101 protein-coding genes, 3 tRNA genes and 1 riboswitch (2 of these 105 cut by a window edge) are annotated in these 115343 nt (G+C 60.8%); of the genes, 49 read left to right on the top strand and 55 right to left on the bottom strand.

The window, feature by feature from the left end:
- Together EDF70_RS18990 and mscL are read right to left on the bottom strand one after the other, a co-directional pair.
- Window positions 1-418: the beginning of a pyridoxal phosphate-dependent aminotransferase gene (locus tag EDF70_RS18990; RefSeq protein WP_132276723.1), read on the bottom strand. 749 nt of this gene lie to the left of the window's left edge; the window shows 418 of its 1167 coding nt (coding positions 1-418); its start codon is at window positions 416-418; its stop codon lies off the left edge, out of view.
- Between the two features lie 101 nt (window positions 419-519).
- Window positions 520-948, bottom strand: a complete 429-nt coding sequence (mscL, locus tag EDF70_RS18985; RefSeq protein WP_132276721.1) for a large conductance mechanosensitive channel protein MscL — start codon at window positions 946-948, stop codon at window positions 520-522.
- A 196-nt stretch (window positions 949-1144) separates the two neighbouring features.
- On the opposite strand from mscL, the gene EDF70_RS18980 reads away from it, so the two are divergent.
- The 7 genes from EDF70_RS18980 to EDF70_RS18950 all read left to right on the top strand — a co-directional run bounded on the left by EDF70_RS18980 (window position 1145) and on the right by EDF70_RS18950 (window position 13260).
- Window positions 1145-4657 carry a PAS domain-containing hybrid sensor histidine kinase/response regulator gene (locus tag EDF70_RS18980; protein ID WP_132276719.1) on the top strand — a complete coding sequence of 1171 codons (3513 nt, stop codon included), beginning with the start codon at window positions 1145-1147 and terminating at the stop codon, window positions 4655-4657.
- 186 nt (window positions 4658-4843) lie between these two features.
- Complete coding sequence (opgC, locus tag EDF70_RS18975) at window positions 4844-6127, top strand: OpgC domain-containing protein (RefSeq protein ID WP_132276717.1); 1284 nt, start codon at window positions 4844-4846, stop codon at window positions 6125-6127.
- Between the two features lie 129 nt (window positions 6128-6256).
- Window positions 6257-6628, top strand: coding sequence for a CidA/LrgA family protein (locus tag EDF70_RS18970; protein ID WP_132276715.1), 372 nt, complete (start codon window positions 6257-6259; stop codon window positions 6626-6628).
- Window positions 6625-7344 (top strand): LrgB family protein, encoded by a 720-nt coding sequence (locus EDF70_RS18965; RefSeq protein ID WP_132276713.1) that lies wholly within the window; start codon window positions 6625-6627, stop codon window positions 7342-7344. Before EDF70_RS18970 ends, EDF70_RS18965 begins: the two co-directional genes overlap by 4 nt.
- A 75-nt stretch (window positions 7345-7419) precedes the next feature.
- Complete coding sequence (locus EDF70_RS18960; RefSeq protein ID WP_132276711.1) at window positions 7420-8703, top strand: cystathionine gamma-synthase family protein; 1284 nt, start codon at window positions 7420-7422, stop codon at window positions 8701-8703.
- A gap of 165 nt (window positions 8704-8868) precedes the next feature.
- Complete coding sequence (locus EDF70_RS18955) at window positions 8869-10956, top strand: DEAD/DEAH box helicase (RefSeq protein WP_132276709.1); 2088 nt, start codon at window positions 8869-8871, stop codon at window positions 10954-10956.
- 183 nt (window positions 10957-11139) lie between these two features.
- Window positions 11140-13260, top strand: coding sequence for a bifunctional diguanylate cyclase/phosphodiesterase (locus EDF70_RS18950; protein ID WP_132276707.1), 2121 nt, complete (start codon window positions 11140-11142; stop codon window positions 13258-13260).
- Window positions 13261-13268: 8 nt separating this feature from the next.
- On the opposite strand, the gene EDF70_RS18945 is transcribed toward EDF70_RS18950, so the two are convergent.
- From EDF70_RS18945 to EDF70_RS18925, 4 genes are all read right to left on the bottom strand, one after another.
- Window positions 13269-13619 carry a hypothetical protein gene (locus EDF70_RS18945; protein WP_132276705.1) on the bottom strand — a complete coding sequence of 117 codons (351 nt, stop codon included), beginning with the start codon at window positions 13617-13619 and terminating at the stop codon, window positions 13269-13271.
- A gap of 128 nt (window positions 13620-13747) precedes the next feature.
- On the bottom strand, window positions 13748-15964 hold the full coding sequence (locus tag EDF70_RS18940) for a 3-hydroxyacyl-CoA dehydrogenase NAD-binding domain-containing protein (RefSeq protein WP_132276703.1): 2217 nt from the start codon (window positions 15962-15964) through the stop codon (window positions 13748-13750).
- 182 nt (window positions 15965-16146) lie between these two features.
- Window positions 16147-17355 (bottom strand): acetyl-CoA C-acetyltransferase, encoded by a 1209-nt coding sequence (locus tag EDF70_RS18935; RefSeq protein WP_132276701.1) that lies wholly within the window; start codon window positions 17353-17355, stop codon window positions 16147-16149.
- A 191-nt stretch (window positions 17356-17546) separates the two neighbouring features.
- Entirely contained in the window at window positions 17547-19340 is a 1794-nt protein-coding gene (locus EDF70_RS18925; RefSeq protein WP_132276699.1) for an acyl-CoA dehydrogenase C-terminal domain-containing protein, read from the bottom strand.
- Between the two features lie 506 nt (window positions 19341-19846).
- Here EDF70_RS18925 and EDF70_RS18920 point away from each other — a divergent pair.
- The 5 genes from EDF70_RS18920 to EDF70_RS18900 all read left to right on the top strand — a co-directional run bounded on the left by EDF70_RS18920 (window position 19847) and on the right by EDF70_RS18900 (window position 26651).
- Window positions 19847-23851, top strand: a complete 4005-nt coding sequence (locus tag EDF70_RS18920) for an SEL1-like repeat protein (RefSeq protein ID WP_132276697.1) — start codon at window positions 19847-19849, stop codon at window positions 23849-23851.
- Between the two features lie 262 nt (window positions 23852-24113).
- A complete protein-coding gene (locus EDF70_RS18915; RefSeq protein ID WP_132276695.1) occupies window positions 24114-25034 on the top strand; it encodes a sulfite exporter TauE/SafE family protein in 921 nt (306 codons plus the stop codon).
- Window positions 25034-25840 (top strand): TIGR02186 family protein, encoded by an 807-nt coding sequence (locus EDF70_RS18910; RefSeq protein WP_132276693.1) that lies wholly within the window; start codon window positions 25034-25036, stop codon window positions 25838-25840. The genes EDF70_RS18915 and EDF70_RS18910 overlap by 1 nt, the downstream gene beginning before the upstream one ends.
- A 90-nt stretch (window positions 25841-25930) precedes the next feature.
- Complete coding sequence (locus EDF70_RS18905; protein WP_132276691.1) at window positions 25931-26242, top strand: hypothetical protein; 312 nt, start codon at window positions 25931-25933, stop codon at window positions 26240-26242.
- 115 nt (window positions 26243-26357) lie between these two features.
- Window positions 26358-26651, top strand: coding sequence for a hypothetical protein (locus tag EDF70_RS18900; RefSeq protein ID WP_132276689.1), 294 nt, complete (start codon window positions 26358-26360; stop codon window positions 26649-26651).
- A gap of 95 nt (window positions 26652-26746) precedes the next feature.
- On the opposite strand, the gene EDF70_RS18895 is transcribed toward EDF70_RS18900, so the two are convergent.
- Window positions 26747-27535, bottom strand: a complete 789-nt coding sequence (locus EDF70_RS18895; protein ID WP_132276687.1) for a DUF4394 domain-containing protein — start codon at window positions 27533-27535, stop codon at window positions 26747-26749.
- A gap of 282 nt (window positions 27536-27817) precedes the next feature.
- Between EDF70_RS18895 and EDF70_RS18890 the strand changes: the two genes are divergently transcribed.
- The 4 genes from EDF70_RS18890 to EDF70_RS18875 all read left to right on the top strand — a co-directional run bounded on the left by EDF70_RS18890 (window position 27818) and on the right by EDF70_RS18875 (window position 29957).
- Window positions 27818-28372, top strand: a complete 555-nt coding sequence (locus tag EDF70_RS18890; RefSeq protein ID WP_245519247.1) for a sigma-70 family RNA polymerase sigma factor — start codon at window positions 27818-27820, stop codon at window positions 28370-28372.
- Window positions 28369-29088: an anti-sigma factor gene (locus EDF70_RS18885; RefSeq protein ID WP_132276683.1), complete on the top strand. Its 720-nt coding sequence runs from the start codon at window positions 28369-28371 to the stop codon at window positions 29086-29088. The genes EDF70_RS18890 and EDF70_RS18885 overlap by 4 nt, the downstream gene beginning before the upstream one ends.
- Before the next feature lie 109 nt (window positions 29089-29197).
- Complete coding sequence (locus EDF70_RS18880; protein ID WP_132276681.1) at window positions 29198-29635, top strand: universal stress protein; 438 nt, start codon at window positions 29198-29200, stop codon at window positions 29633-29635.
- A 40-nt stretch (window positions 29636-29675) separates the two neighbouring features.
- Window positions 29676-29957: a hypothetical protein gene (locus EDF70_RS18875; protein ID WP_132276679.1), complete on the top strand. Its 282-nt coding sequence runs from the start codon at window positions 29676-29678 to the stop codon at window positions 29955-29957.
- Here the strand turns inward: EDF70_RS18875 and pdeM are convergent.
- From pdeM to EDF70_RS18850, 5 genes are all read right to left on the bottom strand, one after another.
- Window positions 29947-30684, bottom strand: coding sequence for a ligase-associated DNA damage response endonuclease PdeM (pdeM, locus tag EDF70_RS18870; protein ID WP_132276859.1), 738 nt, complete (start codon window positions 30682-30684; stop codon window positions 29947-29949). The genes EDF70_RS18875 and pdeM overlap by 11 nt on opposite strands.
- Before the next feature lie 244 nt (window positions 30685-30928).
- A complete protein-coding gene (locus EDF70_RS18865) occupies window positions 30929-33442 on the bottom strand; it encodes a ligase-associated DNA damage response DEXH box helicase (protein ID WP_245519246.1) in 2514 nt (837 codons plus the stop codon).
- 50 nt (window positions 33443-33492) lie between these two features.
- On the bottom strand, window positions 33493-34137 hold the full coding sequence (locus EDF70_RS18860; protein ID WP_132276675.1) for a YitT family protein: 645 nt from the start codon (window positions 34135-34137) through the stop codon (window positions 33493-33495).
- A 2-nt stretch (window positions 34138-34139) separates the two neighbouring features.
- Window positions 34140-34790, bottom strand: coding sequence for a YitT family protein (locus EDF70_RS18855; protein WP_245519231.1), 651 nt, complete (start codon window positions 34788-34790; stop codon window positions 34140-34142).
- Window positions 34791-34894: 104 nt separating this feature from the next.
- Window positions 34895-35824 (bottom strand): methyltransferase, encoded by a 930-nt coding sequence (locus tag EDF70_RS18850; protein WP_132276673.1) that lies wholly within the window; start codon window positions 35822-35824, stop codon window positions 34895-34897.
- A gap of 151 nt (window positions 35825-35975) precedes the next feature.
- Here EDF70_RS18850 and EDF70_RS18845 point away from each other — a divergent pair, with 151 nt between their 5' ends.
- From EDF70_RS18845 to EDF70_RS18835, 3 genes are read left to right on the top strand one after another with little or no spacing between them, the layout of a single operon-like run.
- Window positions 35976-36242 (top strand): DUF6460 domain-containing protein, encoded by a 267-nt coding sequence (locus EDF70_RS18845; RefSeq protein ID WP_132276672.1) that lies wholly within the window; start codon window positions 35976-35978, stop codon window positions 36240-36242.
- Between the two features lies 1 nt (window position 36243).
- Window positions 36244-36729 (top strand): CAP domain-containing protein, encoded by a 486-nt coding sequence (locus tag EDF70_RS18840; protein ID WP_132276670.1) that lies wholly within the window; start codon window positions 36244-36246, stop codon window positions 36727-36729.
- 31 nt (window positions 36730-36760) lie between these two features.
- Window positions 36761-38131: an MATE family efflux transporter gene (locus EDF70_RS18835; protein WP_132276668.1), complete on the top strand. Its 1371-nt coding sequence runs from the start codon at window positions 36761-36763 to the stop codon at window positions 38129-38131.
- Here the strand turns inward: EDF70_RS18835 and EDF70_RS18830 are convergent.
- Together EDF70_RS18830 and EDF70_RS18825 are read right to left on the bottom strand one after the other, a co-directional pair.
- Window positions 38107-39195, bottom strand: coding sequence for a quinone-dependent dihydroorotate dehydrogenase (locus EDF70_RS18830; protein WP_132276666.1), 1089 nt, complete (start codon window positions 39193-39195; stop codon window positions 38107-38109). The genes EDF70_RS18835 and EDF70_RS18830 overlap by 25 nt on opposite strands.
- Window positions 39196-39199: 4 nt before the next feature.
- Window positions 39200-39541, bottom strand: a complete 342-nt coding sequence (locus tag EDF70_RS18825) for a DUF952 domain-containing protein (protein ID WP_348639726.1) — start codon at window positions 39539-39541, stop codon at window positions 39200-39202.
- A 113-nt stretch (window positions 39542-39654) separates the two neighbouring features.
- Between EDF70_RS18825 and EDF70_RS18820 the strand changes: the two genes are divergently transcribed.
- From EDF70_RS18820 to EDF70_RS18810, 3 genes are all read left to right on the top strand, one after another.
- A complete protein-coding gene (locus EDF70_RS18820) occupies window positions 39655-40083 on the top strand; it encodes a hypothetical protein (protein WP_165932064.1) in 429 nt (142 codons plus the stop codon).
- A 137-nt stretch (window positions 40084-40220) separates the two neighbouring features.
- Window positions 40221-40877, top strand: coding sequence for a response regulator transcription factor (locus tag EDF70_RS18815; protein ID WP_132276662.1), 657 nt, complete (start codon window positions 40221-40223; stop codon window positions 40875-40877).
- Window positions 40878-41102: 225 nt separating this feature from the next.
- A complete protein-coding gene (locus EDF70_RS18810; protein WP_132276660.1) occupies window positions 41103-41774 on the top strand; it encodes a helix-turn-helix transcriptional regulator in 672 nt (223 codons plus the stop codon).
- Window positions 41775-41787: 13 nt separating this feature from the next.
- On the opposite strand, the gene EDF70_RS18805 is transcribed toward EDF70_RS18810, so the two are convergent.
- Window positions 41788-42612: a transporter substrate-binding domain-containing protein gene (locus EDF70_RS18805; protein ID WP_132276853.1), complete on the bottom strand. Its 825-nt coding sequence runs from the start codon at window positions 42610-42612 to the stop codon at window positions 41788-41790.
- A 128-nt stretch (window positions 42613-42740) separates the two neighbouring features.
- Here EDF70_RS18805 and EDF70_RS18800 point away from each other — a divergent pair, with 128 nt between their 5' ends.
- On the top strand, window positions 42741-44669 hold the full coding sequence (locus tag EDF70_RS18800) for a glycosyltransferase (protein WP_132276658.1): 1929 nt from the start codon (window positions 42741-42743) through the stop codon (window positions 44667-44669).
- Between the two features lie 119 nt (window positions 44670-44788).
- On the top strand, window positions 44789-44950 hold the full coding sequence (locus EDF70_RS18795; RefSeq protein WP_132276656.1) for a Thivi_2564 family membrane protein: 162 nt from the start codon (window positions 44789-44791) through the stop codon (window positions 44948-44950).
- A gap of 253 nt (window positions 44951-45203) precedes the next feature.
- Here EDF70_RS18795 and EDF70_RS18790 read toward each other — a convergent pair.
- Together EDF70_RS18790 and EDF70_RS18785 are read right to left on the bottom strand one after the other, a co-directional pair.
- A tRNA-Gly gene (locus EDF70_RS18790) sits at window positions 45204-45277 on the bottom strand.
- A gap of 72 nt (window positions 45278-45349) precedes the next feature.
- Window positions 45350-46441 carry a 2'-deoxycytidine 5'-triphosphate deaminase gene (locus tag EDF70_RS18785; RefSeq protein ID WP_132276654.1) on the bottom strand — a complete coding sequence of 364 codons (1092 nt, stop codon included), beginning with the start codon at window positions 46439-46441 and terminating at the stop codon, window positions 45350-45352.
- Between the two features lie 78 nt (window positions 46442-46519).
- Window positions 46520-46598, top strand: a riboswitch (SAM riboswitch).
- A 46-nt stretch (window positions 46599-46644) separates the two neighbouring features.
- On the opposite strand from EDF70_RS18785, the gene EDF70_RS18780 reads away from it, so the two are divergent.
- Both EDF70_RS18780 and apaG read left to right on the top strand, forming a co-directional pair.
- Window positions 46645-47841 carry an O-succinylhomoserine sulfhydrylase gene (locus EDF70_RS18780; protein ID WP_132276652.1) on the top strand — a complete coding sequence of 399 codons (1197 nt, stop codon included), beginning with the start codon at window positions 46645-46647 and terminating at the stop codon, window positions 47839-47841.
- A gap of 152 nt (window positions 47842-47993) precedes the next feature.
- A complete protein-coding gene (gene apaG / locus EDF70_RS18775; RefSeq protein ID WP_132276650.1) occupies window positions 47994-48386 on the top strand; it encodes a Co2+/Mg2+ efflux protein ApaG in 393 nt (130 codons plus the stop codon).
- A 71-nt stretch (window positions 48387-48457) separates the two neighbouring features.
- Here apaG and EDF70_RS18770 read toward each other — a convergent pair whose 3' ends face one another.
- The 3 genes from EDF70_RS18770 to EDF70_RS18760 form a co-directional block, all read right to left on the bottom strand.
- Window positions 48458-49447 (bottom strand): Hsp33 family molecular chaperone, encoded by a 990-nt coding sequence (locus EDF70_RS18770; protein WP_132276648.1) that lies wholly within the window; start codon window positions 49445-49447, stop codon window positions 48458-48460.
- A gap of 201 nt (window positions 49448-49648) precedes the next feature.
- On the bottom strand, window positions 49649-50566 hold the full coding sequence (gene argF, locus EDF70_RS18765) for an ornithine carbamoyltransferase (protein WP_132276646.1): 918 nt from the start codon (window positions 50564-50566) through the stop codon (window positions 49649-49651).
- 52 nt (window positions 50567-50618) lie between these two features.
- The gene (locus EDF70_RS18760) at window positions 50619-51815 is read right to left on the bottom strand and encodes an aspartate aminotransferase family protein (protein WP_132276644.1); all 1197 of its coding nucleotides are present in this window, start codon (window positions 51813-51815) and stop codon (window positions 50619-50621) included.
- Between the two features lie 417 nt (window positions 51816-52232).
- On the opposite strand from EDF70_RS18760, the gene EDF70_RS18755 reads away from it, so the two are divergent.
- Window positions 52233-52781 carry a GcrA family cell cycle regulator gene (locus EDF70_RS18755; RefSeq protein ID WP_132276642.1) on the top strand — a complete coding sequence of 183 codons (549 nt, stop codon included), beginning with the start codon at window positions 52233-52235 and terminating at the stop codon, window positions 52779-52781.
- Window positions 52782-52997: 216 nt separating this feature from the next.
- Window positions 52998-53438, top strand: a complete 441-nt coding sequence (locus EDF70_RS18750) for a PACE efflux transporter (protein WP_132276641.1) — start codon at window positions 52998-53000, stop codon at window positions 53436-53438.
- A gap of 60 nt (window positions 53439-53498) precedes the next feature.
- Here the strand turns inward: EDF70_RS18750 and phoB are convergent, their stop codons facing one another.
- From phoB to phoR, 7 genes are all read right to left on the bottom strand, one after another.
- Window positions 53499-54182, bottom strand: coding sequence for a phosphate regulon transcriptional regulator PhoB (gene phoB / locus EDF70_RS18745; RefSeq protein ID WP_132276640.1), 684 nt, complete (start codon window positions 54180-54182; stop codon window positions 53499-53501).
- 24 nt (window positions 54183-54206) lie between these two features.
- Window positions 54207-54920, bottom strand: coding sequence for a phosphate signaling complex protein PhoU (gene phoU / locus EDF70_RS18740; RefSeq protein ID WP_132276639.1), 714 nt, complete (start codon window positions 54918-54920; stop codon window positions 54207-54209).
- A gap of 52 nt (window positions 54921-54972) precedes the next feature.
- Window positions 54973-55788: a phosphate ABC transporter ATP-binding protein PstB gene (gene pstB, locus EDF70_RS18735; protein WP_132276638.1), complete on the bottom strand. Its 816-nt coding sequence runs from the start codon at window positions 55786-55788 to the stop codon at window positions 54973-54975.
- Between the two features lie 13 nt (window positions 55789-55801).
- Window positions 55802-57118, bottom strand: coding sequence for a phosphate ABC transporter permease PstA (gene pstA / locus EDF70_RS18730; protein WP_132276637.1), 1317 nt, complete (start codon window positions 57116-57118; stop codon window positions 55802-55804).
- Window positions 57115-58599 (bottom strand): phosphate ABC transporter permease subunit PstC, encoded by a 1485-nt coding sequence (gene pstC / locus EDF70_RS18725; RefSeq protein ID WP_132276635.1) that lies wholly within the window; start codon window positions 58597-58599, stop codon window positions 57115-57117. Before pstC ends, pstA begins: the two co-directional genes overlap by 4 nt.
- Before the next feature lie 197 nt (window positions 58600-58796).
- Window positions 58797-59831 (bottom strand): substrate-binding domain-containing protein, encoded by a 1035-nt coding sequence (locus tag EDF70_RS18720; protein ID WP_132276633.1) that lies wholly within the window; start codon window positions 59829-59831, stop codon window positions 58797-58799.
- 193 nt (window positions 59832-60024) lie between these two features.
- Window positions 60025-61254, bottom strand: a complete 1230-nt coding sequence (gene phoR, locus EDF70_RS18715; protein ID WP_132276851.1) for a phosphate regulon sensor histidine kinase PhoR — start codon at window positions 61252-61254, stop codon at window positions 60025-60027.
- Window positions 61255-61515: 261 nt separating this feature from the next.
- On the opposite strand from phoR, the gene ppk2 reads away from it, so the two are divergent.
- The gene (gene ppk2 / locus EDF70_RS18710) at window positions 61516-62391 is read left to right on the top strand and encodes a polyphosphate kinase 2 (RefSeq protein WP_132276631.1); all 876 of its coding nucleotides are present in this window, start codon (window positions 61516-61518) and stop codon (window positions 62389-62391) included.
- Window positions 62392-62493: 102 nt separating this feature from the next.
- Complete coding sequence (locus EDF70_RS18705; protein WP_132276629.1) at window positions 62494-63459, top strand: siderophore-interacting protein; 966 nt, start codon at window positions 62494-62496, stop codon at window positions 63457-63459.
- A gap of 7 nt (window positions 63460-63466) precedes the next feature.
- Here the strand turns inward: EDF70_RS18705 and EDF70_RS18700 are convergent, their stop codons facing one another.
- From EDF70_RS18700 to EDF70_RS18665, 8 genes are all read right to left on the bottom strand, one after another.
- Window positions 63467-64255, bottom strand: a complete 789-nt coding sequence (locus EDF70_RS18700) for an ABC transporter ATP-binding protein (protein ID WP_132276627.1) — start codon at window positions 64253-64255, stop codon at window positions 63467-63469.
- Window positions 64255-65256, bottom strand: a complete 1002-nt coding sequence (locus EDF70_RS18695) for an iron ABC transporter permease (RefSeq protein WP_132276625.1) — start codon at window positions 65254-65256, stop codon at window positions 64255-64257. The genes EDF70_RS18700 and EDF70_RS18695 overlap by 1 nt, the downstream gene beginning before the upstream one ends.
- On the bottom strand, window positions 65253-66230 hold the full coding sequence (locus EDF70_RS18690; protein ID WP_132276623.1) for an iron ABC transporter permease: 978 nt from the start codon (window positions 66228-66230) through the stop codon (window positions 65253-65255). The genes EDF70_RS18695 and EDF70_RS18690 overlap by 4 nt, the downstream gene beginning before the upstream one ends.
- A 5-nt stretch (window positions 66231-66235) precedes the next feature.
- The gene (locus tag EDF70_RS18685) at window positions 66236-67312 is read right to left on the bottom strand and encodes an ABC transporter substrate-binding protein (RefSeq protein WP_132276620.1); all 1077 of its coding nucleotides are present in this window, start codon (window positions 67310-67312) and stop codon (window positions 66236-66238) included.
- A 159-nt stretch (window positions 67313-67471) separates the two neighbouring features.
- A complete protein-coding gene (locus tag EDF70_RS18680; RefSeq protein ID WP_132276618.1) occupies window positions 67472-68938 on the bottom strand; it encodes a sorbosone dehydrogenase family protein in 1467 nt (488 codons plus the stop codon).
- Between the two features lie 3 nt (window positions 68939-68941).
- Complete coding sequence (locus EDF70_RS18675) at window positions 68942-69376, bottom strand: DUF2231 domain-containing protein (RefSeq protein WP_132276616.1); 435 nt, start codon at window positions 69374-69376, stop codon at window positions 68942-68944.
- Window positions 69377-69468: 92 nt separating this feature from the next.
- A complete protein-coding gene (locus EDF70_RS18670) occupies window positions 69469-71385 on the bottom strand; it encodes a potassium transporter Kup (RefSeq protein ID WP_132276614.1) in 1917 nt (638 codons plus the stop codon).
- A 183-nt stretch (window positions 71386-71568) separates the two neighbouring features.
- A tRNA-Thr gene (locus EDF70_RS18665) sits at window positions 71569-71644 on the bottom strand.
- A gap of 310 nt (window positions 71645-71954) precedes the next feature.
- Here EDF70_RS18665 and EDF70_RS18660 point away from each other — a divergent pair.
- Window positions 71955-73253 carry a hypothetical protein gene (locus EDF70_RS18660; protein WP_132276612.1) on the top strand — a complete coding sequence of 433 codons (1299 nt, stop codon included), beginning with the start codon at window positions 71955-71957 and terminating at the stop codon, window positions 73251-73253.
- A 61-nt stretch (window positions 73254-73314) separates the two neighbouring features.
- Here EDF70_RS18660 and EDF70_RS18655 read toward each other — a convergent pair whose 3' ends face one another.
- From EDF70_RS18655 to EDF70_RS18645, 3 genes are all read right to left on the bottom strand, one after another.
- Window positions 73315-79317 (bottom strand): IPT/TIG domain-containing protein, encoded by a 6003-nt coding sequence (locus EDF70_RS18655; RefSeq protein ID WP_132276610.1) that lies wholly within the window; start codon window positions 79315-79317, stop codon window positions 73315-73317.
- 211 nt (window positions 79318-79528) lie between these two features.
- Entirely contained in the window at window positions 79529-80350 is an 822-nt protein-coding gene (locus EDF70_RS18650) for a tail fiber protein (protein ID WP_132276608.1), read from the bottom strand.
- Window positions 80351-80499: 149 nt separating this feature from the next.
- Window positions 80500-80715 (bottom strand): hypothetical protein, encoded by a 216-nt coding sequence (locus EDF70_RS18645; RefSeq protein WP_132276606.1) that lies wholly within the window; start codon window positions 80713-80715, stop codon window positions 80500-80502.
- 284 nt (window positions 80716-80999) lie between these two features.
- Here EDF70_RS18645 and EDF70_RS18640 point away from each other — a divergent pair, with 284 nt between their 5' ends.
- The 3 genes from EDF70_RS18640 to nadE are packed head-to-tail and all read left to right on the top strand — an operon-like array spanning window position 81000 to window position 83814.
- On the top strand, window positions 81000-81251 hold the full coding sequence (locus EDF70_RS18640; RefSeq protein WP_132276604.1) for an acyl carrier protein: 252 nt from the start codon (window positions 81000-81002) through the stop codon (window positions 81249-81251).
- Between the two features lie 29 nt (window positions 81252-81280).
- Window positions 81281-82837: a class I adenylate-forming enzyme family protein gene (locus tag EDF70_RS18635; protein ID WP_132276602.1), complete on the top strand. Its 1557-nt coding sequence runs from the start codon at window positions 81281-81283 to the stop codon at window positions 82835-82837.
- Window positions 82837-83814 (top strand): NAD(+) synthase, encoded by a 978-nt coding sequence (gene nadE, locus EDF70_RS18630; protein WP_132276600.1) that lies wholly within the window; start codon window positions 82837-82839, stop codon window positions 83812-83814. Before EDF70_RS18635 ends, nadE begins: the two co-directional genes overlap by 1 nt.
- 71 nt (window positions 83815-83885) lie before the next feature.
- Here the strand turns inward: nadE and EDF70_RS18625 are convergent, their stop codons facing one another.
- Window positions 83886-85001, bottom strand: coding sequence for a hypothetical protein (locus EDF70_RS18625; RefSeq protein ID WP_132276598.1), 1116 nt, complete (start codon window positions 84999-85001; stop codon window positions 83886-83888).
- Between the two features lie 137 nt (window positions 85002-85138).
- Entirely contained in the window at window positions 85139-85549 is a 411-nt protein-coding gene (locus EDF70_RS18620; protein WP_132276596.1) for a PRC-barrel domain-containing protein, read from the bottom strand.
- A 299-nt stretch (window positions 85550-85848) separates the two neighbouring features.
- On the opposite strand from EDF70_RS18620, the gene EDF70_RS18615 reads away from it, so the two are divergent.
- The 3 genes from EDF70_RS18615 (at window position 85849) to pgi (ending at window position 90715) form a co-directional block, all read left to right on the top strand.
- Entirely contained in the window at window positions 85849-87549 is a 1701-nt protein-coding gene (locus tag EDF70_RS18615) for a long-chain-fatty-acid--CoA ligase (protein ID WP_132276594.1), read from the top strand.
- 145 nt (window positions 87550-87694) lie between these two features.
- Entirely contained in the window at window positions 87695-88936 is a 1242-nt protein-coding gene (locus EDF70_RS18610; RefSeq protein WP_132276592.1) for an alpha/beta hydrolase, read from the top strand.
- A gap of 153 nt (window positions 88937-89089) precedes the next feature.
- A complete protein-coding gene (gene pgi / locus EDF70_RS18605; protein ID WP_132276590.1) occupies window positions 89090-90715 on the top strand; it encodes a glucose-6-phosphate isomerase in 1626 nt (541 codons plus the stop codon).
- 78 nt (window positions 90716-90793) lie between these two features.
- Here the strand turns inward: pgi and EDF70_RS18600 are convergent, their stop codons facing one another.
- The 4 genes from EDF70_RS18600 to pyrC form a co-directional block, all read right to left on the bottom strand.
- Window positions 90794-91720, bottom strand: coding sequence for a carbohydrate kinase (locus tag EDF70_RS18600; RefSeq protein ID WP_132276588.1), 927 nt, complete (start codon window positions 91718-91720; stop codon window positions 90794-90796).
- 93 nt (window positions 91721-91813) lie between these two features.
- Window positions 91814-92506, bottom strand: coding sequence for an orotate phosphoribosyltransferase (locus EDF70_RS18595; protein ID WP_132276586.1), 693 nt, complete (start codon window positions 92504-92506; stop codon window positions 91814-91816).
- 96 nt (window positions 92507-92602) lie between these two features.
- Complete coding sequence (locus EDF70_RS18590; protein WP_132276584.1) at window positions 92603-93778, bottom strand: GGDEF domain-containing protein; 1176 nt, start codon at window positions 93776-93778, stop codon at window positions 92603-92605.
- A gap of 164 nt (window positions 93779-93942) precedes the next feature.
- On the bottom strand, window positions 93943-94980 hold the full coding sequence (pyrC, locus tag EDF70_RS18585) for a dihydroorotase (protein WP_132276582.1): 1038 nt from the start codon (window positions 94978-94980) through the stop codon (window positions 93943-93945).
- Window positions 94981-95308: 328 nt separating this feature from the next.
- Between pyrC and EDF70_RS18580 the strand changes: the two genes are divergently transcribed.
- Window positions 95309-96169, top strand: coding sequence for a tetratricopeptide repeat protein (locus EDF70_RS18580; RefSeq protein ID WP_165932063.1), 861 nt, complete (start codon window positions 95309-95311; stop codon window positions 96167-96169).
- A gap of 91 nt (window positions 96170-96260) precedes the next feature.
- Here EDF70_RS18580 and EDF70_RS18575 read toward each other — a convergent pair whose 3' ends face one another.
- Window positions 96261-97307: a proline racemase family protein gene (locus EDF70_RS18575; RefSeq protein ID WP_132276578.1), complete on the bottom strand. Its 1047-nt coding sequence runs from the start codon at window positions 97305-97307 to the stop codon at window positions 96261-96263.
- A 117-nt stretch (window positions 97308-97424) separates the two neighbouring features.
- On the opposite strand from EDF70_RS18575, the gene cysQ reads away from it, so the two are divergent.
- Complete coding sequence (gene cysQ / locus EDF70_RS18570) at window positions 97425-98210, top strand: 3'(2'),5'-bisphosphate nucleotidase CysQ (protein WP_132276576.1); 786 nt, start codon at window positions 97425-97427, stop codon at window positions 98208-98210.
- 3 nt (window positions 98211-98213) lie between these two features.
- Here cysQ and hemN read toward each other — a convergent pair whose 3' ends face one another.
- Entirely contained in the window at window positions 98214-99557 is a 1344-nt protein-coding gene (gene hemN / locus EDF70_RS18565) for an oxygen-independent coproporphyrinogen III oxidase (protein WP_132276574.1), read from the bottom strand.
- A gap of 160 nt (window positions 99558-99717) precedes the next feature.
- Here hemN and EDF70_RS18560 point away from each other — a divergent pair, with 160 nt between their 5' ends.
- The gene (locus EDF70_RS18560) at window positions 99718-99927 is read left to right on the top strand and encodes a hypothetical protein (RefSeq protein WP_132276572.1); all 210 of its coding nucleotides are present in this window, start codon (window positions 99718-99720) and stop codon (window positions 99925-99927) included.
- Between the two features lie 77 nt (window positions 99928-100004).
- On the opposite strand, the gene EDF70_RS18555 is transcribed toward EDF70_RS18560, so the two are convergent.
- From EDF70_RS18555 to EDF70_RS18545, 3 genes are all read right to left on the bottom strand, one after another.
- Window positions 100005-100081, bottom strand: a tRNA-Arg gene (locus tag EDF70_RS18555).
- Between the two features lie 158 nt (window positions 100082-100239).
- Window positions 100240-101670 carry a HAMP domain-containing sensor histidine kinase gene (locus EDF70_RS18550; protein WP_245519245.1) on the bottom strand — a complete coding sequence of 477 codons (1431 nt, stop codon included), beginning with the start codon at window positions 101668-101670 and terminating at the stop codon, window positions 100240-100242.
- A gap of 249 nt (window positions 101671-101919) precedes the next feature.
- Window positions 101920-103974 carry a methyl-accepting chemotaxis protein gene (locus EDF70_RS18545; protein WP_132276570.1) on the bottom strand — a complete coding sequence of 685 codons (2055 nt, stop codon included), beginning with the start codon at window positions 103972-103974 and terminating at the stop codon, window positions 101920-101922.
- A 437-nt stretch (window positions 103975-104411) separates the two neighbouring features.
- Between EDF70_RS18545 and rpmH the strand changes: the two genes are divergently transcribed.
- The 4 genes from rpmH to yihA all read left to right on the top strand — a co-directional run bounded on the left by rpmH (window position 104412) and on the right by yihA (window position 107568).
- On the top strand, window positions 104412-104546 hold the full coding sequence (gene rpmH / locus EDF70_RS18540) for a 50S ribosomal protein L34 (protein WP_132276568.1): 135 nt from the start codon (window positions 104412-104414) through the stop codon (window positions 104544-104546).
- Window positions 104547-104559: 13 nt separating this feature from the next.
- Window positions 104560-104982 carry a ribonuclease P protein component gene (rnpA, locus tag EDF70_RS18535; RefSeq protein WP_132276566.1) on the top strand — a complete coding sequence of 141 codons (423 nt, stop codon included), beginning with the start codon at window positions 104560-104562 and terminating at the stop codon, window positions 104980-104982.
- Window positions 104966-106777, top strand: coding sequence for a membrane protein insertase YidC (gene yidC, locus EDF70_RS18530; RefSeq protein ID WP_132276564.1), 1812 nt, complete (start codon window positions 104966-104968; stop codon window positions 106775-106777). The genes rnpA and yidC overlap by 17 nt, the downstream gene beginning before the upstream one ends.
- Before the next feature lie 131 nt (window positions 106778-106908).
- Window positions 106909-107568: a ribosome biogenesis GTP-binding protein YihA/YsxC gene (yihA, locus tag EDF70_RS18525; protein WP_132276562.1), complete on the top strand. Its 660-nt coding sequence runs from the start codon at window positions 106909-106911 to the stop codon at window positions 107566-107568.
- A 144-nt stretch (window positions 107569-107712) separates the two neighbouring features.
- On the opposite strand, the gene EDF70_RS18520 is transcribed toward yihA, so the two are convergent.
- The 3 genes from EDF70_RS18520 to EDF70_RS18510 all read right to left on the bottom strand — a co-directional run bounded on the left by EDF70_RS18520 (window position 107713) and on the right by EDF70_RS18510 (window position 109710).
- Entirely contained in the window at window positions 107713-108267 is a 555-nt protein-coding gene (locus EDF70_RS18520; RefSeq protein ID WP_132276560.1) for a fasciclin domain-containing protein, read from the bottom strand.
- 190 nt (window positions 108268-108457) lie between these two features.
- On the bottom strand, window positions 108458-109171 hold the full coding sequence (locus EDF70_RS18515; RefSeq protein ID WP_132276558.1) for an anti-sigma factor: 714 nt from the start codon (window positions 109169-109171) through the stop codon (window positions 108458-108460).
- Window positions 109168-109710, bottom strand: coding sequence for a sigma-70 family RNA polymerase sigma factor (locus EDF70_RS18510; RefSeq protein WP_132276556.1), 543 nt, complete (start codon window positions 109708-109710; stop codon window positions 109168-109170). The genes EDF70_RS18515 and EDF70_RS18510 overlap by 4 nt, the downstream gene beginning before the upstream one ends.
- Window positions 109711-109859: 149 nt before the next feature.
- Between EDF70_RS18510 and argB the strand changes: the two genes are divergently transcribed.
- A complete protein-coding gene (gene argB, locus EDF70_RS18505) occupies window positions 109860-110747 on the top strand; it encodes an acetylglutamate kinase (protein ID WP_132276554.1) in 888 nt (295 codons plus the stop codon).
- A 15-nt stretch (window positions 110748-110762) separates the two neighbouring features.
- Here argB and EDF70_RS18500 read toward each other — a convergent pair whose 3' ends face one another.
- Window positions 110763-111302, bottom strand: a complete 540-nt coding sequence (locus tag EDF70_RS18500; RefSeq protein ID WP_132276552.1) for a methylated-DNA--[protein]-cysteine S-methyltransferase — start codon at window positions 111300-111302, stop codon at window positions 110763-110765.
- Window positions 111303-111364: 62 nt separating this feature from the next.
- On the opposite strand from EDF70_RS18500, the gene EDF70_RS18495 reads away from it, so the two are divergent.
- Both EDF70_RS18495 and EDF70_RS18490 read left to right on the top strand, forming a co-directional pair.
- Window positions 111365-112072, top strand: a complete 708-nt coding sequence (locus tag EDF70_RS18495; protein WP_132276550.1) for a pyrimidine 5'-nucleotidase — start codon at window positions 111365-111367, stop codon at window positions 112070-112072.
- 122 nt (window positions 112073-112194) lie between these two features.
- Window positions 112195-112803 carry a hypothetical protein gene (locus EDF70_RS18490; protein ID WP_132276548.1) on the top strand — a complete coding sequence of 203 codons (609 nt, stop codon included), beginning with the start codon at window positions 112195-112197 and terminating at the stop codon, window positions 112801-112803.
- A gap of 75 nt (window positions 112804-112878) precedes the next feature.
- Here the strand turns inward: EDF70_RS18490 and EDF70_RS18485 are convergent, their stop codons facing one another.
- Together EDF70_RS18485 and EDF70_RS18480 are read right to left on the bottom strand one after the other, a co-directional pair.
- Window positions 112879-113187: a hypothetical protein gene (locus EDF70_RS18485; RefSeq protein WP_132276546.1), complete on the bottom strand. Its 309-nt coding sequence runs from the start codon at window positions 113185-113187 to the stop codon at window positions 112879-112881.
- 58 nt (window positions 113188-113245) lie between these two features.
- On the bottom strand, window positions 113246-114106 hold the full coding sequence (locus tag EDF70_RS18480; RefSeq protein WP_132276544.1) for an LOG family protein: 861 nt from the start codon (window positions 114104-114106) through the stop codon (window positions 113246-113248).
- A gap of 127 nt (window positions 114107-114233) precedes the next feature.
- Between EDF70_RS18480 and dapD the strand changes: the two genes are divergently transcribed.
- Window positions 114234-115094, top strand: a complete 861-nt coding sequence (dapD, locus tag EDF70_RS18475) for a 2,3,4,5-tetrahydropyridine-2,6-dicarboxylate N-succinyltransferase (RefSeq protein ID WP_132276542.1) — start codon at window positions 114234-114236, stop codon at window positions 115092-115094.
- 25 nt (window positions 115095-115119) lie between these two features.
- Window positions 115120-115343 carry the 5' end (the start) of a succinyl-diaminopimelate desuccinylase gene (gene dapE, locus EDF70_RS18470; RefSeq protein WP_132276847.1) on the top strand. 973 nt of this gene lie beyond the right edge of the window, so the window shows 224 of its 1197 coding nt (coding positions 1-224); it begins with the start codon at window positions 115120-115122; its stop codon lies beyond the right edge, outside the window.

The raw sequence follows: 115343 nt of genomic DNA, 5'->3' as shown, positions 1-115343 counted from the left end.
CGATCGGGGTTGCGCCACCGATGCCGACGGCGGAGACGATGTTCGGCCAGCTCGGCGTCAGATAGATCAGCTCGTCGCCGGGCGCGGTGACCGCCTGCACACAGAGCGTGATCGCATGCATGCCGGAACTGGTGACGGAAAAATTGTCGATCGGCAGCGAGACCTGAAAATGACGCTGGTAGAAATCCGACAGGGCCTGACGCATTTCCGGAATGCCGCGCTGCCAGGTATAGAAGGTTTCGCCCGCCATCAGGGCGTCGCTGGCCGCCTTGTTGATGAAATCGGGGCTTGGCAGATCGCCCTCGCCCGCCCAGAGCGGAATCAGGCCATCGCGACCGCGGGCGTAGTTCATGACTTCGACGATACCGCTCGGCGGGGCTGAGGCGATACGGCTGCTGAGGCTTTCAAGAATGGACATGCGGCATGAGTTCTCCGTTTGGAGGTTTCATAACGCAGATAAGCCGACGAATCCCATGAGAATTCGTCGGCTTTCTATTGATTTATGTGAAGCGTTGCCGATCAGCGCGTCTTCAACAGATCGCGGATTTCCGACAGAAGCTGGATATCGGCCGGTGGCGGCGCGGGGGCGGCCTCGACCGGCTTCTTTTCTTCCGCTGCACGCAGCTTGTTCACACCCTTCACCATCAGGAAGATGATCCAGGCGAGGATGAGGAAGTTGATGATGACGGTGAGGAACTTGCCATAGGCAAAAACCGCGCCCTGTTCCTTGGCGGCATCCAGCGTCGTGGCGGTGACGGCTGAATTCAGCGGGAAGAAGTAGTTGGAGAAATCGATACCGCCGACAACGACACTGACGACCGGCATGACGATGTCGTTGACGAGCGAGCTGACGATGCCTGTGAAGGCGCCGCCGATGATGATGCCGACCGCGAGATCGACGACGTTGCCCTTGGCGATGAAGGAGCGAAATTCGCTGACGAAAGACATGGTTACCCTCTCTGTATGTCCCACCCTGAAACGCAACATAGCGCATTCTAAAATACTGAAAAGGCCGGTTTTGAGTAATCGCGCCGGATCCGGCCATCTTCAACTTTTTGACGAGAAGCCGCTGATTTTCAAGCGCCGGCTTTTGTCCTAGACTTCTTTCCGGAGGACGACCGGTCTGCCCGGTCGCGGAGGAAAGATGCTTCCAGGCTGGGCCATTTTCCTGTCGGCGTGTGCCTATATTCTGCTGCTGTTCGCGATCGCCACCTATGGCGACCGGCGCAGCGCACGCGTCGGCGTGAGCCGCAACGGAAGGCCGCTCGTCTATGCCCTGAGCCTTGCCGTCTACTGCACGTCATGGACCTATTTTGGTGGCGTTGGCCTTGCTGCCGGCCACGGACTGGAATTTGCCGGCATCTATATCGGCCCGATCATCGCCTTTACCATCGGCCTGCCGATCATCCGCCGCATCATCGAGATCGCCAAGGCGGAACGTCTGGTATCGGTGGCCGACTTCGTGGCTGCCCGCTACGGCAAGAACCAGACGGTGGCGCTGATCGTCGCCGTCATCTCGCTGGTCGGCGTCATTCCCTATATCGCGCTGCAGCTTCGCGCCGTTTCCAGCTCGGTTGCCGCCATGCTCGATCCGTCGGGCTTTGGTGGAGACAGCATGGCGCCCGGCATCATTGATCTGGCGCTGATCGTGACGCTGATGATGGCCTGTTTCGCGGTGATGTTCGGCACCCGCCACACCGACGCCACCGAACATCAGGACGGCTTGATCCTTGCAATCGGGGCGGAATCCCTGGTCAAGCTGGTGGCATTTTTCACCGCCGGCATCGCCGTGCTGTTTTTCCTGTTCGATGGCCCGACCGACCTTTTTCAGCAGGCGGCAAACCATTCGCTGGTCTCCGCCTCGATGGATTACCGCACGCCGACAAGCCGGTGGGTGGTGCTGATCGTGCTGTCGGTGTTTGCGATCATTCTCCTGCCGCGCCAGTTCCATGTGACGGTGGTCGAGAACCGCACGATGCGGGAATTGCGCATGGCCGGCTGGCTGCTGCCGCTTTACCTGATCGCCATCAACCTGTTCGTGCTGCCGGTTGCGGCTGCCGGCCTGATCCTGCTCGGCGGCAGTGGCGATTCCGATCTTTATCTCCTGCTTCTGCCGCTGACCCAGCATATGCCGGCCGTCACGCTGATCGTCTTCATCGGCGGGTTTTCGGCCGCCACCGCCATGGTCATCGTCGAATCCGTGGCGCTGTCGATCATGGTATCGAACGACATCGTCATGCCGGTGTTTCTGCGCCGCCGCCTGATCGGCTCCGATGACCAGCGCGCCGATTTTTCGCCGATGTTGCTCAGCATCCGCCGCATGGCGATCTTTGCCGTGCTGATGCTCGGTTACGTCTATTATCGCATGTCCGACGGCCAGTACGGCCTTGCCTCGATCGGCCTTCTGTCGTTTGCCGCGATCGCGCAGATGGCGCCTTCCGTGCTCGGCGGGTTGTGGTGGCACCGGGCCAATGCGCGCGGCGCCATTGCCGGCATGCTGATCGGTTTCCTGACCTGGGCCTATCTTCTGTTCGTGCCAAGCCTCGGCGGGCCGGACAACGCCCATGTCGCCTCTGCCGTGCTGAACTTCCTTCTGCCCGGCACCGGGCTTTTCTCTGGCGCGCGCGCCGATCCTCTCGTCAATGCGGTCACACTCAGCCTGTTGCTCAATCTCACCGCCTTCGTCCTCGGTTCCTTGTCGCGCAATCCGCGGCCGCTGGAGCGGGTGCAGGCCGGCGTATTCGTGCGCCGTCAGCCGCGGTCGCAACTGGTCAGCCGCGGCTGGAAAACGGCCGTGACCATCGGCACGCTGAAGACAACGATCGGCCGCTATCTCGGCGAGGAGCGCATGCGCCGCTCCTTTGCCAGCCATGAACGCACGACCGGGCGCAAGCTTTCCGATGCTGATGCCGCCGACATGTCGGTCATCCATTTTTCCGAACAGCTGCTCGGCAGCGCCATCGGCTCTGCCTCCGCTCGTCTCGTGCTGTCGCTGGTTCTGCAGAAGGCCGAGGATGCCGGACCGGATACGGCATGGCTGCTCGATCAGGCCAGCGAGGCGCTGCAGCACAATCAGGACATGCTGCAGACCGCCCTTTCGAAAATGGATCAGGGAATTGCCGTATTCGACAGTGTCGGCCGGCTGACGGTGTGGAACCGGCGTTTCCGCACCCTGCTCGATCTGCCGGAAGAGGTGGGACAGGTCGGTTATCCGCTGTCCGATCTCGTCTCCATTCTCGTTGCCCGAGGCGATCTCGATGCGGCCGGCAGAACGGCGCTGGTTGCGCGCTTCAAGACACTCGACATTCCCTTTTCGCTGGCACTCGGCAAACGAAAACGCATTCTCGAAGTCCGCTCCAATGCCATGCCGGACAACGGGTTCGTTGCCACCTTTACCGACATTACCGACCGCGTATCCGCCGCCCGCGCGCTGCAGGAGGCAAACGAGACGCTGGAACTGCGCGTCAGTGAACGCACCGCCGAACTGATGCAGGTGAATGGCGAACTGGCGGCCGCCCGCGCCAGCGCAGACGATGCCAATCTGGGAAAAACCCGGTTTTTCGCCGCCGCCGGCCACGACATTCTCCAGCCACTGAATGCCGCGCGGCTATACTCCTCGGCGCTGGTCGGGCGGCTTGGGCAATCGGAAAACAGCGAACTGGTGAGCAATATCGATTCCGCACTGGAATCGGTCGAGGCCATTCTCGGTGCCGTGCTGGACATGTCGCGGCTCGATACCGGCGCGATGAAACCGCAGATCGCCCCGGTGGCGCTGGGCGATCTTCTGCACCGGATCGAGACCGACTTTGCGCCGCTGGCACGTGAAAAAAACCTCACCTTCAAGGTCATGCCCACGTCTCTCGCCGTCCGCTCGGATGCCAACCTGTTGCGGCGGCTGGTGCAGAATCTTGTCTCCAACGCCATCAAATACACCGTGTCCGGCAAGGTTCTGGTGGGCGTGCGCCGACGTGGCGAAGAGGTGGTGATCGAGGTGGCCGACAGCGGTATCGGCATTCCGAAGGCCAGTTTCGAGGCGATCTTCGAAGAATTCACCCGGCTCGATGAAGGGGCCCGCACGGCCAGCGGGCTTGGGCTGGGCCTTTCCATCGTCGACCGTATTTCGCGTGTGCTTGCCCATCCGGTCGAAATTGTTTCCGCGCCGGGTCGCGGCACGATCTTTCGTGTGAAATTACCGAGGGCGGAAGCCGGCAAGGTGGCAGCGCCCCTGCCCTTGGCCGTTTCACCGCACTCGCTTAACGGCGTCACCGTTTTGTGCATCGACAACGATCCGCGCATTCTGGCCGGCATGGCGATCCTGATTTCCGGCTGGGGCTGCACCGTTCTGCAAGCCAGTTCGAAAGCGGAAGCGGAGGCCCTTGCCGAGGGTTTCCACAGCGATGCCGTCACACCCGTTCCCGATCTCGTGATCGCCGATTATCACCTTGACGACGGAACCGGGATTGCGGCAATTCTCGGGCTGAGGGGTCGATTCGAAATCGACATTCCGGCCCTGATCATTACCGCCGACCGCAGCCAGGAGGTTCGCGCCGAGACAAAAAAATACGGCCTGGGATTGCAGAATAAGCCCGTCAAACCGGCGGCGCTGAGAGCATATATCGCCCAGATCGCAAGTCATCGCCGCGCCGCGGCCGAGTAGGTTCCCATTCCGGCACACACATTTCCTTGATCACTTCTTGATCGCGTGCGGGTTGTAAAAATGATCCGACCTCGGAACCGCACGCCTTTTTGCCGCGTTTAGGCGCGTATCTTCCACCGGCCCGCAGAGGCACCAAGGCATCGATCGCGCCCGCGTTCGGCACCTGAAAGACGGAGAACGCGACCGATGAAACGCTTTGAGATTATTGATGGATTGCGGGGATACTTCCTCGTTTTCATGCTGATCAACCACCTGGTTTTTGCCGGCGGCTACTGGCTGGTCAAAATCAACCACAACCAGCTCGCGTTCGTTGAGGACGCACAGGGGTTCGTTTTCCTGTCCGGCCTGCTGATCGGCATGGTCTATGTGCGCAAGATGGCCAAGAACGGTTATGAGGCCGGACGCGCCGCGATCTATTCGCGTGCCTTCGAGCTTTACCGTTATGCCATGGGTATCGTGCTGGTTGCACTGGCTGCCCAGATGGTTCTGCCGGGCGCCTATTATATATGGTACAACTGGCTGGGTTACACGACCTTCGACGACCCGATGCGTCTGGCGGCGATTGCGACCTTCTTCTTCCAGCCGACCTTCATGGACATCCTGCCGCAATATATCGTCTACATGATCTTTGCGCCGATGCTGGTGAAGCTCGTGATCGACGGCAAATGGGCCTATGTGATGATCGGTTCGCTGATCGTCTGGATGGCCGGCCAGATCGGCGTACAGAAGCTGATCACCGACCCGATCAATTCGTTCCTGATGCGTCCGGACGATCAGGGCATGCGCACTTCGTTCAACCTGTTCGGCTGGCAGATCGTGTTCTATTCGGCTCTGGTGCTCGGCGCGCTGACCTCGCTCAACCGTATTCCGTGGGGCAAGATCTTCTCGCCGGAAAACTCGTTCATTCCGCTGGCCGCCGTTTCCGTCTGCCTGTTCTTCCTGCCCCTGCGCATCATGACCGCTTATGGCCTGATGCCGCCGGAGCTGGCTGCCAAGTTCGCGACACTGGAAATCCGTACCGACTTCAGCGTGGTCTATCTGCTGAACTTCATGGCAGCCGCCTCGCTGATGACGTGGATGCTGATTGCCGGCCCGAAACATCCGGCCGTCTGGGTTCGCAAGATCGCCAATGCACTGGTCTGGGTGTTCTCGATCCGCTTTCTGCAGCTGCTCGGTCGCCATTCGCTCTACGTTTACGTCTGGCACGTCGCCATCGTTTACGCCGTCTATTATTTCGACGGTCGTTCGCCGGAACTGTCGCAGTTCACCAAGGCGATGATCGCCGTGGTCGGCGTGGCCCTTCTGGCGATCCCTGCGCTGTGGCGCGAACGCGACAAGTTCTTTGGCACAGCCGAAGACAATGTACCGGCGCCGCGTGGCCCCAATGGCCAGGTCGCCGCACCTGCCACGGCCAGCGTGAAGGCCGGCCCCAAGGCCAGCGTGCCGGTAACCCGTCCGCGCACCGCCTGACCGGCACGATTTCGAAACTGCAAGGGCGGCTTGGCAACAAGCCGCCCTTTCTCGTTTCCCCACCGGGTGACGAAGGCGGGTGCTTGCGATAGAGGTTGATCATCTCTCTTCCCCGCGACCGGAGTTTTCATGTTACGCGGCATCGCAGCCCTTCTTCTTTTCCAGCTTCTTGGCGAAAGCCTTGTTTTCCTGACCCGACTGCCCGTTCCCGGCCCGGTGGTCGGCATCGTGCTGCTGTTTGCCGCGCTGCAGGCCGGCCGACGCTTCGGCCATAGCGGATATCCGCGCATCGAAGCGGTCGCCGATAGCATGCTTGCCAATCTCGGCCTGATGTTCGTGCCGGCCGGCGTTGGCGTGGTGGCCTTGTGGGGGCTGGTCGAGAGCCAGGCGGCGGCGATCATCGCGGTTCTGGTCCTGTCGGCGGTCTTCACGCTGGCCATTACCGTGTGGACCTTCATCGGTGTGCGACGACTGATGGCCCGAGCCGGAGAAAAACGATGAGAAGCCCGATCGAACTCTGGGTCTACCTGTCGACCTCGCCGCTGATCTGGCTGACGCTGACTGTGTGCACATGGATTGCCGCCACCGAAATTTCGCAGAGGCTGCGGCGGAACCCGTTGGCCAATCCGGTGCTGATCTCGGTCATCTTCCTATCGCTGGTGATGACGGCGTTCGGCATTCCTTTCGAGACCTTCTTTGCCGGCGCGCAGTTCGTGCATTTCCTGCTCGGCCCGGCGACGGTGGCGATTGCCGTGCCGCTGTACCGGAACTGGGAGAATGTGAAAAAGCTGCTTCTGCCGATCGCCGCCGCCCTTGTCGTCGGCTCGCTGGCGGCGGTGGCTTCGGTCGTCGTGCTCGGACAGGCTTTCGGGCTGTCGCAAGAGGTAATGATCTCCTTCCTGCCGAAATCCGCCACCGCCGGCGTTGCCATGGCGATTTCGTCCGAGATGGGCGGCAACGCCTCGCTGACGGCGGTTCTGGTGATCCTCACCGGCATTATCGGCGCGGTGATCGTCACACCGTTCATGAACCTGATGCGCATTCAAGACTACGCCGCGCGTGGTTTTGCGGCGGGCCTCACCTCGCACGGCATCGGCACCGCCCGCGCTTATGAGGTGAATGCCACGGCCGGACTGTTTGCCGGCATCGCCATGGCGCTCAATGCGGTGGCGACCTCGGTGGTGGTGCCGCTGGCCACGTCGCTTCTGATGCACTGAAGCGGCGCGCCCGCCACTTGGCGACGGTGCTTGCGGCGTTATCTACGGTTTCATCGCGAAGCCAGGAGCAGGTCCATGACCAAACCGCACCCTTCCAAGACGCATATCGGCAATCACGCGCTTCACCCCGAAACGCAAATGCTGAACTACGGTTACGACCCCGAATTGTCCGAGGGCGCGGTAAAACCGCCAGTCTTCCTTACCTCCACCTTCGTGTTCAAATCGGCGGAAGAAGGCCGTGACTTCTTCGATTATGTGTCCGGCCGCAAGGAGCCGCCGGAAGGCACCGGCGCGGGCCTTGTCTATTCGCGCTTCAATCATCCCAATAGCGAGATCGTCGAGGACCGGTTGGCGGTTTACGAGCGCGCGGAAAGCGGTGTGCTGTTTTCCTCCGGCATGTCGGCGATTGCCACGGTGCTGCTGGCCTTCGTCAAACCGGGCGACAGCATTTTGCATTCGCAGCCGCTTTATGGCGGCACCGAAACGCTGCTGGCGAAAAAATTTGCCGAGCTGGATGTTGCCGCCGTGGGCTTTTCCGATGGTGTCGACGAAGCCTCCGTCAACGCCGCCGCCCAAGCGGCGATGTCAAAAGGCCGCGTATCGGTGATCCTGATCGAGACGCCGGCCAACCCGACCAACAGCTTGGTGGACATAGGCCTGATGCGGCACGTCGCCGACGAAATCGGCAAGGCGCAAGGCCACACGCCGATCGTCGTCTGCGACAACACGCTGCTCGGCCCTGTCTTCCAGCGGCCGATCGAGCATGGTGCGGACATTTCCGTCTATTCGCTGACAAAGTATGTCGGCGGCCATTCGGATCTGATTGCCGGTGCAGCACTCGGATCGAAAGCGGTGATGAAACCGGTGAAGGCTCTGCGCGGCGCGATCGGCACGCAGCTCGATCCACATTCCTGCTGGATGCTGGGGCGGTCCCTGGAAACACTGTCGATCCGCATGGAAAAGGCCAATACCAATGCCAAGGCGGTCGCCGACTTTCTGAAAAGCCACCCCGCCGTCGAGAGTATTCATTACCTGCCCTATCACGACCCGCAATCGCCGACCGGAAAGGTGTTTGCCCGCCAGTGCAGCGGTGCGGGTTCGACCTTTTCCTTCGATATCAAAGGCGGGCAGCCGGCCTCCTTCCGCTTCCTCAATGCGTTGTCGATCTTCAAGCTGGCGGTCAGCCTTGGTGGCACGGAATCGCTTGCCAGCCATCCGGCCACGATGACGCATTCCGGCGTGCCAGTGGAGGTGCGCCAGAGGATCGGCGTTCTGGAGAGCACGATCCGGCTTTCGATCGGCATCGAACATCCCGACGACCTGATCGCCGACCTGACAGTCGCTCTCGACCAGAGTTGAACCGGGGCCTGGACGAGGCGTGCCCGGCGCGCCGGGCAGCCCTGCATGGCAACACTTTGACATTTGCCGTTGAAAACAGTAGAGACGCGCCCATGTTCGGCTGCGAGCCTTGCAGCCAGGGCGCCCCGGAAACGTGGGCGCATTAAATCCGAAAGACAGTAATTCATGACCGCAATTGACGGCGCGATCCCGCCGATCGCCAAGGCGTTGGAAAAACGTGGCTACTCGACGCTTACCCCGGTTCAGCTGGCGATGCTCGATCCGGCCCTCATCACGTCCGACGCGCTGGTTTCGGCGCAGACCGGTTCCGGCAAGACGGTTGCCTTCGGCATCGCCATGGCGCCGACGCTTCTCGGTGACGCCGAGCAGTTCGGCCGCGCCGGCGTGCCGCTGGCACTGGTGATCGCGCCGACCCGCGAACTGGCCCTGCAGGTGAAGCGCGAGCTGGACTGGCTGTACGCCGAAGCCGGCGCCGTCATCACCTCCTGCGTCGGTGGCATGGACATCCGCTCCGAGCGCCGGGCGCTGGAACGTGGCGCCCATATCGTCGTCGGCACGCCGGGCCGTATATGCGACCATATCCGCCGCAACGCGCTCGACATGTCGGAACTGCGCGTCGCCGTGCTGGACGAGGCCGACGAAATGCTCGACCTCGGTTTCCGTGAGGATCTCGAATATATTCTCGAGCAGGCCCCGGATGATCGCCGCACCCTGATGTTCTCAGCCACCGTGCCGGCCGCCATTGCCAAGCTTGCCAAGAGCTACCAGCGCAATGCCGTGCGCATTGCCACGGCCGCCGAGCAGAAGCAGCATGTGGACATCGAGCAGCGCGCGCTTCTCGTTTCCGCGCAGGACCGCGAAAACGCCATCGTCAACGTGCTGCGCTACTACGAAGCGCCGAATGCGATCGTGTTCTGCTCGACCCGCGCTGCCGTCAACCATCTGACCGCACGCCTTTCCAACCGCAATTTCTCCGTCGTGGCGCTTTCCGGCGAACTGACGCAGAACGAGCGCACCCATGCGCTGCAGGCCATGCGTGACGGCCGTGCCCGCGTTTGCGTGGCCACCGACGTTGCAGCCCGCGGTATCGACCTTCCCGGCCTTGAGCTGGTTATCCATGCCGACCTGCCGACCAATTCGGAAACGCTTCTGCATCGTTCGGGCCGCACGGGTCGTGCCGGTTCCAAGGGCATCAGCGCGCTGATCATTCCGGTAAACCAGCGCCGCAAGGCCGAACGCCTTCTGTTCGGTGCCAAGATCGAGCCGACCTGGGCCAACCCGCCGTCTGCCGACGCCGTTATCGAACGTGACGAGGAGCGGCTGTTCGCCAATCCGATCTTCACCGAAGTGACGAAGGACGAGGACGAACTGGCGCTGATCGCCAAGCTGACCGAGCGTTTCGACGCCGAAAAGCTGGCAGCCGCCTTCGTCTCGATGTATCGCGGCAAAAATTCCGCGCCGGAAGAAATTTTTGAAGTATCGCTGGATGGCGCGCGCAAGCCGCGTGAAGGCCAGACCGGCGACGCCGCTTCCCGTCCGCTGACGCCGCGTGGCGACTTTGGCCCGGCCGTCTGGTTCTCGCTCTCCGTCGGCCGCAAGCAACGCGCCGAACCGCGCTGGCTGATCCCGACCATCTGCAAGAGCGGTGATCTGACCAAGAACCAGATCGGCGCCATCAAGATGCAGGCCGACGAGACTTTTGTCGAAATCTCCGCCGACCACGCCGAAAGGTTCCTCGCCAAGCTGGGCAAGGACCGCCTGATGGAGCGCGGCATCCGCGTGACCAAGCTGGACGGCGCACCCGACTTTTCCAAGTTTTCGCGCGGCACCGACGACGAAGGCTTTACCCAGCGTGATGGCCCGCGCATGGACAAGCCGTGGAAAGAAAAGAAGTTCAATGACGGCCCGCGTGGCGACAAGCCTTTCAAGGCCAAGCCTTACGGCGACAAGCCGGCCAGAGACGGCGACGGCCCGCGCAAGGACTGGAAGCCCAAGGGTGCCGGCAATGACGCTCCGCGTTCCGAGGGCTACAAGTCCGAAGGTTACAAGGGCGACAAGGTGAAATCCGACCGCCCCGGCGACGACAAGCCCTGGAAGAAAAAATCCAACGACGCGCCTGCCGGTGAAGCAAAACCCTTTGCCAAGAAGGGCAAACCGGACTTCGCAAAACCTGCGGGAGCCAAGCCGTTTGCCAAGGCTGGACCGAAGGGCGGCGCCGGCGGCAAGTTCGGGAAATCCGACAAGCGCGGTTGATCCTTCGATTTCACGATGACCAGAAAGGCCGGGCGACCGGCCTTTTTTTGTTGTCTGGATGCGGAGGACTTCCGGCAGGCGACCGGACAATTTGAGATCCGCAATAAACATCTTATTTAGATGATCATAATATACAAATGCGATGGGCACAGCTGAGACCCAAAACCCTCGCATCGGTGTGTTATGTCGAAATCGCTTTTTCCAAAACTGCCGCTTCGTATCCGTATCGTCATTGCGGCGACCGCATTCTTCATGGCTGTGGCCGCCATACTGGCAGTGCTGATCGCCATTTCGGTACGCGACATGACGAATACGGCGACCTCTATCGATGATGCACGCGCAAGACATGCGGCGACGGCAGCCATATCCGCATTGCAGGAACACCTGAGCGCCACCGCACGCGACAACACCGTGTGGGACGATGGTTACGAACACATAACATCGCCCGAAGCAAAGGAGTTTTCCGATACGACCTGGGGCAGGAGCACCAAGGATAATCCGCTGTTCGATGCGTCGATCGTCGTGACACCGGAGCAGACCATTCTGAGCAGCTACAAGAAGGGCGAGGAATTCGACCCCACCGACTTCTTTGGTTCTTCGCTGGCCGATCTCATCAGCCATGCGAAAACCTCCGGCCGTGTGCCGGTCGTCAGTTTCGCCCGAAGCGTCGACGGATTGGCGCTCATGGCGGCAGGTGCGATACAGCCCTATGACCAGACGGTCGCCTCCGGCACATCCTTTCATACGCTCGTGCTGGTCCGGTTACTGTCGACGGACACGCTCGACGAGATCGAGCACACCTTTGACCTCGACGATCTGAGCGTCAGCGTTACACCCGAGCCGCACATGCTGTCGGTTCCGCTGAACGACGCCGACGGCAACACACTGACCTATCTGCAATGGGAAAGCCGCGATCCCGGCGCGATGATCTATAACCGCGTCTCCGGTTATCTTCTCGCAGCGGCGCTGGTTCTTGTCGCCTTTCTCGTCGCGGTTCTGGTCACCGGCATCCTCTCGGTACGCATGCTGCAACGCTCCACCGACCGCGCCCGCCACCGTGCCACCCATGATGTGCTGAGCGGGCTTTTGAACCGTGCCGGCATTCTCGAACAGCTGGACAAGGCGATCGCCACCGACAAGGCTGGCCTGACGCTGCACCTGATCGACCTCGACGGGTTCAAGGGCGTCAACGATGCCTGGGGCCATGCCGTTGGCGACGAGCTGATCAAGCTGGTGGCGGCACGGGTGCAATCCTATCTTCCCGCCAACGCGCTGTTCGCGCGCCTCGGCGGCGACGAATTTGCCGTGGCGACGCCGCTCGACACAACACCGGATCTTGCCCAGACAATCGTCGAATGTGTGGCCGAGCCTTTCATGATCGGCGGGCGCACGATCGAGATCGGCGCCAGCATCGGCACGGTGATTTCCGAGAACGATGTGCCTGATGCGCTGGAACTGCTCAGGCGCGCCGACATGGCGCTTTATACCGCCAAGGAGAGCGGCCGCGGCAAGGCGGTGACCTTTACCGCCGCGCTCGACAATGACCGGCATATGGCCGCCGAACTGGAAGACAGGCTGCGCAAGGCGCTGGAGCGGGGCGAGGTGCAAGTTTCCTACCAGCCGCTGTTCGATGCCAAGGCCGGCCGGGTGGTGGGTGTGGAGGCGCTGGCGCAATGGATGCCGGTGACCGGCCGCGTCAGCCCGGAAGTGTTCATCCCGATCGCCGAGCGCTCGGGGCTGATCGACCAGCTGGGCATGCAGGTTCTCAAAGCCGCGATCGACCAGGCGCGCCAATGGAAAACGCTGGCACTTTCGGTAAATGTGTCGCCGATCCAGCTGCGCAACCCGAATTTTCCGGCCGATGTCATCCGCCTGCTGGAGGCGACGGGGTTCGACCCGCACCGGCTGACGCTGGAAATCACCGAAGGCGTGCTGATGTCCAATCCCGACCAGGCGCGCCGCGCCATCGAGATGCTGCGCAATGTCGGCGTGAAATTCGCGCTGGACGATTTCGGCTGCGGATATGCCAGCATCGGCGCCCTGCGCACGTTTGGTTTCGACCGGATGAAGATCGACCGCTCGCTGGTGAGCGGGCTGGACAACCGCGAGGGATCGGAAGTGCTGACCGCGACGATTTCGCTGGCGCATGCGCTCAACATTCCGGTGACGGCAGAAGGCGTGGAAACACAGGAACAGGCAACCGCGCTGAAACTTTCGGGCTGCGACCAGCTGCAGGGATTTTTGCTGGGCCGGCCGATGAGCGGCGCGGATATCACGGCGCTGGTGAGGGTGAGCGCGGCTTGAGGGTTGGCCTACCGAAGGACCGAGGGCGCTCTTGCGGCCTGTATCAGTGTCGCGACAAGGAGGACAAACACCAGAAGCGGCAGCACGAGCAAAAGCAGAATGAAACCGACAACGATGATGAGAGGGTTTTCCATCGACAGAATGGTTGCGTTGGATGCCTCATAGGCAAACATCATGTTGCGCCCGCATGGAACAAGCAATGCAAGCAGCGCCGCCAGAAGCCACAGCGCATCACCGTCATACTGCGCGACATAAACCAGGATACAACAAGCGCTCGCGATACCCAGCAGGATGAATGCAGCTTGCTGCAGGTAGGCGTTGCGCGGCCGGCTTGGCCTCAGAAAATTCTTTATCCACATGACGTTGCTCCCGAAGACCATCTCCCCGGCAAGCCATGGGCGCAGGACGTTTCAACATCCCGGCACACTATATTCGGAAGCCGGCCGTAGCCAGCTTCCGCTTTGTTTTGTCCTCAACCGGGGCAGCTTTACGCCGCCTCCCCCACTTTCCCATAGGGATCGAAGCGTCCGTAAAACGTCTCGCCCTTCGCTGCCATGTCCTTCAAGAGCGGCGTCGGGGCAAAGTGGTCGCCGTACTGAGCTGCCAGTTTTTCCGCCAGTGCCACGAACGTCTTGACGCCCATGCCGTCGATATAGCTCAGCGTGCCGCCCGTATAAGGCGCGAAACCGAAACCGAGGATGGAGCCGACATCGGCTTCGCGGGGATCGGTGACAATGCCTTCTTCCACCGTGCGGGCCGCTTCCAGTGCGATCGTCACGAGGAGACGCTGCTTCAGAAGGTTGACATCCACTTCGCTGGCCGGCTTCTGCGGATAAAGATCTTTCAGGCCGGGCCAGAGCGATTTCTTGGCCGGTTTTGGCGGGTAATCGTAAAAACCCTGGCCATTCTTGCGGCCGCGACGGTCGAGATCGTTCACCAGCTTGTCGATCAGCGCCATGTGGCCCGGCTTGACCGAGCTTTCGCCCAGATCGGCAATCGAGGCCTTCATGATCTTCTGGCTGAGATCGACGGCGACTTCGTCGTTCAAGGAGAGCGGGCCGACCGGCATGCCGGCCATTTTTGCCGCGTTTTCGATCATCGCTGCCGGCACGCCCTCGGCCAGCATGTCATAGGCCTCGTTGATATAGCGGAAGACGCAGCGGTTGACGAAGAAACCGCGCGTATCGTTGACGACAATCGGCGTCTTCTTGATTTTTGCGACGAAATCCAGCGCCGTGGCCAGTGCCTTGTCGCCGGTCTTCTCTCCCAGGATGACTTCGGTGAGCATCATCTTTTCGACCGGCGAGAAGAAATGCACGCCGACTAACTGGTCTGGGCGTTTCGAGTTTTGCGCAAGCCCCGAGATCGGCAGGGTGGAGGTGTTGGAGGCAAAGATCGTGGTGGCCGGGATAACGGCCTCGACCTGTTCGATCACCGCCTTCTTCACGGCGCGATCCTCGAACACCGCTTCGATGACCAGGTCGGCATCCGAGAGCGTGGAATAATCCGGCGTCGAGGTGACGAGCGAGAGCAGCTTTTCGCCCTCTTCCTTGGTGAGGCGGCCCTTGGACACGCTTTCCGCCACCAGCTTTTCCGAAACGGCCTTGCCCTTGTCGGCTGCTTCCTGATCCCGGTCGATCAGCACGACGGGGATGCCGGCGGCGGCCGTGACGTAAGCGATCGAGGCGCCCATGAAGCCGGCGCCGACGACGCCGATTTTCTTGAACTCGCTTTTCGGAACGCCAGCCGGACGGCGCGCGCCTTTTCCCAGTTCCTGCATGGAGATGAACAGCGAGCGGATCATCGAGAAGGCTTCGGTGGTGCCGAGAACCTGCGTGAAATAGCGCTGTTCGACCTTCAGCGCCGTATCGAACGGGAGCTGCAGGCCTTCATAGACGCATTTCAAAATGGCGAGCGCGCCCGGATAATTGCCGGCCGTCTCACGGCGCAGGATGGCCGGGGCGGCCGGCCAGAGCTGGGCGGCTTGAGGCGTCCACACACCGCCGCCGGGGGCCTTGAAACCTTTTTCATCCCAGGGGGCGATGGGTTTGAGGCCGTCCTTGATCATCTGTTTGGCCGCCGTGACCAGTTGCTCCGGTTCGACCACCTGATGCACAAGGCCCATGGCCTTTGCGCGCTGCGGGGTGAGCGACTGGCCGGTGGTCATCATCTGCAGGGCGGACTGGGCATCGGTGAGGCGCGACACACGCTGGGTGCCGCCGGCACCCGGAAAGATGCCGACTTTGACCTCGGGAAGCGCCAGCTTGACCGACTTGCCATTGGCGGCAACGCGGCCGTGGCAGGCGAGCGACAGTTCGAACGCGCCGCCCATGCAGGTACCGTTGATGGCCGACACCCAAGGCTTGCCGTTGGTCTCGATGGCGCGAAACAGCCAGGTCATGCGGCCGGCAACTTCGAACAGCTTTTGTTTGGCGGTGGCCGGATCTTTTGCCGTGGCCTCCTGCAGCATGGAGAACATGCCGCGGATCATGGTGAGATCGGCCCCGCCGGAGAAGGAGGATTTGCCGCTGGTGAAAACCACGCCCTTGATGGCGGCGTCTTCCACCGTCTGTTTCAGGAGGGCATCGAGTTCGTCCATCACCTCGACGGTGAAGACGTTCATGCTCTTGCCGGGCATGTCCCAGGTGATGACCGCGATGCCGTCTGCGTCGGTTTCGATGGTGAAGTTGGTGTAGGTGCTCATCGTGGGATTTCCTCTTCCCTGAAATCTTCTGTCTTCGCGTGGGGCCTCCCCCCTCACCCGCCTCCGCTTCGCTCGGCGACCTCTCCCCGAGGGGAGAGGAGGAATGGCAACCTCGCGGCCCGCTCCCTTATCTTCTCCCCAACGGGGAGAAGGTGCCCGAAGGGCGGATGAGGGGGCTTCCCTCAAACCCGCTCGATGACCGTCGCCGTGCCCATGCCGGCGCCGATGCAGAGCGTAACCAGTGCGGTGTTCAGATCGCGGCGTTCCAGTTCATCCAGAACGGTGCCGAGAATCATAGCGCCGGTGGCGCCGAGCGGGTGGCCCATGGCGATGGCACCGCCGTTGACGTTCATGATGTCGTGGGAAATGTCGAAAGCCTGCATATAACGCAGCACGACGGCGGCAAAAGCTTCGTTGAGTTCGAACAGGTCGATATCTGCAATCGACATACCGGTGCGGGCCAAGAGTTTTTCCGTGACATCGACCGGGCCGGTCAGCATCAGCGCCGGGTCCGAACCGATATTGGCGAAGGCGCGGATGCGGGCACGCGGTTTGATGCCCAGAGACTGGCCACCCGCCTTGGAGCCGATCAGCACGGCGGCAGCACCATCGACGATGCCGGACGAATTGCCGGCGTGGTGGACGTAGTTGATCTTTTCGATCTCCGGATGCGCCTGAATGCCGACGGCTTCGAAACCACCCATTTCACCCGGCATCTGGAACGAAGCGTTGAGCGAGGCCAGTGCCTGCATGTCCGTGGTCGGACGCATGTGCTCGTCACGGTCGAGGATGATCAGGCCGTTCTGGTCCTTAACCGGGATGACAGAGTTCTTGAAGTAACCGGCGTCCCAGGCCTTGCCGGCGCGCTTCTGGCTTTCGACGGCATAGGCATCGACGTCATCGCGCGAAAAACCGTATTTCGTGGCGATCAGATCGGCAGACACGCCCTGCGGCATGAAATAGGACGGGAAATTGACCGAGGGGTCCATGTACCAGGCACCGCCGGACATGCCCATGCCGACACGCGACATGCTTTCGACGCCGCCGGCGATGACGATGTCATCCGAGCCTGCTGCGATTTTTCCGGCGCCAAAGTTGATGGCATCGAGGCCGGAGGCGCAGAAGCGGGAGATCTGCATGCCCGGAGCTTTGGTCGAATAACCGGCCTCGAAGGCAGCCGCCTTGGGGATGACGGCGCCTGAGTCCATCACCGGATCGACGCAGCCCATGATGATGTCATCGACGGTTTCGGTGTTGAGGCCGTTGCGGTCGCGGATGGCTTCCAGCGTCTTTGCCGCGAGGCGGACGGAGGGAACCTCGTGCAGTGATCCATCCTTCTTGCCGCGACCGCGCGGCGTGCGCACGTGGTCGTAAATGAAGACTTCGGTCATGGTGTCATCTCCCTGAGTGGCAACTCGGTTGCCTTGGAATCTCTTTTATATCTTCTCCCCTCGGGGAGAAGGTGGCCCGAAGGGTCGGATGAGGGGTACGGCAGGTTCGACGTTTCCGCCGTGTTCCCTTCGTCGCCCCCCTCATCTGTCCTTCGGACATCTTCTCCCCGAGGGGAGAAGAGAATTCTCAATCAAAACGCCTCTGCCGCCAGTTCCATCACGCTATCGGCCCCCGCCTCTATGCGCACCTTGCGCAGCGCGGTTTCGGGCATGATCTTTTCCATGTAGAAACGCGCCGTGACCAGCTTGTTCTTCAGATAGTCTTCGCGCGCATCGCCCGCTGCAAGCTTTTCCTGCGCGGCCTTGGCGATCTTTGCCCACATGTAGCCGAGCGTGACGAGGCCGAAGAGGTGCATGTAATCGGTCGAGCCGGCACCGGCATTGTCGGGTTTTGCCATGGCGTTCTGCATGAACCACATGGTTGAGGCCTGTACGTCGTTCAGACCCTTCTTGAGGTGTTTCGTGTAGAAGGCCAGATTTTCATCAGCACGGTTTTCCTCGCAGAAATCGCCGATTTCCTTGAACATCGCCATCACCGCGCGGCCGCCGTTGAGCGCCAGTTTTCGTCCCACAAGATCCAGCGCCTGAATGCCGTTGGCACCTTCATAGATCATGGCGATACGGGCATCGCGGACATACTGGCTCATGCCATGTTCCTCGATATAGCCGTGACCGCCAAACACCTGCTGGGCCATTACAGCGTGATCAAACCCCTTGTCGGTCAACACGCCTTTGAGGATCGGCGTGGCGAGGCCGAGCAGGTCGTCGGCGTTCTGGCGTTCCTTTTCATCCGGCGAGCGGTGGGCGATGTCGGATTTCAGCGCGGTCCAAAGGAGGAAGGCGCGGCCGGCTTCGTTGAAGGCCTTGATGGTCATCAGTGAACGGCGAATATCCGGATGGACGATGATCGGATCGGCCTTTTTGTCCGGTGCCTTGGCGCCCGAGAGCGAGCGGCCTTGGATGCGTTCATTTGCATAGGCGACGGCGTTCTGATAGGCGGTCTCGGCGATCGACAGCCCCTGCAGGCCGACGCCGAGGCGGGCCTCGTTCATCATCACGAACATGGCCGACAGGCCCTTGTTTTCCGCGCCGATGAGATAACCGGTCGCCTCGTCATAGTTCATGACGCAGGTGGAATTGCCGTGGATGCCCATCTTTTCTTCGAGCGCACCGCAAGAAACGCCGTTTCTATCACCGAGCGAACTGTCGTCCTTCACCATGAATTTCGGCACGATGAACAGCGAAATGCCTTTTGTACCTTCGGGCGCGCCTTCGATGCGGGCAAGAACAAGGTGGATGATGTTGTCGGTCATGCCGTGTTCGCCGGCGGAGATGAAGATTTTCTGGCCGGAAATCTTGTAGGAACCGTCGCCCTGCGGCACGGCCTTGGTGCGCAACAGGCCGAGATCGGTGCCGCAATGGGGTTCCGTCAGGTTCATGGTGCCGGACCATGTGCCGCCGACCATATGGGGCAGATAGGTGGCTTTCTGTTCGTCCGAACCATGGACGAGAATGGCGGCGATGGCGCCCTGTGTGAGGCCCGGATACATCATCAGCGACATGTTGGCCGACGACATGTATTCGCCGACGGCGGCGTGCAGCGTGTAGGGCAGCCCCTGCCCGCCAAACTCTTCCGGCACGGCCAGACCGATCCAGCCGCCCTGACAATACTGGTCGTAAGCTCCTTTAAAACCTTTCGGCACTGTGACCGAGCCATCATCCTTACGGGTGCAGCCTTCCTGATCGCCGGAAAGATTGAGCGGGAACAGAGCCTCCTCCGCCACCTTGGCCGCCTCGCCCAGAATCGCCTCGATCATGTCGGGCGTTGCATCGGCAAAGCCGGGCAGATTGCCGAAACGTTCGAGACCGAGCACGTCGTTCAGCACGAACAGCGTATCTTCAACGGGGGCCTTGTAGACGGGCATGCGCAAACTCCTCCTCTGCGCGCCGGCTGCAACACCGGCAAACTCCACCGCTAAAATATTGACGTTTGCGTAAACGTCAATGGCGTTTTGAAGCAGTTTTTGGAGATTTGAACGACAGCTGCAGTGGCACGCAGGACGGAGCAGCAGGTGCAAGCGAATGCGCTCCGTGAGTGATTGCGCGGCGAAAACAAAAGAGCAGAGCTCGCAAAAGCTTTCGCCTGCATGTCAGATCCAGCCGCTTCCAACAGCAAAAGTTAAAAAACCTTACCCCGGTTAACCGGGCGTTTACCACGTTTGGTGGATTGTGCGCTCTGAACTAGTCGTGGCGCACCTCATTCTTTTGTCTCGCGTTGTCTTATGAGGAGCCGCAACCACTCAAGGTTGAGGAAAGTCCTGTCCGGCATTCTCATGGGGTGGTGTCCGGTGATTTCTCCGCAAGGGGTGTCGTCGGAGAATACCAATCAGCGGATCGTCACCCGATCCGCGCTGTCGAAGCGAGCGAGACCATGAACGGATCACGACCCACGCCATCCCGTCGCGGCGAGACGTCCTCCCTGGACGCGCTCAACCGTACGATCGAGGGGCTGGAAGCACGGATCGAAGGGCTGATGCATTCATCTGCCCGCGAGCGTCAGACCAGTGAACGTCAGACCACTGAACGTCAGCCCGGCGACGGCCGCGAACAGAACCGTTATGCGGAGCAGCAGGTCCAGCAGCCGACAACGCAGAGAGCAGCGCCGCAACAGGCAGCCGCTTCCGCCGTCAATCCGCTTGAAGAAATCCGTCGCCGCCAGCGCGCGCTCGATGCCGCCCGCCACCCACAGCGCGACATCCGCCCGCCGGAAGCCTATGCCGAGCCGGCGCTGCGTGCACCGATCACACCCCGCCGCCCTATCGCGCCACCGGCAGCACCGATTGCAGACAACCGGCCGCCACGCGCCGAAAGCCGGGCGCTGCCGCCTCTGGCTTCGGCCCGCCCGGCGCTGCCGGCCAGTGCCCGCATTGCCGCACCCGCCGGCACGCCGGCTGGTCTGCCGGATGCGATCATGAACGATATCGCCGAAGCGCTGGTCACGCTGCGGCAGGATCTGAAGCAGGACATTTCGCAGGGCGTTGCCCGCGAGATGGACGGCCTGCGCTCGGAAATCCGCTCGATCCGGGCGATTGCCGAGGATCGCCATTTTGCCGACGACATGCGCAACGACCTTGCGCGGCTGGCCGACAGTATCGGAAATCTTGGCCATCGCGGCGCACCGGAAACGGAAGACCTGCGGCTGGAATTCGAAGGCCTGCGCACCGTCATGCAGGGGCTTGCCCGCGAGGACTCCATGCAGCGCATGGAAACCCAGTTTCAGGGGCTGGAAGAGCGCGTGCTCGATGCCGACCCCGGCGCGCTGCGCGAGGAACTGGTGTCGCTTGCCTACCGGATCGACGACATCAAGGGACAGCTGGGTGCCTTTGGTGACAATGGCGCCATTCTGGCACTGGAAGACAAGCTGCTGACGCTGGCCGCTGCCGTGGAACAGCTTGGCAACCGCATGGTGCCGCATAACGATCCGATGATCGTCGAGCAGTTTTCGGTGCTCGACAAGCGTCTGGACGAGATCAGCCGGGCGCTGGCGGCAAGCAGCCGCGCCTCTGCCGATGCCGCGCTGGAACATGGCATGATCGGGCGGCTGGAAAGCCGGCTGGAAGGCCTTTCCGACCAGATTGACGCCATGCATCGCGACACGCTGCAATCGGCACTGCCCGCCGCAAACGCCCTTGATGACGAAATGGGCGTGCGCATCGACGCGCTGGCCCGCAAGATCGACGATTTTTCCCGCGAACAGGGTGCGATGCGTCTGGACGAACGTCTGGAAGATCTCGCCATCCTGATGGAACGCGTGCAGCAGCCGGCGCAACCCGCCGAGCTGACTGGCTATCTTTCCGACATTTCCCGCAAGATCGATGCGCTGGAACAGGGTTCCGTCAACGACGCGCTGGCCGAGCGACTGGACCATATTTCGCGACGCATCGAAGAAATCGAGATCACGCAGCCGGCAGCGCCGCTCGATAACGCCATGTTCGGCCGCCTTGAAGGGCGCCTGAGCGATATCGCTGCGCGCCTGGACGATGCCGCCGCGGCTCCTGCCGGCGACAATGATGCGCTGCGCAATCTCGAAGACCAGATCGCCAACCTTTCGCGCCTGATCAGCGAACCGAAGACGGCCGGCGAATTCGAACTGCCTGCGGCTTTCGAAGAGCGCATGTCGGCCATCGAAGGGTATATGGCGACCAGCGACGAATACGTGATCGAGGCAGCCCGTCAGGCAGCCGAGGCCGTGGTCGAAGCCTATGCCCGCAACGGTACGGCGACAGGTGGCGCTGCACCGGACATGGGCGCGCTAACGGCGCTTGCCGAAGACCTGCGCCATCTGGAAGACCTGACGCGCGGTTCGGAAGAACGCACGCACCAGACATTCGAAATGCTGCACCGGACGCTGGTCAGCATTGCAGACCGGCTGGACACGATGGAAGGCAGCCTTTCCCGGCAGGGGAGTTTTGAGCCGTCCCGCCCTGCTCCGGCCCCTTCGCCTGCACCGACCAGAACCTCCATGCAGGCTGCACCTGCCATGCAGGCCGCACCCGTCATGCCGAAGGCGACGGTGCCGATGTTTGCCGGTGGTGAAGACCTGCACAGCTCGGTTGCCATGCCGGCAGACGAGCGCCTGGACGAACGCGCGCTGTTTGCCGACGATCTGGAAAGCGGTCTGCTGGAGAACGGCGAGGCTGCCGACGACCACGAAAATGCGCAGCGCACCGCCGACAAGGAAAGCCGCGCGATCGCTGCGGCCAAGAAATCCCCCAGCAGCCTTCTTGGCGGCATGAAGCGCTTTCTATCCGGTCACAGGGAAGCCGAACCGAAGGCGACCGATCGCACCGTGGTGGAGCCGACGCCTTCGATCGACCCTGTCGACATGTTGCTACCCGAACAGCAGAACGTGCCGCTGGAGCCGGGCTCGGGCATGCCCGACGTGAAGAAGATTCTCGAGCGCGTGCGGGCCAGCCAGGCCGGCATCAGCGCCAACCCGGCATCGTCCGACGAGAGCGTCGATTACATTGCGGCTGCGCGACGCGCGGCCAAGGCTGCGGCGCTGGAAACCGATCCGACGCTCGGCATTTCCGCCGGCAATCGCGGCAAGGCCAAGGCCGGCAAGAGCAAACCCGTCAAGACAGACCGCACTGTCGCGTTGAAAGCGCAGGGCAGCAGCGGTGGCGGCCTTTCCGGCGCATTTGCCAAACATCGCAAGCCGATCCTGCTGGCTGTCGGTGCTGTGCTTCTGGCGCTGATGGCAATGCCGCTGATCAACACTTTGACGCGTGGTGATGACGCACCGCCGCCGGAAGTGGGCATGCTTGAACAGACCGAACCCGCAGCGGAAACCGGCCTGCCCGCCAACGAAACCATAGAACCCGCGCAGAATTCCGCAGATGCAGCACCGATGGCGGCTCCGTCCGCCGATGGCGCAGAAGCCTCGGCCCCGGTGCCGGAAGTGGCCCAATCGACGTTGCCGCCAACCGGTGCCGCGCCTGAACAATCCGTCGGCGAGGCAATTGCCCGGTCCGAAGCGCAGGTCGAGGCACCGGCATCTGCCGCCCCTCAGGCTGCGATCGAAGTGCCAGCGACAATGGGACCGAAATCGCTGGCAGACGCAGCCGCCGCCGGTGATGCGCAGGCGCTGTTCGAAATCGGTGCCCGTTATCAGGATGGCCGTGGCGTTGCCGCGAACCTTCCGGAAGCCGCGCGCTGGTATGAGATGTCAGCCGCGCGTGGCCTTGCACCGGCGCAATATCGCGTTGCCAACCTTTACGAGAAAGGCACCGGCGTCGAACGCGATTTCACCAAGGCGATGAGCTATTACGAGCAGGCGGCCAATGCCGGCAATGCCAGCGCCATGCACAATCTCGCGGTGCTTTACGCATCGGGTGCGGCCGGTACGCCGGATTACGCCAAGGCTGTGAGCTGGTTCGAAAAGGCAGCCGATCTCGGTGTCTCCGACAGCCAGTTCAACCTTGCAATCCTTTATGCCCGCGGCAATGGCGTGCCCCAGAACCTCGACGCCTCCTACAAGTGGTTTGCGGTTGCAGCCCGCGGCGGTGATCAGGATGCCGCCCAGAAGCGCGACGAAGTGGGCAGCGCCATGCGTCCGGAACAGCTGAATGCCGCGAAGGCGCAGGCCGATGGCTGGCAGGTCAAGCCGGTCGATCCCAACGCCAACAGCGTCAACCTGCCGGACGAATGGGTCGGCAGGGGTGAAAAGACCGCTTCGGTCGACATGGAAAAGGCGATCCGCAACATCCAGGCCATTCTCAACAAGAATGGTTTCGATGCGGGCGCACCGGACGGCAAGATGGGCGCCAAAACCGTCACCGCCATCCGCTCGTTCCAGAAGGCCAATGGCATGGAGCCGGACGGCAAGGTGAACGAGGCACTGGTGCGCAAGCTTCTGGCCACCAACCAGGGCTGATCGGAAAACGACATCGGACGGCGCGCGACCGAAAGGTTTGCGCGCTTTTCTGTATTATGAGCACGGCGTAGGCGTGAATTGGTGATCGGAAATTCGCCGCATTAATCCAAGCTTATGGATTGACCTGTCTAATGGGCGGGCGCATGACAATCGAGCCCGGCCCCGTCACCCCGACGTTGGCCGGCATTGTTTTTTCATCGCCGCAACGGGCGGTTACCCACGCGATCACCGCCCGCGACGGCGAAGCCGTTCGAGGTTGACCGTGACTGTCTATCTGCCGATTGCAGAGCTTTCGGTGAACATTTTCATCATCCTCGGCATGGGTGCGGCGGTCGGCTTTCTGTCCGGCATGTTCGGCGTCGGCGGCGGTTTTCTGATCACGCCTCTGCTGATTTTCTACAACATCCCTCCCGTCGTGGCCGTTGCCACCGGCGCAAACCAGGTGGTCGCCTCGTCGATCTCGGGCGCCATCACCCATTTCCGGCGCGGCACGCTGGATATAAAGCTGGGGACGGTGCTGTTGGTCGGCGGTCTTTTGGGGGCGACGGCGGGTATCTGGGTGTTTTCCTGGCTGCGCAGCATAGGCCAGCTCGACCTCTTCATCGCCATTCTCTACGTGCTTCTGCTCGGCACGGTCGGCACGCTGATGCTGAACGAAAGCGTGCGGGCACTGCGCCGCGCCTCCAGAAACGAACCGACGACACTGAAACGGCCCGGCCACCACACATGGGTGCACCGGCTGCCGTTCAAGATGCGATTCAAGAAATCAAAAATCTATCTGTCGGCCATTCCGATCGTGGCACTGGGTTTCTGTATCGGCGTCCTGACCTCCGTCATGGGTGTCGGCGGCGGTTTCATCATGGTGCCGGCGATGATCTATCTCTTGCGCATTCCCACCAACGTGGTCGTCGGAACCTCGCTGTTCCAGATCATTTTTGTAACCGCCTATACGACCATGGTGCAGGCAGCGACCAACTATTCCGTCGATATCGTGCTGGCCACCATCCTGATGGTGGCGGGCGTGATCGGTGCGCAATACGGGGTGCGCGTCGGCCAAAAACTGCGCGGCGAACAGCTGCGCGCGCTTTTGGCGCTGCTGGTTCTGGCCGTGGCGCTGCGCCTTGCGGTGACGCTGGTGGTAACGCCGGCCGATCTCTATTCCGTCACCATCGGGAGTTTTTGATGCCGCTCCCTGCGACCCTTCGCCGTCTCGCTTTTCTTGCAGCCCTTGTTTTTGTCGGTCAGCCCGCTGCCGCACAGGTGCCGTTCGGCGAAGCGACGACCGCCAAGGAAGGGCTGGAGATCGGCACCTCGACCAGCGAAATCGCCATCGCCTCGGATTTTCGCGGGGCGGACCTCACCATTTTCGGCGCGCTGACCAATGCCGACGAACTGCTGCTCGCCATCGGCCAGTATGATGTGGTGGTGACGCTGGAAGGGCCGCTCGACTATGCAACGGTGCGCAAGAAAAGCCGCGTTCTGGGTATCTGGGTCAATACCGAATCCATGACCTTCGAACAGGTGCCGGCCTCCTACTCGGTGGCGGCGACGCGGCAGATCGACGACATTCTTTCGAGCGAAGGCGGCCTGCCGATCGGCACGGAGCATATGCGCCTGTCGCCGACCGGTTATGTGGGCAATGCCGGAAACCTCACCGAATTCCGCGAGGCCTATCGCCGTCTGAAACTGGCGGGAGGTCTTTACCAGCACGACTTTGGCGGCGTGCGTTTCGTCTCGTCCAGCCTGTTTCGCGCCAGCCTGCGCCTGCCGGCCAATGTGCCGGATGGTGTGCATATGGTGCGCGCCTACCTGTTCAAGAGCGGCACGCTTCTGGCCGAGCGCGAACTGCCGCTCCGCGTCAACAAGACCGGCATAGAACAGCAGATCACCGATGCGGCGCATAACCAGCCGATTGCCTATGGCATTTTGTGCGTGCTGATTGCGCTGGTGACGGGCTGGGGGGCTAGTTTGATGTTCCGGAAGAAGTGAGTGGTGGTGGGTGGCTGCTTTTGCTGCCACGGACGGGCGTCGACCAATACCTAGCAGCCTATGCTATTGGTCAGACAGCAGGGGTAATAGATGGATCTAATAGCCGAGAAGCTTATCGGAAAAGAGCTGAGGGAAATTCAGCACAAAGCAAAATATGATACGATGATCATTTTCGAAGATGGCAGCATAACGGCTTGGACCGATGTCAAGGTCAGCATATCTTTTGGCGATGACCCGGTCATAGTTAGAGATGTGGTATGGTCCGGCGAGTGGTTCACGATCCTCTTCAATGAGGGTGAGATACGGGTAAGCCGTATCCCAACCTCGACCAATCCCGAGTGTTTCATCTATGGCTCTATAGGTCAGCCTACTTTGATGATTGTAGATCGTGGAGAGGAATAGCCGCACGCCCGCAATCGGCCGTTTCCGTTGAAAAAGTCGGCGTTTGGTTTTTGCGAGCGAGTGCTCTCCGCGCATACCCGGCTATCGTTCTGTTTGATCAATGAGGCGAGGAAAAATGGCAATTCGATCGGGCGATCAACCGGCGATCACGGGAGTGGTTACCTCTTATATCGAACATTGGGAACTGACTACAAAGCAAGCGACCGCATTGGTTAAGGCAACCGATGAGACGGAGATTGCTGAGCTTGAGGCTCGCTTTGGGTTCAGCCAGCAGGATGCCGTCACCCATTTTGTTGAGCAGACGGAATGGGGGCTGGAGACATTCCCACAGTATCAGGACCGTCGAGGCTCATTTCGCGAAAGGTTGGAGGCGCTTCGTTCAAGATGGAATGACTGGCAAAGTTGCTGAAGACGATCTGACATCCTCACAACAATCTACAGAATACGCCGTAAGCGCCCCCCATCCGCAACGTCGCCGCTGCGGATGGGCATATCAGCCAAAAATCACATGGCCGGCAGGATGGCGATGTCGCGGACTTCCTTGTCCGTGCCGGTGATGGCGCCGACTTCGGTGGCCGCACCGGTTTCCAGATTGACCGTGTAGAGCGATTTTCCGGCCGCCAGATAAGCGGTGTTCTTGCCACCCTCTTCACCCTGGATATCGAAGGCGTAGGTGGCGGGCTTGTCCTTGATGCCGAGCTTGCCGATTGCCTTCAGCGTGCCGTCATTCGGCTTGGTCTGCTGGATCAGCGCGCCGATCGTGGCGTCGATATTGTACATCGCCGTCTTTTCCGGCTTGCCGATCGAGTTGGTATAGGCGGCGGCAACGATGTTCGGGGTCTCGCCCTTGTGCATGTCGCCATCCTCATAGGCCAAAACGCCATCGACGGTGACGGCACCGGTATCGGGGTGGACGCGATGGTTGGTGGTGCCGCTCATGAAGCGCAGGCGGTCGGCCATCGGGTTGAAATCGACCACGACCGGCGCTTCCGTGATGGTCAGCATCTTGTCCATCTTGGCGACTTCGGTGGCAGCGCCGGTTTCGAGGTTGATGGAGACGATCGTGTGTTCCGGTGTGACGCCGATCACCGTTTTGGTGCCGGGGCGGAAATCGATGCCGACCAGCTTGGTCACGCCGGTGACGTCCATGGTCTTGGTGACGGCCGGTTTTGCCGTGTCGAACATGACGAGCGTCTTGTCGCCGGTGAGGCCGAGCACTGGGGCGGCGGATGCGGTGGCAAACGATGCGATCAGCATGGTGGATGCGATAAGCGAGGTGCGAGCGATGGTCATGACGTTCTCCCGTTACGTTTCGATCTCGTCGAGAGCGCTTTTGGCACACGGCCTTTTCACGTCTCTCGAAAGGGAGACACATGGGAGAGTGCGTCTGGATGCAGGGTCTAAAAATATATTTTGCCCCGCATCCATTTCCTGTCGTCGGGTGTCTTCCATATGCGGCCACATAACGGCTGTGTGAAACCTTGATGACTGGACGCGCCCATGTCAGCCGTGGCAACAGCAGAGACGGAATATTCGCGAACACGCGAAAGCTCATGGGGAGAGAGCGGCTTGGCCTTGGCAACAGACCAATCGACGGATCTCGAAACGGCGCTTCTGGCCTGTGCCAGGGGTGATCGCAACGGCTTGCGGCTGATCTTCGATCTCGAAGGCGGGAGGCTGGTGGCGGTGGCGCAGCGGATTCTTCGACGGCGCGAACTGGCGGAAGAGGTGGTGCAGGAGGCGTTTATCCGCATCTGGACGCATGCCCATCAGTTTGCACCGGGACGCGGTTCGGCGCGCGGCTGGATCTATGCCGTGGTGCGCAACCGGGCACTCAACATGCTGCGCGACGGCCGACGCGAGGATCTCGTTTCCGACGAGCGACTGGAAACGCTGCAGGATGCCGAACAGATGGATGAGATCATGTCGGCCTGGCACAGGCTGGATCGTGACAGCCGCCTCAAAGAATGCCTGGGCGCGCTGGAAGAGATGCGGCGGCGCGGCATTCTGATGGCCTATGTCGGCGGTTATACCCATGGCGAGATTGCCGGACGGCTGAAACTTCCGCTCGGCACGGCAAAATCCTGGATACGGCGCGGGCTTCTGTCGCTGCGGGAGTGCATGGCATGACGGTCGCACCAAAAGATTTTGCAACTTATGCCGACGAATACGTGCTGGGTCTGCTCGACGAAGCGGATGCCACCAGGCTGGACGCGCAGCTTGAACATGACACAGCCTTGGCGGATGCCGTGGCGCAGGCGCGCGAGCGTTTTCTGCCGCTCGATACCGGCATCGAGCCGGCGCGCGTGACGCCTTCCTTGTGGAACGCCATCGAGACGCGGCTGGCGGATGCGCAAGCGCCCTCCTCCATCCCCTCGGCTTCGCCACCGCGACCTGCCGCCGGCAATGACAATGCCCGCTCCGGCTGGCGGGCCGCCGCGATCTCGGCGATGGCTGCCTCGCTGATGCTGGCGGGCGGGCTGATCTGGAGCGTGACCCGCACGGCCGATCCGCTGGTGGTGGCGGTACTGCTGAACGAGGCGGGCGAGGTGCAGGCCGTGGTCGAGGACTTTGGCAATGACACGGCCAGTGTGAAACTGCTGACCGATTTTGCCGTGCCGGCGGACAAGACCATGCAGGTATGGACCTTGCCGTCACGCGAAATGGGACCGATGTCGCTTGGGCTTCTGCAGGATGCGCATTCGGCAACCTTGAGCGGTTCGGCCCTGCCGCGACCGCAGGATACCCAGCTCTACGAGATCACGCTGGAACAGGCCGGCGGCTCCCCCACCGGGCGGCCGACCGGGCCGATCCTTGCCAAGGGCTTTGCCAAGCTGGCGCGCTGAGGCAGCAGGGTCAACGTGGTGAAACCACCGCTGCGCACTTGACGCAGGTCAAGGCAGCGCCACCGCATGCGCCCATGCTTCTGTCGAAAAACGACAGGAGAGACACGCCATGTACAAACACATCCTTATCCCCACAGACGGTTCGGAGCTGGCAACCGAAGCGCTGGAAAAGGCGCTCGACCTTGCCGTGGAGATGAGCGCCAAGGCGACCGTTCTGGTCGTCGTGGAGCCGCTGCAGGCGATCACGCTCAATCCGTCGGGGCTGGAAATCGCCTATGCCGAATATGACCGGCAGGTGGAAGAGGCCGCCAAGGGCATTCTGGCCGATGCGAAGGCCGCTGCGGAAAAGCGTGGTGTGGATGTCGATCTGGAGAAGATCACCAGCACCAACCCGGCACAGGTGATCGTCGATGTGTCGGCCAAGCACGAATGCGACCTGATCGCCATCGGCTCGCGCGGGCGTTCGGGCATTTCGGCCTTCATGCTGGGGAGCGTGACGCTGAAAGTGTTGGCGCTGACGAAAACGCCGGTGCTGGTTTATCGGTGACGGCACTTGATTGAAGAGGCGTGTTCAGCAAAAATCCATCATGACTGATAACCTGCAAACACTTCGCGACATCGGCTGGCGCCTCTGGGATCCGATCGGCCTTAACGGGCCGGACGGTCCACCGGATGAGGCCATAGATGAATATGACAGCTACCTTATCGAGGCGTTCGCTATGCTGCAGGCAGGCAGCCAGATTCAGGATGTGGTCGCCATATTGATGGATATTGAAAGCGAACATATGGCGCTTGGCGAATTGCCGGACGCAGAGGAACGCGCCACACAGACGGTGCTTGAATTGAGAGCCATAGCTCTCACCCCATGAGATTGCCATAACGCACCGAATAGATGCGATCGCGGCCGAGCAGGTGCGCGACCAGCGTTTTCCGGTCAAAAATGCCCTGCATGGCCTTGTGATTGAGGTCCAGTCCGCCGGCCAGCACGCCGAAAGCCGGCATCAGCAGGCGGTGGCCATCGGTGGCGAAACAGGGACGGCGCACGTATTTTTCGCGGCGGCGCACGGTGGCTGACGGATGCAGATGGCCGGCCACCTCGCCCTTTATTCCCCCTGGGCCGGAAATCAGGCTTGGTTCGTGGCGGAAAACGAGACCGCCATAGACGAGTTCGTCGGTACTGATGCCCGGGAGGTCGGTGGTGCCGTCGGGATCGTGGTTGCCGTTGATCCAGATCCAGTCGCGACCGCGCGCCATCTCGGCGATCATGCCCCGCAGGTCGGCGGGCAAAAACTCGGAGCCGCGGCGATCGTGAAAATTGTCGCCGAGCGAGACGACGATCTTTGGATCATAGCGGGCGATGACGGCGGCGAGGATATTGAGCGTGGCGATCGTATCATAGGGCGGCAGCATCATGCCGCGGCGGGCAAAGGCGGCGCCCTTTTCCAGATGCAGGTCGGAAACCACGAGCATGCCGGTTTCCGGCAGGTAGAGACCGCCGAGCGGATCGCAGACGGCGGCGACACCGTGGATGAGGATGTCCTCGGTGGCGGGGGCTGTGGTGATCGTGGTGCGGGCGGATATGCCCAGTCGGTGCATCAAGGTCGGTTCGTCTTTCTGTTTCGGTCGGCGGTTCTTCTTTGTGCGTTGGTTTGCTTGGGGTTGGGTCCGCGGGTCAAGCCCGAGGATGACGACGGAGAGGGAAGCAGTGAACCCAAAGAACTGCTGCGGTTTGCCAGAACGCGTCGATGTGGCACCTTGGCGTTTGGTCACTATCTGTCGTCTTGGTATCACCTCTCCTTGGTCATCCTCGGGCTTGACCCGAGGACCCAGGCACAAGCCCTCAAGACATCGCCTCCGCAATCAGCTCCTCCGCAGCCTCGGCCAACACCGCATCCTGCGCTTCACCCGGAACACTTTCCTTGCCGATCTCCAGCATGATCGGCACCGCCAAGGGCGACACGCGATCGAGGTCACGGTGGGTGATGTGCCCCTTGATTCGTGCCAGCATATCGCCCAAACGGCCGATATCCAAAAGTCCCGTCGCCGCATCGCGCCGGGTTGCCTCCAGCAGCACGTGATCCGGCTCGTGGGAACGCAGCACGTCGTAGATCAGGTCGGTCGACACCGTGACCTGCCTTCCGGTCTTTTCCTTGCCGGGATGGCGGCGCTCGATCAAGCCGGAAATGACCGCACAATTGCGAAACGTGCGTTTCAGCATGTAGCTTTCATCCAGCCAGGATTCGAGATCGTCGCCCAGCATGTCCTCGTCGAACAGGTCCGACAGGCTCAAGGCACCGTCGCCGATCATTGCGCCGATATCGTTGAGGCCCCAGATGGCCAGCGAATAATCGGTGGCGACGAAGCCGAGCGGGCGGGCGCCGGCGCGCTCCAGACGGCGAGTGAGCAGCATGCCGAGCGTCTGATGCGCCAAGCGCCCCTCGAAACAGTAGGCGATCATGAAAAAGCGTTTTCCGCGCGGAAAGGTTTCGATCAGGAGTTCGTCCTGTTTCGGCAACATCGAACGTTCGAGCTGGATACTCAGCCAGTCGCGGACCTGATCCGGCAGGTTCACCCGGCGATCGGAATCGGCCAGCATGGCGCGCACCTGATCGGCCAGATAGGTGGTGAGCGGAAATCTGCCGCCGGCATAGGCCGGGATCTTTGGATCGAGCGAAAAGGCATTCGAGACGAGACACTGGTTTTCACGGATGCCTTCGAACCGCAGCACTTTGCCGGCGAACAGAAAGGTGTCGCCCTGCACCAGCTGTTCGAGAAAATACTCTTCTACCTTGCCAAGCGTCATGCCGCCCCTGCCCAAGGTTCCCTTGGCGTTGCGTTTGACGAGGCGAACATTGAGTTCGGCGGCCTCGACGATCGTGCCCAAATTCATGCGGTATTGCTGGGCGATCTGCGGATTGGAGACGCGCCAGCGGCCATCCTCCATCTTTCGAATCTTGGCATACCGCTCATAGCTGCGCAACGCATAACCGCCGGTGGCGACAAAATCGACGATGCGCTCGAACATTTCCCATGTCAGGCCGGCATAGGGCGAGGCAGAGGTGATCTCGTCGTAAAGGGCGACGGGATCGAACGGTTCGGCGCAGGCCATGCCGAGCACATGCTGGGCCAGCACATCCAGTGCGCCCTCGCCCACCGGCGGCGTGTCCTGCGCGCCAATATAATTGGCATCCAGCGCTGCCTGGCATTCCATAACTTCGAACCGGTTGGCGGGCACGAGGATGGCTTTCGACGGCTCGTCCATGCGGTGGTTGGCGCGGCCGATACGCTGGGCAAGGCGGGATGCCCCCTTGGGTGCACCGACATGCACGACGAGATCGATGTCACCCCAATCGATGCCCATGTCGAGCGTCGAGGTGGCGACGACGGCCCGCAGCCTGTTTTCGGCCATGGCCGCCTCCACCTTGCGGCGTTGGCTGGCATCGAGCGAACCGTGATGTAGGGCGATGGGCAGATTGTCCTCGTTGATGGTCCACAAAGTCTGGAACAGCAGTTCGGCCTGAAAGCGGGTGTTGACGAAGATCAGCGTGGTCTTGTGGCGCCTGATCGCCTCATAGACCTCCGGGATGGCATAGGTGGAGACGTGGCCGGACCAGGGAATGCGGCTATCGGTGCCCAGAATGGAGATGTCGGGGGCGGCCCCACCCGTCACATGAACGAGACCGGCGGGCGGTGACGGGTTTTCCCCTTGGGGAACGAGCCAGCGCTGCAGGTCCATCGGATCGGCGACTGTCGCGGACAGTCCAATCGTCTGCATGTCTGGCGCATGTTTTCGAAGGCGCGCCAGACCGAGCGAAAGGAGATGCCCGCGTTTGGAGGTGACCAGCGAATGCAGTTCGTCGAGGACGACGTATTTGAGGTCTTTGAAAAAGCGTGTCGCTTCCTTGTTGGCGAGCAGCAGCGCCACCTGTTCCGGCGTGGTCAGCAGGATATCCGGCGGATTGAGTTTCTGGCGCTGGCGTTTGGATTGCGGCGTATCGCCGGTGCGGTTTTCCACCGTCACCGCCAGCTCCATCTCGGTGACCGGCTTCAGCAGGTTGCGCTCGATATCGACCGTCAGTGCCTTTAACGGCGAGATGTAGAGCGTGTGGATGCCGGTAAAGGCCGAGCCGGGCGGGATTTTTCCGCGCGCCACGAGATCGGTCAGCGACGGCAGGAAACCGGCCAGCGTCTTGCCCGCACCCGTCGGCGCGATCAGCAGCATGTTTTCGCCGGCTTGAGCGCGGCTCAGAAGTTCGAGCTGATGGGCGCGCGGCTGCCAGCCCTTTTCCGAAAACCATTTTACGAATGGCCGGGGCAGTGCGACGGCCTGATTGCCGGGAGATTTTGCTTCGATGCGATCCACGACATGAAAGATAAGCTTTCACTTGCGGAAATGAAGAGCAGTTACCGGACGATATAACGATCCGTGCGGTGATTGATGGCGAGCGTCAGGTTGAGGGCCAATGCGGCCAGAACCGAGCAGGCAATGACAAACGGGCTGGCGACGAAGAAGGACAGGATCAGCACGACACAATCCAGCCCGAGCTGAACAAAACCGGCGCGCCAGCCGAAACGGTCCTGCAGGTAAAGCGCCAGAATGCCGAAACCGCCCAGCGAGGCGCGGTGGCGGAACAGGACCAGCATGCCGCAGCCGATCAGCAAGCCGCCGAACAAAGCGGCGGTGATGGGTTCGATGTCGGAAAAGCCGATCAGTTTCGGCAGCAGGCCGGACAGAAGAGAGGTAAGCGCGACTGCGGAAAACGTCTTGATGGTGAAGACGAGGCCGAGGCGTTTATAGGCCAGCCAGTAGAATGGCAGGTTCAGGACGAAAAAGGCGGCGCCGAAGCTGATATCGACCGAATAACGCAGCAGAAAACCTAGACCGGCCGTGCCGCCGATCATCAGATGTGCCGCCTGCAGCATGGTGACGCCGAGCGCCGCCAGCATGGAACCGGCGACGATGGCCTGCACATCCTCGATGATCGAGTGTTTTTCGGAACTGGATGCCCAAAAACCGATCGGGCCCTTCTTGTCTGATATGTTTGCCATGGTCAGCGCACCGCGATGTATCGATCAGAACGGTGGTTGATGGTGAGCAGCAGGTTGAGGATAACCGCGCTCAGCAGCGACCACAGCACCGTCATCGGGCTGACCACGAAAAAGGCGGCGGCCATGACGCAGAGGTCGAAAGCAAGCTGCACGAGGCCGGCGGGGATCTTGAAACGATCCTGAATATAGATGGCCAGAATGCCGATGCCGCCGAGCGAGGCGCGATGGCGATAAAGCCCCAGAAGTCCGAAGCCGATCAGAATGCCGCCGAGAAGGGCTGCCCAGAACGGATCGAGATGCTGGATGACGATGAATTTGCGCTCAAGTTCGGTGATGAAGGAGACCATCAGGATGGAAATGAAGGTCTTGAAGGAAAAGCCGACGCCCAGACGTTTGAAGGAGAGATAATAGAAGGGCAGGTTGACGACGAAGAACAACACGCCAAACGGAATGTCGAAAGCGTAATGCAGCAGGAAGGCGACGCCCGCCGTGCCACTGGTCAGAAACCCGGCCTGGCTGAGGAAATAAAGGCCGAGGGCTGCCACCATGGAACTGATGAACAGACCCTGTGCATCTTCCAGCTTCGTGTGGCGTGCCGGATCGAGGCTGTAAAAGCCCAGCCGGCGCTTCTGCGCGCTCTGTTCTTCGGCCAATATCGTCCCCTTGTTTTTTGGTGATTGTGCACCGCGATAGCGGCTTCATCAAGCATCATCAACAGGGCGTGATCATCATCAGCCAAAACGCAAGAAAGCGCCGCTCAGGCTGCCTTTCGCGACAGAAACAGAATGCCGTGAATGGCATTGCCGCCATCCATGCGAATGACGGTTTTTTGGCTGGCGATCCGTTCGAAGCCGTGAGCGGCGAGAAGGCCGAGAATATAATCCTCGGCGTGAGCATAGCGCATCGACTCGCGCAGCACGAAACCGTTGCCCTCTCCGGCATCCTCCACCGAAAAGGCGAACAGGCCATCGGATGTGAGAAGCTCCGTCACCAGTGGAAAGACGGTTTCCAGCGAGCCGAGATACATCAGCACATCGGCAGCGGAAACGAGATCGGCGCGGTGGCTTGCCTCCCACTCGAACAGGCCGGACTGTGCCGCCGGAAGCGTCAGATCGGACTGGCCGAGATGATCGTACAATTCCTTGCGTTCGGCGCGGGCCAGCATGTTGGTGGAAATGTCGAACCCCTCGAGACGGGTCGTCACATCACGGATTTCGGCGCCAAAAAGACCGGTACCGCAGCCGAGATCGACCGTGGTCGCAAAAGGTGCCTGCGGGCGTACCAGTGCCGCCAGCTTGCCGGGCACCGAATAATCCAGCTTCTCCACCAGCGCCGTATCAAAACGATCGGCATACTCATCGAACAGGCTTTCGACATACCGGCTCGGTGGCTGCTCGGGCACGTCTTGCGCACCCAGCAGCGCCAGTTTCAGGGTGGCGGCGAACACGTCTTCCGGGTCGAGCATCAGGGTTTCGCGATAGGCGGTGACGGCCGGCTCAACGAGGCCGGCTTTTTCGCGGTATTCACCGAGACGAAACCAGCCGGCGGCCCATTGGGGGGCAAGCTCCAGCGCCTGCTCCATCAGTTCGGCAGCGGCGGCAAACTCCTCGCTTTCACCCAGCATGCGGGCGTAATCGGCACGACGATCGGCAATCACGTCGCCGGAGGAAAACTGGTTCGTGCTCATCGGCGGCAAGGCTTTCACTGGAGTTGCGCCATCTCGCGCAAGTCATAAAAAAACTCAAGTTCTATCTGAGGAGGCAGACACATGATGCAAACATGCTTGCAGTGCGATAATGGGGCCACTATGTCTTTCGCACCCCCGCAGATGAACAAGGATGACCTCTTCCGTGAACAGTTTCCTCGGTGACTCTCCCGGCCGCACGCTTGTCAAGCTGGTGGTCGTCTGCCTCATAGTCGGCGTCGTTCTGGCATGGCTGGGCTATACGCCCGACAATATCGTCGGCAGCATTCGCTATCATTTCCTCGATATCTGGTACAACGGCTTCGAAGCGCTCGGCACGGTCGGCAATTACCTGCTGCTCGGTGCGATCGTGGTCATCCCGGTCTTCATCATCCTGCGCCTGATGAGTTTCCGGCGCTGACATGACGGAGTTTATGACACCATCGCGCCGAGGCTTTCTCGCCCTTTCAGGTGTTGGCCTTGTACTGGCCGGCTGTTCCACCGTCGGTGTTCTTTCGCCGACGCCGGGGGCGACCGACCGGACGGCGGCGGCACTGCCGCTGGTCAACGAGCTTCGCAAGAAAAACGGCCTTTCCGCCCTTTCCAGCGCCAATCCGGCCCGCAAGGCGGCAGCCGTGCAAGCCGTGCGCATGGCAAAAGCCAAGGAAATGCAGCATCTTATCGGGCTTGGTGACAGTTTTTACGACCGCATGAAAGGCAGCGATGTACCGCTGCCCGCCGCGGAAAATATCGCCAGCGGCCAGAACGAGGTGGAACGCGCAGTTCAGGCATGGATCGACAGCCCAAAACACCTGAAGAACATGCTGGACGCCTATAGCGGGCTCGGTGTGGCCGTGGCATATGCCGCGGATGGACGACCCTACTGGTCGATGATCCTCTCCAGCTAACCGGCAATGCGGCGCGGGGGCGCAAAATACGATGGGGCAGCAGGCGGCCGATCATATTGAGGATGGTGCGGCCGTGCGGCCCTTCGAGGTGACGCATAAAGGCGTGCTGTCGATCGCCGTGCCGATGACGCTCGGCTTTCTCACCACGCCGCTTCTGGGCCTGACCGCCACCGGCGTGGTCGGTCGGCTCGGTGATCCGGCAGCCCTTGCCGGTCTTGCGATCGGCGCAATCCTGTTCGACCTCATTTTCGGCAGCCTCAGCTTTTTCCGCACCTCCACCACCGGATTGACGGCGCAGGCCTTTGGCCGCGGCGACAGGCGCGAGGAACAGGCGGTATTCTGGCGCGCCTTCATCAGCGCCATCGGCCTTGGCCTGCTGATGCTGCTGGCGACGCCGCTGATATCAGCCTACGCCCCCGGCCTGATGACCGACGATGCCGCGGTTGCCGATGTCACCCGCCACTATTTTGGCATCCGCGTGCTCAGCAGCCCGATGACCTTCATCAACTTTGCCATTCTCGGCTATGTGCTCGGGCGCGGACAGGGCACGACCGGCCTGTTTCTGCAGGTCGTCATCAACGGCAGCAATATCATCCTGTCGACCTATCTCGGCCTGCATCTGGGCTGGGGCGTCGATGGCGTCGCATGGGGCACGGCCTGTGCGGAAACGATCGGCGCCGTTGTGGGCCTCATTCTGGTGTTCCGGCAGTTCATAAAAATGCCGGGCAGCCGGCCGAACCGGACCGACATTCTCGATCGCGACCGGCTGAAGGCGCTGTTCCAGCTGAATGCCGATATTCTGATCCGCTCGCTGGTGCTCAACTGCGCCTATGCGATCATGACGCGGGTCGGCTCCAGTTTTGGGGCGGTGACACTGGCCGCCAATGCGGTGCTCATGAACGTGTTCATGCTCTGCTCGTTTTTTCTCGACGGGCTTGCAGGTGCTGCCGAACAATTGGCGGGGCGTTCCGTCGGCGCGCGGTACCGGCCGGCCTTCGACCGCGCGCTGAAGCTGACGGCGCTGTGGTCTTTTGCCATGGCCGGCCTGCTGGCGCTGTTCTTCATGATTTTCGGCACATCGATGATCGATCTTCTCACCACCTCGCCGGAGGTGCGTAGCGAAGCCATGCGCCATCTCGGCTGGGCGGCGCTGACCGGCGTGACCGGCGCGCTCGCCTTCCAGCTCGACGGCGTGTTCATCGGCGCCACATGGTCGCGGGCGATGCGCAACATGATGCTGGCATCGCTCGTCGGTTTCTGTCTGGCCGTCGCCCTTCTGGTGCCGGCCTTCGGCAATCACGGCCTTTGGATCGCGCTCAACCTGTTTCTGGGTCTGCGCGGCCTGTTTCTTATCGCCATGCTGCCGTCAAAGGCGCGTCAGAGTTTTGCTGCCGCCCAGTGATCGACGCGGCTGTCGCGCAGGTCACGCACGGACGAAACCTGTTCACGGTCGAGAAGCTTTGACAGGCCGGAGACGACGCGACCGGCGAGAGCCGGACCTTCATAAACCATGCAGGAATAAAGCTGCACCAGATCGGCCCCTGCCCTGATCTTTTCCAGCGCCGTATCGGCCGAGGACACGCCGCCGACACCGATGATCGGCAGTTCCTTGCCGACCTTCTGGCGCATTTTTGCGAGAACCGCCGTGGAGCGTGCGAACAGCGGCTTGCCGGATAGGCCACCGGCCTCGCCCGCCTGCGCCTGATCGAGCAGGTCATCGCGTGACAGCGTGGTGTTGGAGACGATCAGGCCATCCAGCTGATGCGCCAGCACTTCGGCGGCAATGTCGTCCATGCCCTCTTCGGTGAGATCCGGCGCGATCTTCAAAAAAACCGGAACCTTGCGGCCGGACTTTTGCGCTTCTTCATTGCGGGCAGCAATAACAGCCGACAGCAATGCGTTCAGGCTTTCGCGCGCCTGCAGATCGCGCAGGCCGGGTGTGTTGGGTGAGGAAATGTTAGCAGTGAAATAGGTGGCGACCGAGTTGAAGCGGCGGATGCCGGCGACGTAGTCGGCGATGCGATCAGTGGCGTCCTTGTTGGCACCGATATTGACGCCGATGATGCCATTACGACGGATTTTTTGCAGGCGCGCGAAAGCTGCTTCATGGCCTTCATTGTTGAAACCGAAACGGTTGATGACGGCCTCGTCCTCGACCAGACGGAACAGCCGCGGCTTGGGATTGCCGGCCTGCGCCTTCGGGGTGAGCGTGCCGACTTCGACATGACCGAAACCGAGCCTCAGCAGCGCTTCCGGCACTTCGGCATTCTTGTCGTAACCGGCGGCAAGGCCGACCGGATTGGGAAAATCGAGCCCGGCGAGGCTGACGCGCAGGCGCGGATCGGGTCGGGCTGCGCAGGACGGCACAAGGCCGGTCTTCAGCGCGGTGATGGACATGCCATGCGCTGCTTCCGGATCGAGCAGGAAGAGACCTCGGCGGGTGACGCTTTTCAGAAGGCTCATCATGGTCTCAGATCTCCGGAAACTGGTGGCGGCCATCGGCGCCTATGACCAACGGTTTTTCCCACAAAACGGCATCGAATGTCAGAGGCGCATAGAGGTGGGGGAAGAGTTCGCCGCCGCGCGAGGGTTCCCAGCGCAGCGTGTCGCCCAGCCGGTCCACATCGACGGCGATCAGCAACAGCCCCGTCTGGCCGGCGAAATATTTGTCGGCGGTGCCTTGAGCCTGGCCTGCGGTGGACAGATGAATATAGCCATCGGCAAGATCGATCGACGCGCCATCAAAAACGCCCTTTCCTCTGGCATCAAGCCACAGGTCTTCCGTCACGATCTTGTAGATAACGTCGCTCATCATTGGTTCCCGGCTATGATTGTTTGCCGAGGCTTTGCCGCAAAGGCGGCGCTTTGTCCATGGCGAAGGTCAATCCTTTGGGAAAACGGCCTTTAGAAAAACAGGAGACAGACATGTTTTTACGTAGCACAGCAGTTGCCGCTCTCGCGGGCATGGTGGCCGTGGTTTCTGCTCCCGTTGCAACGCTGGCGCAGGATGGCGGCCAGAAACGCTTCAGCCTGGAAAAGACCGAGAGCGGTTTCGTGCGGCTGGATACAGAGACCGGCGCGCTGACGCTGTGCCGCGACGAAGGCGGACAGTTGACCTGCCGGATGGCGGCGGACGAGCGCGCGGCCTATGAGAAGGAACTCGATCTTCTCGAAAAACGTGTGACCGCACTGGAGAAGCAGGGCGGCACGGCAGCAGCCAAACCGGGCGTTCCCTCCGAACAGGAAATCGAAACCACATTGTCGATCATGGAGCGGTTCATGCGCCGTTTCTTCGGCCTGGTTCAGGAATTCCGCGAGGAAGAACAGCAGCAGACAGTGCCGAACCGCACCTGATGTGTCTCAAGTTTGAGACGAATGGAAACTGACAGTTGTGAAGTCTGTGGCCACAAGCCCTTGTGCTGAACGGCCGGCGGTATTAGAAATATGGCGAGGAGACGAGGCAGACTATGCTGTTGGGAGGCGGCGTGGGCATGCAGACACTCACCATTGTCATTGCGGATGACCACCCTCTGTTTCGCGGCGCGCTGCGGCAGGCGGTAAACGATATCGGCAACCAGCAGACCATTATCGAGGCCGGCGACTTCGCGGCAGCCAGAAAGGCGGCCGGCGACCATGCCGAGATCGACCTGATGCTGCTCGACCTCAACATGCCGGGCGTTTCCGGCTTTTCCGGGCTGACGGCGATCCGTTCCGAATTCCCCGGCTTGCCGGTGATCGTCGTATCGGCCAGCGACGACCACGCCACGATCAACCGCGCGCTCGAACTCGGGGCCTCGGGCTTCATCTCCAAATCGGCCGGGCTGGAAGATATCCGCAGGGCAGTCGATACCGTGCTCGATGGCGGCATCTGGACCGGCATGCAGGGCAGCGAACAGAAGAACGGCTCCACCGCCGACCCGACGATGACCGAGTTGATGGAGCGCATGAAAACGCTGACGCCACAGCAGAGCAAGGTGCTTTCCATGCTCGGCAAAGGGCTTTTGAACAAGCAGATCGCCTATGCGCTCGGTGTGTCCGAAGCGACGATCAAGGCACATGTCTCGGCGATCCTGTTAAAACTCAATGTCGACAGCCGCACACAGGCGGTGATCAAGCTCGGCCAGGTAAACCTTTCCATGGTCGCATGAGCGCGGCGTCTGTCGATTACACCGACAGGATTTTATTCCTCTCCATCTTTACTCCGGCGCCGGCTTTGGTTAGTTTCAAAGCCGCCCGGCTGTACTTGCGTGGTCCAGGCATTTAGCGCTTTTCCGGGCCTGCCGGATGCGCGAAACCCGAAACAGGCCGTATCGCCTTGCCAAAGCCTTTTGGCGGACGGCAACGCTGACCTGGCACGGCAGGATTTGAAAACGATGTTGTCACACGAGACGATCTGGAGTGCGCTCGACGCCCTGGCCGAACGCCACCAACTGACCCCTTCGGGCCTTGCCCGGCGGGCTGGCCTCGACCCGACATCCTTCAACAAATCAAAACGACAGGGGCCGGATGGCCGCATGCGCTGGCCCTCGACGGAATCGATCGCCAAGGTGTTGGAAGCGACCGGCTCAAGCATCGACCAGTTTCTGGCCTTTCTCGGTCCGGATCAGGCCGCCCACGCTCCAGTGGCAGTGCCAGAGGTGACCTATCCGCCGCAATCGACCGGCATTCCGCTGCTGGGATTCGCCCAGGCCGGCGCCGGCGGCTTTTTCGACGATGGCGGATTTCCCGCCGGCCAGGGCTGGGATGTGGTGGATTTTCCGGCTGCTCCCACAAGCGGTGCCGTTTATGCGCTGGAGATACAGGGCGATTCCATGCTGCCGCTTTACCGCGACGGCGACCGGCTGATCGTCGAGCCCGGCGCGCAGGTGCGGCGCGGCGACCGCGTGGTTGTGAAAACCCGCGACGGTGAAGTGATGGCCAAGGTGCTGTTGCGCCAGAGCGCCAAATCGATCGAGCTCAACTCGCTCAATCCCGCCCATCCCAACCGCACATTCGAGATGACCGAGATCGAATGGATCGCCCGCATCATCTGGGCGAGCCAGTAAGAATTCCAGCTTTTCAATAAAGCCCGTTCGGGAAATAGCGCAGATAGATTTCCTGCAGGCGGCCATTGCGTGCCAGGGCTGCCACGGCGCTATCGAAGGCAGCCGGCAGTGCCGTGTCGTTGTGACGGAACATCGCCGACAGGCCTTCGCCCAGATAACGTTGCGACATGTAAGGGCCATCAAACAGCGTGCAGCAGCCGCCCGATGCTTCGCTCGCCACCCAGAAGGGCAATCGCAGGCCATCGGCAAAAACCGCATCGACGCTGCCCTGTTTCAGCGCATCCAGCATCGCATCCGGCGTTTCGAATGGGCGGGCCTGCACTTTCGGGAAAAACCCTTTCAACATCGCCTCATGTACGGTGCCGGCCACGACGCCGACCGGACGACCCGACAACGCAACCGATGCGTGCCCCGTCAGTCCGATCTTCTTTCCGACAGCAAAACGCGCCGGCAACAGCAGATAGGGGCGTGAGAAGGAGAATTTCTGGCGCAGATCCGGCGTCACCGCCACGCCCGCCAGAACCAGTTCGGCACCCGCTTTTTCCAGCGTCGGCTCAAGATCGGCAAACGGCACGGCCTGGATCTGGCACTTTGCCTCGATTTTCAGTTCAGCACAGATTTCCCGAATGAAATCCACGTGAAAGCCGGTCAGACGGCCTGTCTGATCGAGAAAACTGAAGGGCGGAAAATCCACCGTCGTAAGCGCCCGGACGCGCAGCACATTGGAAAGGTCGGGCCGCGGCAGGCGCTCGCGTGCGTCGAACATCACCGGCAGCTCGGCATTGCCGGGTTGCTGTGCTGCGACTGGAAATCCTGATCCGATCACAACGGCAAGCATGGCGGCGAGCCCCGACAACAGACCTTTGAACGGCCCCCGGCTTTTTGGGGATGTAACCAATGCGTGCATCTGTATGATCCGAAACGAGACATGCGGGGGCTTGTTGTTGTGTGGGGTGTAGCAGAAGCATGCGTGTCGGGGAATATTTTGATAGCGCGCCACCGAGCGCCCGTAAAATTATTGTTGGCGATACCGCACCTGCCACGCGGACTGACGATCCGACACTGGACGAAATCGCGGCGCTTACCGGTCTTGGCATCGGTAAACCGCTGATCCGCAAATTTGCCGGGCTGGCGAAGAAAAACGGCACGAGCATAGAGGCGGAACTGCTGGCCGACGGTTCTATCCGCGAAGATGCCTATTTTGCCGCCATGGCCCGCTTCCTGCGCCTGCCCTTCATCGCGGAGATAGATGCCTGCGACATTGTCGACGGCCATACGCTGGATGTGCAACTGCTGCGCCCGAACCAGATACGGCTGCAGCATGCGAAAAAAGCGCCACAGGTGGCGATCGTTCCCGAAGCGGCAAGGCTTGCCGATCTCGCCGCCCTTCTCGACCGCTTGCCGGCGCTGCGTCAGGGGCTGGTGATCACCACACCGTCACAGCTCCGCGCGGCAGTGTGGGAGGCTGGCGCTTCACGACGGACACGATCCGCCGTGACCGACCTTTTCGAAAAGCGCACCTATTCCTCGGCCCGTATCGTTCTTTCCGGCGCCCAGGGTTTTGCCGCCGGCGGCGCGAGCGTCATTCTGGCCATGGCTCTGTTGCTGGCGCCGCAGGCCACGCTTCCCGCCCTGCATCTGACTTTGTCACTGCTTTACCTGTCTTCGCTGACAATGCGCATTGCCGCACTGTCCCACCTCAAACGTCAGCCGAGACGGCGCAGCAGGACGAACGCGGCGGCATCCGATGCAAAACTGCCGGTCTATACGGTCATGGTGGCGCTTTACCGTGAAGCCGCCGTCGTGACACAGCTGGTTCGCAGCCTTGAGAGACTGGACTGGCCACCTTCACTGCTCGACATCAAACTCGTCTGCGAGGGCGACGATATCGACACCATTGCGGCTTTGCAGGCTGTTGCGCTCAAACCGCATTTTGAAATCGTCACCGTTCCGCCCTCCCAGCCGCGCACCAAACCGAAGGCCCTGACATATACGCTCTGTGCGGCGCGCGGCGAGTTTCTGGCCATATACGATGCCGAGGACCGGCCGCACCCGCAACAATTGCGCGAGGCATTTCAACGCTTTCGCGAAAGCCCCGCCGAGATCGCCTGTCTGCAGGCTCCACTCGTCATTACCAATGCCAGCCATTCCTTTCTGAGTGCGCTGTTTGCGGTCGAATATTCGGCATTGTTTCGCGGCCTTTTACCGATGCTGTCCGACTATCGCCTGCCATTGCCGCTCGGCGGCACGTCCAACCACTTTCGCACATCGGTATTGCTCGAAGTCGGTGGCTGGGATCCGTTCAATGTGACGGAGGACGCAGATCTTGGCGTTCGGCTCTACCGACACGGATATCGCGCCGCGACCTTGCGCCGGCAGACGCTGGAAGATGCGCCGATATCGCTGCGAGAATGGTTTGGCCAACGAACGCGCTGGTACAAGGGCTGGGTTCAGACATGGCTGGTGGCGACGCGGCATCCCAGAGCCCATATTACCGAGATGGGCTGGTTCGGCGCCCTCGCCTTCCAGCTTATGATCGGCGGCATGCTGGTGTCGGCGCTTCTGCACCCGCTGATCCTGCTTCTGGTTCTGACAAGTCTCCATGCCATCCAGCAGGATCCCGCCTCGGCCCTGACACTGCTCAGCCATCCGCTGATCTTCATCGACTTCCTCAATATTCTGGGAAGTTATCTTCTGTTCGTGGTTCTCGGCTTCCGTGTCATGACCGACCACGAGAAGCGACTTGTGGGCTGGCGCTGGGCGGCAGTGCCGCTCTACTGGATGCTGACATCGGCTGCGGCCTGGAAAGCGATCAACGAATTGAGGACAAAACCTTTTTTCTGGAACAAAACGCCACATCGCCCCGTTGATGCGGCCATCGGGACAAAGAAATAGGAAGCCTGCCCAACACCCTGCCTGCATCTCCACGCAAAACAGTCGTTGGCCGGCTTTCTACTCAAAACTCCTGCGTCAGCCGCTTGGGACAGGCGGTTTTAAAATGGAGAGAAAAATTCATGTCGGTTCTCATCAGTATTCTGATTACCTTCCTCGTCATCTTCCTCGTGCTCTATCTGGTCCAGCGCCTTCCGATCGACGGCCGCGCGCGACAGATCGTACAGATCATCGTGATCATCATCGGCATCATCTCGCTGCTGCGTTATCTGGCTGTGTTCTGAGCCGCGCAAGCGCGGCAAATCCCCGGCCCGCCTGATCAAAAGGGCGGGCAATTTCGGGCAACAAAAAAGGCCGGGGCGAAACCGCACCGACCTTCCTCATCATCGCTTACCAAACCCAGCCAGTACATCCGTGGTCAAAAGTCTTAAAGCGACGCGGCGATTGCGAGCGGCGAATTCATTTCAGCGCTCATCAGCAATGCCGATGACAGATGTCTATATAGCGAATGTGTTTATAATAAGTTTCAAATAAAAGTGGAGCGGGTGAAGGGAATCGAACCCTCGTATTCAGCTTGGGAAGCTGCTGCTCTACCATTGAGCTACACCCGCAACCTTGGCTCAAAGCCTTCCAACAGAAGACCTGCGCTGTCAAGCGTGATCACAGCCTGACGGCTGCGACAATCAGCTGCGAAAATGCTTCGACAGCTTTAGCCCCTGCGCCTGATAATTCGATCCGAGGCCCGAGCCGTAAAGGCCTTCCGGCGCTTCCAGCATGTGTTCATAAACAAGGCGGCCGACGATCTGGCCGTCTTCGAGAATGAACGGCACTTCGTGGCTGCGCACTTCCAGAACCGCGCGGCTGCCGCGTCCGCCCGCCGCCTCATGGCCGAAACCGGGATCGAAGAAACCGGCATAATGCACGCGGAATTCGCCGACCAGCGGGTCGAACGGTGTCATCTCGGCAGCATAAAGCGGCGGAACGTGCACGGCTTCACGCGACACCAGAATGTAGAATTCATCCGGATCGAGGATCAGTTCGTTACGGCCGCGGCTGTAGATCGGCTCCCAGAAATCGAACAGGTCGTGCTGGGCTTTCTTGTCGACATCGACGACCGCGGTGTGGTGTTTGCCGCGGTAACCGATCAGGCCGTCCTTGTCGCCGGCAAGGTCGATCGACAGCGCGATACCGCCGCCCGAGACGTTGGGCAGGTCGGAGGCGACCAGAGTTTCGGCTTCATGCAGCTTTGCCAGTTCCGGCTCACCCAGCAGCGCATTGCCGATGCGGAAGCGGATCTGCGACAGCCGCGAGCCCTGGCGCACGACGATCGGAAAGGTGCGCGGCGAGATTTCGAGATAGAGCGGGCCGGAATAACCGGCCGGGATCTTGTCGAATTCCTGCGCATAATTGGTGATGACACGGGTGAAAATGTCGAGGCGGCCGGTCGAGCTTTTGGGGTTGGCCGAGGCCGACATATCGGCGGGAAGATCGAGGCTTTCCATCAGCGGCACGATATAGACACAGCCGGTTTCCAGCACCGCCCCCTCGGACAGATCAACGACATGCAGCTTCAGCCGGTCGAGCTTGTCGGAGACGAGGCTGTTTGGCCCCGGCATGAAGGAGGCGCGAACGCGAAAAGCCTTGGTGCCAAGACGCAGGTCCAGGCTGGCCGGCTGAATCTGATCATCGTCAAGCGGCCGCTCGGAGGAAAGACGCCCCGTCTCGAACAGCGCCGCAATCGCGCGGTCGGCCAGAATTCCTGTCGTCCTGATCATCTCAAAAAGTCCCTGTGTCGAATGGCGGACAAAACCAAATCACGACCATTGACGCAAGCGCACAGCGGGATTATGCCAGTTTTATCCCGTGGTGATTTGGCCGGTCGGCTTGCAGCCACGTTAAACAAGTGGCTAAAAAGACCGGGTTGAAAACCGGTCTGCTTTTGCGGCCGGTTTTTTTGTATCACGAAGGTGGTCAGTACATGAGCAAAACTCCGAACAAGAATTGGCGCCCTGCAACGACACTCGTGCATGGCGGAACGCTGCGCTCGCAATATGGCGAGATGTCCGAAGCGATCTATCTGACACAGGGCTTCACCTACGACAGTTCAGAAGCCGCCGAAGCGCGCTTCAAGGGTGAAGATGACGGCTTCATCTATGCCCGTTACGGCAGCCCCACCAACGACATGTTTGAAAAGCGCATGTGCGCACTGGAAGGCGCCGAGGAAGCCCGCGCAACGGCATCCGGCATGGCCGCCATCACCGCAGCACTGCTTTGCCAGCTGAAAGCCGGCGATCATATCGTTGCCGCCCGCGCCCTGTTCGGTTCGTGCCGCTGGGTGGTGGAGACGCTGGCACCGCGCTACGGCATCGAATGCACGCTGATCGACGGCCGTGACCTTGCCAACTGGGAAAAGGCCATCCAGCCGAACACCAAGGTGTTCTTCCTCGAAAGCCCGACCAACCCGACGCTGGAGATCATCGACATCGCCGGCGTGGCCAAGCTTGCCAACCAGGTCAATGCCCGCGTCGTCGTCGACAACGTGTTCGCGACGCCGCTTTTCCAGAAGCCGCTGGAACTCGGCGCGCATGTGGTCGTCTATTCCGCCACCAAGCATATCGACGGTCAGGGCCGCAGCCTTGCCGGCGTCATCCTGTCTGACCGCGAATGGGTGACCGAGCATCTGCAGGATTATTATCGTCACACCGGTCCGGCCATGTCGCCGTTCACCGCCTGGACGCTGATCAAGGGTCTCGAGACACTGCCGATCCGCGTCAAGGCGCAGACGGAAAATGCCGGCCGTATCGCCGATTTTCTGGCGGACAGCGACAAGGTCGCCAAGGTCATCTATCCGGGCCGCAAGGACCATCCGCAGGCCGATATCATCGCCAAGCAGATGACCGGCGGCTCGACGCTGGTGTGCTTCGAGCTGAAGGGCGGCAAGGAAGCGGCCTTCAAGCTGCAGAACGCGCTGGACGTGGTGACGATTTCCAACAATCTCGGCGATACCCGCTCGATCATCACCCACCCGGCAACGACGACGCACAAGAACCTGACGGACGAGGCGCGCGCCGAACTCGGCATTTCGCCGGGCACGGTACGGTTCTCGGCCGGCATCGAGGATGCCAACGACCTGCTCGAAGATTTCGCGCAGGCCCTGGCGGGAATTTCCGCGTAAATATCATATTTTAAGGGATAGACTGCCATTTACCATGGTAGTTATCCCTAATATGCAGAATCCCGGTCGCAAAAGCCCTTTGCTGCCGGGATTTCTTGACGTGAGACACACTCTATATAATACCGATAGCATCAGTGTGAGGTGTATCGGGCATGTATAGTGCACGAACGAAAGATATCGAAGTCGAAGTGGAACCCTATTATCTGGAGGAGCAATCCGATCCGGATGAGAGCCGCTATGTCTGGGGATATCGTATCGTTATTTCGAACCATTCTTCCAAGCCGGTGCGACTGGTTCAGCGCTATTGGCACATTACCGACGAAAACGGACTGGTCGATGAAGTCGAAGGACTTGGCGTGGTTGGCGAACAGCCACACCTGCAGCCCGGCGACAGTTATGAATATTCATCCGGCTGCCCGCTGGACACGCCGTCCGGCATGATGTTCGGCCATTACCAGATGGAAACTGACGACGGCGAAACGATGATCGTCGACATCCCGGCGTTTTCGCTGGATTCGCCGGGGCAGTTGCGCATTCTGAACTGACGCGTTTTTCCAGCACATGCGCAAAAGGCCGGCATCGCTGCCGGCCTTTTGCGTTTTGATGCCAGAACCGATCAGGCGGAGGCGAACTCGGCCACGTCGTATCGATAGGTGGTCGAGCAGAACTCGCAGGTGACGGCGATCTCGCCGTTTTCCTGGCTCGCCGAGATCTCTTCCGCGGAAAAGCCCGACAGCACACCCTTGATCTTGTCGCGCGAGCAGCTGCAGCGATCGAATACGGCCTGCTGTTCGTAGATGCGCACGCCACGCTCATGGAACAGGCGATAGAGTAGCCGTTCGATGCCGACCTGCGGATCGGTCAGTTCATCGGTGTGCACCGTCTCCACCAGCATGCGGGCTTCCGCCCATGCATCGTCGGAGGAATGCTCCTCTTCGCGCTCGTCTCCATCGCCACCATGCAGGTCGGGCTGGCGCATGCGCTCGGGCGCCTGCGGCAGGAACTGCACGACAATGCCACCGGCACGCCAGTTGTGGCGCGGCTTGCCGTCCTCGTCACGGTCGAACAGTTCGGCAACGCCAAGGCGCACCCGCGTCGGGATCTGTTCCGACTGGCGGAAATAGACGCTGGCGATCTCTTCGAGCGTCGAGCCATCGAGCGGCACGATGCCCTGATAGGGCTGCATGCCGTGACCCTGATCGATGGTGAAGGCCAGAATGCCCTCGCCCAGCAGTTCCTGCGGCGCAGTACGCCCCGCCTCGACGGCCGCGGCAAGCGCTTCCTCGTCATAACGGGCATAGGCGCGCAAGGAATCTGGCGTCGAAAAATCGGCGACCAGAAGATCGACCGGGCCATCACCCTTGGTCTGCACGGTGAACTTGCCGTCGAACTTCAGCGACGTGCCGATCAGCGCGGTGAGCACGATGGCTTCGGCCAGCAGGCGGGCAACCGGTGTCGGATAATCGTGACGACCGAGAATGGTCTTCAACAGCGGCCCCAGCTGGACGGCACGGCCGCGCACATCCAGACCTTCGACCTGGAAGGGCACGACATGATCATCGCCGGCAAGACTGAGATCGTTCAGTTCAACGGTTGCTTCTGCCATTTTCCGCTCCTTCTGCGCCGATCTTTAGGATCAATCTGACATATGCACCCGCCGAGCGGAACCGCTGACTGGGTCAAAAGACGACGCCGATATATGTTGAAAGGCCGGTGCGATCATGCCGCCCGGCCCGTTTGAAGTCCAAGAAGTGGTGTCGGCCATGGCGAAAATCAAGCCATGGCTTCCCGCCTTGAAAGAGACGCCTCAGACGGCGCCAAAGCACCATGCAAGGATCGATTTCTGCGCGTGCAAGCGGTTTTCCGCCTCGTCGAAAACGACCGACTGCGGACCGTCGATAACGGCATCGGTGACTTCCTCACCGCGGTGGGCCGGCAGGCAATGCATGAACAGCGCATCGTCCTTGGCGCGCTTCATCAGCGCGTCATTGACCTGATAGGGCTGGAAGATGTTGTGGCCGCGCGCCTTGTGCTCCTGGTTCATGGAAACCCAGGTATCGGTGACGACCATGTCGACGCCGGCAACCGCCTGCTCGGCATCGTGGTAGAGTTTCACCTCGCCGCCATTGTTGCGCGCCCAGTTCATGAACTTGTCGTGCGGCTCGGAGCCCATGGGCACGGCCATGTTCATCGTGTAACCGAAACGGGCAGCACCTTCGACGAAGGAATGCAGCACGTTGTTGCCGTCACCCGTCCAGGCAAAGGTCTTGCCCTCGACGGAGCCGCGATGTTCCTCGAAGGTCATCAGGTCGGCCATGATCTGGCAGGGATGGGTGTCGTCGGTCAGCGCGTTGATGACCGGCACGGTGGCGTGTTCGGCAAGCTCGATGAGGCGCCTGTGATCGGTGGTGCGGATCATGATCGCATCGACGTAACGCGACAGAACCTTTGCCGTATCGCCGATGGTTTCGGCGCGGCCGAGCTGCATTTCCGTGCCCGACAGGAACAGTGTCTCGCCGCCGAGCTGGCGCATGCCGACATCGAAGGAAACGCGGGTGCGGGTCGACGGCTTTTCGAAAATCATCGCCAGCATCTTGCCGGCCAGCGGCTTGTCCGCGGTGCCGGCCTTGGTGGCCTGCTTGCGGACCTTGGCGTCGTCGAGAATGGAGCGCAGATCCTTTGCCGAAACTTCGGAAAGGTCGAGAAAATGCTTGGGAGATGCCATTTTAAATTCCCTATAAAGAGGGAACCTTCAATGGCGCCCTCTTCCCTGCCCCTCAGGCGGATTTTTTCAACTGTTCAGCGGTAAGTGCTTCCGCGGCCCGTTCGATGCGGGCCAGGCCTTCGCGGGCTTCCTCCGCGGTGACGACAAGCGGCGGCAACAGACGGACGACGTTGTCGCCAGCCGGCACAGCCAGCATGTGTTCGTTGCGCATGCCGACGACGAGATCGCCGACAGGAACCTTGGCCTTGATGCCGAGCAGAAGCCCTTCGCCGCGAATATCCTCGATCACTTCCGGGAAGCGATCCTTCAAAGCCGCAAGACCCTGACGGAAGACGAGCGCGACATCGCGGACGTTTTCAAGGAAACCCTCGGCCAGCACGATGTCGAGCACGGCATTGCCGCAGGCCATGGCCAGCGGATTGCCGCCATAGGTGGTGCCGTGGATGCCGGGCTTCATGCCGGATGCGGCCTCTGCCGTTGCAAGGCAGGCGCCGAACGGAAAGCCGCCGCCAATGCCCTTTGCGATCGCCATGATGTCGGGGGTGATGCCCGCCCATTCATGGGCAAACAGCTTGCCGGTACGGCCGACGCCGGTCTGAACCTCGTCGAGGATCAGCAGCAGGCCCTTTTCGTCGCAGATCCGGCGCAGCTCGCGCATGAATTCCTTGGTGACCGGGCGCACGCCGCCCTCACCCTGGATCGGCTCGATCAGCAGAGCGCCGGTATTTTCATTGATGGCGGCATTGAGCGCGTCGAGATCGCCGAACGGCACCTGATCGAACCCTTGAGCCTTGGGACCAAAACCTTCCATGTATTTTTCCTGACCACCGGCAGCGATCGTCGCGATCGTGCGGCCGTGGAAGGCACCTTCGAAGGTGATGATATGGAATTTCTCAGGATGGCCCTTGGAATAGTGGTAACGGCGCGCCGTCTTGATGGCGCATTCCAGCGCTTCCGCGCCTGAGTTGGTGAAGAATGCCTTGTCCGCGAAAGTCGCTTCTGTCAACCGGCGGGCGAGACGCTCCTGCTCCGGAATTTCATAGAGGTTGGACAGGTGCCAGACCTTTTCCGCCTGAGCCTTCAGCGCCTCGACCAGATGCGGATTTGCGTGACCGCAGGAGGTGACCGCAACGCCGGCGCCAAAATCGAGATATCGCTCGCCGCGTTCCGTCACAAGCCAAACGCCTTCGCCGCGTTCAAAACGCAGCGGAGCCCGGGCAAACGTGTCGAAAAGCGCGGTTTCAGACATGGCGACATTCACTCCTTTAAACTGATCGAAATCAGGTGGCGACGGGTGTCGCCAAAATTGAAAATGCCGCCTTGACAGGCGGCGTCGGCACTATCGGCATTTCGCTGTGTGCTGTCAACAAAACAGCTTCCAATGCCCTGAAAACAGCTTTATTGCGCGCGACCGTTACTCGCCCGGAAGCTGTGACAATTATGACTCTCCCGGACAGCAAGTTGGGGAAAACACGGAAATCGATTCGCGGTGATTCGCCCGACTCTTGCCACGGAGTCAGCCCCACACTAGGTTAATCGTCAATTACTAGGCTGCATGCGGCGGACTTAGTCACCAAAAGTATAGATGTAGTGTCTTCCGGCAAATTTATTTGCCGGAGCGGTGACCGATTCAAGCCACGTTCGGCACTCACGGCGGAGAGATAGCATGAACTGGACTGACGAGCGCGTCGAGCGCCTGACGAAATTATGGGCCGAAGGTTTGAGCGCCAGCCAGATTGCCGCTCAACTTGGAGGCGTAAGCCGTAACGCGGTGATTGGCAAAGTCCACCGCCTGAACCTGCCGGGCCGAGCGAAAGCCGGCGGCAGCACCAGCGCTGCAGCGCGTCCGGCAAAGCGCGTCGCGGCTTCCGCACCGCGCCCGCAGAGCAATTTTGCAGCACGCCCGCAGACCCGCACCGTTCAGCGCCCGGCCGGCGCCAACGCAGTGCGCGAAGAGATGGAAATGGACGCGACGCAGGAAGTCGCCGTCTACAAGCCTGCCGGCAACATCGTCGTTCCGATCAACCGTAAGCTGGCGCTGACGGAACTGACAGAGCGCACCTGCAAGTGGCCGATGGGCGATCCGCTGAAGGACGATTTCCACTTCTGCGGCGCAGAATCCCCGGACAACTCGCCTTACTGCAAGTACCACGGCCGCATGGCCTACCAGCCGGTCAACGAGCGCCGCAACAAGGCTGTTGCCCGCGCTTCGTAAAAGCCGGCAAGACCACACGAGGACGAGATCGAAAGCGGGCTTCTGGCCCGCTTTTTTGCGCCTACGGATCCGGCAATTGCCTATATGCATAGCAGCTTTGCCATCTGGCGGCTTGCCTATCGTCTCCCGAAAACCTATTTACGGGTCGCGAGGACGACCTCCCCCGAACTGGGCTGACACACCGGGACGACCCGGCCAAAACCCAAGGGGTTGACCATGCGCACGACGCGCGACCGTATTCGCCACGCACTCAGCTTTGAAATCATCGGGCTTGCGCTTTTCACTCCGCTCGCGTCCTTCGTTTTCCATCTTCCGGTGGAACATGTCGGTGTCGTCGGCATCGTCTCGGCAACTGTCGCGACGGCCTGGAACTACATCTACAATCTCGGCTTCGACCACCTGATGCAGAAGTTTCGCGGCAGCACTCTGAAAACCATGCCTCTGCGCGTGGCCCATACCGTGCTGTTCGAGTTTGGCCTGCTGGTCGCACTCCTGCCGTTCATCGCCTGGTATCTGGGCGTGACGCTCTGGCAGGCGCTGGTGATGGATATCTCGTTCGCGACCTTCTACCTGGTCTACGCCTTCCTCTTCAACATGGCATATGACCGGATCTTTCCGCTGCCGGAATGGCGCGAGGCGCAGGCACCAGCAGAATAAAAAAATGGCCCGGATGCGAGACACATCCGGGCCATTTTCATTGTGAGCAGGTGAAACCGATCAGGCTTCCATCGAATAACCCGCGCCGCGAACGGTGCGGATGACATCCTGCATGTTGGAAAAGTTCAGGGCCTTGCGCAGGCGTCCGACATGCACGTCGACGGTACGCTCATCCACATAGATGTCATGGCCCCAGACGCCATCCAGCAGCTGCGAGCGCGAAAACACGCGGCCCGGCGAGACCATAAGGAATTCCAGAAGGCGGAACTCGGTCGGGCCGAGGCGCACTTCGCGGCTCTTGCGGTGAACACGGTGTGTCTCGCGATCAAGCTCGATATCACCGCATTTCAGCACGCTGGAGAGAACTTCCGGCTTGGCTCGGCGCAGCATAGCCTTGACGCGGGCCATCAGTTCCGGCGTGGAAAACGGTTTTACGACATAATCGTCTGCGCCCGTCGCCAGACCGCGAACACGTTCGCTTTCCTCGCCGCGTGCCGTCAGCATGATGATCGGCAGACGTTCGGTCTCCGGCCGCATGCGCAGGCGCCGGCACAGTTCGATGCCGGAAACGCCCGGCAGCATCCAGTCGAGGATGAGAAGGTCAGGAACGCGTTCCTGAAGTCGGATTTCGGCCTCGTCACCGCGCAAAACGGTTTCGACCTCATATCCTTCGGCTTCGAGATTGTAGCGAAGAAGCACGCTCAGTGCTTCTTCGTCTTCAACGACCGCGATCTTGGGTAGCATGTCTTATCTGCTCCGTTTCACCCGTCACTCGACGAGTGCACCAACCGTGTTTGCCGTATCGTCCTTCGGGCGTTCGCCTTCAAGCTGGGCACCGGTCTTGATGTAATAGATGGTCTCGGCGATGTTGGTGGCGTGGTCGCCGATGCGCTCGATGTTCTTGGCGCAGAACAGGAGATGCGTGCAGGTGGTGATGTTGCGCGGATCTTCCATCATGTAGGTCAGGAGTTCGCGGAACAGCGACGTGTACATCGCGTCGATTTCCTCGTCGCGGGCACGGATGATTTCCGCCTTTTCAGCCGAGCGGCTGGCAAACACGTCGAGAACGTCCTTGAGCTGCACGAGGGCGAGATCCGAGAGATGCTCCAGGCCACGGGCCAGCTTGCGCGGAACGCCGGTGCCCTGCACGGCGATGACGCGCTTGGCAGTGTTCTTGCCAAGATCGCCGACGCGCTCAAGGTCTGCTGCGATGCGCAGCGTGCCGATGATTTCGCGAAGGTCGGCCGCCATCGGCTGACGCTTGGCAATGGTGACGATCGCCTTGTCCTGGATCTCGCGCTCGGCGTGATCGAGGATGACGTCGTCGGAAATGATCTTCTGGGCCAGCGCCGTGTCGGAATTGACGAGCGCGCGCACGGCATCGCCGCACATCTGCTCAGCCAGGCCGCCCATTTCGGAAATGCGGCGGTTCAAATATTTCAGCTCTTCGTCGTAGGCCGAAAGAATATGGGTCGAAACCATTTTTCTGATCCTTGATGTCTGCGGTTCAGGCAATTCGGGTCAAAGACCCGGATCAGCCGAAGCGGCCCATGATGTAATCCTGCGTGCGCTGGTCATCGGGATTGGTGAACATCTTGTCGGTGTCGTTTTCCTCGACCAGCTGGCCAAGGTGGAACATGGCGGTGCGCTGCGACACGCGGGCCGCCTGCTGCATCGAGTGCGTGACGATGACGATCGTGTAATTGGCGCGCAGTTCGTGGATCAGTTCCTCGACCTTGGCGGTTGCGATCGGATCGAGCGCCGAACAGGGTTCATCCATCAGGATGACTTCCGGCGAAACGGCGACGGCGCGGGCGATGCACAGACGCTGCTGCTGACCACCGGACAAGCCGGTGCCGCCTTCATGCAGACGATCCTTGACTTCGGTCCAGAGACCCGCGCGCTGAAGGCTGGCTTCAACGATCTGGTCCATGTCCGCCTTGTTGCGGGCAAGACCATGGATGCGCGGACCGTAGGCGATGTTTTCATAAATCGACTTCGGGAACGGGTTCGGCTTCTGGAACACCATGCCGACGCGGGCACGCAGTTCCACGACGTCGATTTCCTTGTCGTAGATATCGTCGTTGTCGAGCGTGATCTTGCCGGTGACGCGGCAACCCTCGATCGTGTCGTTCATGCGGTTCAGCGTGCGCAGGAAGGTCGACTTGCCGCAACCGGACGGGCCGATAAGCGCCGTGACGGTGTTTTCGCGAACGTTGAGGTTGACGTCGAACAGGGCGCGTTTCTCGCCGTAATAGACGGATACGTCGTTGCCGATCATCTTGTAGGACATGTCAGTCATCTTCTTGTCTAGCGCCTTTTCCACTGCTGCTTCAGACATCATGTTCATAACAGAGCTCCTTCTACCAGCGCCGTTCGAAGCGGCGGCGCAACAGGATCGCACCGACGTTCATGACAATGAGGAACAGGAGCAGGATAATGATTGCTCCCGAGGTTCTTTCGACGAAGGCGCGTTCCGCCTCGTTGGCCCACATGTAGATCTGCACCGGCAGGGCCGTGGACGGATCCATGGGAGTGGTCGGATAGTTGGCGACGAAGGCGACCATGCCGATCAGAAGAAGCGGCGCGGTTTCGCCAAGCGCGTGCGCCAGGCCGATGATGGTGCCGGTCAGAATGCCCGGCATGGCAAGCGGCAGGACGTGGTGGAAGATGGTCTGCATCTTCGAAGCGCCGAGGCCGAGTGCGGCCGCACGGATCGACGGCGGAACCGCCTTCAATGCCGCGCGGGTGGCGATGATGATGGTCGGCAGCGTCATCAGGGTCAGAACCAGACCGCCGACCAGCGAGGCCGAGCGCGGCAGGCCCATGAAGTTGACGAACACAGCCAGACCGAGCAAACCGTAGACGATCGACGGAACGGCCGCGAGGTTGTTGATGTTCACCTCGATCAGGTCGGTCAGCCTGTTCTTCGGAGCGAATTCCTCAAGATAGATCGAGGCGGCAACACCGATCGGCAGCGACAGGACCAGCACGATCAGCATCATGTAGAACGAGCCGATCAGGGCGACGCCGACGCCGGCTGCTTCCGGACGGCTGGATGCGCCGTTGAAGAAGATGCCGCCGTTGAAGTGCTTGGCGAGCGCGCCGGCTTCAGCCAGCTGGTTCATCCAGCCAACCTGCTTGTCGGAAACCTTGCGGTTGTCTTCCGACACGTCGAGATTGATCTGGCCCTTCCAGGCGCTGTCGATATCACCGGCTGCAAGCAGCGACACCGTCTGGGTGGTGCCGATGATTTGCGGGTTGGCGACGACCATGTCGCGCAGCTGGCTGCGGACGCTGTTCGAAATCATCTGGTTGACGGCACGCAGATCGGCCGTGTTGCTTTCGGCAACGCCGAGTGCCTTGGCCACCGCATTGCGGGCGATGATCGGATAGTTTGCCGTCATCAGCTTCTGCGGATCGGTAGCGCGCTCGTTATCCTTGTCGATGACCTGTTCGGAGAATTCGACCGGAACGGTGATCATCGTCTGCTGGAAGGCGGTGTAACCCTTGGAAACGACCGACCACAGAAGCAGTGCCAGGAACAGAAGCCCGAAGGACAGGGCGGCGATGCCATAGGCGCGGAAGCGGCGTTCGGCGGCGTAGCGGCGCTTGATGCCGATATCGCGGCGGGCGGGCTTTGCAAGCACGCCGGCGGGGGAAGAAACCACGTCGGTCATTCGTACTGCTCCCGGTATTTGCGCACAATGAAGAGCGCGTAGATGTTGAGGCAAAGCGTGATCGCAAACAGCGTGATGCCAAGTGCGAAGGCAACCAGCGTCTGCGGCGAGGTGAATTCAAGGTCGCCCGTCAGCTGGCTGACGATCTTGACCGTCACGGTGGTCATCGGCTCGAAAGGATTGAGCTGCATGCGGGCGGCAACACCGGCGGCAAGCACCACAATCATGGTTTCGCCGATGGCGCGCGAGGCGGTCATCAGGAGAGCACCGACCACACCCGGCAGAGCTGCCGGCATGACGACCTTCTTGATGGTTTCCGACTTGGTGGCGCCGAGACCGAGCGAACCGTCACGCAGGGCACGCGGCACCGCGGTGATGATATCGTCCGACAGCGAGGAGACGTAAGGGATCAGCATGATGCCCATCACGAAACCGGCGGTCAGAACGCTCTGCGCCTGAATGAAGTTGGCGTATTCACCGGTGGTAAGCCCGCTCAGCTGCGCCGAGATGTCACGCAGGAACGGACCGACCGAGGTGAGCGCGAAGAAGCCGTAAACGATGGTCGGGATGCCGGCCAGGACTTCGAGCAGCGGCTTGGCGATGGAGCGCACTCTCGGAGAGGCGTATTCCGACATATAGATGGCGGAGAACAGGCCGACCGGGACGGCGACAAGCATGGCGACGAAGCCGATATAAAGCGTGCCGGCGAGAAGCGGGATAAGACCGAACTGGCCTTCCGAAGCGGTTGCGCCGGCCGCAGCAAAGCGCGGATCCCAGACGGTGCCGAAGAAGAATTCCCAGGGCGACACGCGGCCGAAGAAGTGCGTGGCTTCGGTCAGCATCGACATGACGATGCCGATCGTGGTGACGATGGCGATCGACGATGCGAGGACCAGAGCGGAAAGAATGACCTTTTCGACCCGGTTGCGGGCGCGAAAGCGCGGCGCGATGCGGACATAGGAGAGACCGGCACCAGCAAGCGCGATGATCAGCACGACTGCCGTCATGATGCGGCTGCTGATCTTCTGCATGGCGTTGAGATCGCCGGCGGACACGACCATCCACGGCTCAGGATCACCGGCAAGCGCGACACCCTTGGTGCCGAGCAGGCTACGAAGTTCGGCCGGATTGGCGCTGACAGCGTCGATTTCCTCGAGTGTCAGCACATCCATGCCGCGAGCAAGCCCGCCGACCATGCCGAAGCTGAGGCCCTGCTGCGCTTCACTCTGCGTCTTCACCTCTTCAGGGAAGCCGCTCATGACCGTCGAATTGATGTAGAAAGGGCTGGCAATCAGCCAGACGGCAAGAACGATCGCCGCCGGCACCGTGGCACAGATGGCGACAAAACTGCCGTAATAACCCTGACGGGAATGCAGATTGGAGGACAAGCCGCCGGCAATTGCCAGAGCGCGCCGTGTCCCGGCGACATAACAGGCAATGGCAATGATCGCCAAGGCCAACAAAATCAATGGTGTGCTCATTAGTATCCCCCGGCCTACCGCCATCGGCGGCACGCATTACCGCACAATCCCAATCATCGGAACCGATTTATTCGCGGTTACTCAACGCAGCCACAACTGCGGGTCCGCTACAGGCCGCCCCTGACCGGGCGACCGAAAGGCCAAAAGAAGAAGAAAAAAGTCGGCGCCGCCTTTGAAGGGCGGCGCCGGGTCATTGATTACATGGTCTTGCCGGCTGCGAAGTCCTTGCGGACTGCTTCGCGCTGATCGTCCGGAGCAGCAACCAGGCCGTATTCAGCCAGCGGGCTGTCCGGGCCAACCATGTCGTCGGAGATGAAGAACTCGACGTATTCCTTCAGGCCCGGGATAACGCCCAGGTGAGCCTTCTTCACGTAGAAGTACAGCGGGCGGGAAACCGGATACTTGCCGGAAGAGATCGTGTCGGTCGAAGCAGAAACGCCCGATACGGTCGCAACCTTCAGCTTGTCCTTGTTGTTTTCGTAGAAGGCCAGACCGAAGACGCCGAGGCCGGTCTTGTTGGCAGCGATACGAGCGAGCGTCTCGGTGTAGTCACCGTCGATGTCGACAGCAACGCCGTCCTTGCGAACTGCTACGCACTTGGCGGCAGCCTGCTTGGCATCGGTGATGGCAGCCTTGATGACGTCGGTGGCGCCGGCTTCCTTGCAGCCTTCAGCCATGATCTTCTCTTCGAAGACTTCGCGGGTGCCGTGCTTGGAACCCGGGATGTAGGCAGCGATCGGGCCCTTCGGCAGGGTAGCGTTGATGTCCGACCAGTTCTTGTAAGGGTTGGCAACCAGCTTGCCATCAACGATGACTTCAGCGGCCAGAGCCTTGTAGAGGTCCTTCGGCTCGATCTTCATGTCGCCGTTGGACGAGTCAGCGGCAAATACGATGCCGTCGTAACCGATGCGGACCTCCTGAACGTCGTTGACGCCGGCAGCCTTGCAGGCTTCAGCTTCGCTCTTGTTGATCTTGCGCGAAGCGTTGGCAATGTCGATCGTGCCTTCACCGACGCCCGAGCAGAATGCCTTCAGACCGCCGCCGGTGCCGCCGGATTCAACGACCGGAGCCTTGAAGTTCGGGAAGGTTTCAGCAAACGTCTCGGCAACGATCTTCGCGTAAGGAAGAACGGTGGAGGAGCCGGCGATCTGAACCTGATCGCGGGCAGCAGCTGCACCAGCGAAGGCAACAGAAGCCACCAGGGCTGCTGCGGAAAGTTTCAACATGTTCATCGATGTTCTCCCGGTATGGGTTTGTAAAAGCGTTTGGAGCCGGTATTTTCGCGCTTCCCGGCATTCGACAGCCACGTCTTAGCTGCCCTTGGCCTCAGCTTTTATGTCACTTCGATGAAACAATTGTGACAGTTTATCTACCTGATTTTATTTCGTTATTTTTACCGTGTGAATCTCACATCCGGGTTTTATGTCAAAAACGCACGGTAAACGTGGTTCCCTTTCCGATTTCGGACTTCACGATCAGCCGTGCACGGTGGCGCGTGAGAATATGCTTGACGATGGCGAGCCCCAAACCGGTGCCTTTTTTCGACCGACTATCGGCAACACTGACGCGATAAAAACGCTCGGTGAGACGCGGCACATGCTCTGCCGGGATGCCCGGCCCGCGGTCGACAACGCTGAATTCGACCGGCTGACCTTCCTGCTTGGTGAGATAGACATCGACGATCTCACCCTCCTGCCCGTATTTGCAGGCGTTCTCGATAAGATTTTCCACGACCTGCACGAGTTCGTCCCGGTCGCCGGTCACCTCGACCTTGCCTTCCGGCATGTGCATGCGGATATCGACACCGAGATCGGTCGCCAGCGGCTGAAGCGCATCGCGCACATGGCAGACAAGCGGCAGCAGATCGACACGCTGATCCGGCGCGATATGGGATTTCAGCTCGAGCCGCGACAGTGACAGCAGATCATCGACAAGCCGGCTCATGCGCGTTGCCTGATCGAGCATGATACCGAGGAATTTTTCCTGCGCCTTGGCGTCACCCTTGGCCGGCCCCTGGATGGTCTCGATAAACCCGCGCAGGGACGCGAGCGGCGTTCGCAGCTCATGGCTGGCATTGGCGACAAAGTCGGAGCGCATGCGGTCGAGGCGGCGCAGTTCGGAAATGTCACGGAAGGAGAGAACATAAAGACGCGCGGCACCGACAGGTGCCCCCTCTTCCATGACCGGTGCGATGCGCAGAATATAGACCCGCTCGGATGGCAGCCGCTCGGAATGCTCCATCTGGTTCGGCTCGCCGGTCGCCACCGTTTCGCGCACCATGTCGAGAATGCCGGGTGAACGCAGGCGCGCCGACAGATGCGATCCGACCTCGAACTCGCCCAGCGCCTTTTCGGCAGCCGGATTGTGGAAAAGCACCGTTGCATCGCTGGACAGAATGAGGATCGGGATATCGAGCGCGTTGTAGGCGGTCACGATTTCGGCAAGCGGCTGCGCATCCGTTTCTTCGGCGACCTCTTCTTTTGCCGGTGCATTAGCGACCGCCGAGGACCCGAAGCGGATGGCGAAGATGGACAGAACGATCAACGCCCAGCCGGCAGCGACCATCAGGCCATCGGCCTGCGAAAACCAGGCGATGATCGCCAGAAGCGTCGCCACTACAAAAATCGGCCAGCCGCGCCGGAACCGGGAAGCCATTCGCATGCCTGTCTGCCTGCTGTCTTTTTGCACCGCTTCCACCACGCTCATACGCGCGCTCCAAATCACCACAGTCAAAACGATAACCCGCGGTTTTATAGCGCTATCATGACAGATATGCATCGACCGACGACTGCCAAGTGCTTTTGCACAGCTTTGCAACAGAACGATGAATTGCCCTGTGTGCTTTGCCAACTGGCTTTGCGCCGCCGACTGCACTAGCTTTGTTTTTACGGACCATATGCCAGGAGGATGCCATAGATGGACATTGACCAGAGCCGCGCAGTCGAACTCGATATCAAGGGCAAGAAGCGGATCTTCAACATCGACGATCCCGACCTGCCCGACTGGGTGGAGGAAAAGGCGCTCGCCTCCGGCGACTTCCCTTACGAGGACAAGCTCAACCGCGAAAAATACGACAAGCAGATGCATGCGCTGCAAGTCGAGATGGTCAAGCTGCAATATTCGCTGCAATCCACCGGCAAGCGGCTGATGGCGCTGTTCGAAGGACGCGACGCTGCCGGCAAGGGTGGTACGATCTTCAACCTGCACTCCTATCTCAACCCGCGTTCCGCCCATATCGTGGCGCTGGCCAAGCCGACCGAACGCGAGGCGGGACAGTGGTATTTTCAACGTTACGTGACGCATTTCCCGAGTGCCGGCGAAATCACCCTGTTCGACCGCTCCTGGTATAACCGCGCCGTGGTCGAGCCGGTCATGGGCTTCTGCACGATCGAGCAGTATCGCGACTTCATGAAAACAGTGCCTTACATCGAGCAAATGATCGTCGATGACGGCATTCATTTCTTCAAGTTCTGGCTGGATATCGGCCATGAGATGCAGCTGAAGCGCTTTCACGATCGCCGCCATGATCCGTTGAAGACATGGAAACTGTCGCCGATGGACATTGCCGGCCTGCCCAAATGGGACGACTATACCGCCAAGCGCGACGTCATGCTGGACAAGACCCACAAGGACGACAGCCCGTGGACCGTCGTTCTCTCCAACGACAAGCGGCGGGCACGCATCAACGTGCTGCGGCATATCCTCACCTCCATCGATTATGTCGGCCGTGACCTCGAGGCGATCGGCGAGATCGACGACAAGATTTTGGGTGGCCCCAAAATGCTGCGTTGATCGTTTTCTGATCCGCTTGTGTTCGATGTGATCAGGTGCATTCTTGACATTTACAGTCATGAATGTGCATGAAGCCTGCAACGGACACTGCGGGCAGAGACCATGGCAGCGACATACAAGACCGAAGGCCGCATCGTCACAAACGGTGCGGCAGCACTGGAAGCGCTGAAGGCACGCGCCACGCTCTGGGACATGACCCTCGAGGATGATGGCGTTTCGACATCGCTCTGCGTGTGGAATTCCAGAGCCAGCCTTTGCCTTGAAGGCGAAGGCGGCACCTTCAAGCTGACCTCACCGGAAGAACGGCTTTTGCGGACGCTGCAGGACAGCGTGACGGAGATGCTCGAGGGCAGCGGCCTGTCGATCCAGTGGGACAAGGTCGACGAAGGTGCGTTGGCGCCGGGCCTGTCGCTGATGACAGTGGTGTCGGTTTCGCGCCGCTCGCCGGGTTATCTGCGGGTTCGCCTTGAAGGTTCCGACGCGGCTCGTTTCGCGACCGGCAGCCTGCATTTCCGCATTCTCATCGGCCCGCGTGGCCGCGCGCCCATCTGGCCGCGCACCGCCGCCAACGGCCGCACCGTGTGGCCGGAGGGCGAGGACGCTCTGCACAAGCCGGTCTATACGACCATCGCAGCCGAGGATAACTGGCTGGAATTTGATATTTTCCGCCATCAGGGCAGCCCGACCTCGGACTGGGCGGAAAGCAACCCTGTCGGCGAGACGGTCGGCCTAATGGGACCGGGCGGCGGCGGATGCCCCGAAGCCTCGGAATTGCTGCTGTTCGGCGATGAAACGGCAATGCCGGCGATTTCCCGCATGCTGGCGGTCGCGCCCGGCAAGGTGAAAGCCTATCTGCAGGTTTCGAAGGAAAATCTCTGCGAGCTTGCCAGCGACGACCGTGTCGTGCCGGTAGATAACCTCGTGGAAGCACTGGAATGCTGCGAAACGCCTTCCACCTGCCACGTGTGGTTTGCCGGCCATTGCGATGCCGCCAAGGCCGCTCGCACCTGCCTTCTGGCCCGCGGTTTCGGCAAACGCGATTTTACCGCGGTTTCCTACTGGAGCTGAATACCGCTTAGCGCGGCACGACCATCGGCGTGCCGGTGATCGGGTCAGGTACGACCATGGCCGAGAGGCCAAAACCGGTCGTCAGATTTTCTTCCGTCAACACATCCTGCGGCGAACCGGCCGCGACCATGCCGTTCGGGCCGAGCAGAACCAGCGTATCGTAAAACCGTGCTGCCAGATTGAGATCGTGCAGCACGGTGACAACGGTCACACCCTGACTGCGATTACGCTCGCGCACCAGTGACAGGACCTCGATCTGGTGGGTGAGATCGAGCCATGTGGTGGGTTCATCCAGCAGCAGGCAGGGCGTATCCTGCGCCAGAACGAGCGCGATCCAGGCGCGCTGGCGCTGGCCGCCGGACAGCTGGTCGATCGGCCGCTCCGACATGTCCGTCAGCCCGACTTCCTTCAACGCGCGCTCGACGGCTGCCGCATCGGCTTCGCTCCAGGCCGAGAACAGGCCGCGCCAGGGTGTTCGGCCACGGCGGACCAGATCGGCAACAGTGATGCCTTCCGGCGCCTTGGAGGCCTGCGGCAGGATTGCGAGGCGGCGGGCAAGTGCGCGCGTGTCCATCGAAAAGATATCGTCGCCACCCAGCCTGACGCTGCCCTTTGCCGGTGTGATCAGGCGGGCGAGTGCGCGCAGCAGCGTGGATTTTCCGCAACCATTGGGGCCGAGAATGGCAGTCATGCGGCCGCTCGGGAAATTCAGCGACAGGTTGTCGATGACGGTTCTCTCACCGTAACCGATCGTGAGGTTTTCCGCTTTCAGCGCGTTGTCGTTCGAATGTGTCATCAGATATCTCCGGCGTCCATTTCGCGCGACAGAAGCCACAGCAGATAAGGCGCCCCAAAAATGCCGGTCATGACGCCGGCGGGCAGTTGCAGACCCGGCACGATGGACCGTGCCGCCAGATCCGCCAGAACCGTGATGATGGCGCCGGTGACGGCAGCCGACAGGATGCGACCGCCAGGCTGGGTGGCGCCGGTGATGCGCATGCCGAGCGGCCCGGCCATCAGCGCGATGAAGGGAATGGGGCCGGCGACGGCCACGCCGGTTGCGGCCAGAAGCACGCCGGTACCGGCGAGTTTCAGACGCGCCCGGTTGCTTTTCAGGCCAAGACCGGTTGCGAGATCATCGCCGAGTTCGAGAAGGCCGAGCGCGCGCACCTGAATGGCAAGGATGACGGCCAGCACCGCGCCGCAGCCAAACACTTGGCCCGCATGGCCCCAGTCGCGGGCGGCGAGCGATCCGGTCAGCCAGCGCTGCGCTTCGGCCGCCTGTTCGGGCGGCAGGCGAGTGACGATGAAACTGTGGGCCGCGGTGGTGAGAAAACCGATGCCAAGACCGACGAGAATGAGGGTGATCGGCACCTGCGTTCCATCACGCTTGATTGCCATAATGGCAACCGCGCAGGCCGCAGCCAGACCACCGGCGGCGGACAGAAGCGGCATGGGCAGGGTGGTGCCGGCCAGAACACCACAGACAACGGCAAGGCCGGCACCCGAGGTGAAACCCATGATATCCGGCGCGGCCAGCGGATTGCGCAGCAGGATCTGGAAGATCGCCCCCGATGCGCCAAGCGCCGCACCGGCACCGATGGCGGTGGCAATGCCCGGCCCCCGCAGCACCCGCAGGGTCAGCGCGCCCGGCCCCTTGCCGGTCAGAAGGCCATTCCAGAGATCGAACGCCGACAGCCGGATCTGGCCGATCATCAGCGACAGCACGATGGCGACCAGCAATGCGACCGCCAGGATGAGACCACCCTTGAGACCCCTTGTCATGCCGCTGGTCATGCGCCCGCCCCCGCGCGCAGACGGCGCGCCATCCAGATGAAGATCGGTGCACCGATCAGCGCCGTCATGGTGCCGACGCGGATTTCGGCCGGCGGGATGAGGATGCGGCCGATCGTATCGGCAAACAGCAGGATCGTGGCACCCAGAATGGCAGCAGCAATCAGTTCGCGGCGCAGAACATGGCCGCCGACACGGCGCGCAAGGCGCGGCACGAGCAGCCCGAGGAAAGCGATCGGCCCGGCAACGCCGACGGCCGCGCCGGTCAGCGCCGTGACCGCCACAAGCGCGCCGAGCTGGATGCGGCCGGGATTGGTGCCAAGCCCGCGGGCAAGCGCAGACCCCAACGACAAGGCTTCGATGCGCGGCGCGATGGCGATGGCAAGGCCAGCGCCGAGCACGGCGGCAATGGCCATATAACCAAGCGGCCGCATGCCGGCCTGCGCCAGCGATCCGGTGACCCAGAAGCGAAACACTTCCAGCGCCTCGTTGCGGGCAAGAATGATGGCCGAGACAAAAGAGAGCAGCATGGCGCTGAGCGCGACACCGGCCAGCGTCAGGCGCACCGGGCCGGCGTCTCCCTTCAACCCGCCGCCCAATGCGAAGACGGCAATGGCAGCGGCGGCAGCGCCGGGAAAGGCAAGTGCCGCCATCAGGCCGTTATCGGCGCGGCCTGCAATCAGCGAACCGATGACGACGGCGAAGGCCGCACCCGCATTGATACCCAAAATGCCGGGATCGGCGAGCGGATTGCGGGTGATGGCCTGCATGATCGTGCCGGCCATGCCGAGTGCGGCGCCGGCGATCAGGCCAGCGATCAGGCGTGGCATGCGGATCGACTGGATTGCGATATGGGCCGGATCGGTGGGATCGAATGCGGTCAGTGCCTGAAAGAGCAGCGCAAAGCCGCCATCGCGAACACCGACTGTCAATGTCAGTGCCGCGGCGAAAACAAGCGCCAGAACTGCAACGATCATAGCCCTCACGGAGCCAGACCCGCCTTGACGCTGGACGGCACCGTCGTTGCCGGATCGCCGTCGAGCGCCAGCGCGATATCCCCTTCCAGCTCACCGAGCGCAAAAGGCAGGGACAGCACGCTGCCGAAGGAAAGTGCGCCGGCAATCAGCGCGCCTGCCAAGACTTCGCGACCTTGCCTGTGCGCCTTCAAGGTCTTGCGCATGGGAAGAGCGACAATATCCGGCACGGTATCGAAGGACGAGATCCAGACCAGCAGGTCTGCATCAAGCGCCGACAGATCCTCCGGCGATTGCGGTGCGTAAAAACCCTGCGCAGTCTTCAGGCCGACCAGCTTTTCCGTGGGCTTGAAGCCGAGCTCGGCCATGAAGGTGGCGCGTGTGTCGGAGCCGATGAAGGCACCGGTCTCGCCGCTGAAATTGTAGGCGCAGACGGCTGTCTTGCCGGCCCAATCCAGATGACGCTCACGAACGGCGGCAAACAGTGCCCTGTTTCTGGCGATCAGCTCATTGGCCTTTTCGACCTTGCCGAGCGCGCGGCCGAACATTTCCGTCTGGATATCCCAACGGGTGCCATAGGACGGATTGTCGACGGGCTGCATCAGCACCGGCGCCACCTGCGACAGCACGTCGTATTCGGCCTTGGAGATGCCGGAGCCGACACCGATGATCAGGTCCGGCTGCAGCGAGGCGACGATCTCGATGGAGACTTCGCCGGAGATGACGGTGGGCTTGGCATCGCCCAGATAGCTCTCCGCCCAGGGCCAGACGGCGTATGGGCGAGCGCCGAACCATTCGCGAATGCCAACCGGCGGCGTGCCGAGCGCCAGCAGCGAATCCTGCGTTGTGAAACCGAGCGAAACAACGCGGCTTGCCGGCTGTTCCAGGGTGACGTCGCCATAGACATGCTTGAACAGAAGACTGTCGTCGGCCGCGCGCGCCTTAGATGCCGTCATCGACAGGACCCCGGTGCCGAGCAGTGCCGGGGCCGAGAGACCGGTGGCTATCCCCGTCAACAATTGGCGTCGCGAAGGGTTCAGCAAACGGTCGGTTTCATCCGCGGATGGGCGTCGGACATGTGCCATGTTCAGGTCCTGCATTTATCTGCATTTTGCAGGCCAGGAAGACCCGCTGGGTTCGCAGATAACACCGAACATGCGTTGGGGGAATGCCTGCGCACTCCCCCAATAGCCCATTGGATCACTTATGTGGATAAAAATTATCCACTTCCGGACCGATACTTTTCACGGCTGCGTGGCGGGGGCGATTTCCGTCGGCGACGGGGCCGTTCCCGATGCCGGCGGCGGGCTGGCTTGCGCTGGCGCCGCCGTCTGCTGGACAGGCGAAACCTGATCGGTGCCAACCGGCTGCGGTGTCACCTTGCCGTCGGCGGCCGCGACCCGCCAGACCGTGTTGCCGGCATCGTCCGCAACCAGCAGCGCACCGGTTCCATCGATGCCGAGACCGACCGGGCGGCCACGCGCCTGTTCGTTCTGCAGGAAACCGGTCACGATATCCTGCGGCTTGCCGTTCGGCATGCCGTTTTCAAACGGTATGTAGACGACCTTATAGCCGTTGAAGGCGCGGCGGTTCCAGCTGCCGCGCTGGCCGACAAAGGCGCCCGCCGCATAGGCATCCGGCATGGCCGCCCCTTGCGTGAATGTCAGGCCGAGCGCGGCAACGTGGCTAGACAACGCATAGTCCGGTTTGATGGCGCGCTCGACCATGTCGGGCCGTGGCGGATAGACGCGGGCATCGACATGATTGCCGTAATAACTCCACGGCCAGCCGTAAAAGGCACCTTCCTTCACGGAGGTCATGTAGTCGGGCACGAGATTGGGGCCGAGTTCGTCGCGTTCGTTGACGACGGTCCAGAGCGCGCCCGTCTCGGGATTGAAGGTCAGGCCGTTCGGATTGCGCAAACCGGATGCGAAAACGCGGGCGGCACCCGTCTGGCGATCCACCTGCCAGATGGCGGCACGGCCCTTTTCGGCTTCCAGCCCGTTTTCGGCGGCGTTGGAATTGGAACCGACCGAGACATACAGCATGCGGCCATCGGGGCTGAGTGCCAGATCCTTGGTCCAGTGGTGATTGAGCGGGCCGCCGGGCAGCGGCGTCAGCACGCGCGGGTCACCGGAAATCGCCGTCTGCCCCAGTTCGTAAGGATAAGCGACAATGGCATCGGCGGCGGCGACATACAGCGTGTTGTCGATCCAGGCGAGCCCGAAGGGCGAATGCAGGTCCTTCAGCAGATCGTGGCGCTCATCGACGGTGCCATCGCGATTGGTATCACGCAGCAGGGTGATGAGATTGCTGGGCGGCGGAGAACCGCCGCCACCGCTTGCCATCGACATGATGAAACCGCGGATATAGTCCTTGGGTCGCGACAGCGGCTTGCCTTCCGGCCCGCGCGACTGCACCACCAGCACATCGCCATTCGGCAGGGTGTGCACCGTGCGCGGATTAACGAGATCCTTGGCATAGGCCGTGACCTTCAGCCCGTCGGCAACGGCGGGGGTTTCATTGTCCTTCCAGCCGATCACTTCGGCTACCTTCAGATCCGGCAGCAGCAGCGAAATCGGCTCGGGCAGGACGGGATCGGGGCCGACCTGCTGGGCCGTATCGAAATTGTCATTGCTGTCGCTGCAGGCGGAAAGGGCAAGACCGAGCGAGGCGGACAGGACGACGGTATAAGCGAGACGCTTGTTCATGGGTCAGATCCTCCAGGCCAGCCGGGCATATTTGCGGGACGACAGCGCTGCCGTGAAAATCATCAGCACGAAGGTGACGGCGGAAGTGGCAAGGCCGTAAGGCACGATCGCCGTCCAGCCATCGCCGGCATGCAGCAGGCTGTTGAAGATCGCCAGCGCCAGGATGACGAGATACAGCAGAATGACCAGAAAACCGGGGCGCAGCGGCCGGGTTCGTGACCGCACCAGATCGGCCAAGCCGGCGAGCAGGCCGATCGCGCCGAAAATCAGGCCGGCAAACAGCAGCCATGCGGAAAAATTCGTCCACATAAGATTGGCCGTCTGCCAATAGGCGAGATCGGTGAACAGCGTCAGCGTGAAGCAGACGAAGGGAAAGGGAATGAATACCGCCTGATAGGGATAAGCGGCGGAATCTCGGGCGGACGGGGAAGTGCTCATCGAGGGCTCCCGGGTGGACGAGCTTCAGATGAGCAGGCAACACCCGGAAAGGCCGATTTGTTCCAATGGTATTCCGGCAGGATGAGGTGGCGTCAGATCGCCACCTGTTCTCCCAGTTCGACAACGCGGTTCGGCGGCAGCTTGAAATAGGCCGACGGGTCGATGCTGAAATCGGCAAGACCGATATAAAGATGCTCCTGCCAGCCCGACAAACCGGTATTCGGCGTGCTGATAAGGTTGCGGCGGCCGAGATAGAACGAGGTCTGCATGATCTCGAACTTGAAACCCTTTTTCTTGCAGAGCGTCAGCGCCTTGGTGACATTGGGCTCATCCATGAAGCCGAAGGTGATGTCGAGGCGGACGAAGCGTTTCGACAGGCGATGCATCTCCACACGCTCGCTATCAGGCACATAGGGCTTGTCCTGCGTCCATACTGTGAGGATGACGTTCTGGTCGTGCAGGACGTGATTGTGCTTGATGTTGTGCAGCAGCACGCCCGGCGTGCGATCCGGTACGCTGGTGAGGAAAACCGCGGTGCCCGGCACGGTAACCGGCGCGTGATCGGATTCACGATCGATCGAGCTTTCCACCGACTTGATGAAGGTTTCGAGCGGGATGTCGTTTCGCGCCGTTTTCTCCTTCAGGTATTTCGAACCCTTGGTCCAGGTCCACATGATCAACATGATGGCAAGCGCCAGCACGACCGGCACCCAGCCACCATCATGGATTTTCAGCAGGTTGGCGGCAAGGAAGACGGCTTCGATTATGAAGAGCGGCAACAGCAGAAGTGCTGCGGTGATGGCCTTGTATCCACGCACCGAGCGCAGGAACTGGAACGACATCAGTGTCGTCACCACCATGGCACCCGTGACCGAGATGCCATAGGCGGTGGCCAGCGATTCGGAATCGCCGAACGAGAAGATCAGGATGATGACGCCAATGAACAGGATGCCATTGACCGCCGGCACATAGATCTGCCCGGTATTCGTTTCCGACGTGAACTTGATGGCGAGACGCGGCAGAAAACCGAGATGGACGGCCTGGCGGGCAAGCGAAAACGCACCGGTGATGACCGCCTGGCTGGCGATGATGGTGGCCATTGTGGCGAGGATGACGACCGGCAGCAGCGCCCAATCGGGGTACATCAGGTAAAACGGATTGGCGATGGCAGACGGATCGGTGAGCACAAGCGCGCCCTGCCCCAGATAGTTCAGTGCCAGCGCCGGGAAAACCAGGATGAACCATGCGGTCTGGATCGGCTTGCGGCCGAAGTGGCCGAGGTCGGCATAGAGCGCTTCGGCACCGGTGACCGTCAGGAAGACGGCGCCGAGAATGATGAAACCGACCGTGCCGGCATGGGTGATGAACCACAAAGCGTTGATCGGGTTTAGCGCCTTAAGGATGGTCCAGTCATCGCCGATATGGATGATGCCGCCCCAGGCCATGACGAGGAACCAGAGGACGGTAATCGGCCCGAAAAAATTGGAGACGGCAGCCGTACCCTTGGACTGAACCGCAAAAACGCCGACCATGACGGCGGCAGCCATGGGCAGAACATAACCGTCGAAAGCGGGCGTCACCAGTTTCAGGCCTTCGAGCGCCGACATGACCGACAGTGCCGGGGTGATCATGGCGTCGCCGATGAACAGCGCCGAACCGATGAGACCGGCGAAAAACAGGACCGGCGTGTAGCTGCCGGTCTTTTTCATCAACAGCGCCAGAAGCGACAGCGTGCCGCCTTCGCCGTCGTTATCGGCACGCAGCAGGAAAAGCACGTATTTGAACGTGACGAGGATGGTCAGCGTCCATACCATCAGCGAGATCATGCCGATGACTTCGGCATGGTGCACGGCGCCGTTTTTGGCGAAAGGTCGCAGCGCTTCGCGGAAGGCATAAAGAGGGCTGGTGCCGATATCGCCGTAGACCACGCCGATGCACCCGAGCAGGAGGACGAGGAACTTGCGGGTTTCCGACGTCGCCTCCGGGGCGGCAGTATGTGAGGCAGTCATAGGGTCTCCAGGCGCTCGGCCTTCGTTGCGAGATGAAGGCGAATATGGGGCATCGATGCGGCGTTGGCAAACCAGCGCTCGTTCAACTTTGATCCTATCGCCAGACATCGCACGCGCATGCGATGACATTTGTCATGAACATCAAAAAGCATGTGCAAAAGCTGTTTTTCATTGGAGGGTAAATGGTGCCGCTTAGGTGACTCGAACACCTGACCCCGTCATTACGAATGACGTGCTCTACCAACTGAGCTAAAGCGGCCCTCGCTTGCCAGGAAGCACCCGGCAGCGATGTGAAGGGGCTGATACAGGCAAAGAGAGAGGATTTCAAGACGGATTTGTATCGATCGGTGCATTTCCGCCAACGCGATATCCACAGCCGCAGCCAAAAGCCCAAGACAGGGCCGGATCACCGCACAAATCGGCCATGCAATTGCCGCAGGGCAGTGGTTCGTTCGCCACCCACCCAGGGCCTTATTCACCGCATTGCAGGATGCACGACTTGCAGTTCATTCCCTAAAAGTCTACCGAAAGATTAATATGAGCGGACGTATCGATATCAGGGCCCGGCAGTGAGCGGTTTGGAAAAAGCCATCAGGAACGCGCTCGCGCAATCCGAACGAAACAATGCAGATATCCGGGCGCGCATCTACCATTCCGCCCGGCAGGCGCTGGAAGCAGGCCTGCGCAAGCAGGACGTGACCAATCCTGATGTCGTGGATGCACAGCGGCAGCGACTGGAAGCCAAAATTCGTGAAATCGAATTCGAAGAACGCCAGCGTCTGGCGATCGAACGCGCCCAAACGCCAGCCATTCAACCGGTCAGCCCGGCTCCGAATTCGAACACCAGTGCCAACACCGTGGCACCGCCCGCCCGCCCGCCGGCCGATGCGCCGCAGCGGACCGAAAACCGCGATGATGCGCCGATCATCGGCTCCGCCACTGCGCAGGATGCACAGGACGATCTTTCGCTTCTGGTTGGAGGTCCGCGACGGGACAATGCTGCCGCCGTTCCATCCGATGCCGGAAGCCTTGGCGATCTCGGCGTGTCGCGTCGTGGTGGTCGCGAGCAACCTGCGGAACTGCGCCCAAGGCGGGAGCTCGAGACCGAGCAGCCACGCCCGCGCCGCTGGTGGCAAAGCAAGAAACAGGCGGCTCCGGCGCGGGTGGCCGCACAGCCGCAGACGCCGCGCGCCGCGCGACTGGATATCGCCGCTGGAAAAGAAGGACGCCCGCGCAAGCGCCGGCGCTGGATTTCCGGTCTGGTTCTGCCACTCATCGTATTGGGTGGCGCAGGATGGGGCGTATGGTGGGCCGCCCAGAACGGCATTATCGTCATGCCGGATCTTTCCAGCACGCCGGTCAACGGCAGCGGTGGCAACAGTCAGGCACCGACCGGCTTCGAGCCGGGCCGCGGCTTTTCCGAGGAATGGGCAGAGATTTTCATTCCAAAGGGTACGGAGGGTGTTGTTCCGGCCGGCGGCGCGACAGTTGAAGCCGTGAACGCCTCAGGTGGACAGGCCGTGCGCATCACCTCACAATCACCCGGCCCGGATGGCGAGGTCGCCATCGAAGTGCCACCGGAAATCCTGCGGGAAATGGCTGGCAAGACATCGACCGTCGCCGTGACATTGCAGACGGCTGCAGACCGCTCGGTCGAAGTGGCCGTGCGTTGCGATTTCGGCAGCCTTGGCGGTTGCTCGCGCCATCGTTTCCGCGCCACGCAGGAAAAGACCGATGCACTGTTTCGGGTGAATTTCGATCGCTCGCTTGCGCCGAACCGGCCGGGCCGCATCTATCTCAACAGCGATGTGCTGGGCGGTCGCCTGCCGATCTACGTGTTTTCGATGCGCATCCTGCCGGGACAATGATTGTCTGATTGCGTTTTTCGAGGCGGCCAGCCCGCCTCGACCAACGAAATCCACTGTCCGTTCAGAACCGCGTGGACATCCGTGCCCGCGCGCCGACGCTGACATCCCCCTCGCCTTCGATATCGAACAGAAGTGCGACATCGAACATCCAGGCGGTTTCAGTCTGCAACGACGCAGCGGCGGTGACCGTGGCAAACGTGCCTTCGCCATCAAGGCCTGCCAAGCCGACCGTGGCACCCAGACGCGGCGTCAGCACCATGCCGTTGCTGAGCATGATCCGGCGCTCGATTTCCGCACCGATGCTGGCGCGCAACTGCTCCATGGAAAACCCTTCGAGCAGCAGCTTGTCACCCGCATCGTTGCTGACGGCATAATCCTTGACCGTTTCGGTCAGATAGACGGCCCGCAATTTCGGCGTGACCACCGTGACCTCGTCGAGATACCACTCGCCCTTGAGGGAGCCATCCCACATCCAGCGCGTCGTATCGAATTTGCCATCGAAGAACGCCGTATCGATATCATTCCATGAACCGCCATAAAGCAGGCTGGTATCGAAGAACACACCCTTTGCGATTTCCAGCGACACGTATGGACCGGCGAACCAGCCATTGCCTGTCAGCTCCGCATCCTCATCGGCGGGATCGGTCATCCTGTCGAAATGCGCGGAGATGCCGATCAATGCACGGTCGCTGAGCAGGTAATCCATGCCGACCGACAAAAGCGCAAAACTGCCCCAGCGATCGTCTTCATCGTCTTCATTGTCGCCACCGCCGTGAATGCGGATGGCCCCATCTATCCATATATTGAACGGGCGCGGCCCGGCGGCATCCAGCCCGTCGGCACGATCACGGGCCGCTTCCATCTGCGCCAGGCTGGTCGAGAACGCGGCACGCATGCCGGTTTCCTGTGGCGACATGCGGATGGTGACGGGATCGCGGGCGTTTTCCATCCGTCGCCGCTCCAGAAGCCCCGGCACCCTGATGGTCGATGACAGGAGGTTTTGTCGGGTGCGCACGAAATCATGGACGAGTTCGTCGATATCCTCGGCGACGGCAGCGGGGTTGAAATTGAGGCTATAGGCGACAGTGCCGACATTGGAGGCACCCAGGGCGCTGATCAACTGGTATCCGACAACAACCCTTCCGGAGAAACCGGGATTGGGCGTGAAACGCAGGTAAAAACCGCTTGGGGCAACCGGCCCGGCCTGCGCCAGTTCACCGCGAATGATCTCTGCCGTGCCGGCGGCAGGTGGAGAAACGCTGCCAAGCGTCGCATCGACGAACGGCCCGCCGGTCGCACCGGCATTGAGATAGACATTCGGCGGCGTGCCACCGGGCGGCACGATGACCTCCTTGTTGGCAACGGTGACGGCACGCGCAGAAACCTGCAGGGTGAAACTGGCGGAGCCGGTCACGCCGGCGGCGTCGCGCACTGCGATGCTGAAACTGTAGGTGCCCGGCGCGGCATCGGCCGTCAGCGGACCATTGAGATCGCCATTGGAGACATTGAGGACGAGACCGGGAGGCAGACTGCCGCTGGCAAGGCTGTAGATCAGCGGCGCGACACCGCCCGTGGCGGAAATGTCCTGACTATAGGCTTCTCCCACCATCGCTTGCGGCAAGGCGCCGCCTGGCGGAGAGAAGACGAATGCGCCGGAACCCGCATTGACGGTGAGTTCATAGGTGGCAGTGGCAATCGCACCGCCCGTATCCGTGGCGGTGACATTCAGCGAGTAGTTGCCAGCCGCCGTGGGCGTGCCGTTGATGGCGCCGCTGGCGGCCATGGCGAGGCCCGGCGGCAGCCCCGTTGCGGCAAAACTTGCCGGCCCGCTACCACCACTCGCGCTGATGCCGGTGTAGGAATAGGCAGTTCCGATAGTGGCCGGCGGCAGACCGCTGCCGGTCGGCGGTGACAGAACTAGTGCCGCAGGGAGAATACGCAGCGTGTAGCCGACGACACCCGTTGCGCCGCCGGCATCGGTCGCGGTGATCGAAATGGTGTAGGTGCCGGTAGCCGTGGGCACGCCGGAAATCAGATCGCTGCCGGGCGCGAGCGCGAGACCCGCCGGCAGGCTGCCACCGCTGACCGCAAAACTGTAAGGCGCGGTTCCACCCGATGCCGACAGCATCTGGCTGTAGCTAGTGTCGACAGTGCCATCCGGCAGCGGTCCCGCCGCCGGCGCGAGCACAAGCGTGGGATTGGTGATCGTGATCGAGACCGTGGCTGGCGTAGACGTGCCGGACCCATTGCTGGCCGTATAGGCAAGACTGTCGGCACCGACGTAACCGGCCGTCGGCGTGTACGTTATCGTGGTGCCCGAAATGGACGTCGTTCCGTTCGATGGCGGCGTGGTGACGTTAACCGAGTTTGCCGGACCGCCGGTTATGCTCAGCGCGATCGGGGTGTTGACCGCATCCCGCACCACCGTCGCCGAGACAGGATTGGCGATCGGAGGCTGCACGGCAACGTTGATCGTGTAGGCGCTGCTTCCGGTGGCACCATAGGCATCTGTTGCGGTGATCGTGAAGCTGCTGGACCCGGCCGTGGTCGGCGCTCCCGTGAGTGCGCCGGTGGACGGATCAAGGGAGATGCCAACTGGCAAAGCCCCGCCCCCGAGCCCATAGGAATAGGGCGAAGTGCCGGCCGAAGCTACGATGGTCTCGTTATAGGCCGCTCCCACCATGCCGTCCGGCAGCGCGCCGGCCACGGGCGAAAACGTCAGGGTCGGGGCGGCAACCGTGACCGTCACGGTTGCCGGAGCAGAGTCTCCGGAGGCATTTCTGGCGATATAGGTGAAGCTGTCGGCACCGGAATAACCGGCCGTCGGCGCGTAGGAAATGCCGGTACCCGAAGCCGTGGCAGCACCGTGTGAGGGGGGTGCAGAAACCATCACGGCAGTTGCCGGACCACCCGACAGGGCGAGCGGGACAGGCGTTGCCGCGGCATTGGCAGCGATGCTGAACGACACATCGGATGCGACCGGCAGTGCAGGCCCGACCGTCAGTGTGTAACTGGCAAGACCGAAGGCCGGGGCCGTATCCGTGGAGGTGATGGTAAAGGATGCACTGGCGACCGCCGTTGGTGTGCCTGCGATCACGCCTGAAGCAGAGAGACTGAGTCCCGCGGGAAGTGCCCCTGCCGTGACGGTATATGCATATGTCCCGGTCCCTCCCGATGTGGTGATCGTCTGGGAATAGGCCGTTCCGACAATTGCTGCCGGCAAGGCGCCCGTGGCGGGCGCAAGCGTAAGGGTAGGATTGACGACGGTGACAGTGACCGTGGCAGGTGCAGACGTGCCGCCGCCATTGGTTGCCGTATAATCAAAACCGTCATTGCCGCTAAAGCCGGGGTTTGGCGTGTAGCTCAGCGTCAAACCGTTGACGGAAGTCGAACCGTTGGCCGGTTGCGATGAAACGTCGAGAGAGGCTGCGCTACCACCGGCGAGATTTGGCGTGATGGTATTGCCGCTGGAATTGATCGGCACCACCGCCGTGAAGGAATTGGCGATCGGCGGCTGTTCGGTAATGGTCAGATTGTAGATGGCGGTGCCGGTCGCGCCATAGACATCCATTGCCGTGACGGAAAACGACGACGTGCCGATGGTTGTGGGCACTCCGCCGAGCACTCCTGACGGAGACAGTGAAAGGCCGGCCGGCAAAGTACCGGGAGGGACCGTATAGGTATAATTGGGAGTACCGCCCGCTGCCGTGAAGGTCTGACTATAGGTGATCCCGGTCTGGCCTGCGGGAAGCACTCCCGCTGCCGGCAACAGGCTCAGCACCGGTGGCGTGACCGTGATGGTGACGGTTGCCGGTGCCGATGTGCCGCCGGCATTTGTCGCTGTGTAGGAAAAACTGTCCGTGCCGGAATATCCGGCGGTGGGCGTGTAGCTGATTGTGGTGCCGGACGCTATAGCGTTGCCATGCGTCGCAGCGGTCGTTACCGCCACACCGGTAATGCCGGTGCCGGTGACATTGAGCGTTATCGGCGAAGCGCTGCTGTTTGCCGCCACGGTGGCTACGGAATTAGTGGCAACCGGCGCAGCAAGATAGGTGAACTGGCTGGCGGCGCCACTTGTGCCGCCCGGTGTCGTTACGCTGACACCGACTGGTCCGGCAGCCCCGCCCGGCGATTGCGCCGTAAGCGTTGTCGAATTTCCAAAGACAATATTGTTGCCGGCCACCGAGCCGAATACGACCGTTGAATCGGCGGTAAAACCGGTGCCGGTAATCGTCACGGTCGTCCCGCCTGCCAATGGCCCCGATGTCGGTGAGATCGAGCCGACGACCGGCACGGCAAGATAGGTATAGGCGCCAGTGCCGGTGGTGCTGATGCCGCCCGAAGTGGTGACCACGACATCCACGACAACCGCCGACGTCTGGGACGGCACGTTGACGGTGATCGACGTATCGCTGCTGGCCGTCACCGCACCGGCTATGCCACCGAACGTCACAGACACGGGGTTTTCGAGCCCGGAACCGGTTATGGTGACACTGTTGCCGCCGGCCAATGGTCCGGAATTGGGAGACACGGTCGAAACGAGCGGCAGGGTCCGATAGGTAAAGCTCCCGGCAACCGTGCTCCCACCTGCGGTGCTGACCAGAACCGCGACATCGCCAGCGGCATGGGCCGGGGCCGTGACCGTGACCTGGCTTGCGGTATTGGCCGTGACGCTGACCGGAACGCCATCGAAGAAAACGGTAGCAAAGGCGAGATTGCTGCCGGATATGAGGATGCCCGAACTGCCGCCCAGCGGACCGCTTGCCGGCAATATTCCGGACACGCTGGGAGTGCCGGCGAAGGTGTACTGGTTGCCGCCACCGCTGCTTGTCCCGCCGGTTCCGGTCACCGTCACCCCGACCGTGCTTTCGGCCACCCCGGCAGGCGCGGTCGCGGTGATCTGGGTTGGCGAATTTTCCACGAACGAGACCGAGCTAGCGCCAAAGCTCACCGCCGTGACACCAATGAAATTGCTTCCCGTGATGATGACGGTGTTGCCCGCCGTGACCGGGCCGCGGTCGGGTGCGAGCGAGGTGATGGCAGGCTGTCCGACATAGGTGTACTTGGCCGCGGCAACAGGTCCGCTCGATCCGGTTGGCGTCGTTACGATGATATCGACGGTTCCGGCGGTTGCCCGGAGCGGGGCCGTGACGGTGATCTGTGTGGCGCTCGCAGCCAAGATGGTTGCAGGACTACCATCAAAGGTGACCGTAGCGCCGGTGAGGTCGGTACCATCGATAACGACGGGATTGCCGCCTGCCGTCGGACCGGTATTTGGGCTGATAGACGTGACCACCGGCAGCGGCAGATAGGTATACTGGTTGGCGGCGGCCACGGCACTGGTACCGCCGGCGCTGGTGACCCTGACATTGACCGGACCAGCTGCGGCACCGGCAGGCACGGTCGCACTGATATGCGAATCATCGAGAACCGTGAAGGTGGTGTTGGTGCCGCCGAAGGACACAACGCTCACACCGGTGAAATCGGTGCCTGTGAGGGTGATGCTGTTTCCGCCGAGAACACTGCCCGAGGCAGGAGACAGTGCCGTCACTGTCGGCGTATCACCATAACAATTGACGCGAACCTCGATCGTGCCCATTGAGCCGACATTGGTAGAGCCGCTTGCCGTGATGCCTAGCGTTGAGCTTGTATCAGGTTGCAACGTGCTGTTGATCAGCAACTCTTCACCCCCACCGGGGCGATAAGCCATATCCAAAACCAAATAATCATAAAAACCAAGTTGGGCGGAGCCGTTGTTCTCCGGACTGCCTGTAGTTTTTTCTTCCGGAGTGCTGTTTGTTGTCTTGGCGAAAAACGATAGCCGTTCATTGGCAGCAAAGCCCTGATCGTACTCGCGCTCCATCGGCGCGTCACCGCCAGAAACGGGGCCGAAGGTCTGAAGTACTCCCCAATCGTTATTGACGGCGATGCAGGCAGTAGAAAGAGCCTGCGCCGGCTGCGTGGATGACAGCAGAGCCAGAATGACCACGACAAAGGGAATGAAGACATTGGTGAATTGATGCAAAATCGCGCCTAGAAGCACCTGCCAGCGATCAGCCTGCATCAACACCACTCCTCACCATCATATCAAATCATCCTAATGCAACTTATTATTGCATTTTGAGACAACTCAACAGGAAAAGAAGAGTGTTAATCATATTTTTATGCGATATGACGAATATGCCACATATGCGTGCATTGATCGACAGCATCACTCAATCGATGTAATGATGCCCCTGCGTGATATTCCGTGAGCCGCAGACCCATAACCCTTCTCAGGGGCGCGGAGGAAACACGCCTACCGTGGCAATGCACTGGGTCAGGCCGAGCGTTGGCGACTGGGTGACGACCGGCTGAGAACCACCGGCGGGCGACACGGTAACTGTGCCGGCTGTAAAACCCGACTGCACCGTGAAGTTGAACGCGGGCCGCCCAGGATCGCCGGTCAAGCCGACAGTGACACCTGACAGAGCGACGTCGGCAGCGGTTGAATTCTGCGGGACGTAGATTGTCGCCGATCCCGTGCCGGTTCCGCTCTGCCCAAGATATGATCCGGCGGCAATCGCCGCGACGCCAGTCGCCTGCTTTGCGACGAAATGCGGCTGCGCCGCAAGCGTGCTCGGCACGGCATCGACATTGATCGTCTGGTTGCCGCCACCCGTGCCGGTAAAAGCCGCACCATGCGTGTGTTGCGGCATCTGCTGCTGCGTCAGCGTGATTTGCTGCACGCCAGACTTCATGCCCAGGACAACCTCGCTCAAGCCGGCCCCCGTGCCGACATTGACCGCGGCGCGCCCCTTCAGGTCAGGCAGTGCGAACGTCTGAGTGCCATTGCCGCCATAGACCGTGCCCAGCAGTGCGAAAAGCGCCGAGTTCTGCTGGACCGATACAAGGCTGCCATCGGCGGGGGCAAATCCCCTCGGGCAATAACCGAAAGCAAACGTGCATATTTCACCAAGATAGGGCGTGTCACCACAGGCAAAGGCCTGCCGCCCGCTTCCAAGAAAAGCGCCTCCCCCGACAAACGCTCCAGCGAGGATGGCAAAACTATTGAGATAAACCATTGAACGGCGGCTCGATGAAAGCAACTTTCCCATTACATCTCCCCAAACACCGCTACCGCAGGCAGGCTTGCCTGTCGATGAAGTTAAAGCGGCATGTCGGAGAGTGTAGTGACGGCGGCCAGACCCGCAATCAATAGTTGATTAATGTAAAATATATTAACCATAGGCAGCAAAAATATCAATCAGTGCTGCGTTCCGGCTGCGGACGAAAGTTCGTGACGCCGCAACTGATCAATGGCCTGTGATGCCTCATCTGCCGACCATCCGGCACGCAATGCGGCCTTGAGAAGCTTTGCCTCGGCCTCCACCTCCAGTTTGAGATAAAGTGGCTCCAAAGCTTCCTGAACCGTCAGCAGATGTTCGTCGGGCGATACAATGCTGTCAAATCGCATAGGCATGATTCACTGTCTCCCTTTGCCATATTTATGGATAGAAAGAGTGTAACCTCGCGGATCGCGAACGGTTCCAAAACTTGCAGAAAAAACCGGATACTTCGAAATCCGCCGAATCCTGAAGCATCTCCCATGCACGCATGGCAAGACGCTGGCAAATGCCCGCAACTTGATTAGCGAAAGATTCAGGGATGTTGATGCATATGGTCTGCTAGTGCTGTGGGGGCCCCGGACGTCAGGACAACCTGGGACGTTATTGCCCTGCTCAATTGATGAGAGGTATCAACCCTATGTCCGATTACGCAAACAACGTGCGCAGCTTCATTGCCGAAAACTTTCTGTTTCGTGCCGATGCCGAAATTGCCGATGATCAGTCCCTGCTCGACAGCGGTGTAATGGATTCGACCGGCGTTCTCGAGCTGATCGCCTATCTTGAAAGCACCTACGGCATTTCTGTTGCGGATGAAGAGATCGTACCGGACAATCTCGACAGCATCTCGCGCGTCACCGCCTATCTGACATCGAAAAAGGCTGCGGCCTGATTTGGCGCATCGCTGCCGGGAGAACGGGCGTGCGGATCGAAACCTTCATCGCGCAGAATGCGATCCAGCGACCGGGCAAGACCGCCGTCGTCGCCGGTGACATTCGCCTGAGCTATGACGAAACCGATCGCTTCTCCTCCCGTATCGCTGCACGTCTGGCAGCGACGGGGTTCAAGCCCGGTGATCGCGTCGTCTTCCTTCTCGACAATGGCAGCGAAGCGGTCGTTTCGTTTTTCGCCACTTGGAAAGTCGGCGGCGTCGCCTGCCCGCTGCATCCATCGATCAAGGCAGAAAAGCTTGCGGAGATTTTTCGCAGTATCGAACCGGCGGCGATCATCGCTCATGCGCGGCTTATGCCAATCGTCGAGGCTGCCTGCGACCTTTTCGGCAACAGGCCCGTCATCATCGTTGCGCAAGCGGCTTTCCCCATCGACGATACGTTGTCTTACGAGGATCTGATCGGCGTTGACGCGGTTTTCCAGCCGCCGCAAGGCCTGCGCGAAGACGATCTGGCGCTGCTGATCCACACATCCGGCTCCACCGGGCTGCCGAAAGGCGTGATGCTGACACATGCCAATGTCACTGCCGCCTGCACCTCGATCACCGGTTACCTCCGGAACTCCGCGGATGATATCGTGCTGAGCGTGCTGCCGCTGTCGCATGGTTACGGCATCACCCAGATGGTGACGATGGCGATGGTGGGCGGCACGCTTGTTCTGGAGAAAAGCTTTGCCTTTCCGCGCGTGATCCTGTCGCGCCTGCAGAGCGAGGCGGTGACCGGCTTTCCGCTGGTGCCGGCCATGGCAGCACTGTTTGCCGGTATGCCGGACCTGAGCGCGCAAACGCTTCCCACTCTGCGATACATGACCAATGCCGCCGCCGGCCTGCCGCCGACCACCACCGAGCGCCTGCAAAAATCCCTGCCGCATGCGGCGCTCTATCTGATGTACGGCCAGACGGAATGCCTGCGCACCACCTATCTGCCACCGGACGAGGTGACGTCGCGACCGATCTCGGTCGGCAATGCCATTCCGGGCACAAGTGTTTCCATTATCGATGAAAACGGTCTGTCCGTCGCAGCGGGCGAAACCGGTGAACTTGTGGTCGAAGGCCCGCATGTGATGCGCGGTTACTGGCGCGATGACGCTGCGACCACAACTGCCCTGCGTCCCGGCTCCAACGGCTTGCGCCTGCATACCGGCGATCTGTTTCGCGCCGACGAAGACGGTTTTCTCTATTTCGTCGCCCGCCGCGACGACATCATCAAGACACGTGGCGAAAAGGTCAGCCCGCAGGAAGTGGAGCGTGTGCTCTACGCCCTGCCCGGCGTGCTGGAAGCCGCGGTCGAAGGTGTAGACGATGCGGTTTTCGGGCAGGTGATCAAGGCGCATGTGGCGGCAGACCCGGCGGCCGGCCTGAGCGAGCGGCTGGTCCAGCGCCACTGCGCCACACATCTCGAAGATTTCATGGTTCCCAAAATGGTGGAATTTCACGATGCCCTGCCGAAGACGGCAACGGGCAAAATTCGCCTCAATGCCGCAAAGGCGCCAGAGGCCAGCGACAACGAAAAGGGCAGGATAGCTTGATGACAGGAACAAAGAAATTTTCCGCAGACAGCCTGAAGCTCGATACCGAGGCCGAGATCGAGCGCATCTGCGTTTGGCTGCGCGACACGGTGGCGAAGGATCTGCGCAAGCGCGGTGCGGTGCTGGGTATTTCCGGCGGCATCGATTCCAGCGTCACGGCAGCGCTTTGCGCCCGCGCCTTCGGCCCGCAAAAGGTGACCGGCATTTTCATGCCCGAACATGACAGTGATCCGGACAGCCTGCGTCTCGGACAGGCGCTGGCCGCCGCGACCGGTGTCGAGACCGTTCTGGAAGATATCGGCTCGGCGCTGGCCGCTGCCGGCTGCTATACGCGCCGCGACGGTTTCATCCGTCAGGTCGTGCCGGAATTTTCCGAAGGCTGGGGCTGCAAGGTGGTGCTGGAAGATGCACTGACCGGCCGCGGTTACAATATTTCCTGGCTGGTGGTTGCCAATCCGGCCGGCGAACAGAGCCGCCACCGCATGCCGCTCGACGTCTATCTCGGCATGATCGCTGCTGCCAACATGAAGCAGCGGACCCGCAAGCAGATAGAATATTACCATGCCGACCGGCTGAACTATGCGGTGGCAGGCACGCCGAACCGGCTGGAATACGATCAGGGCTTTTTCGTCAAGAACGGCGATGGCGCTGCCGATTTCAAGCCGATCGCGCATCTCTACAAGACGCAGGTCTACCAGTTGGCGGAAGCGCTTGGCGTGCCGGAAGAAATCCGCCGCCGCCCGCCGACCACCGACACATGGTCGCTGCCGCAGGGTCAGGACGAGTATTACTTCTCGCTGCCCTATGACCGCATGGACCTTTGCCTTTATGCGCTCGACAACGGCGTTTCGCGTGAGGAAACCGGCGAGGTTGCCGGCCTGACGCCGGATCAGGTGGATGCCGTGTGGCGCAATATCGCGTCGAAGCGCAAGGTCGCCGAATATCTGCATGCCGACCCGAAAAAGCTGATCGACTGATAAGCCAAGGCACAACATTTCCAAGACATACCGGCCCGGCAATTCAGCGGATTGTCGGGCCGTTCCTTTGGTCAGTCGTCGAACCGGTCGCCGATCAGGCGCATCCAGCTTTCGCCGGCCAGCCCGCTGATCAACGCCTGACCGGCCTTGATCGGCTCAAGCAGCGATTTGTCTCGGGCGTGGGCGACGTAGAAGGCGCGGCCCATGAAGATGGCGCGTTTCTGCATCAGAGATGGAATGAGCCACGGATGCGCCGCACCGCGCACCGATGCGCAGCCATAAGCATGCGCATGGGCGAAAAGGTCATCGACGAGATCAGCCGCTCGGGCTGGCAATGACACGGCCTGCAACACCCAGCCAATGCCACCCATCTTTGCGAAATAGGCATAGGCTGCGACCGGCCGTCCATCGGGACCATGGGCGACACGCCATTCGGGATAACCCAGATTGCGTTTCTGCTCGGCCTGATCGAGAAACCAGCCGAGCGTGCCGTCATCCCATGCCGGTCGCATGGCATAGGCATCCTTCAAGGACAGCAGCGCGTTGCCGAACTCCTGCATCGTGACATCACGGAACTCCAGCCGGCGCGCCTCACCACCGGTGAAGGACGGAGGGCGGATAACCGAGACGGCACGATCGGCGATACGGCCGAGCGGGCGCAAGACGCGGGCGACGGGCAAGGACCGCTCCATCAACTGCATGCCCGTCGAAACCGGCCGCAGCACCTTCATCCAGTTGAAGCTATAGCCCGGATCGAGCGGATGGCCGAGTTTCTGCCACATGCCGAGTGCGGTGGAATTGGCTGTTTCCGTCAGCGAGATATCCTGTGGGCCGGCCAGAAAGGCACGCAGAAGCCGGGCGCCCGCCAATGGATCGGCCTTGGGATTTTCCACCATCATCGAACCGGCAAAAGCCGCGGTAATGGATCGGCCATCGATTTCCAGCCGTGCCGGCAAGACGCCGATGAAGCCGGACACATGTCCTCCCTCGCCCACCACCACTTTCGAGGAAATGCCGGGGTCGGCCCATGGATGCTGAAAAAACGATTGCTCGAGGCAGGCATTCAGCGAAACGGACGGAGAAACCTTGCCCTTGGAGGCACCTCGAAACGTGAGCTGAAACAGACGTGCCACGCCGTCGATATCGCCGCGTTCGAAATCGCGTATGATGGTCGTTTGTCCGCTCATGCCGGTACCATTGCCAATCTTGTCCGAAGATCAGTTCAGTTTTGCTTATGGAGCCTTAAACAACGAAAAGAGGCCCCGCAAGCGGAGCCTCCAATCAAGATTACTATCCAGATCAACGGATCAGGATTACCTGAACATTACATCCAGTATGGCGGGACGCCGTAATAATCATAGACCTTGCGGTCGTTGCTGCCGTACCAGCTGTCGTCATCCAGATCCTTGTAGCGCGGAGCGCCGGTAATCTGGTCCTTGGTCAGGTCGATGCGGTAACCGTCGAGCTGTTCGTCGTAGCGCAGCTTTTCCCACGGCAGCGGGTAATAGTCATCGCCGATACCGAGGAAACCGCCGAAGCTGACGACAGCGTAGGCAACGCGGCCGCCGCGTTTTTCAAGAAGAATGCGTTCGATAGAGCCGATACGCTTGTTATCGGCGCCGTAAACCTTGGTGCCTTCGACCTTGTCGCTGGCAATCAGGGAGTGGCTATCCTTGATGTAAGGGTCCTGACCGGCGCGGGGTTCCTGACCGGCGCGGGGTTCCTGATGCAACATGATGCACCTCCTCTTGTTGATTGCACTTCAGAATTACAGGAATCAAACTCGCCATCTCCGGCATGGTTCCGGAAAAATCCCGAGTTTCTTTCGGATGTGGACGGCACCGGGCATAATTGACGTTTACGTCAAGGTTATCTAATCTTCTCGTGATTGGCCGATGAGGCCGCGTCCGTGCGATACTGCCGGCCAAGTGAAAAGGTGGAGGACCTTTGCACTTGTCACAGTGAGGCAGTATGGCTTTCGGTTCCCGCAAGGTGGCCGGAAACGGGAACGCCGATAAAAGGGAGGGAGAATGAATGACTGACCTTGCAGCCGCACCGGCCCGCACGCCTGTCGAAAAGATCTGGCTGGCATCCTATCCGCCGAACGTTCCGGCAGAATTGCCGCCGCTCCACCACAGCTCACTGGGCGAGTTGTTCGAGGAAAGCTGCCAGCGTTTTGCCGGCCGCACCGCCTTTTCCAGCATGGGCAAGGGCCTCACCTATGAGGCGATGGAACGCGAAAGCCGCAAGATCGCCGCCTTCCTGCAGGCGCAAGGCCTGAAAAAGGGCGACCGCGTTGCGGTGATGATGCCAAACATCCTGCAGAACCCGGTGACGGTTTACGGCATTTTGCGCGCCGGGATGATCGTGGTCAACGTCAACCCGCTCTACACGCCGCGCGAACTGGAACACCAGATCAAGGATTCCGGCGCGACCGCGATCTTCGTTCTCGAAAATTTTGCCAATACCGTGCAGCAGGTTCTGGGCAAGACGCCGCTGCGCCATGTCGTCGTCACCACGATGGGCGACATGCTTGGCCTCAAGGGCCATATCGTCAATCTCGTCGTGCGCCGGGTCAAGAAGCTGGTGCCGGAATGGTCGATACCATCTGCACTGAGCTTCAAGTCCGTGCTGTCTAAGGGTGCTGCCCAGACACTGAAACCGGTCGAGGTGTCGCTGAGCGATATCGCCTTCCTGCAATATACCGGCGGCACGACCGGCGTTTCCAAGGGCGCGGTGCTGACCCATGGCAACCTTCTCTCCAATCAGGAGCAGATGGGCTACTGGCTGGAAACGGCCTTCATCAACAAGCAGAAGCCGGAGGTTTTGAACTTCGTCTGCGCGCTGCCGCTCTACCACATCTTTGCGCTGACGGTGAATTCGCTGATGGGGGTGGCGACCGGCAGCCACAACATCCTCATCCCCAATCCGCGCGACATCCCCGCCTTCGTCGCCGAACTCGGCAAAAGCCAGCCCCATGTATTTCCGGGTCTCAACACCCTGTTCAACGCGCTGATGAACAATGCCGATTTCCAGAAACTCGATCTTTCCTCGCTGATCCTGGTGTTCGGCGGCGGCATGGCCGTGCAGCGGCCGGTGGCCGAGCGATGGTTCCAGATGACCGGCTGCCCGGTGACCGAAGGTTACGGCCTTTCCGAAACCTCCCCCGTCGCCACCGCCAATCGGCTGGACACGACGGAATTCACCGGCACGATCGGCCTGCCGATCCCCTCCACCGACATCACCATCCGCGATGACGACGATACCGTTTTGCCGAACGGCGAAGTCGGTGAAATCTGCATCCGTGGACCGCAGGTGATGGCCGGTTACTGGCAGCAGCCGGCGGAGACGGCCAGGGTGATGACGCCGGACGGCTATTTCCGCTCCGGTGACGTGGGCTTCATGGATGGCAAGGGTTACGTGAAGATCGTCGACCGCAAGAAGGACATGATCCTTGTTTCCGGTTTCAACGTTTATCCGAACGAGGTCGAGGAAGTGGTGGCCATGCATCCGGGCGTGCTGGAATGCGCGGCGGTTGGCGTGCCCTGTGAACACTCCGGCGAGGCGGTGAAGATCTTTGTGGTCAAGAAGGATCCGAACCTGACGGAAGAGGATCTGAAGGCACATTGCGTGGCCAACCTGACCAACTACAAACGCCCGCGCTTCATCGAGTTTCGTTCGGAACTGCCGAAATCCAATGTCGGCAAGATTTTGAGGCGGATGTTGCGGGAGTGACAGCGGAAGGACTTGGGATCAGCGGAAAACGCGTTGCATCGCTGCGACACCGCTCAGCCAAGTCCGACCAGCGCTTGCCCAAAACAATGGACCTGCGCGCCAAGGTGAACTAGCTGTAGCCCTTGGCTGGCAACGTGGAGCGTGCGTGCGTATCACCCCTTATCATCGTCTCGTCGCCGTGGCGGCAGTGCTCGGCATTCTTTCGAGCTGCGCCGGCCGACCCGAAGGCGTGCTGATCCCGACGGCTGCCGCATCTGTTTCCGGCACGTCCAAGGTCGATGTTCTGGTCGCCACCACCCGCCGCCCCTCGGAAACACCCGGCGTGCTTTATTCCGGCGAGCGCGGTGCCGAGCCGGCCATCACCGAGATTGCCGTTTCCATTCCGCCCGATAGCGCCCGTGAAGTCGGCCAGGTCCAGTGGCCGAAAAAACTGCCGGCCAACCCGGACAAGGAGTTCGCCACGCTTTCGGTGACCCCGATGGAAAAACCGCAGGCGCATCGCTGGCTGCACGATCACCTGCCCAAAAGCAAACGGGTGATGGTCTTCGTTCACGGCTTCAACAACCGTTATGAAGACGCCATCTATCGTTATGCGCAGATCGTGCATGACAGTGGTGCAGACGTGGCGCCGATCCTGTTCACATGGCCATCGCGCGGCAGCATCTTTGCCTATAATTACGACAAGGAAAGCACCAACTATTCGCGCGATGCGCTGGAAGACATGTTGCGCACCATCTCCCGCAACCCGGAAGTGGGGGAAGTGGTTGTGATGGCGCACTCGATGGGTTCGTGGGTGACGGTGGAAGCGCTGCGACAGATGGCGATCCGTGACGGCAGAGTGTCGCCGAAAATCCAGAACGTCATCCTTGCTTCGCCCGATCTGGACGTCGATGTGTTCGGTCGCCAGATCGCCGAAATCGGACCGAAGGGCCCGCATTTCACCCTGTTCGTTTCGCGTGACGACCGCGCGCTCGGCCTGTCGCGCCGGATTTCCGGCAATATCGATCGCCTGGGTCAGGTGGACCCGACCGTCGAGCCCTATCGTTCCGAATTCGAAAAACAGGGCATCGTCGTGCTCGACCTGACGGCCTTGAAGGGCGGCGATCGCCTCAACCACGGCAAGTTCGCCGAAAGCCCGGAAGTGGTGAAACTGCTCGGCAACCGCCTGATCGCCGGCCAGACCGTGACCGACAGCGATGTCGGGCTTGGCGACCGTATCGGCGCGGTGGCGCTGGGCACGGCGCAGACGGTGGGCGGAGCGGCAAGTGTTGCCGTCAATGCACCGATCTCGATCTTCGATCCGGCCACGCGCCGCAATTACGGCGATCAGGTCGATCGTCTCGGCCGCTCCGTCGGCAACACGGTCGAGACCGCCGTCGGCCGCTGATCGATACCCTTACCCATCTCAAAAAACGCGCCCGCTTAGGTCACATGGCGGGCGCAACAAGGCTTGATTTGCCAAGGAAAGCGAATAGGTTCCCGTTCGACCTATCCGTACCTCCCATTCCGCACTCCCCGTGCGCACCGTCAGGAGCAAGCCATGCAGGCGATCGTCGAAAAACTGAAATCCACCGCTGCCACCACCAAGGCCACCGATATTCGTGCAGCCTTCGCGGCCGATCCGCAGCGTTTCGAGACATTCAGCGTTTCCGCCGATGATCTCACCATGGATTTCTCCAAGACGGCGGTGAATGCGGAAGTCCTGGCGCTGCTGGTCGAGCTGGCGGAGGCCGGTGGCGTGGCCGAGAAGCGCGAAGAGATGTTCTCCGGCGTCGCCATCAATTTTACCGAGGACCGCGCCGTTCTTCACACCGCACTTCGCAACCGCTCCAACAATCCGGTTCTGGTGGATGGCAAGGATGTCATGCCTGACGTCAACGCCGTGCTGGCCGCTATGGGAAAATTTGCCGAGGGCATCCGTTCCGGTTCGCTGAAGGGCGCCACCGGCAAGGCAATCACCGATGTGGTCAATATCGGCATCGGCGGTTCCGACCTCGGCCCGGTCATGGCGACGCTTGCGCTTGCGCCCTTCCATGACGGCCCGCGCGCGCATTTCGTCTCCAATATCGATGGCGCCCATATCGCCGATACGCTGAAGCTCGTGCAGCCGGAAACGACGCTGTTCATCGTCGCCTCCAAGACATTCACCACCATCGAAACGATGACCAATGCCCAGACGGCGCGCAAGTTCGTGGCCGATGCGCTGGGTGACGCTGCCGTGCAGCACCATTTCTGCGCAGTTTCCACCGCGCTCGACAAGGTCGCCGCCTTCGGCATCGATCAGGACCGCGTCTTCGGTTTCTGGGACTGGGTTGGCGGCCGTTATTCCATCTGGTCGGCCATCGGCCTGCCGCTGATGCTCGCCATCGGCCCGGAAAACTTTGGCCACTTCCTCGACGGCGCGCATGCGATGGACACGCATTTCCGCACCGCGCCGACGGAAAAGAACCTGCCGATGCTGCTCGGCCTGATCGGTTATTACCACCGCAACGCGCTGGGTTACCCGACCCGCGCCATCCTGCCCTATGACCAGCGCCTGTCGCGTTTCCCGGCCTATCTGCAGCAGCTGGACATGGAATCCAACGGCAAGGGCGTCACCATCGACGGCACGCCGGTCGAGGGAGAATCCGGCCCGGTCGTCTGGGGTGAACCCGGCACCAATGGCCAGCACGCGTTCTACCAGTTGATCCACCAGGGCACGAGCATCATCCCGGCCGAGTTCATGATCGCCGCCAACAGCTTTGAGCCGGAACTGCGCCATCAGCATGATCTCCTGATCGCCAACGTGCTGGCGCAGTCGGAAGCGCTGATGAAGGGCCGTACATTTGAGGAAGCCAAGAAGCAGCTGACCGACAAGGGCATGGACGACAACAAGGCCGATTTCATCGCGCCGCATCGCGTCTTCACCGGCAACCGCCCGTCGATCACCTTCGTCTATGACAAGCTGACGCCGTTTGCCTTTGGCCGTCTGGTGGCGCTTTACGAGCACCGCGTGTTCGTGGAAGGCGTGCTGTTCCGCATCAACTCGTTCGACCAGTGGGGCGTCGAGCTTGGCAAGGAACTGGCGACCGGCCTGCTGCCGGTGGTGGAAGGCAAGGAAAGCGCTGCGAGCCATGATAGCTCTACGCAAGGATTGGTGAAGACGCTGGCGGGGCTGAAGAAGTAAGCTCGCAAATCGAATTGTAAAAAAGGCTCCGCCGATAAAAATCGGTGGAGCCTTTTTTATTGTCTCAATTTTTGAGGCTTACAGCCCGATCTCTTCAGCAAACGGCGGATTGGCTCCTGCCCGCGATACCGTGACGGCCGCAGCCTTGGCACCCAGTGCCAGCGCGCTCGCGATCTGGTCTTCCGTCAGGCTTGCCACCTGCGTTTTGGTCAGCAGGTTCTGCATCTTCAGCGAAGCGAGAATACCGGCATCGAACGTGTCGCCGGCGCCGACCGTATCGACAACGGTCACGCGTTCGCTTGGTACCGTGACCTTGTGAGCCGCCGTGTAACCAACCGCACCTTCGGCACCGCGCGTGACGACGACGAGCTTTGCGCCGTGATGCAGCCAGTGGCGGGCAAGCGTGTCCTCGTCGCCTTCCAGGCCGAACCACGCCAGATCCTCATCGGAGAATTTGACGATATCGGACATTGCCGCCATGCGGTTGATGCGGGCCAGATGCGCCGCCTTATCCTTGATGAAGCCCGGACGGATGTTGGGATCAAGCGAGATGACGCGGGTGGCTGCCTCGCGCTTCATCAGCGCCTCGTAGGTGGAGCCGCAGGGTTCGGGGATCAGGCTGATGGCGCCGAAATGCAGGGCCTCGCATGCGTCGTCGAGCGTCGGCAGATCGGCTTCGGTAATCATGCGGCCAGCCGTGCCTTCATCGTAAAAGGCATAAGTGGCGTGGCCATCGACGAGCTTCACGAAGGCGATGGTCGAGGGACGCGATGCGAGTGCGCAATAGCTGAAATCGACATTGCTCCTGCGCAGCGTGTCACGCAGGATGTCGCCCATCATGTCATCGGCGAGACCGGTGAAAAAGCCGGTATCGACACCCAGACGGCCAAGCGCGATCGCGGTATTGAACACCGCACCGCCGGCATAGGGCGCAAACGCCGGTTCGCCGAGCGTCGATTCACGCGGAAGCATGTCGATAAGGGCTTCGCCGCAGCACAAGATCATGGATTTCCCTCCCGAGGAATAACCTGTTTGGCACAGGAATAAGCGAGCTTTTGACAATTGACCAGAGCAAAAGCTCGCTTTGATTATGCGCGTTTAGCGCGGCAACTCGCTGATGCCGCCGTTGCGGGCAGACCATGCCAGCGGCGCATCGAGAAATGCCTCGACTTCCGACAGCGTCTTTTCATCAAACAGTTTCTGGTCACGCGCGACGGCCAGAACATTGCGCCAGGTGGCGATGTGGTGGAACTGCACCTTGCCATCGGCAAAACGCAACGCGCCTTCATCGAAGATGCCGTAATAGAACAGCGCCATGCCGTGATCGACAACACCGCCGGCCGCGCGGATAGCGTCGATGAACTTGAACATCGAACCACCGGCCGTCGTCAGGTCCTCGATGACGAGGACGCGAGAGCCTTCCGGCATGTTGCCTTCGATCTGCGCATTGCGGCCATGGCCCTTCGGCTGCTTGCGGACATAAATCATCGGCAGGCCGAGGCGATCGGCCAGAAGGGCTGCGAACGGGATACCAGCCGTTTCACCACCGGCGATGCAATCGAACTTTTCGAAACCGGCATCGCGCAGCAGCGTGGCGACGGCAAAATCCATGATGGTGGAGCGAACGCGCGGATAGGAGAGCAGCTTGCGGCAGTCGATATAGACCGGGCTCATCATGCCGGATGCGAACTTGTAGTGCTTGTCCGCATTGAAATGCACCGCCCCGATTTCCCACAGCATCTTTGCCATGAGTTCGGCCATGACCGTGCGATCGGTAAATGTGGTGTGCATGTCTGTTGCTCCTTTAGATCCGTTGCGGCGGCATAGCAGCAAGAAGGCCGCGCATCCAGTGGATCGCGGCCCTAGGTTATAAACAAACTGCTGTTTTCAGGCGGTGGTCCGCGCCTCGTCGAGATCGACGGCGTGCAGGAACCCGGCCACCGCAATGCGATTGCGGCCTGCCCGCTTGGCTTCATAAAGCGCGCCATCAGCCAGATTGAGAACCGTATCGAAATTGCGGCCTTCCTTGGTGCCGAAAGCGATGCCGGCGCTGGCGGTGCAGGAGACCGTCTTTCCGCCGATATCGATCATCCGTTCGGCGAAACCGCGGCGGATACGTTCGGCAATGCGTTCGGCGCGTCCCGGCAGCACGTTCTTGATAACGACCACGAATTCCTCACCGCCAAGGCGGGCGACGGAATCCTTTTCCGCCTTCACCTTCATCTCCTGCGCGAAGGCGCGGATGACGATATCGCCGGCGGCATGGCCGTGCTGGTCGTTGATCGACTTGAAGCGATCGATGTCGAAGACGATGACGGCGGTGGACTGATCGAGATCGACCGCACCGAATTTTTCGAACACGGCACGTCGATTGAGAAGGCCGGTCAACGGGTCGGTCATCGCTTCACGGCGATGGAAAGCGGCAAGACGCCATTGGTGCAGTGCCAGCGAGAAGGCACCGACGCCGGTCATGCTGGCAATGCAGATGGCGATATTGAGTTTTTCCGCCCAGTTCTGCGGCGCATGGCCGATCACCCATTGCTGGTCACGAATGAGAACGCAAGCACAGAGCGCAAACGATACGCCTGCCGTGGCATAGAGCGACGCCATGCCGATCAGCGGGCCCGGCGCCTCGTGGCGCACAAGCCAGTATTCGCGGGCGGTCGCCGTCAGCAGGATCGCCGTCGTAACATTCATCATGATGATGGAAATGCCGTCATACCCCATCAGCATTGCCGGCAGCCCGAGCACCATGACGATGGATCCCGCAACCATAGAAACGCGCAGCGGCGAGCGGCCCGTACGGAACTGGCAACCGGCGGCAAACATGACGGAAAACCCCGCCATGATGAAGAAATATGAGATGGCTCCGATGACCAGCCCAGCCTGCAGCGTATAGGCGCTGTAGCTGAATATGCCGACAATGATCAGCGCCAGGCTGACCACCCAGGTGAGCATGAAGCTATCGCTGCGGCGCGATGCCCAGGTGGCGAACAGCGCCACAAGCAGGCAGATCGCCGAGAATCCCAGCGCCAGAAGAAGTGAATTGTAATCGAGCATCATGCCTCGCCGTGTCCCCGACGAGCATCATGTCCCGCCATTCCCCAAGGCGAAGATCCGCCCTCACGTTGGGAAATAGTCTAGGACCTGATTCATGATCAAAACATTACCGGCATTGCTAAAATACCGTGCTTTTTCGACCATTACTGGGGGGATTTTTACCCTATTTATACAACCGCCCAGTGTAGCGGGAACATCGGGTCGAACACGGTGACCGGTCCCGCACCGGTTTCGATCTTGGCGGGGAAGGTCACCGGCTCGGCCTGCTTTTCCAGCGTGATGCGGTCTTCGTTCGGCGCCAGGCCATACCATGCCGGACCATTGAGCGACGCAAATGCTTCCAGCTTGTCGAGCGCGGCATCGTCCTCGAACACGTGCGCAAGGCAGCTCATCGTGTTGATCGAAGTGTAGATGCCGGCGCAGCCACAGCCGCACTCCTTGAGCGGATCGACATGCGGTGCGGAGTCCGTGCCGAGGAAGAACCGGCTGTCGCCGGAGGTCGCGGCGGCGCGCAGGGCAAGGCGATGGCTTTCGCGCTTGGCGACCGGCAGGCAGTAATAATGCGGGCGGATGCCGCCGACCAGGATGGCGTTGCGGTTGATGATCAGATGATGCGTGGTGATCGAACCCGCGAGGTTTTCCGGTGCCGACTTGATGTAGTCGATACCGTTGGACGTGGTGACGTGCTCCATGGTGATCTTCAGTTCCGGCAGTCGCTTGCGCAGCGGATCGAGCACGGTTTCGATGAATACCGCCTCGCGGTCAAAAATGTCGACTTCGGGCGTCGTGACTTCGCCATGCACACACAGCGGCAGGCCGATCTTGGCCATGCGCTCCAGCACAGGCATGGCCTTGTCCATATCGCGCACGCCGCCATGGGAATTGGTGGTGGCACCGGCCGGGTACAGTTTTACTGCATGGATGAGGCCGCTTGCCTTGCCCGCCTCGACGTCATCGGCGTCGGTGTGTTCGGTGAGGTAGAGCGTCATCAACGGCTCGAAACGATCGCCTTCCGGCAGAGCTGCCACGATGCGGTCGCGATAGGCCTCGGCATCCTTCGTGGTCACCACCGGCGGCACCAGGTTCGGCATGATGATGGCGCGGGCAAAATGCCGGCTCGAGTCGCCGATCACACCCTTCAACATGTCGCCATCACGCAGATGCAGGTGCCAATCATCGGGGCGACGGATGCTGATACGGGTCATGAAACAGGCCTTTTTCGTGGATGAGAGCTTTCGCCTTACCATCGAAAGGTCGGTCAAAACAACTGCGCACCAAAGCGTGATTAAAATTCGCGACTATCGGGAAAGTGGAGCCATTTCAGATCACTAGATGGCATTTTCGGCCAATTTCACGCCGTTTCCATCCGGCAAGTCCAGTGAAATCAGCGCAGCCATACGGAACCGACACCCAATTGCGGCGTTCGTTCATCAATCTTTAAGTGATCATGAGCCGGAGGCGAGGATGAATTCCCGTTCCAATAAAGTCAATCGGATGATGTTGCTGGCCACAGGAAGTGCTGTCGCATTGTGCATGCTGACCGTTTCCCTGAGTGCCGAACAGCGCGCCAAGATCGAACAGACCTCAGCCCTGCAGAGCGATTGCGATCGTATGGCCGGTAGCGCCTATGACAAGGATCGCAACGGCACGTTCGCTCCTGTCGATGCCGACAATATCGATGCGCAGGCTGTCGGCGTGTGCCGCACCGCCTTCGAGGCGACCGGCAATCCGCGCTTCGCATTCCAGCTCGGTCGTGCGCTCAACAAGGTTCAGGAACCGGATGAGGCGATGTCTGCATACGAGGCCGCCGTAAAGGGTGGCTATTCCGCCGCGAAGGTCAACTTTGGTATGCTGATGGGTCGCCTCGGCGACGTAAAGGCCGAGTTCAACCTCTACAGCGAAGCCGCTGCGAGCGGCAACGTGCTCGCCCAGTATAACCTCGGCGTGGCCTATCGCGACGGTCTTGGCACAGACGCCAATGGCCAGCAGGCGCTGCACTGGTTCGAAGAAGCTGCCGTTGGCGGTGACGATACGGCAGCCTTCAACATCGGCGCCATCTATGATGAAGGCACACTGGTTCCGGAAGACAATCAGACTGCGATTGCATGGTATGATCTTGCAGCCCAGCGCGGCAGCACCGATGCCATGATCAATCTTGGCCTGATGTACGAAAACGGCGAAGGCATTGCCGCCAACCCGGAACGCGCCGCCGAGATGTTTCGTGCCGCTGCCGACAAGGGTGATGTGTTCGGCGCCTACAAGCTTGCCCAGCTTGAAGATCACGGCGTGACCCCGCCTGCCCCGCAGCAGGACGAACTGGCCGAAAGCGTCAGCACACTGGTGCTGAAGCAGGGCGATGTCGAGCCGTTTGGTGCCAAGCCGAAGGATATCTGAAAAGACCCCTGGGAGGCGCGGCCCGCTCCATCCCGGGTCCAAGCGCTTTCAAGAGCCCGGATCGGCACCAGCCGGTCCGGGCTTCTTTGTTTCAGGCGTCCAGAATATCGCCGGCAGACGGTCCCCAGACGTCGGTCATTGCGAAACCGCTGGCAAACGGATCGAACGGATCGATCGCCACCTGATGCAGACCAAAGGTAAAACCCCTGCCGGTGATGGTCGGCACGATGGCGGGTCTGCCGGCAATCATGGTTTCGCGCTCAAGGCCGACCTCGAATTCCGAGCCGATGATCGAGCGCGACTTGAAGACATCCCCGACCTTGACCTTGCCGCGTGCATGCAGGGCCGCGAGATTGGCGGAATTGCCGGTGCCGCAGGGTGAGCGATCCGCCCGGCCCGGCCACATTGTGGTACAGGTGCGCACCGCGCCATCCGCATCGACGTCCCTGAACATCACATAGGCAATGCCGGAAATGGCGGGGATTTCCGGATGCACGACGGAAAATTCCGCGTTGGCAAGCTGCTTGATGACCATGCCGGCGCTGACCAGTGCTGCGGCATTGCCCTTGTCGATCGTCAGCCCGATCTGGCCGACATCCACCAGCGCATAAAAAATGCCGCCATAACAGACATCGAGGCTGATCTCGCCCCATTCCGGCGTCGACAGTTTCTGGTCGAGCGCGTGCACGAAGGACGGCACCATGGTCAGCTTGACCTTTTCGCAGCGTCCATCCCGGCAGGTGGCGATGGCGCGCACGAGGCCGGCTGCGGTTTCCAGCGTCACGATGGTTTCCGGTTCCTGCATTTCGACGATGCCGGATTCGAGAAGAGCCGTCGTCACGCAGATCGAGTTCGAACCCGAGCTGGCATGCGCCTGATCCGGCTGCAGAATGACGAAGGCGGCATCGGCGGCAGGATCGGTCGGCGGCAGAAGAAGATTGACGGACCCGAGTGGCATGCCGCGCGGCTCGAGGCAGAGAAACCGGCGCAATTCCTGGCCTTTTGGATCGCTGTTGAGCCATGCCAGCTTGGCGGCCGTGGTGTCGCCCGGGATCTTTGGCACGCCGCCGATCGCCACGCGGCCGATCTCGCCTTCACAGTGGACGTCCAGCAACTGGATCGTGCGCTTCCACCTCATTTACGTCTTCCTTATATGAGCAGGTGTATTTTGCCGTTGTCTGCATCGCAAATCGGGTGCAGTAGTGCGGATAGTTCTAGACCGGGCCGCCCAACCAAATCGAGGAAAAAGCGTCGGATGCTCGCCATATTCGGAAAAGCCGCCCTGACTGCGGGTGCCGCTATTCTCGATGTCTACCGCAACGGCATGGACGTGTCGCTGAAGGCGGATGCGAGCCCGGTAACGCAGGCTGACGAGATCGCCGAGGAGATCATCGTCTCGGCGCTGACCGAAGCATTTCCCGATATTCCGGTGATTGCCGAGGAAGCTGTCGCCGCCGGCCATGTGCCGGATATAGACAGCCGTTTCTTTCTGGTCGATCCGCTGGATGGCACCAAGGAATTCATTGCCCGCAACAGTGATTTCACCGTCAACATCGCCCTGATCGACCATGGCGTGCCGGTGGCCGGCATCGTTTATGCACCGGCGCTCGGCGTTGCCTATGCCGGAGAGGGTGACACGGCGTGGAAAATGGCGGTATCCGACGAGGGCAAGGTGACGATCCGCGTGCCGATTGCCAGCCGCACCGTGGTGACACCACCGGTGGGACTGATCAGCCGTTCGCATTGCGATGCAAAGACGCATGCATTCGTGGCCGAACATGCGGTGAAAGACTGTCGCAGTATCGGCTCATCGCTGAAATTCTGCATGCTCGCCGAGGGCGGCGCCGACGTCTATCCGCGCTTCACCCGCACGATGGAATGGGACACCGCCGCCGGCGACGCGATTTTACGCGCCGCCGGCGGCAGGACGCTTGGACTGGATGGCAAACCGCTCCTCTACGGCAAACGCAACCAGAGCCATGACAGCGACTTTGCCAACCCCTCCTTCATCGCCTGGGGCCGCAAGGCCGAGACCGCCTGACGTTCAGACTGCAACCGAGTGGCGGGCCGCGCCCTGACCAAAGTAGCGGTCGAAGCGTGAGGCAATGGTGCGCACAAACGTGCGGCCCTGCGGGGTGACGGAAAACACGTCGCCATCGAATGCCGTCATGCCGTCACCATCCTGCTGGTGGATCTGCGCCGCTTCCGGCCGCAGCACCGCCGCGGCCGAACCGAAGCGCCGTTCCAGATCGCTGACGGAAAACGCGTAATTGCACATCAGGTCCTCGATGGCGGCGCCGACGACACGATCGATATCCGTCAGCTCCTTGCCGCGCAGAACAGGCAGACGGCCTTGCCTGACGGTGCGCATATATTCACCGGTCGCCACGATGTTCTGCACATAACCCCGGCCGACCTTGCCGATGGAGGATGCGCCGAGGCCGACAAGGCCGGGGGCGGCATCGGTGGTATAACCCTGGAAATTGCGATGCACCTCGCCTGCCTCAAGGGCTGTGGCAAGGCTGTCTCCGGGCCTGGCAAAGTGGTCGATACCGATGGCGAGGTAACCCGCCGCCTCGAGCCGTTCGGCCACAAGGCCTGCCATGGCGAACCGATCCTGAATGCCGGGCAGAGCCTGCTCATCGATCAGCGTCTGGTGTTTTTTCATCCACGGCACATGCGCATAGCCAAAAATGGCAAACCGATCCGGCTGCATGGCAAGCGAAAGCTCGATCGTGCGTGCCACGCTTTCCATGGTCTGATGCGGCAGGCCGTAGACGATATCGAGATTGACGCCATTGATACCGAGCTTGCGCAGCGTTTGCACCACGAAGGCGGTCTGCTCAAAACTCTGCGGACGGTTGATGGCCTTCTGCACGGCCTCATCGAAATCCTGCACGCCGATGCTGGCACGGGTGACGCCGAAATCGCGCCAGGCGGTGAGCTTTTCCTCATCGACGAAACCGGGGTCGATCTCGACGCTGATCTCGCAGTTTTCTGCGATATCGAAATGGTTGTCGAGCGCCTGCCGCAGCCGCAGCAGATCCTTCGGCGCGATCATGGTGGGGGAGCCGCCACCGAAATGGATGGCGATCACCTTTCGGCGGTTCCTCAAGGCAGCCGCGACGAGGCCGACTTCCAGCAGCAGGGCATCGAGATAGGTTGCCAGCGGATCATAGCGCTTAACCTGCTTGGTGTGGCAGCCACAGTACCAACAGAGGCGGTCACAGAAGGGCACGTGCAGGTAAAGCGAGAGCGGACCATCATGCTCACCAAGCCATGCCACATAATCGTCCGGGCCGACGCCGGCGTGGAAATGCGGGGCGGTCGGATAGCTGGTGTAGCGGGGGACGGGTGCAGCGTAACGGGCGACGAGATCCGGGTGCATGAAGGGCTCCTGTTTGCCCGAAAATTAGGCCGGCCTTGCGGACAATTCCTTGACTTCGATCAAGTCTCGTCCGCCATCCCCAAAGCGCTTGCGATGATGTAGGCTTGGCCATCCAGCCAGCTATCGCGGAAACGCGCCACATTCGAACGGGAGCGTCGTAATGTCATTGGTTCAGGAAACACTTCTGCCCGCCCCTCTTCCTCACCCCGAGGAGATCAGGTCCGATTTCGAGATGCGGGTCGGAAAACACATCACCATGCAGGCCAGCGCCCGAATCACGCCAGCGGGCGTGATCAGCGCGGGCATAGCAGTCGCAGTGATGACATTGGCGCTCGGTTATGCCGCCGGCAAGATATGGCGGCAGACTTGAGAAACAAGCCTGCAATGCCACGCATAAATGCGGTCGGCTTTGTCAGTGTTATTGTGCTGTTTCAAAGGAAAGAGAAATGGCGCACCCGAAGAGATTCGAACTCCTGACCCCCAGATTCGTAGTCTGGTGCTCTATCCAGCTGAGCTACGGGTGCGTCTGTCGGCGGTGTGTCCCGCCTCGTCAGCGGCGTGTTCCGCTGGCGTGGCGATCCTCTAAAACGTCCCGGAAACGAATGCAAGCGATTTTCCCGCCCGATTTGTCATTTTACCGACATAAGTCGTACGCACCATTGAATTCATTGCGAAAAACGTATCAGGCCCGAGCCCGATAGTCTTCGAAGGAAACAGGACGATCCGGAATCTCGATGCGGAACTGTGTTCCCGGTCCCGGTTTTTCCACCAGACCGATCGTGCCGCCATGGGCGAGAACCAGTTCGCGGGCAATGACGAGACCCAAGCCCGTGCCACCGGAGCGGGCCGAACCACGAAATGCGGAAAAAAGGTTTTCGCGCGCCTTGCGCGGCATGCCCGGCCCGGTGTCATCGATGGTGATGCCGACGACGCTGCCCAGTCGCTGCGCCGTGACGCTGACACGACGGCCGACGAGCGGATCAACGACATCTGCCTGTGCGAGCGCCTGCACGGCGTTGCGGCACAGATTGTGGATGACGCGAAACAGCTGCTCGCTATCGGCGTCGACTTCCAGGTCTGTGGGAATCTGGTCCAGATATTCGATCTCGCCATCGGGATCGAGCGCCAGCATGTCCCGCACCTCCTGGCAGAGACTACCAAGACGGATGCGCCGACGTTTTGGTGCCGCCTCGCGGGCCTGCCCGTAAGCCAGCACCTCGGTGGAATATTCGACGGCGCGGTCGATCGTGCGCAACAGTTTTGGCGCAAAGCTGCGCACCATCGGATCATCGACATCCACCAGCCTGTCCGACATCAGCTGTGCGGAGGCGAGGATGTTGCGCATGTCGTGGTTGATCTTGGAGACGGCGAGGCCGAGGTCTGCAAGGTTCTTCTGCTGTTTCAGCGTTCGCTGCAGCTCCACCTGCATGGCCGTCAGGTGGCGGCCGGCGACGGCCAGCTCACCCTTTTCCTTGGCCGGACTGAACAGCCGGCCGGGATCTTCAGGGTGCTCGGAAAAGATCTGCATGCCGCGCGTCAAGCGGCGGATCGGTTTGATCATCATGCGGTTGATGGCGACATAGATCATGAAGGCGGTGATCAGCGAGATCATCAAGGACAGGATGAACATGTCTCGGGAGAAGCTGAGCATGGCCTTGTGCAGGGCTTTGTCGCTCATCACCAGCTCGATGATCATGTCGCTTTCGCCGATCGGCCCGTAAACGCGCATGATGCGATTGCCGCCGAATACCAGCGTTTCGAGAGAATCACGCATCGACGTCAGCGGCGTCTGCGCGGCAAGATCGATCTGTTCATCGACCTGCGGCGGCATATCCATGGCGGCCAGAAGCCGCGAGGTGCCATCCTTGCGCAGCGCGATGACCTTGGTGCCGGTGGCAAGCAGCGTATCATCCTGAACGGCACGCGGCAGTTCTGCCGGTTGGAGACCATCGATGACGATGCCGGCGGCAGCGGCCGTATCCAGACGATCCCGCAACCAGCCATCGCGCATGTTGGCAACGGTCGGCACAAAGATCAGGATTTCGGCCAGCATGACAAAAATCACGGTGAGCCAGAGAAGGCGCCCCGACAGGCCACCAAAAACGCGCGGCATCGGCTCCAGCGGAAAATCGGCCGCTGGGCGCGTCTCGGCTTCCCGAGGCATAAGCGCCGCATCGTCTGTCATGCGTTTCTCCATGGCATGCATACCGGCGAAAATCATTGCGCCGACGAGACTTCATATTAGCGGGAGATGGGGATTTTTCCAATCCTTTGCCAAGAGAGACTGCGCAGAACGAAGACGGCGGCCGTTTTGGCGGCCGCCGTTGTTTTGTTGCATCGGTAAGTCGACGTTGTCAGGCGATCAGAACTCTTCCCAGCTATCGCCGGATGGGGCGGAGACTGCTGCTGCGGCACCTGCGCCACCAAAGGCACGGGCGAGCGTGCCAACCATGCGGCGGGCCGGAGAAACATGCGCAGACGGCCGGGTATCCGCAGCAACGGCGCGAACATTGCCGGCGGCGGCAATACGTGGTGCCGCGACATTGCCTGAACCGGCGCCCGCGCCGATGTCAAACCGGGACACCAGACCGAACAGATGGTTGGCTTCCGACGACAGCTTGTGCGTGGCGGCCGAGGTTTCCTCCACCATGGCGGCGTTCTTCTGCGTCACCTGATCCATCTGGTTGACGGCGGTATTGACCTCGGCAAGGCCGGTGGCCTGTTCGCGGGCAGCCGTTGCAATCGAATGGATATGGTCGTTGATGCTGTGAACGCGACTTTCGATCTCGGTCAGCGCTTCACCGGTCTTCTGCACCAGCGTGACACCGCTCGACACTTCCTGACCGGACTTGGTGATCAGCCCCTTGATGTCTTTGGCGGCATTGGCGGAGCGCTGGGCAAGCTCGCGCACTTCCTGCGCCACGACTGCAAAGCCCTTGCCCGCCTCACCGGCGCGTGCCGCCTCGACTCCGGCATTCAGTGCCAGAAGGTTGGTCTGGAAAGCGATCTCGTCGATGACATTGATGATCTGGCTGATTTCACGCGAGGCCTGTTCGATCCGGCCCATGGCATCGACGGCACTGCGCACCACCGTGCCCGACTGGGCAGCGCTGTGCTTGGCTTCCGTCACCATCGTGCTGGCTTCCTGGGCACGATCGGCGGAATTACGCACCACGGCCATGATCTGGTCGAGTGCCGCCGAGGTTTCCTCAAGCGCCGCAGCCTGCTGTTCGGTGCGCTTGGAAAGGTCGTCGGTTGCCGAACGCAATTCGTTGGAATTGTCGTTGATCGAGGTGGTTGCGCCGCGCACGTCCTTCATCGTGGTGCGCAGGTTGCCCATGGCGCCTTCGACATTCTGCTGCAGTTCCGCAAAGGCACCACGGAACTCGCCGCGCATGGATTGCGTCAGATCACCTTCCGCCAAGCTGGCGACGACACGGCGGACTTCGGACACGCCCGTATCGACACTGCCGACAAGCTGATCGACATCGCGGCCAAAAGTATCAAGGCCCGGTTCGCCGAAGGAATGGTTGATGCGGCGGGTGAAATCACCACCGACAGCGGCGGTCACCACTTCGGCCATGCGGCGACGGAATTCTTCGTTCTTGCCGCGCAGATCGGCTTCGCTGGCATTCATGCGCGACACTTCGAGACCATTGCGCTTGAACACTTCGACAGCGGCTGCCATGTCGCCGATCTCGTCCTTGCGGCCGGTCGACGGTACCTGCGTGCCGAAATCGCCACCGGCGATACGCGTCATCGCGCCGGTCAGCTCGACGATCGGATTGCTGAGATGGCGACGGCCGGTGATCAGGCCGAATGCTGCACCGATCAGGACGCCGAAAACGGTGACGGCAGATACCAGCAGGAGAACGGTCTTGCTGAAGACATGCAGCCCTTCGCCAATCGACACCAGTTCCGCCTGATCCGCGGCGACGACCTTGTCGATGCTGGCCTGAAACGCCTTGCGATTTGCACGATTGGCTTCGTTATTTCCCTGTATTGCAGCGGCTTCAGGTCCCTGTTCACGCACCAGCCGGACGGTTTCGGAACGGAACTGAATAAAGGCACGAGACTGGGCGGAGATCACATCGAAATCAGCCCGCTGTGCGGCAGGAACAAGCAACTGCCAGTCTGCGATCACCTTGGACATTTCATCGAGGTTGGCCAGAACGCCTTTCGCAAAAGGCTCGGCGCTGGCGGTGGTGTCTGCAGCGTAGATACCGCGTGCCTCCATGACGACAGCCGTAACAATACGGTTCAGGTGCTCGCCGTTATAAACACGATCCGAAGCCGCCTCGGAGATATCGACGCGTTCCTGATACTCAAGGATGGTGAACAACGACAGGCCGCCGATCGCAAAGGCGACCAGGCTCATCAGGCCTACGAGTAAATTAATTCTGCCACGGATTTTCATGAAACCTCCCCCACAAGGTACGACGGACACGGCGCTACGCAGAACAAAACTGGGAAAACCGGACCTGATCCGGCAGAACTATCATTTGCATTTTAATAAAAACTTTCGACAATAAATAATTCGGACAGATATATTCTTTTAAATCAAATACATCCCAGGATATACTTTGATCATAAACTCAACCAGCGGAAGTATTTATTGCAGCGCACAACGCAAATGCTGAAAATCGCCGCATCGCAGCAAACGATCCGGCGGCGCCCAATGGCGCTTTAAAGCCTTCGGTGATTGACTTTCGCGCGCTACTGCCCTTATAAGCCCGCCAACGTCCGGCCACCCGGTCCCGCGTCATCGCAGGCCTGTGCCGGAACGTTTCTTTCGCAACGCTCTTGCTCTTTGAAGCAAACCCAAGAAGGGCCGCACACCGCGGTATTAAAAAAATGAAGCGTACCTACCAGCCGTCCAAGCTTGTTCGCAAGCGTCGTCACGGTTTCCGCTCGCGCATGGCAACCAATGGTGGCCAGAAGGTTCTGGCTGCTCGCCGCGCACGCGGCCGCAAGCGTCTTTCGGCCTAAGGCCGGCTGCCCGATGACAAACCGGGCGACCAAAGACGACAAACCTCCGAAAAACGCTGTCGGGCGGCTGAAAAGCCGTCCGCAGTTTCTGCGTGTCCGGGAAGGAGAACGCCGCAAGGGCAAATTCTTCCTTCTGGAAGTTCTCGACCGCCAGGAACCGGATACCGGTGCCCGCGTCGGGTTCACCGTCACCAAGAAGCATGGCAACGCGGTTGAGAGAAACCGCATGCGCAGACGGCTCAAGGCAGCCGTCGGGCACAGTGCCGCAATTGCAATGAAAGACGGACACGATTATGTCATTGTCGCCCGACGCGAAGTGCTGACGGCGAATTTTGCCGACTTGGAGGCCGCGCTTTCCCAGCGCATCGAGAGCCGCCCGAGACAAGGCAATCCGAGGAACTCCGCCCCAGGAAAGCATGATGGAAAAAAACCGTAATTACTTCATCGCGATCGGACTATCGGTCCTGATCGTCCTTGCCTGGCAGTTCCTCTATATGGGCCCGCGCATGGAAGCCCAGCAGCGCGCCGACGAGGCCCTCAAGGCCCAGCAGGCGCAGCAGCAGACCATCAACCCGGAAAGCCCGGGCGCGACCTCGCCGACCACCGGCCTTCCGGGCGCAACACAGGCTCAGGCCACGGCCACACGTGAAGAATCGCTTGCCAAGTCGCCGCGCGTTGTCATCGATACACCGGCACTGTCCGGCTCGATCAACCTGACCGGCGCGCGCTTCGACGATTTGAAGCTGCGCGAGTACCACGAGACCGTGGATGACTCGAGCCCGCTCATCACGCTGTTCTCCCCGGCCGACACCAAGGACGGTTATTTCAGCGAAGTCGGCTTTGTCGGTAGCGCCGATTCCGGCAGCGTTCCGGGCCCCGGCACCCAGTGGACCGTCGCCAGCGGCGAAAAGGTCACTGTGCAGACCCCGGTCACCCTGACCTGGACCAACGACAAGGGCGTGGTTTTCACCCGCAAGATCTCCGTCGACGAGCATTACATGCTGACGATTGACGACAAGATCGACAACCCGACCGCTGCCGCCATCAACATCGGCTCCTATGGCCGCGTCACCCGCTACAACAAGCCGGCAACACCTTCGGTCTGGGTTATCCATGAAGGTTTCCTCGGCGTCGCGGGCACCGATGGCAGCCTTTCGGAAAACACCTATTCGAACATCGAAAAAGAGAACGTCACGCATCCGAAGGCGACCGGTGGCTGGCTCGGCATCACCGACAAGTACTGGGCAGCAGCTCTCGTACCGCCGCAGGCCGTTGCCTACGAGTCGCGTTATTCGCACTTCACCGATGGTCAGCCGCGTTACCAGGCCGACTTCAAGACCGACAATGTCACCATCCAGCCGAATGGCTCGACCGAGTTGAAGAACCTGCTTTTCGCCGGCGCCAAGGAAGTGCCGCTGATCTCGCAGTATGAAACCCAGTTCTCGATCCCGCTGTTCGACCGCATGATCGACTGGGGCTGGTTCTGGTTCTTCACCAAGCCGATGTTCCAGCTGATGGACTTCTTCTTCCGTCACGTCGGCAACTTTGGTGTCGCCATCCTGCTCACCACTATCGTCGTCAAGGCGATCTTCTTCCCGCTGGCCAGCAAGCAGTATGCTTCGATGGCCAACATGAAGCGCGTTCAGCCGAAGATGGAAGAGCTGAAGGCCAAGCATGGCGACGACCGCATGGCCCTGCAAAAGGGCATGATGGAGCTGTACAAGGAAGAAAAGATCAACCCGATCGCGGGTTGCTGGCCGGTTCTTCTGCAGATCCCGGTGTTCTTCGCGCTCTACAAGGTCATCTACGTGACCATCGAAATGCGCCATGCGCCGTTCTTCGGCTGGATCCAGGACCTTTCGGCGCCGGACCCAACCTCGCTGTTCAACCTCTTCGGCCTCTTGCCCTACGACGTGCCGCATGCGCTGATGATCGGTGTATGGCCGCTGGTCATGGGTGTCACCATGTTCGTGCAGATGCGCATGAACCCGACGCCTCCGGATCCGACCCAGGCGATGATCTTCACCTGGATGCCGCTGGTCTTCACCTTCATGCTGGCAAGCTTCCCGGCCGGTCTGGTCATCTACTGGGCCTGGAACAACACGCTCTCGGTCACCCAGCAGGCGATCATCATGAAGCGCCACGGCGCCAAGATCGAACTGTTCGGAAATCTGGCGAGCATGTTCAAGAAAAAGCCACCGGCGGAAAAGCCCGCCGAAGACAAGAAATAAGCATGAGAAACCCTGCTTCGGCGGGGTTTTTCTTTGGGCGTTGCCGGCTGCCCTTAACCCGCAAAGCTTGACATTGCGGCCCAAAACCACGAAGCCCGAGCCTTCGGATCAAAGACAGGACACCAACACCAATGCCCACTGACGGAAACATGGACGCCAAGCCACTGTTCGGCCGCCCCTGGATCTTCATCCGTGGCGTGCCTTCGATGGATTTCCTGCCGCCGGAAGGCCCGCTGGAAGTGGCCTTTGCCGGCCGCTCCAATGTCGGCAAGTCGTCGCTGATCAATGCGCTGGTGGCCAAGAAGGGACTGGCGCGCACATCGAACACGCCAGGCCGCACGCAGGAACTCAACTATTTCGTTCCCGATGGTTTTTCCGGCCAGGCGGGCGACCTGCCGCCGATGGCGATCGTCGACATGCCCGGTTACGGTTATGCGCAGGCGCCGAAGGAACTGGTCGACAACTGGACCAAGCTGGTCTTCGATTATCTGCGTGGCCGGTCCACGCTGAAGCGCGTCTACGTGCTGATCGACAGCCGTCACGGCATCAAGAAGAACGACGATGAAGTGCTGGACCTGCTCGACAAGGCGGCTGTGTCCTATCAGGTCGTGCTGACCAAGACCGACAAGATCAAGGCGCCCGGCGTCGCTAAACTGCTCGCGGAAACGACGGAAAAAATTCGCAAGCGGCCGGCGGCCTTCCCGGAAGTGCTGGCGACCTCATCGGAAAAGGCGGGGGGCATCGACGATCTTCGTCGTGCCATCGGTGTTGCCGTCGGGAAGCCGGCCTGACGGATTGCTGTGGGGACGGCAGGGGGACACCGCCAGGCCGGCTGAACGGCCGGCTTCGGGGCGGAAGCGGCCGTCATAGAGTGATGGCCCGGCCATCTGAGCTCACATCGAACTCATCTTCGGCCGGACCATGCGCATCCGAACTTACATTTTCGGCAGAAGCACCGCATCGATGACGTGAATGACGCCGTTCGACTGCTTGACGTCGGCGATCGTCACATTTGCGACATTGCCGTTTTCATCGGTCAGGGTGATCTTGCCCATCGTTTCCTTGGCCTTCAGCACGCAGCCGCCGACCGTCTTGACGTCATGAGTGCCCTTGTCGTCCTTGATCATCTTTTCGATGGCCGTGGACATGGCATTGGCGGCAACCACATGGCAGGTCAGAACCTTGGTCAGCTGTGCCTTGTTTTCCGGCTTCAGCAGCGTATCGACCGTGCCCTTCGGCAGCTTGGCGAAGGCTTCGTTGGTGGGCGCAAATACCGTGAACGGTCCCTTGCCTGAAAGGGTATCGACAAGACCGGCCGCCTTCACGGCTGCCACCAATGTGGTGTGATCCTTCGAGTTCACGGCGTTTTCAACGATGTTCTTGTTGTCGTACATGGCGGCACCGCCGACCATCGGGTTCTTGGCCTGCGCCACGCCAGCAGCAGCCACCACGCCGACGATCGCCAGCGCGCGAATAACGGATTTCAACATTTCAGGAGTCCTCTTCCACAATTGTTCCGGCGGTCTCGGCGGGCTGCCGGAGCGCTGGTTCCTCATCCTCGGAACATAAGAAGAGACGGATGTGGACGGAAAAGAGTTTCAACCCGAGCGATAGATAAAAGAAAAAATCCGGCGATTGCGCGCCGGATTTTTCGAAGTTCATTCATGCGAGAAGTTGGCCTTATGGCGCGCGGGTCTGGCCCGCCGCAATGACCGGGCCGGTTGCCGTGCCGGTCGGCGAACCACCATATGGTTCGAGACTGACGGCAAGCGTGACGCCGGCAGCGATGCGGCTGCGCATGGCATCCGGTATCTCGATCTCGCCCTCGCCGCTTTGCGGCAAAACGCCGAGCGACACAGCCGGATCGTTGCCGGAGATCATCCACAGTTCGAGCGATTTCTGGTCGCTTGGTCCGGCCGCGACCGGTGTTACCGACAGGCGACCGCTATCGGCCCGATAGCTGGCGACGAGGCTGATGGCATTACCCTCGCCCGACATCTGCGCCACCAGCGGCTGGCCGGGTGCGGGCTTTCCGAACGGCTGGTTTTGCCAGATGACCGTGCCGGCGAGCAGTATGATCGAAAGCGCCGTCAGCGAACGCCACAAGGTCACCGAACTCCAGACACCGGCAAAACCTGACTTTGCAGACGCCGGGAAAAGCCGTGCCTCGATCCGAGGATAGACACCGGCGCGCGGCGTGGTCAGCTCATATTCGTCGTTGAAGCTCGACAGGTTTTCCGACCAGCGCCCGACCATGGCGGCAAAGGCCATGTCACGCGCCATGCGGGCCTCGACATTGCGGCGCTCTTCGAGCGACAGCACGCCGAGCACATATTCCCCGGCAATCACCTGGTCGCGGGCTCTATCACCTTCGCTCTGGTCCGGTGTGGTCATCTGTCCAAGCACTCTCTCAGCTTCAATAGGCTCCGCCGCAGCCAGGTGCGCATCGTGTTGAGCGGCACGGCGTGGCGGTCTGCCAGTTCCTGATAACTCAAACCCTCCACATAGGCGCTTCGAACGGCGCCTGCGCGGTCAGATTCCAACTCTTCCATGCACGTGTCAATGCGCTTGCCCTCGCCTTTCAGCACGGCAGCCTGTTCAGGATCGGCACCGCTATCGGCGATGTCCCATCCCTCTTCATCGATATTGCTGGCCACCGGTCGGCGCGCCCGCAACAGGTCGATCGAGTGGTTACGGGCAATCGCCATCAGCCAGCCAAGCGGGTTTATGCCACTTGCAGCAAAACGGTCTGCACGGTGCCAGATCTTGACGAAGATTTCCTGGAGGGCATCTTCGGCATCGGTCCTGTCCTTGAGAATACGAAGGCAGACGGAGAAAAGTTTCGGCGAGGTTGCACTATAAAGCGCCGAAAACGCGGCCCTGTCGCCAAGGCTTACGCGCGAAATCATCCCCGCGAGGTCTTCACCCGCCATGCTTGCATCCCCTTTATGTCCCTATCCCGCAAAGGTTGGCCAATGAGCCGCGATGTCAATATGGCAGATTGCTAAATCTGCGCAGGAATTGTTTTCACCGTCAAAAACATGCGTTAAAAGGCCCGCACTCGAGATGTAGGGATATTTCCATGACGGCTTCCGAAAGCGAACTCCAGGCCCAGTTGCTTGCACAGGCTTTGCCCTACATGCAGCGATATGAAAACAAGACGATCGTCGTGAAATACGGCGGTCATGCCATGGGCGACACCGCGCTGGGCAAGGCCTTTGCGGCCGACATCGCCTTACTGAAACAGTCGGGCGTCAACCCGATCGTCGTTCATGGCGGTGGCCCGCAGATCGGCGCCATGCTGACCAAGATGGGCATCGAATCGAAGTTCGAAGGCGGACTTCGTGTCACGGACCAGAAGACGGTCGAGATCGTCGAAATGGTTCTCGCCGGTTCGATCAACAAGGAAATCGTCGCGCTGATCAACCAGACCGGCGAATGGGCGATCGGCCTGTGCGGCAAGGACGGCAACATGGTGTTTGCCGAAAAGGCCAAAAAGACCGTGATCGATCCCGACAGCAATATCGAGCGCGTGCTTGATCTCGGTTTTGTCGGCGAAGTGGTGGAAGTCGACCGCACCCTGCTCGATCTTCTGGCAAAATCGGAAATGATCCCGGTCATCGCGCCGGTTGCTCCGGGCCGTGACGGCGCCACCTACAATATCAACGCCGATACGTTTGCCGGCGCCATTGCCGGTGCGCTGCATGCCACCCGCCTGCTCTTCCTCACCGACGTGCCGGGCGTGCTGGACCGCGACAAGAACCTGATCAAGGAACTGACCGTTGCGCAGGCGCAGGCCTTGATCAAGGACGGCACGATTTCCGGCGGCATGATCCCCAAGGTCGAGACCTGCATCGATGCGATCCGGTCAGGCGTTCAGGGTGTCGTCATCCTCAACGGCAAGACCGCCCATTCCGTGCTGCTCGAGATCTTCACCGAACACGGTGCGGGCACGCTGATCGTTCCCTGATCAGCCCGGACACGGTCAGGAGAGGGCGAACAAGCCCACCGGCCGCATATCGCCTTCGTGGCGCAGGAGCCATTTCTTGCGCCACAGACCACCGCCGAACCCGGTCAGCGAACCATCCGAACCGATGCAGCGGTGGCAGGGAATGACGATCGGGATGCGGTTGGCATTGTTGGCCTGAGCCACCGCCCGAAACGCCGTCGGTTCGCCGATCGCACGCGCCAGATCGCCGTAGGAACAGGTTTCCCCGAGCGGTACATCCAGCAGAGCCCGCCAGACACGACGTTCGAACTCCGTGCCCTCGTAATGAAGCGGGACGCGAAACTCGAATTGTTTGCCCGCCAGATAAGCTGCGAACTCATCGGAAAACTGTTCGAGCGCATCGCTGCCGCCCGGAATGACATTGGTCTTCAGCTTGCGCTCAAGCTGCGACACCGCGTTGTCCCTTGTCTTCTCGTCATGAAACTCGACGGCAACAAGATGCGTCTCGCTGGTGACGGCGAGAATCGGGCCGATCGGTGTTTCGAACCATTTCGCAGACAGGCCGATCCCTTCCATTCCTCTCTCCCTCCCGCCTTTTCGCACTGGCCTTTATTTCAGCGGCAGTGCATAACCCCGGCATGCCTCACCTGAAGACTTTGCCCGACCCCGCCGATTTCGCCCATGTCACCGAATGGGTGTTCGATCTCGACAATACGCTCTATCCGCATCACATCAATCTGTTCGCGCAGATCGATACCAACATGACCGCCTTCGTGGCGGAACTGCTGCAGATGGAGCCGGCGGAAGCAAAACTGCTTCAGAAGAAATATTACCACGAGCATGGCACGACGCTGAAAGGCCTGATGCTCAATCACGCAATCGATCCCGCCGCCTTTCTGGAACGCGCGCATGCGATCGATTATTCGCTGCTGCAGCCGCAGCCGGATCTCGGCGAGGCAATCAAGGCGCTGCCTGGCCGAAAATTCATCCTGACCAACGGCACCGTGCCGCATGCGGAGGCGGCCGCCGGCGCTATGGGCATTCTCGACCAGTTCGACGACATTTTTGACATCGTCGCGGCCGACTACCTGCCCAAACCGGCCAGCGCTACCTATGACAAGTTCGCTATCCTGCACCGTGTCGACACGAAGAACGCGGCCATGTTCGAGGACCTGCCCCGCAACCTGATCGCCCCGAAGGCGATGGGCATGCGCACCGTTCTTCTGGCACCGGAAGTGACGGCAGACATCGTTATCGAACGCTGGGAAAAGATCAGCGACGAGGATGTGCATATCGATTACCTGACGCAGGACCTTACCGGCTTCCTGCAGGCACTTCGGGCGTAACAGGGCCGGTGGGTTTGCGCCTACCTTACCGAAAGTTCATCCACCTTACAGATGTTTAAGTGGTGCCGCGCGGCACCGCCCCTTACCTTGAGGCTGTAAGAAGCAATAGGGAAGGAAACATCATGAACGCCAAGAAGATCGCACTTGCTGCCCTTGGAGCCGCCTTCGTGTTCGGCGCCACCGCCCCCGCAAGCTTTGCGGCTCCCGGCGATCGCGGCCCGAAGGGCCATGGTCCGCGCCACGAGATGGGCGGCCCGATGATGAAGGACCGCGCTTTCATCTACCTCCTGAAGAACGCCGATACCGACAAGGACGGCAAGGTGACGAAGGCCGAACTGACCGCCTTCGAGGAAAAGAAGTTTGCCGAAATCGACGCAGACAAGGACGGCTCACTGACGCCGGGCGAATTCCGCGCCTATCGCAAGGCCGCCATGGAAGCCTTCCGCAAGGAAAACCCGCGCCCTGAGCGTGAGGAAGCCAAGAAGGACGGCGACAAGAAGCCGGAAGAACGCGCCGAAGGCAAGGACGGCAAGCGCCACCACGCAAACGGCCCCGGCCGCCACGGCAAGGGCGGCGGTGGAATGGGCTTCATCCGCTTCGCCGACACCGACGAAAACGGTCAGGTGAGCAAGGCAGAAGCAACGGCTGCAACGGAAAAATTCTTCGCCTTCATGGACACCAACAAGGATGGTGCCATCAGCATCGACGACCTGCCGAACCGCCCCCTCTAATTTCCGGCAGAGCGTTGCAGAACCCGCCCCTTTCCCCCGAGGGGCGGGTTCTATATTTTCGAGATTGCGCCCTGATCAGCTTGGCCGGCTTTCCAGATCGGCGACCCTGTCGACCACCCCATCCAGCTTGTCCTCGATGCGACCGAGCGTGCCTTCGAGCTTCGATTGAAGATGCGCCAATGCACCAGTCAGTTCCATCTTGACCATGACCTCCAGATCGTCCTTGAGCTCAACTTCTCTCCGCTCCAGCCGGCGGGAAAAATCATAGGTCTGAAGTGTCAGCGTGCGGATGTCCGCAACATCCTTGCGTAACGCACGAACCTCTTCATTCGTGCGCTGCAGAAGTTTGGCGATGAAATTCAGATCGATGACGTCCTGGCTCATGGGATAAACCTCTCGGTTTATCCTAGTTGCATTTTTCGAGCGCCGCAATCGATCCGGTTTACAGCTCGTAAAAGTCCGAAACGACCTTCCACGCCTCATCAGCCGTCTCAACAAAGTTGATCAGTGCAAGATCTTCCGGCGCGATCGTGCCGAAATCGGCGAGTGCATCGAAATCGATGATGCCGCGCCAGAAGGATTCGGAAAACAGGATGAAGGGGATCGGCTCCATCCGTTTGGTCTGGATCAGCGTCAGCGCCTCGAACATCTCGTCCAGCGTGCCGAAACCGCCGGGAAACACCACGACCGCCTTTGCCCGCGTCAGGAAATGCATCTTGCGGATGGCGAAATAGTGGAAGTTGAAGCTGAGCTCGGGCGTCACAAACCGGTTCGGGGCCTGTTCGTGCGGCAACACGATATTGAGGCCGATGGTCGGCGCGCCGACTTCGGATGCACCACGGTTGCCAGCCTCCATCACGCCCGGACCACCGCCCGTGACCACGACATATTCCTTGAAATCGTCAAGCCGCGACTGTTCGGCGCAGAGGCCGGCAAACTTGCGGGCTTCCTCGTAATAGACGGAGGCAGCCGTGAGGTTCTTGCGCTGGACCTCGTTGCGCGCCGCCCATGGTTCGACACCCGGAGCAGGAATACGCGCGCCACCGAATAGTACCACGGTCGAGTTGATGCCCATTTCCTTGAGCGACAGTTCGACCTTCAGAAGCTCCAGTTGCAGGCGAACCGGGCGCAGTTCCTCGCTGCACAAAAAGTCCTCGTCGGCATAGGCAAGGCGATAGGAGGGCGACATCGTCTGCGGAGTTTTGGGAACGGCCTGCGCCTTGCGCTTGTCGGTGCCGCTGTCCTTCAGAGGATCCCATGAACCGTCCGCACGCCGGGCGGCTTCGTTTTCAGTCTTTGTCATTCCATTCCCTCAGTACCAAATCGCATTGACGCCTGATCGGTGGTCGCTTAGACCAAAGCCCATGTTTTTGCCAGACGGCAAGGCCATCTCCATCTTCACGATATCGCGTGACGTTTAAGGATTCCCCATGAGCAGCTTCGACTTCGCCGCCCTCGAAAAGACAATCGAGACCGCCTTCGACAACCGCGACAGCGTCAACGTTTCGACCAAAGGTGAAGTGCGCGATGCGGTCGAGACCTCGCTGAACCTGCTCGACAGCGGCCAGGCCCGCGTCGCGGTTCGTGGCGAAGACGGCAACTGGACCGTCAACCAGTGGCTCAAGAAGGCCGTTCTCCTCTCCTTCCGTCTCAACGACATGGAAGTTGTCAAGAACGGTCCGGGCAACTCGACTTGGTGGGACAAGGTCCCGTCCAAGTTCGAAGGCTGGGGCGAAAGCGAATTCCGCTCGGCCGGTTTCCGCGCCGTGCCGAACGCCGTCGTGCGCCGCTCGGCCTATGTCGCCAAGAACGTCGTGCTGATGCCGTCTTTCGTGAACCTCGGCGCATATGTCGATGAAGGCACGATGGTCGACACCTGGGCCACCGTCGGCTCCTGCGCGCAGATCGGCAAGAATGTGCACCTGTCCGGCGGCGTCGGCATTGGCGGCGTTCTGGAGCCTATGCAGGCCGGCCCGACCATCATCGAGGACAATTGCTTCATCGGCGCACGCTCGGAAGTCGTCGAAGGCTGCATCATCCGCGAAGGTTCGGTTCTCGGTATGGGTGTCTACATCGGCAAGTCGACAAAAATCGTCAACCGCGCCACCGGCGAAGTCACCTTCGGCGAAGTACCGCCTTATTCGGTCGTCGTTGCCGGCTCGATGCCGTCGGGCAATGCCACCATGCCGAATGGTCTTGCCGCGCCGCACCTCTATTGCGCCGTGATCGTCAAGACCGTCGATGAAAAGACGCGCTCCAAGACCGGCATCAACGAACTGCTGCGTGACTGATCCCAATCATCCCAAGGTCTATCCGATGTCCGTTGTTGATCCGGTCGCAAACCTGCAGGCGCTTATCCGTTGCCCTTCCGTCACCCCGGCGGAAGGCGGCGCATTGACCGCACTGGAAACCATGCTCAAGCCGCTCGGTTTTACCGTCGAGCGCATGGTGGCAAGCGAACAGGGCATGCCGGACATCGAAAACCTCTATGCCCGTATCGGCACTGAGGGCCCGCACCTGATGTTTGCCGGACACACCGA

Source organism: Neorhizobium sp. JUb45 (assembly GCF_004343585.1).
GTDB lineage: Bacteria > Pseudomonadota > Alphaproteobacteria > Rhizobiales > Rhizobiaceae > Neorhizobium.
Note: the sequence above shows the minus strand (reverse complement) of the source record. Positions and strands in the feature narration are given on the sequence as shown.

Excerpts from the sequence above, each read along its gene's own strand:
- EDF70_RS18685 (WP_132276620.1), bottom strand. The coding sequence starts at position 67,312 with ATGGCACATGTCCGACGCCCATCCGCGGATGAAACCGACCGTTTGCTG.
- EDF70_RS18520 (WP_132276560.1), bottom strand. The coding sequence starts at position 108,267 with ATGTTGAAATCCGTTATTCGCGCGCTGGCGATCGTCGGCGTGGTGGCT.
- EDF70_RS18845 (WP_132276672.1), top strand. The coding sequence starts at position 35,976 with ATGACCTCTTCCGTGAACAGTTTCCTCGGTGACTCTCCCGGCCGCACG.
- EDF70_RS18905 (WP_132276691.1), top strand. The coding sequence starts at position 25,931 with ATGGATCTAATAGCCGAGAAGCTTATCGGAAAAGAGCTGAGGGAAATT.
- EDF70_RS18970 (WP_132276715.1), top strand. The coding sequence starts at position 6,257 with ATGTTACGCGGCATCGCAGCCCTTCTTCTTTTCCAGCTTCTTGGCGAA.
- EDF70_RS18805 (WP_132276853.1), bottom strand. The coding sequence starts at position 42,612 with ATGCTTGCCGTTGTGATCGGATCAGGATTTCCAGTCGCAGCACAGCAA.
- EDF70_RS18655 (WP_132276610.1), bottom strand. The coding sequence starts at position 79,317 with ATGCAGGCTGATCGCTGGCAGGTGCTTCTAGGCGCGATTTTGCATCAA.
- EDF70_RS18515 (WP_132276558.1), bottom strand. The coding sequence starts at position 109,171 with ATGACCACACCGGACCAGAGCGAAGGTGATAGAGCCCGCGACCAGGTG.
- EDF70_RS18575 (WP_132276578.1), bottom strand. The coding sequence starts at position 97,307 with ATGAGGTGGAAGCGCACGATCCAGTTGCTGGACGTCCACTGTGAAGGC.
- EDF70_RS18625 (WP_132276598.1), bottom strand. The coding sequence starts at position 85,001 with ATGAGCGGACAAACGACCATCATACGCGATTTCGAACGCGGCGATATC.
- EDF70_RS18650 (WP_132276608.1), bottom strand. The coding sequence starts at position 80,350 with ATGGGAAAGTTGCTTTCATCGAGCCGCCGTTCAATGGTTTATCTCAAT.
- pstB (WP_132276638.1), bottom strand. The coding sequence starts at position 55,788 with ATGAACATGATGTCTGAAGCAGCAGTGGAAAAGGCGCTAGACAAGAAG.
- EDF70_RS18825 (WP_348639726.1), bottom strand. The coding sequence starts at position 39,541 with ATGAGCGACGTTATCTACAAGATCGTGACGGAAGACCTGTGGCTTGAT.
- EDF70_RS18490 (WP_132276548.1), top strand. The coding sequence starts at position 112,195 with ATGAACGCCAAGAAGATCGCACTTGCTGCCCTTGGAGCCGCCTTCGTG.
- EDF70_RS18670 (WP_132276614.1), bottom strand. The coding sequence starts at position 71,385 with ATGACTGCCTCACATACTGCCGCCCCGGAGGCGACGTCGGAAACCCGC.
- EDF70_RS18920 (WP_132276697.1), top strand. The coding sequence starts at position 19,847 with ATGAACGGATCACGACCCACGCCATCCCGTCGCGGCGAGACGTCCTCC.
- EDF70_RS18940 (WP_132276703.1), bottom strand. The coding sequence starts at position 15,964 with ATGAGCACCTACACCAACTTCACCATCGAAACCGACGCAGACGGCATC.
- nadE (WP_132276600.1), top strand. The coding sequence starts at position 82,837 with ATGACAGGAACAAAGAAATTTTCCGCAGACAGCCTGAAGCTCGATACC.
- EDF70_RS18810 (WP_132276660.1), top strand. The coding sequence starts at position 41,103 with ATGTTGTCACACGAGACGATCTGGAGTGCGCTCGACGCCCTGGCCGAA.
- EDF70_RS18615 (WP_132276594.1), top strand. The coding sequence starts at position 85,849 with ATGACTGACCTTGCAGCCGCACCGGCCCGCACGCCTGTCGAAAAGATC.
- EDF70_RS18955 (WP_132276709.1), top strand. The coding sequence starts at position 8,869 with ATGACCGCAATTGACGGCGCGATCCCGCCGATCGCCAAGGCGTTGGAA.
- pstA (WP_132276637.1), bottom strand. The coding sequence starts at position 57,118 with ATGACCGACGTGGTTTCTTCCCCCGCCGGCGTGCTTGCAAAGCCCGCC.
- EDF70_RS18590 (WP_132276584.1), bottom strand. The coding sequence starts at position 93,778 with ATGATGCTCGATTACAATTCACTTCTTCTGGCGCTGGGATTCTCGGCG.
- EDF70_RS18820 (WP_165932064.1), top strand. The coding sequence starts at position 39,655 with ATGTTTTTACGTAGCACAGCAGTTGCCGCTCTCGCGGGCATGGTGGCC.
- EDF70_RS18815 (WP_132276662.1), top strand. The coding sequence starts at position 40,221 with ATGCAGACACTCACCATTGTCATTGCGGATGACCACCCTCTGTTTCGC.
- rpmH (WP_132276568.1), top strand. The coding sequence starts at position 104,412 with ATGAAGCGTACCTACCAGCCGTCCAAGCTTGTTCGCAAGCGTCGTCAC.
- EDF70_RS18640 (WP_132276604.1), top strand. The coding sequence starts at position 81,000 with ATGTCCGATTACGCAAACAACGTGCGCAGCTTCATTGCCGAAAACTTT.
- EDF70_RS18695 (WP_132276625.1), bottom strand. The coding sequence starts at position 65,256 with ATGACCAGCGGCATGACAAGGGGTCTCAAGGGTGGTCTCATCCTGGCG.
- mscL (WP_132276721.1), bottom strand. The coding sequence starts at position 948 with ATGTCTTTCGTCAGCGAATTTCGCTCCTTCATCGCCAAGGGCAACGTC.
- EDF70_RS18560 (WP_132276572.1), top strand. The coding sequence starts at position 99,718 with ATGTCATTGGTTCAGGAAACACTTCTGCCCGCCCCTCTTCCTCACCCC.
- EDF70_RS18900 (WP_132276689.1), top strand. The coding sequence starts at position 26,358 with ATGGCAATTCGATCGGGCGATCAACCGGCGATCACGGGAGTGGTTACC.
- EDF70_RS18600 (WP_132276588.1), bottom strand. The coding sequence starts at position 91,720 with ATGATCTTGTGCTGCGGCGAAGCCCTTATCGACATGCTTCCGCGTGAA.
- EDF70_RS18950 (WP_132276707.1), top strand. The coding sequence starts at position 11,140 with ATGTCGAAATCGCTTTTTCCAAAACTGCCGCTTCGTATCCGTATCGTC.
- EDF70_RS18835 (WP_132276668.1), top strand. The coding sequence starts at position 36,761 with ATGGGGCAGCAGGCGGCCGATCATATTGAGGATGGTGCGGCCGTGCGG.
- EDF70_RS18785 (WP_132276654.1), bottom strand. The coding sequence starts at position 46,441 with ATGATCAGGACGACAGGAATTCTGGCCGACCGCGCGATTGCGGCGCTG.
- ppk2 (WP_132276631.1), top strand. The coding sequence starts at position 61,516 with ATGGACATTGACCAGAGCCGCGCAGTCGAACTCGATATCAAGGGCAAG.
- EDF70_RS18580 (WP_165932063.1), top strand. The coding sequence starts at position 95,309 with ATGCTGACCGTTTCCCTGAGTGCCGAACAGCGCGCCAAGATCGAACAG.
- phoB (WP_132276640.1), bottom strand. The coding sequence starts at position 54,182 with ATGCTACCCAAGATCGCGGTCGTTGAAGACGAAGAAGCACTGAGCGTG.
- yidC (WP_132276564.1), top strand. The coding sequence starts at position 104,966 with ATGGAAAAAAACCGTAATTACTTCATCGCGATCGGACTATCGGTCCTG.
- pgi (WP_132276590.1), top strand. The coding sequence starts at position 89,090 with ATGCAGGCGATCGTCGAAAAACTGAAATCCACCGCTGCCACCACCAAG.
- EDF70_RS18675 (WP_132276616.1), bottom strand. The coding sequence starts at position 69,376 with ATGAGCACTTCCCCGTCCGCCCGAGATTCCGCCGCTTATCCCTATCAG.
- EDF70_RS18750 (WP_132276641.1), top strand. The coding sequence starts at position 52,998 with ATGCGCACGACGCGCGACCGTATTCGCCACGCACTCAGCTTTGAAATC.
- EDF70_RS18495 (WP_132276550.1), top strand. The coding sequence starts at position 111,365 with ATGCCTCACCTGAAGACTTTGCCCGACCCCGCCGATTTCGCCCATGTC.
- EDF70_RS18680 (WP_132276618.1), bottom strand. The coding sequence starts at position 68,938 with ATGAACAAGCGTCTCGCTTATACCGTCGTCCTGTCCGCCTCGCTCGGT.
- EDF70_RS18895 (WP_132276687.1), bottom strand. The coding sequence starts at position 27,535 with ATGACCATCGCTCGCACCTCGCTTATCGCATCCACCATGCTGATCGCA.
- EDF70_RS18945 (WP_132276705.1), bottom strand. The coding sequence starts at position 13,619 with ATGTGGATAAAGAATTTTCTGAGGCCAAGCCGGCCGCGCAACGCCTAC.
- EDF70_RS18925 (WP_132276699.1), bottom strand. The coding sequence starts at position 19,340 with ATGCCCGTCTACAAGGCCCCCGTTGAAGATACGCTGTTCGTGCTGAAC.
- dapD (WP_132276542.1), top strand. The coding sequence starts at position 114,234 with ATGAGCAGCTTCGACTTCGCCGCCCTCGAAAAGACAATCGAGACCGCC.
- EDF70_RS18690 (WP_132276623.1), bottom strand. The coding sequence starts at position 66,230 with ATGATCGTTGCAGTTCTGGCGCTTGTTTTCGCCGCGGCACTGACATTG.
- argB (WP_132276554.1), top strand. The coding sequence starts at position 109,860 with ATGACGGCTTCCGAAAGCGAACTCCAGGCCCAGTTGCTTGCACAGGCT.
- apaG (WP_132276650.1), top strand. The coding sequence starts at position 47,994 with ATGTATAGTGCACGAACGAAAGATATCGAAGTCGAAGTGGAACCCTAT.
- EDF70_RS18620 (WP_132276596.1), bottom strand. The coding sequence starts at position 85,549 with ATGTTGCATCAGGAACCCCGCGCCGGTCAGGAACCCCGCGCCGGTCAG.
- rnpA (WP_132276566.1), top strand. The coding sequence starts at position 104,560 with ATGACAAACCGGGCGACCAAAGACGACAAACCTCCGAAAAACGCTGTC.
- EDF70_RS18485 (WP_132276546.1), bottom strand. The coding sequence starts at position 113,187 with ATGAGCCAGGACGTCATCGATCTGAATTTCATCGCCAAACTTCTGCAG.
- EDF70_RS18885 (WP_132276683.1), top strand. The coding sequence starts at position 28,369 with ATGACGGTCGCACCAAAAGATTTTGCAACTTATGCCGACGAATACGTG.
- EDF70_RS18720 (WP_132276633.1), bottom strand. The coding sequence starts at position 59,831 with ATGAACATGTTGAAACTTTCCGCAGCAGCCCTGGTGGCTTCTGTTGCC.
- opgC (WP_132276717.1), top strand. The coding sequence starts at position 4,844 with ATGAAACGCTTTGAGATTATTGATGGATTGCGGGGATACTTCCTCGTT.
- EDF70_RS18755 (WP_132276642.1), top strand. The coding sequence starts at position 52,233 with ATGAACTGGACTGACGAGCGCGTCGAGCGCCTGACGAAATTATGGGCC.
- EDF70_RS18875 (WP_132276679.1), top strand. The coding sequence starts at position 29,676 with ATGACTGATAACCTGCAAACACTTCGCGACATCGGCTGGCGCCTCTGG.
- EDF70_RS18770 (WP_132276648.1), bottom strand. The coding sequence starts at position 49,447 with ATGGCAGAAGCAACCGTTGAACTGAACGATCTCAGTCTTGCCGGCGAT.
- EDF70_RS18860 (WP_132276675.1), bottom strand. The coding sequence starts at position 34,137 with ATGGCAAACATATCAGACAAGAAGGGCCCGATCGGTTTTTGGGCATCC.
- EDF70_RS18840 (WP_132276670.1), top strand. The coding sequence starts at position 36,244 with ATGACGGAGTTTATGACACCATCGCGCCGAGGCTTTCTCGCCCTTTCA.
- EDF70_RS18545 (WP_132276570.1), bottom strand. The coding sequence starts at position 103,974 with ATGAAAATCCGTGGCAGAATTAATTTACTCGTAGGCCTGATGAGCCTG.
- EDF70_RS18960 (WP_132276711.1), top strand. The coding sequence starts at position 7,420 with ATGACCAAACCGCACCCTTCCAAGACGCATATCGGCAATCACGCGCTT.
- EDF70_RS18830 (WP_132276666.1), bottom strand. The coding sequence starts at position 39,195 with ATGATGAGCCTTCTGAAAAGCGTCACCCGCCGAGGTCTCTTCCTGCTC.
- EDF70_RS18780 (WP_132276652.1), top strand. The coding sequence starts at position 46,645 with ATGAGCAAAACTCCGAACAAGAATTGGCGCCCTGCAACGACACTCGTG.
- EDF70_RS18510 (WP_132276556.1), bottom strand. The coding sequence starts at position 109,710 with ATGGCGGGTGAAGACCTCGCGGGGATGATTTCGCGCGTAAGCCTTGGC.
- phoR (WP_132276851.1), bottom strand. The coding sequence starts at position 61,254 with ATGGCTTCCCGGTTCCGGCGCGGCTGGCCGATTTTTGTAGTGGCGACG.
- EDF70_RS18850 (WP_132276673.1), bottom strand. The coding sequence starts at position 35,824 with ATGAGCACGAACCAGTTTTCCTCCGGCGACGTGATTGCCGATCGTCGT.
- EDF70_RS18500 (WP_132276552.1), bottom strand. The coding sequence starts at position 111,302 with ATGGAAGGGATCGGCCTGTCTGCGAAATGGTTCGAAACACCGATCGGC.
- EDF70_RS18935 (WP_132276701.1), bottom strand. The coding sequence starts at position 17,355 with ATGACCGAAGTCTTCATTTACGACCACGTGCGCACGCCGCGCGGTCGC.
- argF (WP_132276646.1), bottom strand. The coding sequence starts at position 50,566 with ATGGCATCTCCCAAGCATTTTCTCGACCTTTCCGAAGTTTCGGCAAAG.
- EDF70_RS18880 (WP_132276681.1), top strand. The coding sequence starts at position 29,198 with ATGTACAAACACATCCTTATCCCCACAGACGGTTCGGAGCTGGCAACC.
- EDF70_RS18980 (WP_132276719.1), top strand. The coding sequence starts at position 1,145 with ATGCTTCCAGGCTGGGCCATTTTCCTGTCGGCGTGTGCCTATATTCTG.
- EDF70_RS18795 (WP_132276656.1), top strand. The coding sequence starts at position 44,789 with ATGTCGGTTCTCATCAGTATTCTGATTACCTTCCTCGTCATCTTCCTC.
- EDF70_RS18965 (WP_132276713.1), top strand. The coding sequence starts at position 6,625 with ATGAGAAGCCCGATCGAACTCTGGGTCTACCTGTCGACCTCGCCGCTG.
- yihA (WP_132276562.1), top strand. The coding sequence starts at position 106,909 with ATGCCCACTGACGGAAACATGGACGCCAAGCCACTGTTCGGCCGCCCC.
- cysQ (WP_132276576.1), top strand. The coding sequence starts at position 97,425 with ATGCTCGCCATATTCGGAAAAGCCGCCCTGACTGCGGGTGCCGCTATT.
- pstC (WP_132276635.1), bottom strand. The coding sequence starts at position 58,599 with ATGAGCACACCATTGATTTTGTTGGCCTTGGCGATCATTGCCATTGCC.
- EDF70_RS18800 (WP_132276658.1), top strand. The coding sequence starts at position 42,741 with ATGCGTGTCGGGGAATATTTTGATAGCGCGCCACCGAGCGCCCGTAAA.
- EDF70_RS18705 (WP_132276629.1), top strand. The coding sequence starts at position 62,494 with ATGGCAGCGACATACAAGACCGAAGGCCGCATCGTCACAAACGGTGCG.
- EDF70_RS18550 (WP_245519245.1), bottom strand. The coding sequence starts at position 101,670 with ATGCCGCGCGTTTTTGGTGGCCTGTCGGGGCGCCTTCTCTGGCTCACC.
- EDF70_RS18760 (WP_132276644.1), bottom strand. The coding sequence starts at position 51,815 with ATGTCTGAAACCGCGCTTTTCGACACGTTTGCCCGGGCTCCGCTGCGT.
- phoU (WP_132276639.1), bottom strand. The coding sequence starts at position 54,920 with ATGGTTTCGACCCATATTCTTTCGGCCTACGACGAAGAGCTGAAATAT.
- EDF70_RS18700 (WP_132276627.1), bottom strand. The coding sequence starts at position 64,255 with ATGACACATTCGAACGACAACGCGCTGAAAGCGGAAAACCTCACGATC.
- EDF70_RS18480 (WP_132276544.1), bottom strand. The coding sequence starts at position 114,106 with ATGACAAAGACTGAAAACGAAGCCGCCCGGCGTGCGGACGGTTCATGG.
- EDF70_RS18645 (WP_132276606.1), bottom strand. The coding sequence starts at position 80,715 with ATGCCTATGCGATTTGACAGCATTGTATCGCCCGACGAACATCTGCTG.
- EDF70_RS18910 (WP_132276693.1), top strand. The coding sequence starts at position 25,034 with ATGCCGCTCCCTGCGACCCTTCGCCGTCTCGCTTTTCTTGCAGCCCTT.
- EDF70_RS18595 (WP_132276586.1), bottom strand. The coding sequence starts at position 92,506 with ATGCACACCACATTTACCGATCGCACGGTCATGGCCGAACTCATGGCA.
- pyrC (WP_132276582.1), bottom strand. The coding sequence starts at position 94,980 with ATGACCCGTATCAGCATCCGTCGCCCCGATGATTGGCACCTGCATCTG.
- hemN (WP_132276574.1), bottom strand. The coding sequence starts at position 99,557 with ATGCACCCGGATCTCGTCGCCCGTTACGCTGCACCCGTCCCCCGCTAC.
- pdeM (WP_132276859.1), bottom strand. The coding sequence starts at position 30,684 with ATGCACCGACTGGGCATATCCGCCCGCACCACGATCACCACAGCCCCC.